104 protein-coding genes, 2 tRNA genes and 1 pseudogene (2 of these 107 cut by a window edge) are annotated in these 115,343 nt (G+C 45.2%); 45 read left to right on the forward strand and 62 right to left on the reverse strand.

From position 1 onward, the window contains the following. From AAEU32_RS08665 to AAEU32_RS08690, 6 genes are all read left to right on the forward strand, one after another. Positions 1-269, forward strand: partial view of a DMT family transporter gene (locus AAEU32_RS08665; RefSeq protein ID WP_421970136.1) — the end only. Its footprint begins 619 nt before the window's first position; 269 of the gene's 888 nt are visible here — the last part of the coding sequence; the start codon falls outside the window, past its left edge; the stop codon is at positions 267-269. A 93-nt stretch (positions 270-362) separates the two neighbouring features. Then, a complete protein-coding gene (gene ettA, locus AAEU32_RS08670; RefSeq protein ID WP_421970137.1) occupies positions 363-2,036 on the forward strand; it encodes an energy-dependent translational throttle protein EttA in 1,674 nt (557 codons plus the stop codon). Between the two features lie 148 nt (positions 2,037-2,184). Continuing rightward, positions 2,185-2,547, forward strand: a complete 363-nt coding sequence (locus AAEU32_RS08675; RefSeq protein WP_421970138.1) for a PilZ domain-containing protein — start codon at positions 2,185-2,187, stop codon at positions 2,545-2,547. Between the two features lie 35 nt (positions 2,548-2,582). After that, positions 2,583-2,981, forward strand: coding sequence for a DUF350 domain-containing protein (locus AAEU32_RS08680; RefSeq protein ID WP_421970349.1), 399 nt, complete (start codon positions 2,583-2,585; stop codon positions 2,979-2,981). A gap of 12 nt (positions 2,982-2,993) precedes the next feature. Beyond that, positions 2,994-3,581, forward strand: coding sequence for a DUF1190 domain-containing protein (locus AAEU32_RS08685; protein WP_421970139.1), 588 nt, complete (start codon positions 2,994-2,996; stop codon positions 3,579-3,581). After that, complete coding sequence (locus AAEU32_RS08690) at positions 3,582-4,739, forward strand: glutathionylspermidine synthase family protein (protein ID WP_421970140.1); 1,158 nt, start codon at positions 3,582-3,584, stop codon at positions 4,737-4,739. 48 nt (positions 4,740-4,787) lie between these two features. Here the strand turns inward: AAEU32_RS08690 and nqrM are convergent, their stop codons facing one another. From nqrM to AAEU32_RS08745, 11 genes are all read right to left on the reverse strand, one after another. Further along, positions 4,788-5,000, reverse strand: a complete 213-nt coding sequence (nqrM, locus tag AAEU32_RS08695) for a (Na+)-NQR maturation NqrM (protein WP_421970141.1) — start codon at positions 4,998-5,000, stop codon at positions 4,788-4,790. 75 nt (positions 5,001-5,075) lie between these two features. Continuing rightward, positions 5,076-6,116 carry an FAD:protein FMN transferase gene (locus AAEU32_RS08700; RefSeq protein WP_421970142.1) on the reverse strand — a complete coding sequence of 347 codons (1,041 nt, stop codon included), beginning with the start codon at positions 6,114-6,116 and terminating at the stop codon, positions 5,076-5,078. A gap of 111 nt (positions 6,117-6,227) precedes the next feature. Next, the gene (nqrF, locus tag AAEU32_RS08705) at positions 6,228-7,454 is read right to left on the reverse strand and encodes an NADH:ubiquinone reductase (Na(+)-transporting) subunit F (protein ID WP_421970143.1); all 1,227 of its coding nucleotides are present in this window, start codon (positions 7,452-7,454) and stop codon (positions 6,228-6,230) included. A gap of 17 nt (positions 7,455-7,471) precedes the next feature. Next, positions 7,472-8,080: an NADH:ubiquinone reductase (Na(+)-transporting) subunit E gene (gene nqrE, locus AAEU32_RS08710; protein ID WP_421970144.1), complete on the reverse strand. Its 609-nt coding sequence runs from the start codon at positions 8,078-8,080 to the stop codon at positions 7,472-7,474. A 10-nt stretch (positions 8,081-8,090) separates the two neighbouring features. Further along, on the reverse strand, positions 8,091-8,720 hold the full coding sequence (locus AAEU32_RS08715) for an NADH:ubiquinone reductase (Na(+)-transporting) subunit D (protein WP_421970145.1): 630 nt from the start codon (positions 8,718-8,720) through the stop codon (positions 8,091-8,093). Further along, complete coding sequence (locus AAEU32_RS08720; RefSeq protein WP_421970146.1) at positions 8,720-9,487, reverse strand: Na(+)-translocating NADH-quinone reductase subunit C; 768 nt, start codon at positions 9,485-9,487, stop codon at positions 8,720-8,722. Before AAEU32_RS08720 ends, AAEU32_RS08715 begins: the two co-directional genes overlap by 1 nt. Further along, a complete protein-coding gene (locus AAEU32_RS08725) occupies positions 9,480-10,679 on the reverse strand; it encodes an NADH:ubiquinone reductase (Na(+)-transporting) subunit B (protein WP_421970147.1) in 1,200 nt (399 codons plus the stop codon). The genes AAEU32_RS08720 and AAEU32_RS08725 overlap by 8 nt, the downstream gene beginning before the upstream one ends. A 1-nt stretch (position 10,680) precedes the next feature. After that, complete coding sequence (locus tag AAEU32_RS08730; protein WP_421970148.1) at positions 10,681-12,024, reverse strand: Na(+)-translocating NADH-quinone reductase subunit A; 1,344 nt, start codon at positions 12,022-12,024, stop codon at positions 10,681-10,683. A gap of 430 nt (positions 12,025-12,454) precedes the next feature. After that, on the reverse strand, positions 12,455-13,645 hold the full coding sequence (gene fabV, locus AAEU32_RS08735; RefSeq protein ID WP_421970149.1) for an enoyl-ACP reductase FabV: 1,191 nt from the start codon (positions 13,643-13,645) through the stop codon (positions 12,455-12,457). 86 nt (positions 13,646-13,731) lie between these two features. Continuing rightward, positions 13,732-14,046 (reverse strand): BolA family protein, encoded by a 315-nt coding sequence (locus AAEU32_RS08740; RefSeq protein ID WP_421970150.1) that lies wholly within the window; start codon positions 14,044-14,046, stop codon positions 13,732-13,734. Between the two features lie 34 nt (positions 14,047-14,080). Beyond that, positions 14,081-14,701, reverse strand: a complete 621-nt coding sequence (locus AAEU32_RS08745) for an alpha-ketoglutarate-dependent dioxygenase AlkB family protein (protein ID WP_421970151.1) — start codon at positions 14,699-14,701, stop codon at positions 14,081-14,083. A 41-nt stretch (positions 14,702-14,742) separates the two neighbouring features. Here AAEU32_RS08745 and AAEU32_RS08750 point away from each other — a divergent pair, with 41 nt between their 5' ends. Genes AAEU32_RS08750 through AAEU32_RS08765 form a run of 4 tightly spaced genes read left to right on the forward strand, consistent with a single transcriptional unit; the run spans position 14,743 to position 18,537 of the window. After that, positions 14,743-15,870, forward strand: a complete 1,128-nt coding sequence (locus AAEU32_RS08750) for a methyltransferase (protein ID WP_421970152.1) — start codon at positions 14,743-14,745, stop codon at positions 15,868-15,870. Between the two features lie 10 nt (positions 15,871-15,880). Next, a complete protein-coding gene (locus tag AAEU32_RS08755) occupies positions 15,881-16,453 on the forward strand; it encodes a YajG family lipoprotein (RefSeq protein WP_421970153.1) in 573 nt (190 codons plus the stop codon). Beyond that, on the forward strand, positions 16,450-17,079 hold the full coding sequence (locus tag AAEU32_RS08760; protein ID WP_421970154.1) for a peptidylprolyl isomerase: 630 nt from the start codon (positions 16,450-16,452) through the stop codon (positions 17,077-17,079). The genes AAEU32_RS08755 and AAEU32_RS08760 overlap by 4 nt, the downstream gene beginning before the upstream one ends. Positions 17,080-17,133: 54 nt before the next feature. Continuing rightward, the gene (locus AAEU32_RS08765; protein ID WP_421970155.1) at positions 17,134-18,537 is read left to right on the forward strand and encodes an AmpG family muropeptide MFS transporter; all 1,404 of its coding nucleotides are present in this window, start codon (positions 17,134-17,136) and stop codon (positions 18,535-18,537) included. 48 nt (positions 18,538-18,585) lie between these two features. On the opposite strand, the gene AAEU32_RS08770 is transcribed toward AAEU32_RS08765, so the two are convergent. Beyond that, positions 18,586-18,819 (reverse strand): helix-turn-helix domain-containing protein, encoded by a 234-nt coding sequence (locus tag AAEU32_RS08770; RefSeq protein WP_347390631.1) that lies wholly within the window; start codon positions 18,817-18,819, stop codon positions 18,586-18,588. 305 nt (positions 18,820-19,124) lie between these two features. On the opposite strand from AAEU32_RS08770, the gene AAEU32_RS08775 reads away from it, so the two are divergent. Further along, positions 19,125-19,304, forward strand: a complete 180-nt coding sequence (locus AAEU32_RS08775; protein WP_421970156.1) for a hypothetical protein — start codon at positions 19,125-19,127, stop codon at positions 19,302-19,304. Between the two features lie 58 nt (positions 19,305-19,362). Here AAEU32_RS08775 and erpA read toward each other — a convergent pair whose 3' ends face one another. Continuing rightward, on the reverse strand, positions 19,363-19,701 hold the full coding sequence (gene erpA, locus AAEU32_RS08780) for an iron-sulfur cluster insertion protein ErpA (protein WP_105255676.1): 339 nt from the start codon (positions 19,699-19,701) through the stop codon (positions 19,363-19,365). Positions 19,702-20,070: 369 nt separating this feature from the next. Here erpA and AAEU32_RS08785 point away from each other — a divergent pair, with 369 nt between their 5' ends. From AAEU32_RS08785 to hemL, 4 genes are all read left to right on the forward strand, one after another. Then, positions 20,071-21,753: a chloride channel protein gene (locus tag AAEU32_RS08785; protein ID WP_421970157.1), complete on the forward strand. Its 1,683-nt coding sequence runs from the start codon at positions 20,071-20,073 to the stop codon at positions 21,751-21,753. A gap of 20 nt (positions 21,754-21,773) precedes the next feature. Continuing rightward, complete coding sequence (locus AAEU32_RS08790) at positions 21,774-22,208, forward strand: CopD family protein (RefSeq protein WP_421970158.1); 435 nt, start codon at positions 21,774-21,776, stop codon at positions 22,206-22,208. A gap of 129 nt (positions 22,209-22,337) precedes the next feature. Further along, a complete protein-coding gene (locus AAEU32_RS08795; RefSeq protein ID WP_421970159.1) occupies positions 22,338-23,354 on the forward strand; it encodes an aspartate carbamoyltransferase in 1,017 nt (338 codons plus the stop codon). 25 nt (positions 23,355-23,379) lie between these two features. After that, positions 23,380-24,660 (forward strand): glutamate-1-semialdehyde 2,1-aminomutase, encoded by a 1,281-nt coding sequence (gene hemL, locus AAEU32_RS08800; RefSeq protein ID WP_421970160.1) that lies wholly within the window; start codon positions 23,380-23,382, stop codon positions 24,658-24,660. Positions 24,661-24,800: 140 nt separating this feature from the next. On the opposite strand, the gene mrcB is transcribed toward hemL, so the two are convergent. From mrcB to AAEU32_RS08825, 5 genes are all read right to left on the reverse strand, one after another. Further along, a complete protein-coding gene (gene mrcB, locus AAEU32_RS08805) occupies positions 24,801-27,104 on the reverse strand; it encodes a penicillin-binding protein 1B (RefSeq protein WP_421970161.1) in 2,304 nt (767 codons plus the stop codon). Between the two features lie 152 nt (positions 27,105-27,256). Next, positions 27,257-27,415: a YqaE/Pmp3 family membrane protein gene (locus AAEU32_RS08810; RefSeq protein WP_421970162.1), complete on the reverse strand. Its 159-nt coding sequence runs from the start codon at positions 27,413-27,415 to the stop codon at positions 27,257-27,259. Between the two features lie 92 nt (positions 27,416-27,507). Further along, positions 27,508-28,737, reverse strand: a complete 1,230-nt coding sequence (locus AAEU32_RS08815) for an ammonium transporter (protein WP_421970163.1) — start codon at positions 28,735-28,737, stop codon at positions 27,508-27,510. An 11-nt stretch (positions 28,738-28,748) separates the two neighbouring features. Then, complete coding sequence (locus AAEU32_RS08820) at positions 28,749-29,087, reverse strand: P-II family nitrogen regulator (RefSeq protein ID WP_421970164.1); 339 nt, start codon at positions 29,085-29,087, stop codon at positions 28,749-28,751. 165 nt (positions 29,088-29,252) lie between these two features. Continuing rightward, the gene (locus tag AAEU32_RS08825) at positions 29,253-30,518 is read right to left on the reverse strand and encodes a response regulator (protein ID WP_421970165.1); all 1,266 of its coding nucleotides are present in this window, start codon (positions 30,516-30,518) and stop codon (positions 29,253-29,255) included. Positions 30,519-30,700: 182 nt separating this feature from the next. Between AAEU32_RS08825 and AAEU32_RS08830 the strand changes: the two genes are divergently transcribed. From AAEU32_RS08830 to serA, 6 genes are all read left to right on the forward strand, one after another. After that, the gene (locus AAEU32_RS08830) at positions 30,701-31,579 is read left to right on the forward strand and encodes a dTDP-4-dehydrorhamnose reductase family protein (RefSeq protein WP_421970166.1); all 879 of its coding nucleotides are present in this window, start codon (positions 30,701-30,703) and stop codon (positions 31,577-31,579) included. A 161-nt stretch (positions 31,580-31,740) separates the two neighbouring features. Further along, positions 31,741-33,231, forward strand: a complete 1,491-nt coding sequence (locus AAEU32_RS08835) for a S10 family peptidase (RefSeq protein ID WP_421970350.1) — start codon at positions 31,741-31,743, stop codon at positions 33,229-33,231. A 312-nt stretch (positions 33,232-33,543) separates the two neighbouring features. Further along, positions 33,544-34,080 (forward strand): hypothetical protein, encoded by a 537-nt coding sequence (locus AAEU32_RS08840; RefSeq protein WP_421970167.1) that lies wholly within the window; start codon positions 33,544-33,546, stop codon positions 34,078-34,080. A gap of 11 nt (positions 34,081-34,091) precedes the next feature. Then, positions 34,092-34,691 carry a 5-formyltetrahydrofolate cyclo-ligase gene (locus AAEU32_RS08845; RefSeq protein ID WP_421970168.1) on the forward strand — a complete coding sequence of 200 codons (600 nt, stop codon included), beginning with the start codon at positions 34,092-34,094 and terminating at the stop codon, positions 34,689-34,691. 55 nt (positions 34,692-34,746) lie between these two features. Further along, a complete protein-coding gene (rpiA, locus tag AAEU32_RS08850) occupies positions 34,747-35,400 on the forward strand; it encodes a ribose-5-phosphate isomerase RpiA (RefSeq protein ID WP_421970169.1) in 654 nt (217 codons plus the stop codon). Between the two features lie 12 nt (positions 35,401-35,412). Next, a complete protein-coding gene (gene serA, locus AAEU32_RS08855) occupies positions 35,413-36,642 on the forward strand; it encodes a phosphoglycerate dehydrogenase (RefSeq protein WP_421970170.1) in 1,230 nt (409 codons plus the stop codon). A gap of 101 nt (positions 36,643-36,743) precedes the next feature. Here the strand turns inward: serA and yghU are convergent, their stop codons facing one another. After that, positions 36,744-37,586 (reverse strand): glutathione-dependent disulfide-bond oxidoreductase, encoded by an 843-nt coding sequence (gene yghU / locus AAEU32_RS08860; RefSeq protein ID WP_421970171.1) that lies wholly within the window; start codon positions 37,584-37,586, stop codon positions 36,744-36,746. A gap of 131 nt (positions 37,587-37,717) precedes the next feature. Further along, positions 37,718-40,384: a CHASE domain-containing protein gene (locus AAEU32_RS08865; protein WP_421970172.1), complete on the reverse strand. Its 2,667-nt coding sequence runs from the start codon at positions 40,382-40,384 to the stop codon at positions 37,718-37,720. Between the two features lie 224 nt (positions 40,385-40,608). On the opposite strand from AAEU32_RS08865, the gene AAEU32_RS08870 reads away from it, so the two are divergent. After that, positions 40,609-40,953, forward strand: a complete 345-nt coding sequence (locus AAEU32_RS08870; RefSeq protein WP_421970173.1) for an antibiotic biosynthesis monooxygenase family protein — start codon at positions 40,609-40,611, stop codon at positions 40,951-40,953. Positions 40,954-41,011: 58 nt separating this feature from the next. Here AAEU32_RS08870 and AAEU32_RS08875 read toward each other — a convergent pair whose 3' ends face one another. Beyond that, positions 41,012-41,926, reverse strand: coding sequence for an aq_1923 C-terminal domain (locus AAEU32_RS08875; protein WP_421970174.1), 915 nt, complete (start codon positions 41,924-41,926; stop codon positions 41,012-41,014). A 54-nt stretch (positions 41,927-41,980) separates the two neighbouring features. Then, a complete protein-coding gene (radA, locus tag AAEU32_RS08880; RefSeq protein ID WP_421970175.1) occupies positions 41,981-43,351 on the reverse strand; it encodes a DNA repair protein RadA in 1,371 nt (456 codons plus the stop codon). A gap of 112 nt (positions 43,352-43,463) precedes the next feature. Between radA and AAEU32_RS08885 the strand changes: the two genes are divergently transcribed. Beyond that, entirely contained in the window at positions 43,464-45,929 is a 2,466-nt protein-coding gene (locus AAEU32_RS08885) for a PilZ domain-containing protein (RefSeq protein ID WP_421970176.1), read from the forward strand. 4 nt (positions 45,930-45,933) lie between these two features. Here the strand turns inward: AAEU32_RS08885 and serB are convergent, their stop codons facing one another. Further along, entirely contained in the window at positions 45,934-46,947 is a 1,014-nt protein-coding gene (serB, locus tag AAEU32_RS08890; RefSeq protein ID WP_421970177.1) for a phosphoserine phosphatase SerB, read from the reverse strand. 84 nt (positions 46,948-47,031) lie between these two features. On the opposite strand from serB, the gene AAEU32_RS08895 reads away from it, so the two are divergent. Continuing rightward, positions 47,032-47,679, forward strand: coding sequence for an AhpA/YtjB family protein (locus AAEU32_RS08895; RefSeq protein ID WP_421970178.1), 648 nt, complete (start codon positions 47,032-47,034; stop codon positions 47,677-47,679). Here the strand turns inward: AAEU32_RS08895 and AAEU32_RS08900 are convergent. The 4 genes from AAEU32_RS08900 to prfC form a co-directional block, all read right to left on the reverse strand. Further along, positions 47,622-48,389, reverse strand: coding sequence for a TatD family hydrolase (locus tag AAEU32_RS08900; protein ID WP_421970351.1), 768 nt, complete (start codon positions 48,387-48,389; stop codon positions 47,622-47,624). The two genes, AAEU32_RS08895 and AAEU32_RS08900, sit on opposite strands and share 58 nt — an antisense overlap. Next, entirely contained in the window at positions 48,389-49,027 is a 639-nt protein-coding gene (gene pdxH / locus AAEU32_RS08905; protein ID WP_421970179.1) for a pyridoxamine 5'-phosphate oxidase, read from the reverse strand. The genes AAEU32_RS08900 and pdxH overlap by 1 nt, the downstream gene beginning before the upstream one ends. A gap of 209 nt (positions 49,028-49,236) precedes the next feature. Further along, the gene (argS, locus tag AAEU32_RS08910; protein WP_421970180.1) at positions 49,237-50,979 is read right to left on the reverse strand and encodes an arginine--tRNA ligase; all 1,743 of its coding nucleotides are present in this window, start codon (positions 50,977-50,979) and stop codon (positions 49,237-49,239) included. A gap of 66 nt (positions 50,980-51,045) precedes the next feature. Beyond that, entirely contained in the window at positions 51,046-52,632 is a 1,587-nt protein-coding gene (prfC, locus tag AAEU32_RS08915) for a peptide chain release factor 3 (protein ID WP_421970181.1), read from the reverse strand. Between the two features lie 245 nt (positions 52,633-52,877). On the opposite strand from prfC, the gene AAEU32_RS08920 reads away from it, so the two are divergent. Together AAEU32_RS08920 and AAEU32_RS08925 are read left to right on the forward strand one after the other, a co-directional pair. Further along, the gene (locus tag AAEU32_RS08920; protein WP_421970182.1) at positions 52,878-55,529 is read left to right on the forward strand and encodes an ATP-binding protein; all 2,652 of its coding nucleotides are present in this window, start codon (positions 52,878-52,880) and stop codon (positions 55,527-55,529) included. A 175-nt stretch (positions 55,530-55,704) separates the two neighbouring features. Continuing rightward, positions 55,705-56,652: a GGDEF domain-containing protein gene (locus AAEU32_RS08925; RefSeq protein WP_421970183.1), complete on the forward strand. Its 948-nt coding sequence runs from the start codon at positions 55,705-55,707 to the stop codon at positions 56,650-56,652. Here AAEU32_RS08925 and rimI read toward each other — a convergent pair. The 5 genes from rimI to guaB form a co-directional block, all read right to left on the reverse strand. Continuing rightward, positions 56,621-57,079, reverse strand: coding sequence for a ribosomal protein S18-alanine N-acetyltransferase (rimI, locus tag AAEU32_RS08930; protein ID WP_421970184.1), 459 nt, complete (start codon positions 57,077-57,079; stop codon positions 56,621-56,623). The two genes, AAEU32_RS08925 and rimI, sit on opposite strands and share 32 nt — an antisense overlap. Further along, entirely contained in the window at positions 57,057-57,374 is a 318-nt protein-coding gene (locus AAEU32_RS08935; protein WP_421970185.1) for a hypothetical protein, read from the reverse strand. Before AAEU32_RS08935 ends, rimI begins: the two co-directional genes overlap by 23 nt. A 62-nt stretch (positions 57,375-57,436) precedes the next feature. After that, positions 57,437-57,513 (reverse strand) — tRNA-Trp (locus AAEU32_RS08940). 149 nt (positions 57,514-57,662) lie between these two features. Next, complete coding sequence (guaA, locus tag AAEU32_RS08945) at positions 57,663-59,240, reverse strand: glutamine-hydrolyzing GMP synthase (protein WP_421970186.1); 1,578 nt, start codon at positions 59,238-59,240, stop codon at positions 57,663-57,665. Positions 59,241-59,351: 111 nt separating this feature from the next. After that, on the reverse strand, positions 59,352-60,821 hold the full coding sequence (guaB, locus tag AAEU32_RS08950; RefSeq protein ID WP_421970187.1) for an IMP dehydrogenase: 1,470 nt from the start codon (positions 60,819-60,821) through the stop codon (positions 59,352-59,354). Positions 60,822-60,955: 134 nt separating this feature from the next. Between guaB and xseA the strand changes: the two genes are divergently transcribed. Continuing rightward, positions 60,956-62,314 carry an exodeoxyribonuclease VII large subunit gene (xseA, locus tag AAEU32_RS08955; RefSeq protein ID WP_421970188.1) on the forward strand — a complete coding sequence of 453 codons (1,359 nt, stop codon included), beginning with the start codon at positions 60,956-60,958 and terminating at the stop codon, positions 62,312-62,314. Here the strand turns inward: xseA and AAEU32_RS08960 are convergent. The 3 genes from AAEU32_RS08960 to AAEU32_RS08970 all read right to left on the reverse strand — a co-directional run bounded on the left by AAEU32_RS08960 (position 62,277) and on the right by AAEU32_RS08970 (position 64,918). Beyond that, a complete protein-coding gene (locus AAEU32_RS08960) occupies positions 62,277-62,960 on the reverse strand; it encodes a hypothetical protein (protein ID WP_421970189.1) in 684 nt (227 codons plus the stop codon). The genes xseA and AAEU32_RS08960 overlap by 38 nt on opposite strands. A 21-nt stretch (positions 62,961-62,981) precedes the next feature. After that, positions 62,982-63,797 (reverse strand): serine O-acetyltransferase, encoded by an 816-nt coding sequence (cysE, locus tag AAEU32_RS08965; RefSeq protein WP_421970190.1) that lies wholly within the window; start codon positions 63,795-63,797, stop codon positions 62,982-62,984. A 158-nt stretch (positions 63,798-63,955) separates the two neighbouring features. After that, entirely contained in the window at positions 63,956-64,918 is a 963-nt protein-coding gene (locus AAEU32_RS08970) for an AraC family transcriptional regulator (protein WP_421970191.1), read from the reverse strand. Between the two features lie 95 nt (positions 64,919-65,013). Here AAEU32_RS08970 and AAEU32_RS08975 point away from each other — a divergent pair, with 95 nt between their 5' ends. From AAEU32_RS08975 to AAEU32_RS09000, 6 genes are all read left to right on the forward strand, one after another. Next, complete coding sequence (locus AAEU32_RS08975; protein ID WP_421970192.1) at positions 65,014-65,334, forward strand: Mpo1-like protein; 321 nt, start codon at positions 65,014-65,016, stop codon at positions 65,332-65,334. 62 nt (positions 65,335-65,396) lie between these two features. Further along, positions 65,397-66,140: a class II aldolase/adducin family protein gene (locus AAEU32_RS08980; RefSeq protein WP_421970193.1), complete on the forward strand. Its 744-nt coding sequence runs from the start codon at positions 65,397-65,399 to the stop codon at positions 66,138-66,140. A 175-nt stretch (positions 66,141-66,315) separates the two neighbouring features. Then, the gene (locus AAEU32_RS08985; protein ID WP_421970194.1) at positions 66,316-67,623 is read left to right on the forward strand and encodes a GGDEF domain-containing protein; all 1,308 of its coding nucleotides are present in this window, start codon (positions 66,316-66,318) and stop codon (positions 67,621-67,623) included. A gap of 666 nt (positions 67,624-68,289) precedes the next feature. Further along, positions 68,290-68,664 (forward strand): molecular chaperone DnaJ, encoded by a 375-nt coding sequence (locus AAEU32_RS08990; RefSeq protein WP_421970195.1) that lies wholly within the window; start codon positions 68,290-68,292, stop codon positions 68,662-68,664. Positions 68,665-68,791: 127 nt separating this feature from the next. Continuing rightward, on the forward strand, positions 68,792-69,070 hold the full coding sequence (locus tag AAEU32_RS08995; protein ID WP_421970196.1) for a type II toxin-antitoxin system RelE/ParE family toxin: 279 nt from the start codon (positions 68,792-68,794) through the stop codon (positions 69,068-69,070). After that, positions 69,070-69,363, forward strand: coding sequence for a HigA family addiction module antitoxin (locus tag AAEU32_RS09000; RefSeq protein ID WP_421970197.1), 294 nt, complete (start codon positions 69,070-69,072; stop codon positions 69,361-69,363). The genes AAEU32_RS08995 and AAEU32_RS09000 overlap by 1 nt, the downstream gene beginning before the upstream one ends. 392 nt (positions 69,364-69,755) lie before the next feature. Here AAEU32_RS09000 and AAEU32_RS09005 read toward each other — a convergent pair whose 3' ends face one another. The 4 genes from AAEU32_RS09005 to AAEU32_RS09020 all read right to left on the reverse strand — a co-directional run bounded on the left by AAEU32_RS09005 (position 69,756) and on the right by AAEU32_RS09020 (position 74,211). Next, the gene (locus AAEU32_RS09005) at positions 69,756-71,318 is read right to left on the reverse strand and encodes an AMP-binding protein (protein WP_421970198.1); all 1,563 of its coding nucleotides are present in this window, start codon (positions 71,316-71,318) and stop codon (positions 69,756-69,758) included. 18 nt (positions 71,319-71,336) lie between these two features. Beyond that, a complete protein-coding gene (locus tag AAEU32_RS09010; RefSeq protein ID WP_421970199.1) occupies positions 71,337-71,843 on the reverse strand; it encodes a 2,4'-dihydroxyacetophenone dioxygenase family protein in 507 nt (168 codons plus the stop codon). 95 nt (positions 71,844-71,938) lie between these two features. After that, on the reverse strand, positions 71,939-73,006 hold the full coding sequence (locus AAEU32_RS09015; RefSeq protein WP_421970200.1) for an alcohol dehydrogenase catalytic domain-containing protein: 1,068 nt from the start codon (positions 73,004-73,006) through the stop codon (positions 71,939-71,941). Between the two features lie 197 nt (positions 73,007-73,203). Then, on the reverse strand, positions 73,204-74,211 hold the full coding sequence (locus AAEU32_RS09020) for an AraC family transcriptional regulator (protein WP_421970201.1): 1,008 nt from the start codon (positions 74,209-74,211) through the stop codon (positions 73,204-73,206). Positions 74,212-74,407: 196 nt separating this feature from the next. Here AAEU32_RS09020 and AAEU32_RS09025 point away from each other — a divergent pair, with 196 nt between their 5' ends. After that, complete coding sequence (locus AAEU32_RS09025; RefSeq protein WP_421970202.1) at positions 74,408-75,388, forward strand: NAD-dependent epimerase/dehydratase family protein; 981 nt, start codon at positions 74,408-74,410, stop codon at positions 75,386-75,388. Between the two features lie 129 nt (positions 75,389-75,517). Here AAEU32_RS09025 and rhlP read toward each other — a convergent pair whose 3' ends face one another. The 3 genes from rhlP to AAEU32_RS09040 all read right to left on the reverse strand — a co-directional run bounded on the left by rhlP (position 75,518) and on the right by AAEU32_RS09040 (position 78,598). After that, the gene (gene rhlP, locus AAEU32_RS09030; RefSeq protein ID WP_421970203.1) at positions 75,518-76,351 is read right to left on the reverse strand and encodes a rhombotarget lipoprotein; all 834 of its coding nucleotides are present in this window, start codon (positions 76,349-76,351) and stop codon (positions 75,518-75,520) included. Between the two features lie 184 nt (positions 76,352-76,535). Continuing rightward, positions 76,536-77,948, reverse strand: a complete 1,413-nt coding sequence (locus AAEU32_RS09035; RefSeq protein ID WP_421970204.1) for a sugar porter family MFS transporter — start codon at positions 77,946-77,948, stop codon at positions 76,536-76,538. Positions 77,949-78,238: 290 nt separating this feature from the next. Next, complete coding sequence (locus tag AAEU32_RS09040; protein ID WP_421970205.1) at positions 78,239-78,598, reverse strand: response regulator; 360 nt, start codon at positions 78,596-78,598, stop codon at positions 78,239-78,241. A gap of 99 nt (positions 78,599-78,697) precedes the next feature. Here AAEU32_RS09040 and AAEU32_RS09045 point away from each other — a divergent pair, with 99 nt between their 5' ends. Genes AAEU32_RS09045 through AAEU32_RS09060 form a run of 4 tightly spaced genes read left to right on the forward strand, consistent with a single transcriptional unit; the run spans position 78,698 to position 81,850 of the window. Further along, positions 78,698-79,228: an STAS domain-containing protein gene (locus tag AAEU32_RS09045; protein ID WP_421970206.1), complete on the forward strand. Its 531-nt coding sequence runs from the start codon at positions 78,698-78,700 to the stop codon at positions 79,226-79,228. After that, positions 79,225-79,575, forward strand: coding sequence for a hypothetical protein (locus AAEU32_RS09050; protein WP_421970207.1), 351 nt, complete (start codon positions 79,225-79,227; stop codon positions 79,573-79,575). Before AAEU32_RS09045 ends, AAEU32_RS09050 begins: the two co-directional genes overlap by 4 nt. Beyond that, a complete protein-coding gene (locus AAEU32_RS09055; protein ID WP_421970208.1) occupies positions 79,562-79,924 on the forward strand; it encodes an ATP-binding protein in 363 nt (120 codons plus the stop codon). The genes AAEU32_RS09050 and AAEU32_RS09055 overlap by 14 nt, the downstream gene beginning before the upstream one ends. Then, a complete protein-coding gene (locus AAEU32_RS09060; RefSeq protein WP_421970209.1) occupies positions 79,925-81,850 on the forward strand; it encodes an ATP-binding protein in 1,926 nt (641 codons plus the stop codon). It begins immediately after the preceding gene. A 5-nt stretch (positions 81,851-81,855) separates the two neighbouring features. On the opposite strand, the gene AAEU32_RS09065 is transcribed toward AAEU32_RS09060, so the two are convergent. Further along, the gene (locus AAEU32_RS09065; RefSeq protein WP_421970210.1) at positions 81,856-83,391 is read right to left on the reverse strand and encodes an EAL domain-containing protein; all 1,536 of its coding nucleotides are present in this window, start codon (positions 83,389-83,391) and stop codon (positions 81,856-81,858) included. Between the two features lie 439 nt (positions 83,392-83,830). Continuing rightward, positions 83,831-83,915 (reverse strand) — tRNA-Leu (locus AAEU32_RS09070). A gap of 311 nt (positions 83,916-84,226) precedes the next feature. Between AAEU32_RS09070 and AAEU32_RS09075 the strand changes: the two genes are divergently transcribed. Then, entirely contained in the window at positions 84,227-84,730 is a 504-nt protein-coding gene (locus AAEU32_RS09075) for an RDD family protein (RefSeq protein WP_421970211.1), read from the forward strand. Positions 84,731-84,931: 201 nt separating this feature from the next. Here the strand turns inward: AAEU32_RS09075 and lptG are convergent, their stop codons facing one another. Then, positions 84,932-85,999: an LPS export ABC transporter permease LptG gene (gene lptG, locus AAEU32_RS09080; protein ID WP_421970212.1), complete on the reverse strand. Its 1,068-nt coding sequence runs from the start codon at positions 85,997-85,999 to the stop codon at positions 84,932-84,934. Further along, the gene (gene lptF / locus AAEU32_RS09085; protein WP_421970213.1) at positions 85,996-87,108 is read right to left on the reverse strand and encodes an LPS export ABC transporter permease LptF; all 1,113 of its coding nucleotides are present in this window, start codon (positions 87,106-87,108) and stop codon (positions 85,996-85,998) included. Before lptF ends, lptG begins: the two co-directional genes overlap by 4 nt. A gap of 247 nt (positions 87,109-87,355) precedes the next feature. Here lptF and pepA point away from each other — a divergent pair, with 247 nt between their 5' ends. From pepA to AAEU32_RS09100, 3 genes are all read left to right on the forward strand, one after another. Continuing rightward, positions 87,356-88,870, forward strand: a complete 1,515-nt coding sequence (pepA, locus tag AAEU32_RS09090; RefSeq protein ID WP_421970214.1) for a leucyl aminopeptidase — start codon at positions 87,356-87,358, stop codon at positions 88,868-88,870. Between the two features lie 105 nt (positions 88,871-88,975). After that, positions 88,976-89,410 carry a DNA polymerase III subunit chi gene (locus AAEU32_RS09095; RefSeq protein WP_421970352.1) on the forward strand — a complete coding sequence of 145 codons (435 nt, stop codon included), beginning with the start codon at positions 88,976-88,978 and terminating at the stop codon, positions 89,408-89,410. A 27-nt stretch (positions 89,411-89,437) separates the two neighbouring features. After that, complete coding sequence (locus AAEU32_RS09100; protein ID WP_421970215.1) at positions 89,438-92,284, forward strand: valine--tRNA ligase; 2,847 nt, start codon at positions 89,438-89,440, stop codon at positions 92,282-92,284. A gap of 280 nt (positions 92,285-92,564) precedes the next feature. Here the strand turns inward: AAEU32_RS09100 and AAEU32_RS09105 are convergent, their stop codons facing one another. The 3 genes from AAEU32_RS09105 to AAEU32_RS09115 form a co-directional block, all read right to left on the reverse strand. After that, entirely contained in the window at positions 92,565-93,194 is a 630-nt protein-coding gene (locus AAEU32_RS09105; RefSeq protein WP_421970216.1) for a hypothetical protein, read from the reverse strand. Continuing rightward, on the reverse strand, positions 93,187-93,660 hold the full coding sequence (locus tag AAEU32_RS09110; protein WP_421970217.1) for an RNA polymerase sigma factor: 474 nt from the start codon (positions 93,658-93,660) through the stop codon (positions 93,187-93,189). Before AAEU32_RS09110 ends, AAEU32_RS09105 begins: the two co-directional genes overlap by 8 nt. A gap of 117 nt (positions 93,661-93,777) precedes the next feature. Continuing rightward, on the reverse strand, positions 93,778-94,950 hold the full coding sequence (locus AAEU32_RS09115; RefSeq protein WP_421970218.1) for a MerR family transcriptional regulator: 1,173 nt from the start codon (positions 94,948-94,950) through the stop codon (positions 93,778-93,780). Positions 94,951-95,164: 214 nt separating this feature from the next. Between AAEU32_RS09115 and AAEU32_RS09120 the strand changes: the two are divergent. Further along, positions 95,165-95,497: pseudogene (locus AAEU32_RS09120) on the forward strand (valine--tRNA ligase); the annotation flags it as partial. Between the two features lie 174 nt (positions 95,498-95,671). Next, positions 95,672-96,268: a biliverdin-producing heme oxygenase gene (locus AAEU32_RS09125; RefSeq protein WP_421970219.1), complete on the forward strand. Its 597-nt coding sequence runs from the start codon at positions 95,672-95,674 to the stop codon at positions 96,266-96,268. On the opposite strand, the gene AAEU32_RS09130 is transcribed toward AAEU32_RS09125, so the two are convergent. The 5 genes from AAEU32_RS09130 to AAEU32_RS09150 all read right to left on the reverse strand — a co-directional run bounded on the left by AAEU32_RS09130 (position 96,244) and on the right by AAEU32_RS09150 (position 103,562). Next, positions 96,244-99,246: an ATP-binding protein gene (locus AAEU32_RS09130; protein ID WP_421970220.1), complete on the reverse strand. Its 3,003-nt coding sequence runs from the start codon at positions 99,244-99,246 to the stop codon at positions 96,244-96,246. The two genes, AAEU32_RS09125 and AAEU32_RS09130, sit on opposite strands and share 25 nt — an antisense overlap. A gap of 131 nt (positions 99,247-99,377) precedes the next feature. Continuing rightward, positions 99,378-100,637, reverse strand: coding sequence for an outer membrane protein transport protein (locus AAEU32_RS09135; protein WP_421970221.1), 1,260 nt, complete (start codon positions 100,635-100,637; stop codon positions 99,378-99,380). Between the two features lie 553 nt (positions 100,638-101,190). Further along, positions 101,191-102,435 carry a cyclic di-GMP phosphodiesterase gene (locus AAEU32_RS09140; RefSeq protein ID WP_421970222.1) on the reverse strand — a complete coding sequence of 415 codons (1,245 nt, stop codon included), beginning with the start codon at positions 102,433-102,435 and terminating at the stop codon, positions 101,191-101,193. A gap of 86 nt (positions 102,436-102,521) precedes the next feature. Continuing rightward, on the reverse strand, positions 102,522-102,857 hold the full coding sequence (gene rraB / locus AAEU32_RS09145) for a ribonuclease E inhibitor RraB (protein ID WP_421970223.1): 336 nt from the start codon (positions 102,855-102,857) through the stop codon (positions 102,522-102,524). Then, entirely contained in the window at positions 102,858-103,562 is a 705-nt protein-coding gene (locus tag AAEU32_RS09150; RefSeq protein ID WP_421970353.1) for a 1-acylglycerol-3-phosphate O-acyltransferase, read from the reverse strand. A gap of 516 nt (positions 103,563-104,078) precedes the next feature. On the opposite strand from AAEU32_RS09150, the gene AAEU32_RS09155 reads away from it, so the two are divergent. Then, positions 104,079-106,649: a TonB-dependent receptor plug domain-containing protein gene (locus AAEU32_RS09155; protein WP_421970224.1), complete on the forward strand. Its 2,571-nt coding sequence runs from the start codon at positions 104,079-104,081 to the stop codon at positions 106,647-106,649. A gap of 164 nt (positions 106,650-106,813) precedes the next feature. On the opposite strand, the gene AAEU32_RS09160 is transcribed toward AAEU32_RS09155, so the two are convergent. From AAEU32_RS09160 to AAEU32_RS09195, 8 genes are all read right to left on the reverse strand, one after another. After that, positions 106,814-107,578 carry a hypothetical protein gene (locus tag AAEU32_RS09160; RefSeq protein ID WP_421970225.1) on the reverse strand — a complete coding sequence of 255 codons (765 nt, stop codon included), beginning with the start codon at positions 107,576-107,578 and terminating at the stop codon, positions 106,814-106,816. Further along, positions 107,565-108,122, reverse strand: a complete 558-nt coding sequence (locus tag AAEU32_RS09165; RefSeq protein ID WP_421970226.1) for a hypothetical protein — start codon at positions 108,120-108,122, stop codon at positions 107,565-107,567. The genes AAEU32_RS09160 and AAEU32_RS09165 overlap by 14 nt, the downstream gene beginning before the upstream one ends. Positions 108,123-108,524: 402 nt before the next feature. Next, positions 108,525-110,822, reverse strand: a complete 2,298-nt coding sequence (parC, locus tag AAEU32_RS09170) for a DNA topoisomerase IV subunit A (RefSeq protein ID WP_421970227.1) — start codon at positions 110,820-110,822, stop codon at positions 108,525-108,527. A gap of 16 nt (positions 110,823-110,838) precedes the next feature. Beyond that, positions 110,839-111,933 (reverse strand): PQQ-dependent sugar dehydrogenase, encoded by a 1,095-nt coding sequence (locus AAEU32_RS09175; RefSeq protein WP_421970228.1) that lies wholly within the window; start codon positions 111,931-111,933, stop codon positions 110,839-110,841. Between the two features lie 100 nt (positions 111,934-112,033). Next, on the reverse strand, positions 112,034-113,929 hold the full coding sequence (gene parE / locus AAEU32_RS09180; RefSeq protein ID WP_421970229.1) for a DNA topoisomerase IV subunit B: 1,896 nt from the start codon (positions 113,927-113,929) through the stop codon (positions 112,034-112,036). A gap of 40 nt (positions 113,930-113,969) precedes the next feature. Continuing rightward, entirely contained in the window at positions 113,970-114,536 is a 567-nt protein-coding gene (locus AAEU32_RS09185; RefSeq protein ID WP_421970230.1) for a YqiA/YcfP family alpha/beta fold hydrolase, read from the reverse strand. Then, the gene (locus tag AAEU32_RS09190; protein ID WP_421970231.1) at positions 114,521-115,300 is read right to left on the reverse strand and encodes a metallophosphoesterase; all 780 of its coding nucleotides are present in this window, start codon (positions 115,298-115,300) and stop codon (positions 114,521-114,523) included. The genes AAEU32_RS09185 and AAEU32_RS09190 overlap by 16 nt, the downstream gene beginning before the upstream one ends. Continuing rightward, a protein-coding gene (locus AAEU32_RS09195; RefSeq protein WP_421970232.1) for a DUF1249 domain-containing protein crosses the window boundary here: on the reverse strand, positions 115,287-115,343 show its 3' end. 402 nt of this gene lie beyond the right edge of the window; only the last 57 of its 459 coding nucleotides appear in the window; its start codon lies off the right edge, out of view; the stop codon is at positions 115,287-115,289. Before AAEU32_RS09195 ends, AAEU32_RS09190 begins: the two co-directional genes overlap by 14 nt.

Consider the following 115,343-nt stretch of genomic DNA (forward strand, 5'->3'; position numbering starts at 1 on the left):
ACAGCGATTTGTATCAAGCGATTCGTCTCAAAGGGATCAGCAATAAACATTGGTTATTAGTGGCAGTATTTTTTGGCACCTTCATCGGTCTTTGGCTGCAACTTGCCTCAGTGAAATACACCGACCCTGCTATTGCCCAGACGATTTTTGCCACCGCCCCACTGATTGTCATGACCATTGGCTTTTTCAAACGCGAACCTATCAGCACCCGAATGATTCTCGGTGGTATTTTGGCGCTGGCAGGTGTGGGGATTTTATTAGCGAATTAAGGGCTAAAAGTATGCCCTTTCGTTGACGCTTTTACCCCAGAGACTCTACAATAACGGCTGTTAAATAATAGTCACAATACAAAGGCTTCTTTCATGGTTTTACCTGATAAGTTTATTTTCTCGATGAGTCGAGTGTCTAAAGTTGTGCCGCCAAAGCGCACCATTCTAAAGGACATCTCATTACACTTTTTCCCTGGCGCTAAAATTGGTGTACTTGGTCTAAATGGCGCGGGTAAATCAACCCTTTTGCGCATCATGGCTGGCGTTGATAAAGATTTTGAAGGTGAGGCTCATCCTCAGCCTGGCGTTAAAATCGGTTACCTGCCGCAGGAGCCACAGCTTGATGAGAACAAAACCGTTCGCGAAGTGGTTGAAGAAGCCGTTAGTGAAGTCAAAAATGCCCTCACTCGCCTTGATGAAGTGTACGCTGAGTATGCGATGGAAGATGCTGATTTTGATGCCCTTGCTAAAGAGCAAGGTGAACTAGAAGCGATTATCCAAGCGCACGATGGTCATAACCTTGATAACGCGCTTGAGCGTGCTGCAGATGCCCTTCGTCTTCCGCCTTGGGATGCGAAAATTCAACACCTATCTGGTGGTGAGCGTCGCCGTGTGGCGATTTGTCGTCTGCTTTTAGAAAAGCCAGACATGTTGATTCTCGACGAACCAACCAACCACTTAGATGCCGAGTCAGTAGCGTGGCTAGAGCGCTTCCTACATGACTACGAAGGCACTGTTGTGGCGGTAACGCACGACCGTTACTTCCTTGATAACGTAGCAGGTTGGATTCTAGAGCTTGACCGTGGTGAAGGTATTCCATGGGAAGGGAACTATTCATCATGGCTTGAGCAAAAAGATGCGCGCCTGAAGCAAGAGCAAAAAGCTGAAAAAGCACGTCAAAAATCAATTGCTCAAGAGCTTGAATGGGTACGTTCAAACCCCAAAGGCCGCCAAGCCAAATCAAAAGCTCGTATGGCGCAGTTTGCTGAACTACAGCACAGCGATTACCAAAAGCGTAATGAAACCAACGAACTGTTCATTCCACCGGGTCCACGCCTAGGCGACCAAGTTATCGATGTTAAAGGCCTTAGCAAGAGCTTTGGCGATCGCATGCTTATCGACAACCTCGATTTTAGCGTACCAAAAGGCGCAATCGTGGGCATTATCGGTGCCAATGGTGCCGGTAAATCAACGCTATTCAAAATGTTAAGTGGCGAAGAGCAGCCTGATGGCGGCGAGATCACGATTGGTGAAACGGTTGAGCTTGCCACCGTTGACCAGTTCCGCGGCAATATGGATGACAGCAAAACGGTATTTGAAGAAATCGCCGATGGTCAAGATGTACTTAAAGTAGGTAACTTCGAATTCCCAAGCCGTGCTTACGTAGGGCGCTTTAACTTTAAAGGCAATGACCAACAGAAGTTCGTCAAAGACCTCTCAGGTGGTGAGCGTAATCGTTTACACCTAGCTAAGCTGCTAAAAGCAGGTGGCAACGTGTTGCTACTGGATGAGCCTACCAACGACTTGGACGTAGAAACACTGCGAGCACTTGAGAATGCTATCTTGGAATTCCCAGGCTGTGTCATGGTTATCTCGCACGACCGTTGGTTCCTAGACCGTATTGCCACACACATTCTGGATTACCGAGACGAAGGTCAAATCAACTTCTTCGACGGTAACTACACAGAATATGAAGGTTGGTTGAAAAAGACGTTGGGTGCAGACGCAGCACAACCTAAGCGTATTAAATACAAAAAAATTGGCTAAGTCTTTATACCAAGTCAGTTAACGATTTTAAAAGCCTCACACTGTGAGGCTTTTTTTATAGCGACTAGGGCTAACCGCCTAGTTATATAGGAAAAAATACTATTTTAGCGCTACACTAAAAGTTGAAATTAGCTTGCTTGGAATGACAATGGAAAATCGTCGTCACTTTACCCGTATTATTTTCCAACGCCCCGCGTTGGTAATGGTTAATGCGCAACATTATGGATGCCACTTGCTAGATTTATCGCTTAATGGTGCATTGATCAGCCACCCTCTGGGGTTACACCCTGACTCAGGACAAAAATTGGAGCTGGTGTTTAACCTTGCAGGCAGCGATATCGATATCAAAATGCAATGTGAAATCGCCCACATTGACCAAGAATTTATTGGCTTACATTGCCTAGAGCTTGATTTAGATAGCGCTACTCACCTAAAACGCCTTATTGAACTTAATGTCGGTGATGATAAGCTATTACACCGCGAGCTAGCACAACTAGCTTCTTTGGAATAACAAAAACGACTCAGTGAGAGCAATTAACTATGTTTATGGAATCCATCCAAGGGTTTGTCCCTTTTATATCTTATTTTGGCCTTGGCTATTTGCTAGTGCTAGCTTTTCTATTCCTTTACAGCCTGGTCACTCCGCATTGCGAATGGACATTAATGAAGGAAAACAATGCTGCAGCAGCTACCGCATTTAGTGGTGCGTTTATTGGCTTCACCTTACCTGTTGCCAGTGCTGCAATTAACTCTGTGTCCTTAATTGATTTCGCCATCTGGGGCGTTATCGCCGGCATCATGCAGCTAGTCACTTTCTTCTTGGTACGTTTGTACATGCCTAAACTGTCAACACGAATTGCTGACGGTCACATGAGTGCAGGTGCATTTTTAGGCGTCGCATCGCTTGCAACCGGAATTCTAAATGCCGCGTGTATTACTTACTAAGGAGCAGTGAGTATGAAACGAACCAGTAAACTAAAACTCACCTTAATGTTAGGGGCGACTGCTGGCCTTACTGGCTGTGGTGACCCTGACGAGTCGGCATTACTCTTTGAGGACGTCAACGATTGTATGAGCTTTGGTGTAGAACAAGAAGTTTGCCAAGCTCAGTATCAAGAAGCGCTCGCTAATCACGCCATTGAAGCGCCAACGTACGTCAACGAAAGTCTCTGCGAAACAGACTTTGGTTATGAACGTTGCGAACAAGAAGGCAGTATTTGGCGTCCTATCATGGCTGGGTTCATGATTGCTATGGTTGCTGAAGCCGTAGACGAAGGCCTAGATTTAATGAAAAAGAAAAAGCGCAAGAAATATGCGTATCTGGGCGGCAGCTATTACTCAGGTTCTAAGCCGTTGTATCGCTCTCGCGATGACTATTTCAGCTTCCGTAACTCTAATAATGACTTCATTGGTGCCTACAACAACCGAGGCACCACCATGGTTAAAAAGTCAAAGATTCACTACAGCAGCAAACCTAAAACGGTTACCCGCTCTCGCGGAGGCTTTGGTCGTCGCGCAGCATCTCGCAGCAGCTTTGGTGGTTAAATGTTTCGCCAACCTATCACTGAGCGGCCCGATTTAGCCGCTCAGGCCAATTACTTTGGCTTTGAATTTTCTCGTATTGATGGTGAAAAGTATTGGGATGAAAGTGCCTATTACCAGTTTACCCTTGCGCAAATAGAAAACGATTTAGAAGACCCAACCAACGAGCTCGAACAGATGTGTTTAGAGCTGGTGGATAAAGTCGCCAAAGATGAATATTGGCTAAAGAAATTTGCGATACCTGAATCATTTTGGGATTTTGTTGAGCGCAGTTGGCGTAGCAAGGAACCGTGCCTCTATGGTCGTATGGACTTTAGCTACCATGGTCAAGGTCCAGCAAAACTCCTTGAATACAATGCCGACACGCCAACATCTATTTATGAAGCAGGCTTTTTTCAATGGCTATGGTTAGAGCAACAGGTTGACCGCGGTGTCCTACCCCGCAAAAGCGACCAGTTTAATAGCATCCAAGAAGCGCTGATTGACCGCTTCACTCATTTTAGTAATCGCGATGCCATCCACTTCGCTCACAGCCGAGATTCCATTGAAGACAAAGGCACAGTGGCCTATCTGCAAGACTGTGCCTACCAAGCTGGCATGCCAACCGTTAGAATGACGGTAGAAGATATTGGTATCGATAACAAAGGCCAGCTCACTGATCTTGATGACACGCCAATAACGCAACTATTTAAACTCTACCCATGGGAAGAGCTGTTTTTGGATGAGTTTGGAGCTGAACTACTCAGCACAGACACCTTATTCGTTGAACCGCCGTGGAAGGCGATTCTCTCGAACAAAGCGATTCTCCCCTTGCTGTGGCAAATGTTTCCCAATCACCCTAACTTGCTCCCTGCCTATTTCGCAGGGGAAGAAGGGGATGGTCTAGAGCAAGGTTATGTCAGCAAGCCGCTATTTAGTCGAGAAGGTGAAAACATTACTTGGGTTCACCCCAGTAAAGGCCGTATTCACGAAAGTGGTAGTTATGGCGATGCTGGATTTATTACGCAGGCGTTAGCGCCCCTGCCCGTATTTGCAGGCAACCATACACTGATTGGCTCTTGGGTTGTTGGCCATAAAAGCTGTGGCTTAACCATTCGCGAAGATAATGGACCAATAACCAAAGACACATCCCGTTTTGTGCCGCACATAATTCTTGGCTAATTACAGACACAAAAAAACCGCTGATTGCAGCGGTTTTCTTTTCTCGTATTAGATAATTTGATTCTCTTTCCACGCTTGCTCTTTAGCCATGCGTTTCTTACGCTTGTCACAAGGGTCATCGCAGTCACACGCCTTTTCAATACCCACAGAGCCAAGACCACCACAGCTGCTGGCCATTGATTTGCGTTGCACAATTACACCGACAGCCATTGCTGCGATAATAATTAAAAGCAAACCGAAAGTGAGAAGAAATAACTGCATTGTCTGTGCCCCTTAAAAATGACAATATTTGGCTGAGTTAGCCACGGGCGCTATTATACGCCCGCTTTGCGTTGACTACAAATATGGTGCAAACGCAGGACTTGAATAGGTTTTTAAACCTTCAGCCGTCTTACTAATTAAATACACAGGTAGATTGTTCGCTTGGGCATAGGCTTTCGCTCGCTCTGTGCCCATCACCGTCAGCGCTGTTGCTAGACCATCCGCTGTCATGGCACTAGGATGCAAGACGGTGACCGAGACCAAGTCATGTTTAATCGGCATGCCAGTCTGAGGGTCAATTAAGTGGGTATACACCTCACCGTCCATTTCGTAGAAAATACGGTAATCACCTGATGTAGCAATCCCCATTGCTCCAGGGGTCAAGGTACGATGAATACGACGCTCGCCCATGGGTGCATCCGGCTGCTCAATAGCTATCACCCAAGGCTTGTCACCAGGCTTAGTACCAGCAACACGCATTTCGCCACCAATCTCAACCATGTAGTTGCTGATGCCATTTTGCTCAAGCAACTGAGCCACTTTATCTATGCCAAAGCCTTTGGCCGTTGCCGAGAAACTTAACTCTAAGCCATCAACAGACTTAGCGAGTCCTTGAGCGCTTAATGACAATTTATCAACGCCAATATTGGCAATCATGGCATCGAGTTGAGTTTGCGTCGGGCGTTGTGTCGGACGTTTGTCTGGACCAAACCCCCACAGGTCGATAAGCGGCCCCATAGTGACATCTAATGTCTGGGTGTTAATACCTAGACGAATAGACTCAGCAACAACAATGCGAAAATCATCGCTGATTGGCATCACTTCATTCGCGCCGAGGCGATTAAATTGGTTAATTTCTGAATCAGGAATATAGGTCGACATAGACTGGTTTACATTTTTAAGCGCCGCTTCAATGTCGCTATGTAACGTGTTGTTCTTAAGTTTTTGCTCTGTGGCATATAACTTAATGTTATAGGTCGTACCCATGGTTTTGCCCTGCAGTAACAACTCTTGTTGCTGCGGCTGTGATGGTGCGTTATCACACCCAGCAAGTACCAATAAACACGTGACTAATATAAAACTCAAAAACGCATTGCCAGAGCGAATGTGCATCATAGTGATAACCGTCCAATCAGATTAAGCATTTGGTTTAAATATAAAAAAAGAGCCTTCAGTCATATCTGAAGGCTCTTAATCTTAACACATTAACGATAGTGGATCGTTAAATTAGCCGCCGAAGTCATCCAGTAGGATGTTTTCGTCTTCAACACCTAAATCTTTAAGCATGTTGATTACGGCTGCGTTCATCATCGGTGGTCCACACATGTAGAACTCACAATCTTCTGGCGCTTCATGGTCCTTCAGATAGTTGTCATACAATACGTTGTGGATAAAGCCAGTGTAACCTTCCCAGTTGTCCTCAGGTTGAGGATCTGACAGAGCTACGTGCCATACGAAATTGTCGTTTTCTGACGCTAGGCCATCGAAATCTTCAACATAGAACATTTCGCGCTTCGAACGTGCACCATACCAGAAGCTCATCTTACGCTTAGAGTTAAGACGCTTAAGCTGGTCGAAAATGTGTGAACGCATCGGTGCCATACCTGCACCACCACCTACGAATACCATCTCTGCATCAGTGTCTTTCGCGAAGAATTCACCGAATGGACCAGAAATCGTTACCTTGTCGCCTTCTTTCAGTGACCAGATGTATGAAGACATCTTACCGCAAGGCAGGCTTAGGTTGTTTGGTGGCGGAGTCGCAATACGTACGTTAAGCATGATAATGCCGAACTCTTCTGGGTAGTTAGCCATTGAGTACGCACGGATTGTTTCTTCGTCTACTTTTGACTCTAGGTTAAAGAAGCCGAAACGATCCCAGTCTGCACGATATTCTTCAGGAATATCGAAATCAGCGTATTTAACATGGTGAGCAGGCGCTTCAATCTGAATATAACCACCTGCGCGGAAAGGTACTACCTCACCTTCAGGGATAGCTAGTTTCAGCTCTTTAATGAAGGTTGCTTTGTTATCATTAGAGATAACAGTACATTCCCACTTCTTGATACCGAAGATTGACTCTTCAAGTTCAATTTCCATGTCGCCTTTAACAGCAACCTGACACGCTAAACGACAGCCTTCACGTGCTTCACCTTTTGAGATGTGATCAAGCTCGGTAGGTAGAATGTCACCACCACCTGATTTCACATCTACACGACACTGACCACATGAGCCACCGCCACCACACGCAGATGATACGAAGATACCCGCATCTGCTAGTGCACCAAGTAGCTTGCTACCCGGTGAAGTTGTAATTGCCTTTTCAGGATCACCGTTGATCCCGATGGTTACGTCACCAGTTGGTACTAGCTTAGATTTAGCTGCAATGATAACTAAAACTAACAGCACAACGATAGCGACGAATACACCTACGCCTAAATATACCTCAAGCATGATTTCTCCTCGCTACCTTATAGTGAAATACCAGAGAATGACATGAAGCCAAGACCCATAAGACCTACAGTGATAAAGGTAATACCTAGACCACGTAGACCATCAGGAACGTCTGAATACTTCATCTTCTCGCGGATACCAGCAAGCAATGTGATTGCCAGTGCCCAACCTACACCTGAACCAAGGCCGAATACCACTGATTCGCCAAAGTTGTAGTTACGCTCTACCATGAACGATACCGCACCGAAAATCGCACAGTTAACCGTAATTAGTGGTAGGAAGATACCCAGCGCGTTGTATAGCGGTGGGAAAAACTTATCAAGTGCCATCTCTAGAATTTGTACTAGGGCAGCGATTACGCCGATGAACGTTAGGAAGCGTAGGAAGCTCAAATCAGCTTCTGGGAAACCTAACCACTCAAGCGCACCTGGAGCAAGTACTGCGTGATAAACCACTTGGTTTACCGGTACTGCAATACCTAGTACGAAAATTACCGCTACACCTAGACCAATTGAGGTTTTAACTTTCTTAGATACAGCCAAGAAAGTACACATACCCAAGAAGAAGGCAAGCGCAAGGTTTTCAATGAAAACCGCTTTAACAAATAAGTTAAGATACTGTTCCACAACTCGCCCCTTATTTCGCTTCTACTTGGTCTTTCTTGTAAGTACGAAGTACCCAGATGAATAGACCGATAATGAAGAATGCACTTGGTGGAAGGATCAATAGACCCATAGGCTGGTACCAGCCACCGTTTTGCACCAGTGGAATGATTTCCACGTCGAATAGTGAACCTTTACCAAATAGCTCACGGATGAAACCAACAGTCAGAAGCACTACTGAGTAGCCTAGACCGTTACCAATACCATCAAGGAATGACATCATTGGTGGCGACTTCATCGCATATGCTTCAGCACGACCCATTACGATACAGTTGGTAATGATTAGACCAACGAATACCGACAGCTCTTTTGCTGTAGCATATGAGAATGCTTGCAGCACTTGGTCAACAACAATTACCAATGAAGCGATAATCGTCATCTGTACGATGATACGAACGCTTGATGGAATGTGGTTACGGATCATCGAGATGAATAAGCTTGAAAACGCTGTAACTAGCGTCAACGCGATTGACATGATCAACGCATTTTTCAAGCTAGAAGTAACCGCCAGCGCAGAACAAATACCAAGTACTTGTAGGGCGATTGGGTTATTGGCGAAGACAGGTCCAAATAGAACCGACTTCATTTCTTTAGTATCAGCCATTATTTCAACGCTCCTTCACGTACTGTCGCAAGGAAAGGACCAAAGCCATTATCACCTGTCCAGTAGTCAACCGTGTTATCAACACCGTTTGACGTCAGTGTTGCACCAGATAGACCATCAACTTCGTTGTTGGTATCTGCGCCATTTTTCACTAGGTCAACAGGAAGCTCTTTGCCTTGCCATTGTGCCGTCCAAGTTGGGTTTTGAATCTCACCACCAAGACCTGGAGTTTCGTTGTGCTTGTAGAAAATGATGTTTTTAACCGTTTCACCATCGTTTTCTAGCGCTAGGAAACCATACATAACACCCCAAAGGCCGTAACCTTGGATAGGTAGAATAATTGATTTCACTGAGCCATCGTCAGCGCGGTTAATGTAAACCGGCGCTTCAGTTGTACGGCGTTGGATACCTGCTTTATCTTGCGCTTTAGTTAGCTTGATACTCATCGCAGCATCAAACTTACTCTTTTCGAAGTCGTAAGCTTTGATCCAATCTACACGTGCTTCTTCTGAATCGAATTGCACTTGCTGACCGTTTTCAACATTAACAACGATAGTTTCGATGTTCTCGTCAAACGTTGACTGAACGTTTGTCACACCTTCAAAACCAGCTGCGGCTAGGATATTGCTTTGAATATCTTTAAGCTTGTTTTCTTGCTGTAGTGGACGCAATTGTACTGATGCTACAGATACGATAATCGCACACACCAAACACAATGAAACAACTACACCAAGCGTTTTGCCGATTGATTCGTTATTACTAGCCACGTGCCAATCTCCTCTTGATGTTTGACTGCGCTACGAAGTGGTCGAATAGCGGAGCAAATAAGTTAGCAAATAAGATTGCTAGCATCATGCCCTCTGGGTACGCCGGGTTCACTACGCGGATCATTACCACCATGAAACCAATTAACGCACCGTATGCCCATTTACCTTTATCAGTGAATGACGCTGATACTGGGTCAGTAGCCATAAAGAACATACCGAATGCAAAACCACCAAGCACTAGGTGCCAGTGCCAAGGCATTGCGAAGGCCGCATTAGTATCAGAACTGATGAAGTTAAGAAGCATTGATGTAACCACCATTCCTAGGAAAGTACCTAGCACGATGCGCCACGAAGCAATACGAACATAAATTAGGAATAAGCCACCGATAGCAATCGCCAGTGTCGACGTTTCGCCCATAGAACCTTGGATAAAGCCGTAGAAAGCATTGAACCAAAGATCCATGTTTGCGTAATCTAGTGCACCTGTAGCCGCTTGGCCTAGGTAAGTCGCACCAGAGAAACCGTCAACCGCTGTCCATACTGTGTCACCTGAAATCTGCGCAGGGTATGCGAAGAAAAGGAACGCACGGCCAGCTAACGCTGGGTTAAGGAAGTTACGGCCTGTACCACCAAACACTTCTTTCGCAATAACTACACCAAAGGTAATACCTAGGGCTACTTGCCAAAGAGGAATTGTTGCTGGCAGGATTAGCGCGAATAGTACAGAAGTTACGAAGAAACCTTCGTTTACTTCGTGCTTACGCACTGATGCAAATAGTACTTCCCAGAAACCACCGACTATGAATGTCGTCGCGTAGATTGGTAGGAAGAAACAGGCACCGTAGAACATCTTCGCAGCCCAACCCGAATCAGCAGTTAACTCACCACCGAACAGTTGGAAAAGACTTACTTGCCACATATCACCTAAAGCAAAGCCATTCGCTAATGCGCCAGCCGCTTGGTGACCAATGTTGAACATGCCAAAGAACATGGCAGGGAACGTTGCCATCCACACTAAAATCATGATGCGTTTTAGGTCGATGTTATCGCGAACGTGAGTACCGCCTTTATTTACATAACCTGGTGTATAAAAGATAGTCGCTACTGCTTCATACAGCGCGTACCATTTTTCATGCTTACCACCGGCTTCAAAATGCGGTTCGATATCTTCTAAAAATTTCTTCAAGCCCATTTTAGCCTTCCTTCTCGATTGTTGTCAGGCACTCACGAAGGATTGAACCATACTCGTATTTACCCGGACAAACGAAGGTACACAACGCTAAATCTTCTTCGTCTAGCTCCAACGCGCCAAGAGTTATTGCGCTGTCTAAGTCACGTGAAATTAGGTCACGTAAAAGTAGTGTAGGCAGAATATCTAGCGGCATTACACGCTCATAGTTACCGATTGGTACCATGGCACGCTTCGAACCACCCGTTGAGGTAGTCATGTTGAATAGACGGCTTGGTGCTAAATGGCCAAGGAAGGTACGCGTTACAGAGAACTTATCGCTACCTGGCGCGATCCAACCAAATAGTTCTTTCTCACGACCTTCTAGCAGAACCGACACTTGCGTGTGGTAACGGCCAAGGTAAGCGTGAGGACCAGTTGCATTGGTACCAGAAAGTACTGAGCCTGAAATGATACGGTTGTCACCGTCTTCAAGTTCACCAGCAACCAAATCAGCCATAGCTGCGCCCATGTGCGTTTTCACTAAACGTGGGTTTTTAACGCGAGGACCGGCTAAAGAAATCACACGATCAGTGTAAATTTCGCCACTTAGGAAAAGGTGACCGAATGCAATCACATCTTGGTAACCTAGGTGCCAAACCTGCTTTGATGCAGATACTGCGTCTAGGTGGTGGATGTGAGTACCTACTAAGCCAGCTGGGTGCTTACCACCAAACTCATGCACTTCAACAGAAGCAACTGATGAGCTAGGTACCTGCGCGCCTGCTTTCTTACACACGTACACTTTACCTTCGGTTAGGCGTGAAACCACAGCCAAACCCGCTTCAAAAGCGTCAGCATTTTGTGCAATCACAACTGCTGGATCAGCAGCAAGAGGATTGGTGTCCATCGCAGTTACGAATACTGAGCTAGGCTTAGCATCTACCGCTGGCACTTTGCTGAAAGGACGAGTACGTAGTGCAGTCCACTGACCTGACTTAACAAGTTGATCGACAACTGTGTCGCGATCTAGGCTTGCTAGTTGGCTTGCTTCGAACTTTGCAAACGTTTCTTGCTCAGTGCCATTAACTTCAATAACAACTGATTGCAGTACACGTTTTGCACCACGATTGATTTCTTTAACTACCCCGGCGGCCGGTGCAGTGTAGATAACGCCAGGATTCTTTTTATCTTCAAAAAGAACTTGGCCTTTTTTGACTTGGTCATCCACACGAACTCGCATGGTTGGACGCATGCCGATATATTCTTCACCTAGCACAGCTACTCGTTTAACGGCTTGGCCGTCATGTATAACCTGCTGAGGTGCGCCCTCTATCGGTAGATCCAGACCTTTTTTTATGTTGATCATACGCACTTGCATTACTTTAAAGGAAAGAAACTTAAAATCTTACCAACCACGCTGCTTAGTATCAGTCGACTCGGCACATAACCGCGTTAATTAAGACGAAGAGCTAATTGTTCGGATGAAAACGCCCCAACAATGAGCAAATAACAACCAACCTAATTAATACAAACGGTATAAAAGAGCACTTATTCCGACCTACGGACCAAGCAACGTAGTGAACCTGTCACATATCTGCCGAATTTTAACATTAATCGCGGTGACTATGCGAGTTAAAAAGTAAAAATTATCCAGCGATCAATGGTCATCCTGAATGAATAAACTTCAATATAGACCAAAGTCTTAATTTCGCGTGATTGAATCACTTTGACATGTGAAAACACGGCTACAAAAAAAGCCAGTCACAGGACTGGCTTATTTAATTAACGAATCAACTTTAGACGAGGTTGTTGATTTGCACGTCAGGATTAACATCCGCGTCGTAATCTACGCCATCTAAATCAAAGCCGAACAGGTGTAAGAACTCTTTGTGGTAACCCACATAGTCTGTTAGCTCGTCAATGGTATCGGTATCAACTGAGTCCCAAATAGCCTGCACGCGCTGTTGCACATCATCTTCAAGCTCTTTGTAGTTTTGGAACAGGTGACCACCATCGTCAAAACGAGGTGTTTCACCGTATAGGTTTTCTTTGAACAGCGCTGTGATTTGCTCAATCGTACCTTCGTATGTGCCATCGGCTTTCATTACTTTGAACAGTGCAGAAATATACAGAGGCATGATTGGAATAGCAGAGCTCGCTTGCGTTACCACTGCATTCAATGAACTGACGTAAGCTTCACCTGAAATCGCTGCCGTTGATGCTTTAATTTCTTGCGCTGCGCGGTCCAAGTCTTCTTTCGCTTTACCGATAGTCGCATGACCGTAGATAGGCCAAGTTAGCTCTTTGCCGATATAGGTATAAGCAGTTGTTTTAAAATTGTCAGCCAACACGCCTGCGTCGTTTAGCGCATCAATCCATAGCTGCCAGTCTTCGCCACCCATCACTTTCACAGTGTTAGCAATTTCTTCTTCACTTGCTGCTTCAACGCTCACTTCATCAATGATACGTTTTGAGGTGTTGAGGTTCTTCGTCGTTACACTATCGCCAATTGGCTTAAGTGTTGAAGAATACGTTTCGCCTGTTTTTGGATCAGTACGACGAGGTGATGCCAGTGAGTAAATCACTAAATCAACCTGACCAAGCTCCGCTTTGATCATATCAATCGTTTGCGCTTTGATTTCGTCAGAGAACGCATCGCCATTGATATTTTTAGACCAAATACCTGCTTCATCAGCAGCCTGCTGGAAAGCGGCAGTGTTATACCAGCCCGCTGATGCCGTTTTCTTCTCTGTACCTGGCTTTTCGAAAAACACACCCAGTGTTTTTGCACCATGACCAAACGCAGATACGATGCGAGATGCAAGACCATAACCCGTTGATGAACCGATCACCAATACATTTTTAGGACCACTACCCAAGTCACCTTGGCTCTTTACATATTCTATTTGTTTTTGTACGTGTGCTGCACAGCCCGCTGGATGAGCGTTAGTACAGATAAATCCACGGATTTTAGGCTTAATGACCATGTTAAAATTCCATTCGTTACCGAAAAATTAGCGCTAGTGTAGCGATTATTCATCGCCACACAGGTCTGATGACTCACGCTGTGACATTATTTATCAAACTTTGACCCACCTAAACAGCGCGGTGAGTCTGGGGCAAGGCCCTGCTTTTCATTAAACTCTTGCGATGTATAGGCATGAATCGCAAGTGCATGAATGTGGTTACTTAGCTCATCGGCAAGGATGGCATTGATCGTGCGATGGCGCTGTAACAAACGTTGACCGTTAAAACTGTCGCTCACTACCACCACCTTGAAATGAGAATCTTGTCCTCGTGAGTGCATGTGACTTTCATTGTCCACTTGCAGATAACTGCACTCAATAGCAGCTGACAGTTTTGCTTCTATTTGTGATTGCATTGACATAAACATTGCTCACCCATAACAAAGATGGCCGCTACTATAACAAAGACGATCGAATGTAGCGAAACGTTAAGTTAATCCGCCCTTGTGATACCTTTCTCTGTTTCGGAAGACTGTGTTCAAAACGTGCTTGGCTGTGCCCTTTCATCACCAACAAACTGCCCGACTCTAGCGCCAAGTCAATTACTTCCTTTGTGCTGCGTTCACGCAATTTGAACTTACGTATGGCGCCCAAAGACACCGATGCAATTGTCGGCTGGGGCCCAAGCTCTGCTTCATCATCAGCGTGCCAGCCCATGCAATCTAAGCCATTACGATAATAATTAATGAGTACGGCGTTAAACGGGCACCCCAACGATTGGCTCAGCCGCTTGCGCATATCATCCAGTGGTTGCAACCAAGGTAGCGGCGTGAAACGCTGTTGCGAATAAGTATATTGTGCGTCGTTATCACCCATGTAGGCTTGTAAGCGCGGGATTGGGTGCCATTTGCCAAATACTTGAATGCTAGGTTGCTGCCATTGCACCGTATCACGCAAATAGCAAAATAAGCGCTGTGCTTTTTCTGCTGTGATAGCGTTTGCCTGATAGCTGAACATCTCGCTACTCAACTGCGAAGGCAAATGCGTGCGGTTTTGGTTGGAGGTGTATGCACCCATCGTGATAAACTAACGCCACTGTCAGTTAAACTCTAATACTCATGATAACATCAGCTCAACTTGGAGGTAATACCTTCACCTTGCATCGCTTTCCGCTACAACAAAAGAATCGCAGCCTGCAAGCATGGGATTCCTCTGATGAATATCTTGTTGAGTATGCCAAAGAGCATTACCCGAGCACGCAGCGACTGTTGATCCTCAACGATGATTTTGGTGCGCTGGCCTGCGCATTTAATGAGTTAACGGCGGATTCAGTTACTGACTCGTATATTGCCATGCAAGCTTGGCAACACAATCTTGCATGTAACAACCTCAATACAGATAACCTGACACCACTTTCGAGTTTATCTGATTTGGCTAACGACTATGATTTGGTTATCGCGAAGGTGCCAAAAAATAGTGGTTACATGCAGCACCAGCTGGCAATGATTTCACAAACACAAAAGCAAGGTACACCTGTCATTTTTGCGGGAAAAACCAAGGCCATTCATACTTCAACGATTAACTTAGTTGAGCGCTATATTGGCCCTGCCACAACGTCGTTGGCAGTTAAAAAGTCACGCTTAATCATTGCCGAGGTCAAGAATAAACCACAGCAAAGCCCGTTTCCCAAACGTTGGCAGCTTGAAGACACTGATTTGTTCATGCTCAATCATGCCAATGTGTTTTCTCGGGACTCGTTAGATATTGGTGCTCGTTTTTTCAGTAACTATCTGCCTCATTCAAAAAAGGCGGTGAATATTATTGACTTGGGCTGTGGTAATGGCGTCATTGGTCTACAAATATTGGCAAAGTGCCCAAGCGCCCATGTAACCTTTGTAGATGAATCGGCTATGGCCGTGGCATCAGCAAAAATGACTGTACAGGAAAATATGCCAGAGGCATTAGCTCGGTGCCAGTTTGTGCATAATGACTGCCTTACAGGCTTTGACGCTAACAGTGCAGATTTGGTGCTATGCAACCCACCATTTCATCAACAAAACGCAGTAACAGACCACATTGCGTGGCAGATGTTTAATGATGCAAAGAAAGTGTTGCGAGCAGGCGGTGAGCTACGTATCGTAGGCAATCGTCACCTAGATTATCACGAAAAACTAAAACGCTTATTCGGTAGCTCCAAGTTACTGGGTTCAAACAAGAAGTTTGTTGTATTAAGCGCGAAAAAATAATAGGACAATTATGTTTATACGTTTGCCAATCTGGAGCCTTCTTGTTGTTGTGTTATTTGTCAGTGGCTGCGCCAATCGCACTACTCAGGCGATACTCGACCCTAAGTATCAAAGTGGCCAATACACGCAATTCAATCAATCTGTAAGCTTAAATATCATTGACCAACGCGCTAAATCAGCAACGATTTCAGTAGCGCACGGTGATGAGCGCTTTTTAATGCCAACACAGGGTTTAGACTCAAAAATGTTCAAGGTGTTTGAACAAGCCCTAAAAGTCAATGGTGCTCAGGTAAGTGCATTGGCAACATCGCAACTTCAAGTGTCAATCCATTCCCTCAACGCGACAGTGACACAGAACACCATAGATCATGTCAGTGAAGCGCAAATCGCATTGCAAGTTTTTGTTAATCGTAACGGCAGCCAGTTTAGCAAAATGTATAATGGTCAAAGCCAATTTCGAGGCCCTTTCGGTTATGACCAAGCGAAAGTAGAAGCCCAACTCAACAAACTCATTGAACAGCTCGTAACGCGTATTATGAGCGACCCTGAACTTAACAATTACATGCAAAAAGGAGCGTCATGAGCACTCGTATTTACGCACTTTTAGTGTCTTTATTTATTCTATTAACACCGCTTGCACACGCGGCTGTACCCGGCGAGTTTGTGCAAAAAGGTAACTTATTTCCACGCGTAGAGTTCGCGACTAGCCTAGGTAAAATTGTGGTTGAGCTCGATAGATCACGCGCCCCTATGACAGTGAATAACTTTTTAACCTACGTTAAAGATGGTAGCTACAAAGGCTCTGTTTTTCACCGCGTAGAGCGTGACGAAGAAAACGACCGCGATTTTGTTATCCAAGGTGGTGGTTACGACAAGGACTATGACGGTCTGTATGAGAATGATCCTATTTTCAATGAAAGTGGCAGTGGTTTAAAAAATGACATGTACACTATTGCCATGGCATATCAGGACCGCAAGCCACATTCAGCAACGCGCCAGTTCTTCTTCAATATGGACAACAATGACCATTTGAACCCAGGGAGTGACTGGGGATTCGCTGTGTTTGGCTCTGTCGTTGAGGGGTTCGATACACTCGACAAAATCATGCAAGTTGAAACAGATTACCAAGAAAAAATTGGCTATTCTTATGTACCTAAACAAGCCGTGATAATTTTTGATATCAAGGTATTAGAAGCCGAAACGTTTTAATTGATATGGGCGACATCAGTCGCCCTTTGCTTTCAAATAATAAAAAGAACATACATGAGCCATTCACACACTTCAGTGTCTGATTTTTTTAGATACTTTATCGACCGCCGCTTACTTACTGTGTTTGTATTTGGTATCGCCAGCGGTTTTCCATGGGTATTGATTGGTTCTGTCATGAGCGCTTGGCTCAAGGACGAAGGGTTAAGTCGTTCGATGATCGGCTTATTCGGTATGGTCTTTGGTGCCTATTCCATCAACTTCCTATGGTCTCCTATAGTAGATAGGGTGCAAATCCCATTACTCACTAGATGGCTGGGGCAACGCCGCAGCTGGATTTTTTGCTGTCTCGTTGTGGTGCTTATAGCCACCGCATGCATGTCATTTATCTCTATTACTGAGCAAAGCCTCATTATCATCGCTTCTTTGGCTTTTGTAATCGCGCTAGCCTCTGCCACCCAAGACATTGCCATTGATGCTTACCGTATTGATGTCTTAGCCGAAAATGAAAGCGAGAAGACCTCTGCCGCTGCGGCTATGGCTACCTGCGGTTGGTGGACAGGTTATGCGCTACTTGGCGCTTTACCATTTTTTGCCGCTGATCTTCCCGGTATCGACTGGCCAGATGTTTATCTAGCATTAGCACTGATTGTGGTGCTGTTAATTGTGTATGTGTTGTTTGCCAAAGAGCCTGAATCTAATCGCGAAAATATCCACGCTGAGCTAGAGAAGCAGTACCAACAAAAGCTTAACCATGCTGAGGGCAGCATGCCAAAAGCGCTCAGCAAAGTACTTGCTTGGCTGGGAGTAACGGTCATTGAGCCACTGCGCAGCTTCTTCGCTCGCAATGGTGTGAAAACAGCGTTAGCACTGTTAGCTTTTATCTTTTTATTTAAAATTGGGGAAGCTTTCTTAGCGCGTATGTCTATCGTCTTTTACAAAGAAGTAGGCTTTAGCAATACCGACATTGCGACATTTTCCAAGCTTGGAACCGCAGTGCTCACCATAATATTCGCCTTTTTAGGCAGCCTGTTTAATAGCCGTTTTGGTATCGTCAAAGGATTATTTATCAGTGGTGTTGCCATGGCGGCATCAAATCTTATGTTCTCTTGGATTGCGGTTGTTGGCCCAGACTTGAGACTTTACGCAATGGCCATCATTCTCGATGGCTTTACTCAAGCGTGGTCGCTCGTGGCCATGGTGGCATTTATCTCGATGTTATGTGATAGAGCCTTCAGCGCCACCCACTACGCATTACTGGCATCTTTGGGCAACTTAGGTCGTACTTTACTCTCGGGCTACAGTGGTGTCATTGTTGATGATTGGCTTCACGGCGACTGGTCAATGTTCTTTATATTAACCGCCCTAATGGTCATTCCATCTCTGGTATTTTTGTATTTAATTAGAGGACGTTTATATCAGCTGGAGCAGCAGTTTCACAGTAAGCAAAAGGAAGTGTGATAAGTAAGTGGGGCCTAGAGCCCGTCCTGGGCTCTGGGGTGCGATGCTTTATTTCAATAAAGCAAGACCTTCATATGGGTCTACCTCAAGGGCTTCACAGTAACGAATGAACTCAATCACATCCAAACGACGCTCTTGGTTTTCGATTTTACCGATAAATGAGTGTGGCGTGCCCAATACTTGCGCCAAACTACGCATTGTGTGACCCTTTTCATGGCGTTTATCTTTTAGCCACTTGGTTAGTCTTCCATTCTCCTCGGAAGAAACGGTTTTACCCATCATAATTACATCTCCTACTAGATGAATTGATTGTTTTACATTTTATGTTCGAAACATAAGCAAGTGAGTTTTGCCCGTCTCACTTGCCACGCTATTAAAGCACATGTCCCATTTTAGGTATAGCGTATGTACAAAAGTTTACCTAATTTCGGCGCGAAAAAAATCGCCCCTAATTCTGTAACAAAATACGATGACCGCTTTGAATCGATACTAATTAATTTTTATTAGAAAATCGATAGTTTATTTTTTCTTTGGGAGCAGTTACTTATAAGCTAATATGAAAAGAAAACACGGTATTTGGTTAAATAATGATTCGTTTACTGTTTTTGCTTCCAGTAGTTTTGTGTCTCGGGTGGTGGATGTTCCTCAACGCCAACAATGTGCCTTTAAAGCAAGGCAAAAAAGGATTCATTTACATCTGCGTGTTTAGCGCTTTCGTACTCGGTTTTTTAACCTTGATGGCTTATGTCACCAACACCGACTTTTGACCTTAGATACAAAAAAAGCCGCATCATTTGCGGCTTTTTCAATTTAGAATGAGCAGTGTTACACGCTAAAGCTTGCACCACAGCCACAGGTTGTTGTGGCATTTGGGTTGTTAACGAAGAAACGCGAGCCTTCAAGACCTTCTGTGTAGTCAACTTCACCATCAACCAAGTATTGTAAACTCATTGGGTCAACGACTAGGGTGACGCCATTTTTCACAATTTGCATATCCCCTGGGTTGGCTTCTTCAGCAAACGTAAAGCCATACTGAAAACCCGAACAGCCGCCACCGGTGACATACACACGCAGCATAAGAGAAGGATTTTCTTCCTCTTCGATCAATTGCTTAACTCGCGCGGCTGCAGCATCACTAAATTTAATTGGAACTTGCTCGGACATTCTGAATACTCTCACTACCTACTGTGGCGCAAATTATCTAATACCCGACTAACTTAATCAAGTATTGACTGTATGCGACTGGGTCGTGTTGAACGTTAAGGTAACTATTTTGTTTAAAATAAAGGCTTCAATGCGAGGAGGTGCAAGCTCTGCGTTGCCACCGGAATAATTGGCGTAAAAACAAACAGCAAAGTTCAATACGCTCTAAAGAATAAACAACATTTGGTTATATTTTTATCAGCTTTAAAGTTGCCGTTTCCCAAGCAGACACATTCTCAATAAACTCTTATGCGAAACAAGGATTTATGAAGTAAGCTTTGATAGACTATATACCGAATCGTTATTACACACATATACAAGGGTAAATGCATGCAGTTAGGGGCGCTGAGACGACGCCTTGCTCAGCCAAAAACATCAATACAGTTATGCTTACTAGGGATTGCCGCCGGGCTCATTGCCGCGGGTTTAATTATTCTATTTCGCCTAACTATTGTCTTGGCTCAGAACCTCTTTCTTGAAGATTTCGATGACTTCACGACGCTCTCTGAGCTACAGCGCTTTTTGCTTCCCATAGGTGCTGCGCTTGCTATTGCCTTTTTCGCATTTTTAACTGGCTTCAAACATTACCGATTAGGGATCCCATTTGTAATCCATCGGATGAAAATCCATTATGGGCAAATGCCTTTATATAACACCATTAACCAGTTCGTCGGTGGTGCAATTGCCCTCATAAGTGGCTTTTCAGTCGGACGAGAAGGCCCATCAGTGCATATGGGAGCCACCGGTGCCAGTATATTAGCTAATCAACTACACCTTCCTTACAACGCCATGCGTACATTGAGTGGTTGCGGTGTTGCCGCCGGAATAGCCGCATCGTTCAACACGCCACTTGCGGCGGTGATCTTCGTGATGGAGGTGGTGATCCGTGAATACAAGGTGCATATTTTTGTGCCGATTATGCTGGCAGCGGTCACAGGTGCTCTTGCCACCCAATTTGTATTTGGTGCTGATTTAGAATTAGCACTGATCAGTGTCACCCCTTTGAGTTTTTGGCATTATCCATATCTAGTCATATGCGGCATGACTTTGGGCGCTGTAGCCTATGCGTTTAATAAAAACCTGATGTTGATTATCCGTACATTCAAACCACTTACCATGCTGCCGCGCCTACTCATTGCGGGTCTCATAGCAGGTGGTATTGGCTATTTGGTACCACAAGCAATGGGCTCTGGTATGAGTGCTATCACCATTGCTGTGCAATCTCCTGATAATGTCGAGCTATTACTGACTATCTTCGTAGCCAAGTTACTGGCAACTCTGTTTGCTATTGGCTTGGGTATCCCCGGCGGAATTATTGGCCCGGTGATCGGGTTGGGCGTAGTAATGGGGACCTTGATGTCATTTTTCGCCCACATGGTTGCTCCTGGCACTGACGTAGCAGGCACCTATGGCGTATTGGGGATGGCCGGCCTACTCGCTGCCACTTTGCATGCGCCTTTAGCTGCTCTCACTGCGGTAATGGAACTCACATCAAGCCCACAAATTATTGTTCCAGCAATGCTGGTTATCGTCACAGCCTATGTCACCGCCTTGCAAGTGTTTGGCAATCGCTCGATATTCTTACAACAACTTGATTTCCAAAACTTAGGATATCAAGTCTCTCCAGCGAAAGAAGCGTTACAAAAAGTCGGCATCATGGCGGAGATGAATGAGCACTTCAAACTACTCTATTCGGATGATAAAGAGTTAATAAAGGAGTCTTTGGATCATTTAGATGGGCAAACACCCCTTATCGTCTATGACGATGAAAATGGCTATCGATTGGCTGAGTATGACTTAACGTTGATGTCTGAAGAAAATGTCGCTATTCGTTATGTAGAACTGGATGGCGTAAGCTCGCAATCAACCCTATCTCATGCGTTTGACGTACTCAAAGATAAGCGCAGCGGTGCTGTGTATGTCTACGACTTACATGACCCTAAAGAAATTGTCGGTATTTTACGCTGGGATCAGATCCATCATATCCTCACTATTCGTAATGCGCTGTTATAAAAATAATAAGGATAATCCCTATGACATTAGTACTAATATACAAAGCGTTGCATATGTTCTTCATGGTCGCTTGGTTTGCCGGTATCTTTTACCTGCCGCGCTTATTTGTGTATCACGCACTGACTGAGGAAAAGTCATGCAGCGCGATGTTAAAAGTCATGGAACGCAGGTTATTGTTCTTTGTTACCCCTTTTGCCATTTTAACGGCAGTATTTGGGGTATTAACCATCGTTGAATATGGCCGTGAGTGGTTCCGAGCCAGTATGTGGTTACATTACAAATTAGTACTGGTCATTATTTTGTATATTTACCATGGCTATTGCTTTAAATTACTGGCAGATTTCAAACACGATCGCAACACCCGCTCGGACCGCTTCTATCGCATATTCAATGAGTTTCCGGTGCTGATTCTGTTGGCCATTATCTTTTTGGCAGTATTGAAACCAGCGCTATAAAAAACCCTGCAAAATCTGCTATAGTGCGCACCCAAACGCAGTGTTGTTTTTGAGCCTTCGGTCGTAACGATATGACTCAAGGCTCAACACTGGATTTTATTATTTACTTCAACGTTTGGGACTACCTCCATGCTACGCTTTCAAGGTGAACACATTCTCTCTGTAAATCAACTCGATAGAGATAGTATCGAGCATATTTTTGCAGTGGCAAAACGGATGGAACCTTATGCCAAAAAACAAAAACGTACTAAAGTGCTCGAGGGGGCGATTCTTGCCAACCTGTTTTTTGAGCCAAGTACCCGTACACGAGTCAGCTTTGGTACTGCTTTCAACTTGTTAGGTGGTCTAGTGCGAGAGACTACGGGTATGCAAAGTTCAGCGTTAGCCAAAGGCGAGTCATTGTACGATACTGCGCGCGTTATCTCTGCGTACGCCGATGCAGTTGCTATGCGCCACCCAGACGCGGGCTCTGTCGCCGAGTTTGCAACCGGCTGTGATGTGCCGGTTCTCAATGGTGGTGACGGTCCAAACGAGCACCCTACCCAAGCACTATTAGATTTGCTGACCATTGACCGTGAATTGGGTCGTTTTGAGCGTGGCGTCGATGGGATGCACATCGCCTTAGTGGGCGATCTTAAATACGGCCGCACGGTGCACTCGTTGTCCAAGCTATTGTGCCATTACAAAGACATTCGTTTCACTATGGTTGCCCCTGATGGCTTGCAGATGCCGCAAAGCATTCTTGATACAGTGAGCAATGCCGGCCACACGATTGAGCTGGTTGATAAAATGGAAGGTAATTTGGCTGCAGATATTGTTTATCAAACACGCATCCAAGAAGAGCGCTTCCCAAGCCAAGAAGAAGCCAATAAATATCGCGGTGGATTCCGTATTAGCCAAGCCATTTATAACGCGCACTGCAAACCTAGCTCTGTATTGATGCACCCATTGCCGCGCGATAGCCGCAGCGAAGCTAACGAATTAGACAATGATCTGAACAGTAACGATAACTTAGCAATCTTCCGTCAAGTACAAAACGGGGTGTTGATCCGCATGGCATTGTTCGCGTTAACTTTGGGTGTAGAAAACCAAGTAGACAAGTACGAAACCACGGTGCCATGGTTCAGCCGTAAACGTGAAGATTAATTTGCCAACTCAAATAGGAAGCAAAATGAGTAAAAGCCAAGATTTATTTGCCCGCGCCCAAGCCTCTATCCCAGGTGGCGTGAACTCTCCAGTACGTGCTTTTAATGGTGTCGGTGGTACACCTTTATTCATTACGCACGCAGAAGGTCCGTATACTTTTGACGCGGATGGCAAAAAATACATCGATTATGTTGGTTCTTGGGGCCCAATGATTTTAGGCCACAATCATCCAGCAATTAAACAAGCAGTACACGAAGCTGTTGAGCGCGGTTTAAGTTATGGCGCGCCAACCGAAGCTGAAATTGATATGGCAGAAAAAGTGAAGGAACTCGTTCCTTCTATTGAATCTGTGCGCATGGTGAATTCAGGCACCGAAGCCACTATGAGTGCGATTCGCCTTGCTCGTGGATACACTGGCCGAGATAAAATCCTGAAGTTCGAAGGCTGTTACCACGGCCATGCTGACTCATTACTTGTAAAAGCAGGTTCAGGTGCTCTCACATTAGGTGTTCCTAATTCACCAGGGATCCCTGAAGATTTCGCCAAGCACACACTCACAGTGTCGTTTAACAACCTTGACGAAGTTAAAGCGGTATTTGAAAAGTACCCAGAGGAAATCGCCTGTATCATCATCGAGCCAGTTGCAGGTAACATGAACTGTATCCCACCGGTTGCAGGCTTCCTTGAAGGACTTCGTGAGATTTGTGATAAGTACAACAGTGTATTGATTTTCGATGAAGTGATGACAGGTTTCCGCGTTGCGCTAGGTGGCGCTCAAGCGTACTACAACATCACGCCAGATTTGACCTGTTTAGGTAAAGTCATCGGTGGCGGTATGCCTGTGGGCGCTTTTGGCGGTAAAAAAGAGATTATGGATTACGTTGCTCCAGTCGGTCCGGTATACCAAGCTGGTACACTCTCTGGCAACCCTATTGCTATGGCAGCTGGCCTTAAAGCGCTTGAGCTACTGAGCCAAGAAGGTCTGCATGATGAGCTTGAAGCTAAGAGTAAAGCGATTTGTGAAGGCTTCCAAGCAGCGGCTGACGAAGCAGGTATCCCACTTACAACCAACTACGCAGGTGGTATGTACGGTTTCTTCTTCACAGACGCTGATACCGTAACAAGCTACAAACAAGCAACTGAATGTGATTTAGAACGCTTCAAGCGTTTCTTCCATCTCATGCTTGAAGAGGGTGTGTATTTAGCGCCTTCTGCGTTTGAAGCGGGCTTTGTATGTGCAGCACATGATGATGAAGCAATTGCACAAACAATCGCAGCCGCACAACGTGCATTTGCAAAGCTATAAATAATGGCTTGATGAAAAAACCGCCAAAATGGCGGTTTTTTTGTGTCTTAACGTTATACCCATCGTCTTATACCAATCAGCATAAGTATGTGATCATATATAGCACTGGATAAATGATGTGCTATTTAAGTTGATTGGTATTAGTAGCGTACGCAACTTGGACGAGCATTAAACTCGCTGGCGCGAATAGGTAGCTGAATAACTTTGCCACACCCTGGTGGCGCTTGCAGGCCAGTTAATTCATTTATAAATGCCCAGCGAATGCCATCAGGTCGCTCGTCAGCAATTGACTGCGGATTAAGTTGACGCAAATAACGAATATACAGCTCTAAGGCCCCCACAGCACCGGTAAGGCCGGTACTTTGGTTATCATCACGCCCGACCCATGCCACCGTCACTGTATTTTGGTCAAAACCACCATACCAGCTATCACGTAAATTGTTACTGGTCCCTGTTTTACCCGCAAGTTGGATGGTTGGAAAGTGCTTATTCAAGCGTTTACCCGTACCGTCTTTAGTCACTCGCTTCATACCATACTTCGTCATGTACATCGCATCTTCAGGGAAGCGTTGCTGCCATTGAGGCTGGTGCTGATAGAGGATTTTTCCGCTGTTATCCGTGAGCGCTGAAATACTCGTTAAGCGTGTGTAGGCTCCGTCATTGGCGAGTGTCGTGTACATTTGTGCGACTTCATAACTCGACAATTCCAATGCACCAAGTAGCAGTGATGGGTATTGATTAATATCCCCCTCTACCCCTAGCCCCTCTAGCGTATTGGCGACCTTGTCTACACCAATATCTAATCCAAGATTTACAGCTGGAATGTTGATACTGTTACTGAAAGCTTGATATAGAGGCATATCACCACGGAACTGATGGTCAAAGTTGTCTGGACGCCAGACTTCACCCTGTTCATCTTTTACCGCCAATGGCGTATCACTCAGCAAGGTGCCAAGGCTGTATTGCTTTAGCTGCAAAGCACTGAGATAAACGGCAGGTTTCACTAACGAACCAATGTTACGCTTAGTATCAAGTACACGGTTAAAACCGGAATAACGCATATCACGCCCAGCCACCAGCGCAGACACCCCACCCATGTGACGATTAACCGACACCATGGCGGCCTCAAGCTGCTCAGTATCTGGACGTTTTTCTAAATAAGGCAATGAGTTAGCAATAGACTCTTCCATCGCTTCTTGCTTTTGCAAATCTAGGTAGGTGAATACACGAACGCCCGCATCAAGGGTTTCTTTATCCGGCACCAACTCTTTAAGTTGGCGATTGACTAACTCCAGATAACCCGGGTAGGTTTTATCAATATCACGACTCATCGGCGCAATATCCAATGGACGCTTTAGGGCAACACGAAATTCAGGCGGTGTGATTAGGCCATTTTCCACCATCAGCCTCAACACCAAGTCGCGGCGCTCCATGGCTCGCTCCTCGTAGCGGCGCGGGTTGTAATAAGATGGGCCTTTTACCAAAGCAACTAACAAGGCTATTTGGTCAAACTCTAATTCATCAATGGGCTTGGAGAAGTAAAACTCCGCCGCTAACCCCATACCGTGCACACCCTTAGTGTATGATTGACCAAGGTACACTTCATTGAGATACGCTTCTAAAATTGCATCTTTTGAATAACGATAATCGAGGATCAGAGCGATGAGCGCCTCGTTTATTTTACGTACCAAAGAGCGCTCGCGGGTAAGGTAAAAGTTTTTCGCCAACTGCTGCGTCAAGGTACTACCACCTTGCACCGTGCGACCTGCACGAATGTTCGCATACAAAGCACGCGCGATAGACATCACTGAAACGCCATGGTGGTCATAAAAGTTTCTGTCTTCAACAACCAACAGCGTCTGTTTAAGTAAGTCAGGGAATTTATCAAGCGATACAAACTCACGGTCTTGAGTCTCATCGTTACCAATACGAGCTATTTGTACTGGTTCAAGACGCGCATTGTCCATGCGTTGACCGATATTATTTTTAACCGTCGCGAGCTTATCACCACTAAAGCGTAGCTCTATGATATGCGCTTGTTCCTGTGTATCTGCAAATTCAAACGCGCGACGGTATATGCGCAAACGTGTCGCACTTTGCTCGTATTGACCCGTATGCGTGAGCTTTGTTACTTGGGTGTAGTTGAGGCGCTTTAATTCCCACTCGACCTCATCCATAGACAAATACTGCCCGGGATAAAATGTCATAGCACGGGCATACACCTGAGCCGGTAGCTGCCATTTATTCCCTTCAAACTGACGCGTCACTTTGGCATCAAGATAAATCATGTACAAGGTGACACTTATCACGCTAACTAACGCAGCTTTGAACAAAACAGACAATGTGCGTTTAAAGACACGTTGCATCGGAGAATGAGACGAAGAGCTGTTATTTTTCTTCTTAGGATTTTTGCGTTTCTTAACAGGTGTTTTTTTAGGCGCCATAAGGTTGCTAATGCGTGGCTAAATAGAAATTTTTGGAAGCTTAGCATACTCAAGAGCAAAATTAATCGCTCTTGAGTACACCAAGACAGGGTGCAGGGTAATGTTAAGTAGAACTAACTTAACTGATACTGACTTAGGTGGCGCTTATTAGCCTATCTTGTTGTGATCCACAGCGCATGAATCATTGCTGGAACAAAGAACAAGAAACATAGAATAATGTTTATGATAAGGTCTTTGCCTGCACCCGCTTTTAAGAAAACCGCAACAGGTGGTAGAAAAATTGAAAGGATAATTAACAGTAGTTTATTCATTATTTTGAACCTCTTAAGGGGACTTCTGCTAGATTATAGACACAAAAAACGGCGAGTGAAAAGCTCGCCGTTAATTTAATTACTCGGTATTGTTAGTTTGAGCGTACCGACACAAACTCTGGGTATGCATCAATACCGCAATCGTGTTGGTCCATACCAGATAGCTCTTCTTCTTCGCCCACACGAATACCCATGGTTTTCTTAAGAATCGCCCATACAATGAATGATGTGACGAAGATGAAACCAAAGATACATACTAGGCCGATAAATTGAGTTAGGTAGTTTGCATCGCTATTTGATAGCGGCACTAACATCAGACCAATTGCGCCACACACACCGTGTACTGAAATGGCACCAACAGGGTCATCGATACGCGCTTTATCTAGGGCAACGATACTAAACACTACAGCGATACCACCGATTGCACCAAGTAGCACAGCAAGAAGCGGTGATGGTGAAGCTGGTTCTGCAGTGATTACTACAAGACCTGCAAGCGCACCGTTTAGGATCATGGTTAAGTCAGCTTTACCCCAATACGTTTTACATACCAATAGTGCTGCGATTGCACCTGCTGCAGCTGCAGCATTGGTGTTAAGCATGATTTTACCTACCGCTGTCGCGTTCTCAGCATCACTGATCAGTAGTTGTGAACCACCGTTAAAGCCGAACCAACCCATCCATAGGATAAATGTGCCCAGTGTCGCAAGTGGTAGGTTTGAGCCTGGAATTGGATAGATTTGGCCATTTTTACCGTATTTACCGCGACGCGCACCAAGCAGTAACACACCCGCTAGCGCTGCTGCAGCACCGGCACCGTGAACAATGCCTGAGCCAGCAAAATCAACAAAGCCCATTTCTGACAAGAAGCCACCGCCCCATGTCCAGTAACCTTCAATTGGGTATAGAAGACCTGTTAATACCACACAGAATACAAGGAAAGCCCACAGCTTCATGCGCTCAGCAACAGCGCCTGAGACAATTGACATCGCGGTTGCAACAAACACTACTTGGAAGAAAAAGTCAGACTCGAGTGCGTGGTCTGCATCGCTAGCTTGGCTGCCAATTAACGCACCGAAGCTTGGCAAAAAGCCGCCCTCTGCATTGTCTACATACATAATGTTGTAGCCAACAAGCAAGTACATGGTACACGCTATTGCATAAAGCGCGATATTCTTAGTAAGGATTTCTGTGGTGTTTTTAGAGCGTACAAGGCCCGCCTCTAACATGGCAAAACCTGCCGCCATCCACATAACTAATACGCCAGATATTAAGAAATAGAACGTATTGAGTGAAAACTGTAATTCAACAACTGTATTTTCCATGACTACGCCCCTTAAACCGCTTCTTCGTCAAGCTCACCAGTACGAATACGCACGATTTGCTCAAGATCATAAACAAAGATTTTACCGTCACCGATTTTGCCAGTAGAGGCAACGCGAGTAATAAGCTCAACCACACGCTCGACGTTTTCACTCAAAGTCGCAATTTCGATTTTTATTTTTGGAATGAAATCGACTTGATATTCCGCGCCACGATATAGCTCGGTGTGTCCACGCTGACGACCAAAGCCTTTCACGTCAACAACTGTCATCCCCTCGATTCCCAGCTCAGAAAGAGCTTCACGCACTTCATCAAGCTTAAATGGCTTAATGATGGCACTGATCATTTTCATATGGCCCCCTTCAGGCAACACTGATTTATTAATGTCCCAGTGATAAATCCAACCTTTGTGCCAACATTATTTTCCACATATAAAACATGAGGTTAACTTATTTGCAGAACAAAAAACGCACCATGTTGGTGCGTTAATTTTTTGTTACATACCAAATGTGTGCAACTAACTCGCAACATCGATACGCTCAATCCACAACTGCTTTTTCCCCTGTGCTTTGGCACGATACAGAGCCTGATCTGCACCAAGCAAGCAATTATCTAAACAGCTGTGCCCAAGCATCGCCAGACCAATACTGACTGATAATGAATACGGTTGCTCAGCGAGTAAAATCGGATTGCTCTTTAATTGTTCGTTAAAATCACTCAGTCGTTGTGTAAGGCCTGCAAATTCCTTTTCTGTGCAGCGTATCATCACCGCAAACTCCTCGCCCCCAAAGCGGGCAACAAGGTGTCCTTTAAAGTATTGCTGTAATCGTGCCGCCAACTGCTGCAATACTGAGTCACCAGCAAGGTGGCCGTAGTCGTCATTAATCTTTTTGAAATCATCTGCATCAATTAGTGCAATGGTGAAGTTGCTGTTGTCATTAGCGAACATTTTTTGCCCATGCTCTTGCAAATAGCGGCGATTATATAGTCCTGTAAGGTGATCTAACTCCGCTGCCGCCTTGAGCTCATCAAATAAATGCAGCTGCTCTACGGTTTGCATCACACGACAATGAAACTCTTCATTAGCGAACGGTTTAGTTAAAAAATCATTCGCACCATATTTTATAAACTTGGCAGACATACCATGACTGCCCGCCCCGGAAATACCAATAATGGCCAAATCGTCTCGTCCCCGATAATTACGCACTGCACGCACTAATTCGAAGCCATCCATAACGGGCATGGCATAGTCACACAGTAACAGTTTGATTTCAGGGTCTTGACGTAAAATGGCCAGTGCTTGTTCACCATCAGGTGCTTCAATCACTTCATAGAGTTGGCGCTCCAACAGGTGAGTGAGTATTTGCCTACTTAATTTAGAGTCATCAGCAACAAGCACCTTTAACCCTTTATTTCGCAATAATTGCGTAACCAATCGCACCGCATATAAATACGAGTCACGGTTATCTTTGACAACATAATCGATGACGCCTAACTCTAACATTTGCTGGCGTTGTGCTTCATCAAGGGTTGAGGTCAACACCACACTGGCCACTTGATGCTCAATAGTAAGTCGTACCGCATCACCCGTATCACAATCAGGCAGAGTCATATCAACCAAAGCTAAATCGTAAGTGTGTTGTTGCAACAGTTGTGAGGCTTGTTGGTAATCCCAAGCAAAATCTACATTTTTTATCAACGCTTTAGCAAATTGCTGGGTCAATAAATGACGCAATACTTGTTGTACTACTTTACTGTCTTCAATGATTAGAACGCGCGCCATAAGAGGACTCCGACATGGTAATTTATTATTAGTTTTTTGCGGCATCACAAATTTAAACACATTTTAGGCACAAGAGACACATTTTAGGCACAAAATTGCATACATGTTAACGCCTTAGCGCTTTGACATTAGGGGTGATGGCATCTAGGCTGCTGTTATTGTGTTTATTGGAGATAATTTTTGTGGCGAAAATAATGCTGTCTGGCGCAACAGGTCTACTTGGCCGTGCAATTTTTGCAAACCTAGGCACACATCACGACATCATTGGCTTGGGCTTTTCAAGAGCGCAGCCTCCCATTATTAAAGCTGATTTGCTTAATGAAAAAGAAGTATTCGAGCTATTTGACACCCACCGTCCAGACTTCTTTATTCACAGTGCCGCCGAACGCAATCCAGACAAGTTTGATGATGACCCCGAACAAGCCATTGAGTTAAATTGCGCTGTGACCGAATGTATCGCCAAATGCTGTGCACAATATCAGTGCAAACTCATTTTCATTAGCACCGATTATGTCTTTGATGGCCGCACTGCGCCTTATGATGAAGCCGCCATCCCTAATCCCTTAAATTTATACGGTGAGTCCAAAGCTCGCACAGAAAGCCTGTTGCAAACCCTCTACCCTAGTGCTGCTATCGTGCGTATACCTGTGCTTTATGGTCAAGTCGGTCATCTAGGAGAGTCTGCGGTTACAGTAATTGCCAAGCAATTACTTCACGGCGTCACAGAGTTTGATGATGATGCCCTGCGGTTTCCTACTGATACCAAAGACATTGCACTAGTTATAGATCAGGCCATTAATCATTTCGGCCAATCAATGCGAGGGATCTACCATGTCAGCGCCAAACAAAAAATGACCAAGCTTGATATGGCGAAAATCATGGCGGAAATCATGGGTATTGACACTAACGCCCTCAGCGGGGCGCCATTTAATCCTAATGCCGCACCAAGACCAAAAGACTGCCAACTAAAAGATACTAAGCTCATGACACAGGGTATTGAGATAAATACAGATTTTAAAGACGCCATTGCAGATATTCTGGCGCCCCATTTATCGCAATAAGTTGTAGTTCGTGCACAGGCTTCGTTTAATGGCATGTACATGCTTGGCCATAACTGAGCATGTACAAGACTTAAAATAACAAGCAACCTTCAGGTAAAACAAAAGGTAACACCATGTTTGCAACCCAATTAAAAGCGCTCGCACTGTCTTTGAGCGTCGTGATGACACCGCCAGTACTCGCACAAGTAGACCAATTTGATGCATCACAACACAATCGCCAAATTGAAATTGATAGCTCAGTTACTACTGAACACAAAGCTCGCATCAATGGTGAGCGCATTTCTTACACTGCGCAAACAGGTACTCAACCGGTTTGGAATGACAACGGCGACGCTGTTGCAACCCTGCATTACACATACTACAAACGCAGTGGTGTCGATGACGATACCAAACGTCCACTGCTCATTTCGTTTAACGGTGGTCCAGGCTCAGCATCCGTGTGGATGCACCTTGCCTATACCGGTCCTAAAGTACTTAAGATAGATGATGAGGGTTATCCGGTGCAGCCATACGGAGTAAAAGAAAACCCTTACTCTGTATTGGACGTAGCAGATATTGTTTATGTAAACCCTGTAAATACCGGTTACTCTCGCGTGCTGCCGGGTAAAGACGGTAAAATGCCAAGCCGTGACCAACAAAAAGACATGTTTTTTGGGGTTAACGCTGATATCAAATATCTAGCCGAGTGGCTCAATACATTTGTAAGCCGTCACAATCGTTGGCGCTCACCTAAATTCCTTATCGGTGAAAGCTATGGTACAACGCGCGTTTCAGGTCTGGCTTTAGAGCTACAAAACAGCCAGTGGATGTATCTCAATGGTGTGGTGTTGGTATCGCCAACGGAAATCGGTATTAAACGTGAAGGGCCTGTTGAAGCCGCCAACCGCTTACCTTACTTTGCCGCCACTGCGTGGTATCACAAGGCACTGGATAGCGAACTACAAGCACTCGATTTGGATGAATTACTTCCTCAAGTTGAAGATTTCACCGTTAATGAACTGATCCCAGCTATCGCTAAAGGTGGCTTTATTAGTGAACAAGAAAAGCGCGATATCGTAGCAAAAATGGCACGCTATGCGGGTGTCTCAGAGCGTTATGTTGAGAGTAACAATTTAGACATCCCAGCGAGCTCGTTCTGGAAAGAGTTGTTGCGTGACAGAGGCCAAACTGTGGGGCGCTTAGACTCACGTTATTTGGGTATCGATAAGCGCGAAGCAGGTGATCGTCCTGACTATTGGGCAGAGCTTACCTCGTGGTTACACTCATTCACCCCTGCTATCAATTATTACCTACGTGAAGAGCTTAACTACGTCACTGACGTAAAATATAACATGTTTGGCTCTGTGCACCCATGGGATCGCAGCAATAACAACACAGGCGAAAACCTGCGTCTTGCAATGGCACAAAACCCGTATTTAAAAGTGCTGGTTCAAGCCGGTTACTTTGACGGTGCGACCAACTACTTTGATGCCAAATACACCATGTGGCAGCTTGACCCAAGCGGTAAGATGAAATCGCGTTTGAGCTTCAAAGGATATCGTAGTGGTCACATGATGTACCTACGCCGTGCCGATTTAGAGGCATCAAACAATGATTTACGTGACTTCATCATCAATGCGCTACCAAAAGAAGGTCAAGCCGCGAAGTATTAGGACAAGTTGAACTTTGCTGTGTGTTTTTACAACTGTCATTGGGGTGTGTTAGCAAGCCTGCGCCGCGTAGTCATGCTATGTAGTCAAGTGATAACCCAGCGCCCCCAATGGCGAAGTTCAAAGCTCAACCAAAGATCGACACGCACTAGTTAAGGCAAAGCACCGCAAAGATAAAACACCACAGCAACGCTGTGGTGTTTTGCTTTATATCGCATAGCTGTGGATTTTTTCTTTTACACAAAAGCATTTATACTCTCCAATACATGGGATTGAAGTGCATAATGCGTTTTTTACTATCATGACAGGATACCGATGAGCGAACAATTTAAGCTGTTTTTTGCCCACCTTGATGATAACCAAGATCAAGAGACTGCAAGCCAAGCGCTACAACAAAAACTCAAACTCAGCGATAAGCAAATTAATGCTTTTTTTGCCGGGCAGTCTATTTTCCCCGCGAGTACGCAGGATAAGGCACTCAAACAAGCTAAAGTACTGGCCAATCTGGGCATTCGCTGTCGGTTAAAGCGCCTAAGCTCAGCATCATCCGCACCGGTTAATAATAAGCGCGACGAACAAATCATGGCCGCGCTTGATTACATCACTAGCAGCTTAATCCGTATTGAAGAGCGCTTGGATGATATGGACCACAGATTCAGCGAGCAGCTGCATCAAAGCGCGGATGACCTCAACGATGATCTGGCTTTAGATTTAAACCTTGACGAAGAGTCAACTGACGACATCAAGCCCATATATAAACGCTGGCCCATGCTGGTAATGGTGCTGTTAATTGTATTGTTGCTAAGCACTTTGGCGCTGCAATTTTTTTACCCTGACTTACTTCCCTTTTAGATGTAATACCCATGCAGTTAGATAGCCAACGTGTTGACATTCGCAAGAGAATGCGGAGTTTGCGTAAAAACTTGTCACAAACAGAGCAAAAAAGTGCGGCTAACGCGCTCAATATTAATATTTCTCAAGTTATAAAAGTTAAAAAAGCCACCAAAATTGGCGGCTATTTAAGTAATGATGGCGAGCCTGATTTAAGCCCAGCTTTTGAGAATATATGGGGGCAAAAAGGCCGCACATACTTACCCATAATCCACCCTTTTTCTGGGGTGCATTTGCTCTTTCAGCACTATGAAAAAAACTCACCCATGAAGGCAAACCGCTATGCTATCTTGGAGCCCGTATTGAATTGCAGTCATATATGTCCAGTTGCGGAGTTAGATTATATCCTCACGCCATTGGTCGCATTTGATAGCCAGGGAAACAGGTTAGGTATGGGTGGCGGTTTTTATGACCGAACTTTTGCACAGATACCTGATGACAAAGTGAAAAAACCGATACTGATAGGTGTTGCACATCAGTGTCAGGAAGTAGACACTTTACCTATTGCCAGTTGGGACGTGCCACTAGATTACATCATCACGCCCGAGAGAATTTATTGCACCACGCGGTAGTGATACAATAAAACGCATTAAAACCCCTAGCTATTAACTCATTTGCGAGCGCAACATGACTCAAGACGAAATGAAAAAAGCGGCCGCTTGGGCTGCACTGGAATACGTAAAAAAAGACACCATCGTTGGTGTAGGCACTGGTTCTACAGTGAATCACTTCATTGATGCGTTAGCGACAATGAAAGACGATATTCGCGGTGCGGTATCAAGCTCTCAAGCTTCAACAGAGCGCCTAAAAGCCCTAGGCATTGAAGTATTTGAACTTAATGATGTGGACGCATTAGACATTTATGTTGATGGCGCAGATGAAATTAACGCCAACAACGAAATGATCAAAGGCGGCGGTGCTGCACTGACTCGAGAAAAAATTGTTGCAGCGGTAGCCAAGCAGTTTATCTGTATTGTTGATAACACCAAGCTGGTAGAAACGTTGGGCGATTTCCCGCTTCCTGTTGAAGTGATCCCAATGGCGCGCAGCTACGTTGCCCGCGAGATTGTAAAACTCGGTGGTGATCCGGTATACCGACAAGGTGTGGTAACAGATAACGGCAATGTGATTTTAGACGTGCACAACCTGCATATTGTTGATGCAAAGTCGCTTGAAGAAACTTTAAATCAGGTAGTTGGTGTTGTTACCAACGGCCTATTCGCCCACCGTGGCGCTGATACTGTGATCATCGGCACACCGGAGGGCCCAACTACACGTTAGAGGAATGAGTAAATGAGTAAGGTATCGTTAGCAAAGGATAAAATTAAGATTCTCTTGCTGGAAGGCGTACACCAAAGCGCGGTAGAAACCCTAAAACGCAATGGTTACAGTAATATAGACTACGTCAAAACGTCCTTACCTGAAGATGAACTCATCGAACGTATCAGTGATGCTCACATTGTGGGCATCCGCTCTCGTACACAACTTACCGAAGACGTGCTCGACGCAGCTCAAAAGCTCATTGCCGTTGGCTGTTTTTGCATTGGTACTAACCAAGTTGACTTAGACGCAGCAAAACGCCGTGGTATTGCGGTATTCAACGCCCCATTTTCAAACACGCGCTCAGTTGCCGAGCTAGTATTGGGTGAAATTCTATTGCTGTTACGCGGTATTCCACTGCGCAACGCGATGTGTCACCGTGGTCAATGGCTTAAAACCGCAGAGGGCTCGTTTGAAGCACGAGGTAAAAAACTGGGTATCATCGGATACGGCCACATTGGTACGCAACTAGGTATCATGGCGGAAAACATCGGTATGACCGTACAGTATTATGATATCGAAGATAAGTTGTCATTAGGTAATGCGCAGCAAGTTCAAAACCTTACTCAACTGTTACAAACGTCAGACGTAGTCAGCTTGCACGTTCCTGAGACGCCGCAAACAAAAAACTTAATTGGTACTGCTGAATTATCAGTAATGAAAAAAGGCAGCATCCTGATCAATGCATCACGTGGCACCGTGGTGGATATCGATGCGCTGGCTGAGGCATTGCAAGACAAAACACTTTCTGGCGCTGCTATCGACGTATTCCCTGTAGAACCTAAGTCTAATGATGAAGAGTTCGTTTCACCACTGCGCGAATTTGATAACGTGATTTTAACGCCGCACGTTGGTGGTTCAACTCAAGAAGCACAAGAAAGCATTGGTGTTGAAGTCGCAGGTAAGATGGCCAAATACTCAGACAATGGCTCGACTATGACGGCCGTGAACTTCCCAGAAGTGGCATTACCAGAGTTGGCCGAGCGCAGCCGCTTGTTACACATCCACCACAACCGCCCAGGGGTACTCACGCAAATAAACCAAGCGTTTGCCCAGCACGGTATCAATATCGCCGCGCAGTATCTACAAACCGATGAAAGCATAGGTTATGTGGTTATTGATGTCGACAGTGACCACTCAGAAGTCGCGCTCAAAGAGCTTAGCGCTGTAGATGGCACTATCCGCGCGCGAATCTTGCACTAACACAATAATTTTTAAATAAAAAGCTCAGCATTAGCTGAGCTTTTTATTTATCACTGTCGTCACCACGAATCGAGAGCAACGGGTATTATTGCCAATGGGTATTACACGTTAAAGTCGGCGGCGCTATGTCTTTCTTTGACTTGCTCGCTTTGTTCACCCCACGTTTTATTTACACGCTTACCCCGACTTACTGCTGGACGCTTATCAATTTTTTGTGCCCAAGCGATAACATGTTTGTACTCATGCACAGACAAAAATTCAGCGGCATCATATGCACGCCCAAGTACTAAAGCTCCGTACCAAGGCCAAATAGCAATATCTGCGATAGAGTACTCATTACCTGCCATGTACTCATTTTGAGCGAGGTGTTTATCAAGCACGTCTAATTGGCGTTTCACCTCCATCGTGAAACGGTTTATAGGATATTCCATTGGCTCAGGAGCATAGGCGTAGAAATGACCAAAACCTCCACCCAAGTATGGCGCACTGCCCATTTGCCAGAACAACCAATTCATACACTCGGTTTTGCTAGCATGATCTTTTGGCACCAAGGTTTCAAACTTGTTCGCCAAATAAAGTAATATCGAGCCTGATTCAAACACCCGTGTTGAGGGCGTTGTGGAGGTATCCACTAAGGCTGGAATTTTAGAGTTCGGATTAATAGCAACAAAGTCAGAGCCAAATTGTCCGCCCTCACTAATATCAATAAAAAATGCATCGTACTGTGCACCCTGTATTCCTTGCTCTAAGAGCTCTTCAAACATAATAGTGACTTTTTGACCGTTGGGAGTGCCCATAGAATAAAGCTGAAATGGGTGCCTTCCTGTGGGCAGCTGTTGCTCAAACGTTGCACCAGCTGTTGGTTTATTAAGGCTTGCCCACTTGCCGCCATTTTCACTATCAAACTGCCACACTTTAGGTGGTGTGTAGGTTGCTGTACTCATCAGTGCTCCTTCGCATTTGTGTGCATCACGTTCGTATAGACCTATGGTCGGAACATAAAATTACAAGTCATCAGCGCAAAAACCTCTGCGAACGTGATTACAGTGCGCGTGATAACGCGCTCGATGGTATGTTAGGTAGGCTCTTTTTGAGTGAGAAACTCTGACATCTTCGCTATCAAGTCAACAAATTCGACAGGCTTTGCCAAATAACCATCAAACCCTTGCTGCTGATAACGCTCAATATCATCTTTCATCACATTGGCTGTGAGTGCAACAATCGGCAACGATGGGTGTTCAGCTTTGATGCGCTTGCACGCTTCAATGCCGTCCATTTTCGGCATCTGGATATCCATAAAGATTAAATCTACTGTGGTATTTTGGGTTGCATCAATGGCTTCTAAACCATTGGTGGCAAAATGCAGCGTCGCCCCGGTATCTTCCAATAACCCTTCTATCACCGCTCTGTTGATGTCATTGTCCTCAACAATTAACACCGCATAACCCGTAAAATTAATATCTACTTGTTCAGCATCTTGCTCCACAACTTTAGTATCAACATCTACAACTCGCTGCAGTGGTAAGGTCACGGTGAAGACTGAGCCCACACCTTGTTCACTGCGCACGGCAATTGAGCCATTCATTAACTCTGCAAGAGAGCCAGTGATAGCCATGCCCAAACCGGTGCCGCCGTATTTCCTTGTTGTTGATGAATCTGCTTGTTCAAAGCGATTAAACAGCCGCTCTAGCTCAACCTGCGACATGCCAATCCCGGTATCAATAATTTCAAACTTTATCGTATTCTTGCTGTCGCAACTTACATTGACAGTGACCGAGCCTTTGTCAGTGAATTTTATGGCGTTAGAGCATATGTTTAGTAACACTTGGCGAATACGATTTGAATCCCCTAGCCAATGATCATGGGTCACACTGTTCTCTATGGTGAAGCTCACATCCTTTTCAACCAACATCAACTTAAGGTCCATCTCTAACGATGCCAACAACGAAAACAAAGAAAATGAATGCACGTCGATATTAAGCTTACCCGCTTCAATCTTAGAAAAGTCGAGAATATCGTTGATAATGGTGCTGAGAGCCTTAGTTGAATATATCGCCTTATCAATAAGCTGCGACTCTTTATCCGACTTAACTGCACGCTTTAACAATTGCAACGTTCCGTAAATGCCATTCATTGGCGTGCGTATTTCATGGCTCATGTTAGCCAAGAAAACCGATTTAGCATTATTGGCACTTTCTGCCAATTCTTTAGCCTGTGATAACTCATTTTCATGCTTGAGCTGGGCTGTTAAGTCATAGGCAATACCAAGAAAACCAAAAATATGACCATTTTCATCTAATAGACTGGTTACACTGAGGTTCACTTGTACATGAGCACCGTCACGGCGCACATAAGTCCACCGGTTGTTGTCTGTTAAGCCTTTTTTAGCCTTGGCTACGAACACACCAAACCCTGGTTCAACAGGATAACCTAACTCCTTTGTCAGTTGTTGCGCGCGTTGTACGACTTCAGATTCGATATGAAATATTGCCAGGGTCTGCAGCCCTATCATGTCTTCAGCATCATATCCCAAAAGCTTTTGCGCACCCGGGTTAAACGCAGTGATGACCCCTTGTTCATCAGTGGCAATAATCGCGTATTCCGCTCCGCGCAAAATACTACGCTGTAAGCTATTCACTCTACTGATTTCATACGTACGAGCCGCTACTTCTTGCTCCAACCTTTCATTACTGAGCTCCAGTGCCTTTGTACGTGTTTGTTCTAGCTCGACACGGTGCAACCTGTTTTCGATAAGACGATATATCATTAAATGAACGCTAAAAATCACTAACGCGAGACAAGTGGTTATCACGAGGATGTTTAAAAATGCTTGGTTGCTAGGCGGTAAACTCATGGCATCCATAAAGCTTTGTCGCGGATGCAACGTAAATTGCCAATCACGGCCATATAAGGTTAGCACTCGTTCACTTTTATACTCCTGCAAGGCCCCTTCTTGATTATGACCAAAGAAGTTAACTGGTTGTGTGTCGCTAACGTCACTAATGAGCAACACCACATCAGTACTTCTACCTATCGCGGAATTTAATATTTCCTCAATCAATAAAGGTGCGTAGGTCCAACCTACTAGAGCTTGCTGCCTAGCAAACGCTGACTCTGGCACGTTCAGCTCTTGGTACATAGGTTGTAGTATTAAAAAGCCATGCAAACGCTTTTTGTTTGCTTGCACCAAGGTAATGGGGGCTGTCAGTTGAATAGAGTTGGTGAACGCAGCTTTTTCAGCTGAGCGCCGCCGCATAGCCTCAGACCCAATATCGAGACCGATCGCCTGCTGATTTACATCTTCAGGCATAATATACTGAATAATAAAGCGGCTTTGAGAGTGCTCGTTTAAGTAACGCACTGCAAACGTGTTATCAGGTCTATCAGCACGTGCCCTCGCAACAAAAGCATCAACATCACCTACTTCCAGCATACGAATGAAGCCAAAACCGCGCGCACCAGGGTACTTACTAGGGTAATCTTGGCTGTTGGAGTAGGTCTGTACGTATTCATAATTAATGTTTTGATGCCCTTTGGCATCGATCGCAGCCTTGAGACTTGAGATCCCGCGCGCGTACAAAGATAAACTGTCAGCAACGGCCACCGTTACTAAATCCAAGCGCTTCGTTAACGTGTTAGCGATGGTTTGCTGGCGTTCTTTCTGATATCGCTTATCCACCTCTAAAGCGTAAATATAGCCTGCTAACACAATAAGCAAGGGCAACCATAGCGTCTTTAACATATGACGCCTAGCAGGCATTCTTTGCGACTCATCAAGATGCATTATGAGGATTTCCTATGCTCATGGATAAACCAGCTGAACCAAGGTAACTGGTTATTATTTTGATAATTTTTATAAATTGTAGACGATAAAGTTCATACAGATGAAGCAAGTTGACTCGCCAATATCCCAAACACTTTAATTAGAACACTGATACATATTGCTACTTCGATATAAAGAGATTAATGTGCCTTTTTGAACCCAAAAAAGATACAGCAATGCAAGAGCCCGTCATTTTAATTAACCCATTTGTAGTTCCCGAAGGAAAGTTAGAAGAATCAATAAAGTACTGGGAGTCTCATCGTGATTTTTTAAAACAGCAGCCTGGCTATGTTTCCACTAAACTGCATCAATCTTTAGCCAATCAATCTTTCCTCGGAGAGCCAACTTATCAATTGATTAATGTGGCTATTTGGGAAAGCCAAGAAGACTTTAACGCTGCGGCGATGAAAATGCGCTCGCAACTCGGAGCAACGAGTATTGAAGGGCTGATAGGTGATCCAGCATTGTACAAAGTTATTCGTCAGTAGTCTTAGCACAAAAAAGCCGGATATTAATCCGGCTCTTTCACTCTTTAAAGCACAGGAATTACTTTCCAGTGGCTTGAAGATCAAAGTATTTTGCAAGTTCTTCAGGGTCTGCCATAGCGATGATTTTCTGGTTAAGCTGAGCAACCGTTGTCTGTTCTGGCACTGTGACCGACACTGAAAATTGCTCTGTACCATTGATAAATCCAAGTGCAGCTTCACGCAACACCACTGGCGCTGGCGACACACTTAGCTGCTGCTGAGCATGCATTTGAAACTGCTCAAGTGTCATACCTTGGGCGGTTACTGTACGCTCTAAGATGTCTTTCAACTTACCCTTGTTCTTAAGCTCAAAGCTCATGCTTTTTGGCACTAGATTCATCATGGCCGTCATCAACTGGCTTTGTAGCACAAGCTGCTGTTGCATCGTTGCTTGACCATTTTGCTCTTGCTCAGCAATAGCATTTAACTGCTCTGACAGTGCCATTAATTCTTGGCTATTGGTCATGGCAAAATTGAACTTAATATCGGCTATATTGCCCGCTTCAATAACTGTTTGAGCATCTGCATCGCCATTACTTTGTTGATAATTGAACTCAGTGATAAGGTTGATTTGCTCACCCTCAAGATCTTCTAACCCTTCAAGCGCCGCTCCTTGTAACGTCATGCCATCAATAGTGAAACGTGCGTGCTCGGTGACTTTTTGAGGATCAAAACCCACCATTTCTACTCGGGCAATATCGGCAATTTTATCGCCTTCAACCGAATTAACTACGACTGATTCCAGCGCAACGCCTTTATTAAATAAATCCGTCGACAGTTCTTGATAACGCACATCGAGACCGGTTTGCGCATGCAAATCTAATAACTGCTTATCAACATCCTTGCGCGCTTCTTTGCTCACATAGTAATTTGCATAACTGTAGCCACCAAAAGCAACTGCGCCCAGTGCAACAACGGCAATGATTTTTTTCATATTAATTTCCTTGTGGAGCCATCCTCGCTCCGATTGATTGTTATAGTTTATTCTTTAGAACAGTGCATCCAGTGCCTCACTGAGACTGGATACAGCCTGCACTTGCATACCTTCTATTGGCTCTTTAGGCTTATTATCCACAGGCACAATGGCCCGTTTGAATCCATGTTTTGCAGCTTCACGAAGGCGCTCCTGACCGCTTGGCACAGGACGAATTTCTCCCCCTAACCCAACTTCGCCAAAAACCACTAATTCTCTTGCCAAACTCACATTTTTAAAGCTTGAGACCAATGCCACTATCAAGGCTAAGTCAGCACTGGTTTCAGACACTTTCACGCCACCGACCACGTTGACGAATACGTCTTGATCAGCCACTTGCAAGCCTCCGTGGCGATGCAGTACCGCCAGCAACATGGCTAATCTATTTTGCTCCAAACCAACGGTGACACGACGAGGATTTGCCAACTGAGAATAGTCCACCAGCGCCTGCACCTCAACCAACAGTGGTCGCGTGCCTTCCCAGACCACCATGACTAATGAACCAGGGGTCTGCTCTTGGGAGCGATTCAAGAAAATGGCTGAGGGGTTCTTTACTTCTCGCAGCCCTTGTCCTGTCATCGCAAACACACCCAACTCATTGACGGCACCAAAGCGGTTTTTATGGCCCCGCAATGTGCGAAAACGACTGTCACTGCTGCCCTCGAGTAATATCGAGCAGTCAATGCAGTGTTCCAATACTTTTGGTCCGGCCAACGAGCCGTCTTTGGTCACATGGCCCACTAATATCATGGCGACTTGGTTTTGCTTGGCAAAACGCGTGAGATACGCGGCGCTTTCGCGCACTTGCGACACACTGCCCGGCGCGGATTGAATGTCGGTCATGTGCATTACTTGGATTGAGTCAATAACCATGATGCTGGGCTTTTCCCTCAAAGCCAGCTGGCAAATTGTTTCCACATTAGTCTCAGCAAGCGTTTGCAACTTATTGGTAGGTAAACCCAAGCGATTAGCTCGCATGGCAACCTGTTGCAGCGACTCTTCACCGGTGACATACAAGGTTTTCATGTTTTGGGCCAAACCACACATGGTCTGCAATAAGATGGTACTTTTACCTGCACCGGGTTCACCACCAATTAAAATGGCACTGCCCGGCACAACTCCGCCGCCCAATACGCGGTCAAATTCGACAAAGCCGGTTGAAAATCGAGGTAAACTCTCAAGGTTTACTTCATCAAGGGTTTGAATTTTTGCTTCAACAAACCCGGCATAGCCACTCGTTGCGCTGCTACTAGGTGTTGATTTTACTGAGGGAACTCTAAATTCAGTAACTGTGTTCCAGGCTTTACATTCACTGCATTGGCCTTGCCAACGCGCAAACTCAGCACCACACTCGTTACATACAAAGGCTGTTTTCTTTTTTACCATAGTGAAGGCATAATTTTTGCTTTAGTATTAACTTAACGCGCTTATTTTAAGAATAAACAATTAATTGACACCCAGTATAACGGTTTTTAGGCACTGGGAAATGGTTTAATGCATGGCAGACGACATTCTACAAAAACATCAACCTCTCATTGACGAGCTAAAGCAGTCTCTAGGTGAAAAAAGCTTTAATAGCGAATTCACCGAAAAAACTGCTGAGCTATCAAAGGGGGATCAGTTCATTATTAAAATGGAACTGAACCGTTTGCGCCAACCATGCAGCCGCGCACTAGACTTGCGTGGTTTAACCACCGCTGAAATTCAAACTTATTCCCACAACAACCAAGACCATTTTTTAGATCATGACGCTATCTTAGTGTTTGAAGACGGTGTAAAGCGCTTCGGTGAATACACGCTTGCCGTCTATGAGATGGTGATGGAGCAATTAAACAGTCGTCGCCAGCAGCGCCAGCAACAAAGATTAGAGGAAGATACCGAGCCTACGGGCGCTAACCTCATTCGTTTTGCATCCTATGAATCTCGCCAACAAGAGCGTATGAATTACGCCATCAAGGTGCGTGTGATGGTCAATGACAAGCGCATTGATGGCAAAACCAGTGATATCTCGCTCGGTGGCTGCAAATTGAAATTGCCGTGTCACAGTATGCTAGAGAGCGAGCAAATCATTCGCGTGCGCTTTACTGGCTTAGAAGAAGATTTCGAGCTGGGTTTAAAAGAAGGTGTTGAGTATGAAGTCGTTGCCATTGAGCCAAGCAATGATATGGACTTTTATTACGCCCGATTAAAACGCGCAGGTAGTCAGAAAACACCAGGCTTTGACGAATTTTTATCGCGCTTTATTGACGGTAATAAACGCCGCTACAAAGTTAATCTCGATAATACCCTTGATGCTGTAATGACCAAGGGCTTTGAGCAATACTACGTGCCACGCATAACCTCGCTCTACGCCTTTATCTGTGAGCACGACAAAAAGCTGCACCCGCGAGTATTACTCACCACCGAAAACAGTCTCGATAGCCATTATTACTTTAATGATGAGCAGCGCCATTCGATGATCCCAAACATCTTAAGGCCGCAACGTTTAAACAGTATTTTGGCGCGCAAAGGTCAAATAAAGCAGACCTTGTTGTATACATTTACTCATACCCACAATGAACAAATATTCTTTTACAGCGCCACAGACCTTGAATTAGCCACTTACCCTGAGCTTCGTGCACTCTTTTTCGCCTATGGCAGTCGCAAACCTAGTTGGCGAGTACATAAGTTGCAGCTCATGCCAGTACGCTCAGGGGATGCTCATATCGCTTTGAGCTTGCCTGACAGTGCGGGTGAAGCTATCGCCAAGCTCAATAAACCACCCAGTGCACGGGTAATGAGTTATCTGCGCGGGTTAAAGTACTTATGTTTGCTCACACCCATTGATAGCCCAGCGCTAACCAAACGCTTGCAACGTTACAAGCTTGATAAAAGTTTAGTGAATCAACTGAAAGTATTTGGCCATCGCCGTACCGTGACACCTGATTTAGAAGTAGTGGCGCTCGAATATGCCAACTTACGCGCTCACAAACGCTATTTGTATCAAACTCAAGTGCAAGTGTTATCGGGGTTAGGGCAAGCTCAGGGCGCTCAAACTCGCGACTTCAGTGTTCTGGGCATGCAAATTGAGCTGCAGACACCCGTAAAAGCGAATAAAGGCGATGTACTTGAAATTGAACTGCCAGAATTACAAGCGCTGACTAAGAAATACAAACTCACCGCCTTGCCTTATGAAGTGATGGCACTGAGTAAGACAGGAACCATCCTAAACCTCAAAGCACATCAACGTAGCAAGCAACCTCATGCAGGGGTTATGTTTTTCTCACAGCTCATTGAGAACAACAAAGACAAGCTGCAAGTGTGCGAAGAGGAACCCAAAGTTCCGGGATTATCAAAAGCCCTGCGCAACATCGTCATTAAAAACGTTTGCCAGACGCCTCTTTACTTCACTAAAGAAGAAGCGCACTTCAAACTTGGCGCAATTGGCCTTGGACGCTACCAAAGCACCCTGCACTACATTTGGCGTCATTTTGGTGAGCTAACAGAGCATCCTAACCTTGATGCATTATCACACAACAAGGCACTTAGCCCACTATTAGATGTTATCCGAGATGGCAATCGTCAAGACAAGGCGCGGGTCTTCGACCTCTTTATCCATATTGATCCCAAGCAAGACCAGCTTAAAGACGCATTAACCGTACGCTGTATCAACGTGAATCAGGATTATACGCAGCTCAATGAATTTATCAGCACCGCCATTAAGAGCGGTGTCCTGTTCTCGTACCGCCTGTTCTTATCTGTCACAGGCCGCCCAGATACAAAGTATTTAATTAGCGAGTTAAAGTACATTAGCCATTACGCGCTGCACAAAGCGAAAGAGTTAGAAAAAAGCTTGTGGGAAGTTGAGGGGGTAATGGACACGCTGACAATCGATGAGCTGCTACCGAGGTTGTTTAATATCGATATTAAAGCTTATCAAACCATGGTGGTGCGCCGTAACACCTGGCTACAGCGCATCAATTAGGGACCTACTGGCGCTTCGGGATAGTGACAAAATATAGCAACTGCGCTAATGAACCTGCGGTAATGGCCGCAGGTGCCTCAGCCACCACTTTTTCTTTACCGTGAACGGCGACACCTAATCCCGCTTCAAACATCATCAGCAAATCATTAGCGCCATCGCCAATGGCGATGGTCTGCCCTTTTGGTAGTGCTAATTCATCACGATATTGCGCCAAAAAGCGCGCCTTCTCTTTGGCGTCAACAATATCACCACTGACCTTACCGACTAATACTTGGCCATCATCATCAAGCAGGTTGGCATGAATTCTATCTAAATTAAGCAACTTTTGGACGTGCGCTGCGAAAGGCACAAACCCACCTGACGCTATGGCTAGGTGCCAGTTATTTGCTTTGAGAGTAGCGCACAAATCTTCCACTCCTGGCATCAGTGGCAACTGACTTTTAAGCTCATCGACCAAGTCCAATTTGATGCCTTTGAGTTTTGCCACACGCTGGCGCAGACTCTCACTAAAATCAAGATGCCCCGCCATGGCCTGTGCAGTAACGCTGGCCACTTCATCATACACCCCGCCCAAACGTGCTATTTCATCAATACACTCTATGGTAATGGCTGTTGAGTCCATATCCATGACCAGCAGCCCCGGCTCTTGCAGTTTTGGCGGATTAACTAATGCCGCACACTGCACTGCATTGTCGCGGCTATACGCTTTGAGGCTCTGTGCAAGTGACTCATCGGCATGAGTGAGTTCAAATACAAAGGCAGGCGGTAAATCATCGTGACCAAGGTAGCGATTTACTGCAATAATTTGCCCGTGGTTTTGCAGGTATTGAGCCAAACTAGCAACCTGCATCCCCAAGGGGAAACCGAATAAAAGCACATAGATAGGTTGGCTTGACTCGCTCTGTTCTACCAAAGCCTCATGGTCAATCTCATACCAAAGATTTAAACTAAGGTGATTACTTAGGGACAGGTCGTCTTGCTGTGCTAAAGTAGAAAAAGCAATGCTGTGCTTTGGCATTAACGGCTCCAAGGGCAAAATTAAAATAACACGGTATCAATTTAATCATTGATGGCTTTGAAAGTCAGTAACCACATGAGTGATATGAAAAATAAACAAGTGAAAAACCCAGTTCGCACGTCACGTTGGCAACGCTTAACGCGCTTGCTGTTTGCTGCGCTGTGCTTGTTAGCAATCACTTGGATGGCATTTAATACCAGTTTTGAAGGGCATCAATTACTTTATCAGCAAGGCCATCAATACGCCAAAAGCCTCTCTCAACAACTGGCTAAAACAGCCGCTTTACCGCTGGAGCAAAACAACAAACCGCGTTTAACCGAGCTGACAAACCAATTAAGCGCTGAGGATATTATTCAAAGCGCGGTCATTTACGACTTACAAGGAACAACGCAGGCCGCTAGCGAGGTCTACACGCCGTTTAATCCAGATAACGGCTTGGCCATTGGTACTGCGGGGATCAGCAAGCTTACCCAGCCCATCGTGATACCTATTGTTTCCTCACAAGAACAAAAACCCATTGGCTTTGCTCGGGTTAATTACTTGCCACAAACCGCCATTGCGCATAGTCACAGGTATTTGCATGAAGTTAGCCGCCAAGTACTACTGATGCTGCTTATTAGCTGTATTTTTATGTGGCAACTCGGGCGAGGATTGAAACGCTGGCAGCTAAAACGTTATTTCCGTAAAAAAGCCAAACAGTTTCGGTATAACAATTCAGAAAAAGCCTCATGATCGGCCATTTCTAATATTTCTGCGAGCCCAGCAAAGACATCCACTATGCGCTCTGGCGTATTGATTTGCCCTTGATGGCCATTGATGGGCATACTCGGCGCGTCAGTTTCTAATAGCAAGTGCTGTGCACCTACACTACGAAGTGCGGCAATTGTTTTTTGCGCGCGTGGGTAAGTTATGGTGCCTCCCACCCCTAATTTAAAGCCCCCTTTGATGTAGCTTTGTGCCACCTGCTCAGAACCGGAAAACGCATGGATAATGCCGCCAAATTTAGGTGGGCAACGCTTAAAGCTCGCCGCAATCAGGTCATGACTTTGACGATGGTGAACAATAAGCGGCAAGTGGTATTCATTCGCTATGGCTATTTGCCCTTCAAACAGGCGCTGCTGCTTGGCTATATCGTCAACATGCCTGTCTAATCCACACTCCCCAACCGCCACAAACGCATCACCATTGGTTGCAATTAAGTCTGCCAGTTCACTGAGATGGTGTTCTTCATGTTGGTCTAAAAAATAAGGATGTAAGCCTGCACTAATGTAAGTACTTGCATAGCGTTGTTGAAATTCAAGAAGTGAGAGGGATTGTGCCAAGCTAACGCCAGGCACGATAAAATGTGAGACTCCAAGCGCCTGCGCATTGTGTATACGCTGCGCCCTGTCATCATCGAATTCACTAAAATCGAGATGGCAGTGGGAGTCTATAAAACGCATCACGGATTGAGACGCTCAACCTGCCAAGTGTCATCTGCCTGGCGGGTATACATGAAGCGGTCATGAAGTCGATGCGCCCCGCCTTGCCAAAATTCCACTTTCGTCGGTTTAACGCAATACCCCCCCCAGAAATCTGGCAAGGGAATTTCACCTTTAGCAAATTTGTTCTTCATTTGTGCGAATTTTTCCATCAGCACTTGGCGTGATGAAACGGGACGGCTTTGACTGGATGCCCACGCAGCGAGTTGGCTTTCTTTAGGTCGTGATAAGAAGTACTTGGCAACATCGCTCACAGGTAAAGGCTGTGCCTCGCCGTATACGATTACCTGACGCTCAAACATATGCCATGGGAAATGCAGGCTGATTTTATTATTCTTTGCCAATTCGCTGGCTTTACGAGAGCCTGTATTGGTGAAGAAAACAAACCCTTTTTCATCAAGGCTTTTTAGTAGCACGATACGTTGTGATGGCTGGCCATGTTCGTCTACTGTTGCCACAACCATCGCGGTAGGGTCCGGGATTTGTGCCGCAATCGCTTGTTCCAACCACTTTTCAAACTGTGGTATTGGGCTTGCTTCGAGCATGCTCTCGTCTAACCCGCCTTGTAAATATTCCCGACGAATATCATCAAGTTTCATAGCAAATCCTTCTTTATATCAGCACTGCGAATGGATGCCGTGCAAGGCTGAAGCCTTGCCTACAGATACCAGCCAAAGCTTAGGCTATCAGTAAGTGTAGGAGTGCTAGCAAGGCAGAGAATCTATTGATGTCGAGGAGCATACATCTAGTATGTGACTCAGACTCAATCGATTCTCTAACACAGCTAAAGCGAATTACACGCCGCTGATTACATTTGCTCCATGACGTCGATACCAAGCAAGTCTAACCCCTGCTTCAAAGTCTTCGCCACTAGCGAGCACAATACCAAACGACTATTTTTGTCTTCTTCACTCACGCCCTCTTTAAGAACAGGGCATGCTTCGTAGAAGCTCATGTACAAGCTTGCAAGCTCGTATAAGTAACCACATAGTACGTGCGGCGTTGCATCGCTGATCATTTGATCAAGCACTTCTTCAAACTGCATCAGTTTGATAGCTAGCGCTTTTTCCTGTGGTTGAGCAATAACTACAGGCGCTTGGTGAGTAGCACTGTCGATGCCCGCTTTACGGAAAATACTCTTAACACGGGTGTAAGCATACTGAAGGTACGGAGCAGTTGCGCCTTCAAAGCTCAGCATGGTATCCCAATTAAAGATATAGTCGCTGGTACGGTTCTTTGATAGGTCTGCGTATTTCACCGCGCCAATACCGACTTTGCTGGCAATCTCTTCTTGCTCTTGGTCGCTCAGTGGTGATTCACGCTCAGATAATTTCGCTTTAGCACGGGTTACTGCTTCGTCTAGCAAATCAGCCAGTTTTACCGTGCCACCCGTACGGGTTTTAAATGGCTTACCATCTTCACCCATCATGGTGCCAAATGGGCAGAATTCATAACTCGTTTCATCGCGCAAGAAGCCGGCTTTGCGTGCTGTGATTTCCACTTGGCTGAAGTGCAAGCTTTGACGTGCATCTACAAAAATCATAATACGATCAGCACCTAGCGTGTGCGAGCGATATTCACAGGCTGCTAAATCAGTGGTTGCATACAAGAAACCGCCCCCTGATTTTTGTACGATGAATACTGATGGCTCACCGTCTTTGTTGGCTAGCTCATCAATGAACACCACTTGCGCGCCTTGGTCTTCTTTGGCGATATTCTTTTCACGCAGCACATCAATCATACGCTGAAGCTCGCTGTTGTATGCGCTTTCTGCGTAGATATCTTCACGCTTAAGAGTTACGTTTAACTTCGCATAGACCTCTTCTGAGTGCTTCACTGAGGTATCGATAAACATTTGCCAGAGCTTGTCGCAGTGTGCGTCACCTTGCTGAAGTTTGACCACGTACTCACGAGCTCGATCGGCAAAGCCCTCTTCGTCATCAAAGCGTTTTTTGGCATCACGATAGAAACTTTCAAGGTCTGCCAGCGCGACAGACTCAAGGTCCACACCATCATTTAGCAAATCTTCAAGGTGCGCAATCAACATACCAAATTGCGTTCCCCAGTCTCCCATGTGGTTTTGACGAATCACTTTGTCGCCACGGAATTCAAGGGTACGCGCCACAGCGTCACCGATGATGGTTGAGCGTAGATGACCTACGTGCATTTCTTTTGCTAGGTTTGGTGAAGAGTAATCCACCACCACGGTGTCAGGTTTCGCGTGCTCGGCAACACCTAATTTTGCGTCTTGATTTGCGCTTGCAACAGACTGGGCTAGAAACTCAGGCTTTAAGTGAATATTGATAAAGCCTGGGCCTGCGATTTCAACGTTATCAGCTAAATCAGACACATCGAGTGCATCAATAATTTTTTGAGCTAGTTCGCGTGGATTGGTCTTTAATTTTTTCGCCGCACCCATCGCACCATTGATTTGGTAATCACCGAACTGTGGACGTGTACTTTGAGTCACAGCTGGATTAGTACCTTCTTCAAGCCCCGCAGCAAGCATGGCGGCATTGGCTTTGTCGATTAAAATTTGTTTAATGTTCATCGTTGCAGTTACCTTGCAATTGGGCCAGCAACTCGCTGGCCGAGATAAATTAGGGAGCTTGGAGTATTAATGTTCACGCGTTTCGCTGAAGGTGACTTCAGGATAGCGCTCCATCGACAGATTTAAGTTTACGCGTGTAGGTGCGATGTACGTCAAGTTATCACCGCCATCAAGCGCTAAGTTTGCTTCACACTTGCGTTTAAACTCTTCAAACTTTTTCGTATCAGTGCTTGAAACCCAACGCGCAGTGTTCACGTTCACGCTCTCGTAGATTGCATCAACTTTGTATTCCGCTTTCAAACGCGCCACAACCACATCGAACTGCAGCACACCGACGGCACCAACAATCAGATCGTTATTGATAAGTGGACGGAACACCTGCACAGCACCTTCTTCAGACAACTGAACTAAGCCTTTAAGCAGTTGCTTTTGCTTCAACGGATCCTTCAAACGAATACGACGGAATAATTCCGGTGCGAAGTTTGGAATACCGCTGAATTTGAGCTTTTCACCATCAGTAAAAGTATCACCGATTTGAATGGTGCCGTGGTTATGCAAACCAATGATGTCACCAGCATAAGCGTCTTGTGCGCGCTCACGGTCACCGGCCATAAAGGTCACGGCATCAGAAATGCTGACTTGTTTGCCAAGGCGCACATGGTTCATCTTCATGCCCTGACTGTATTTACCAGAGACAATACGCATAAAGGCAATACGGTCACGGTGCTTAGGGTCCATGTTCGCTTGAATTTTAAAGACGAAGCCTGAGAACTTCTCGTCTTCAGCAGTCACTTCGCGCTCATCGTCAGTTTTGCGCGGCATTGGCGCAGGCGCCCATTGGGTGAGGCCGTCTAGCATGTGGTCAACACCAAAGTTACCTAACGCGGTACCAAAATACACTGGCGTCAATTCACCGCTTAGGAACATTTCCAAATCAAATTCGTTCGATGCGCCTTGCACTAGTTCGATTTCTTCGCGCAGTTGCTCTGCAAGACTTTCACCCACAGCGTCGTCTAATTCGCTGTTATCTAGCCCTTTAATTGTACGCACTTCTTGAATCGTATGGCCATGACCTGTTTGGTATAAGATAGTTTCATCGCGATGCAAGTGATACACCCCTTTGAACTCTTTACCACAGCCAATCGGCCACGTGATTGGCGCACACATGATGTTTAATTCAGTTTCAACTTCGTCAAGTAGTTCCATTGGGTCACGAATATCGCGGTCCAATTTGTTCATAAATGTGACGATTGGTGTATCACGCAAACGCGTGACTTCCATAAGCTTACGAGTACGATCCTCTACACCCTTGGCTGCGTCGATAACCATCAAGCATGAGTCAACCGCTGTCAGTGTACGGTAGGTATCCTCAGAGAAATCTTCGTGTCCCGGAGTATCAAGTAGGTTTACCAAGCGCTCATTGTAAGGAAACTGCATCACCGAGGTCGTGACCGAGATACCACGCTCTTTTTCCATTTCCATCCAGTCTGACTTGGCATGTTGGTTAGAGCCTCGCCCTTTTACCGTACCTGCTTTTTGAATAGCCTGACCAAACAAGAGTACCTTTTCGGTAATCGTGGTTTTACCCGCATCCGGGTGGGAAATGATAGCGAACGTGCGTCGCTTGTTTATTTGCTGAATTAGTTCTGACATGCGGTCTCTTTTGCGCTATTGGCCGATACAAACGAGTGCACCAAGCCATATAAAATATGTAAAGACAATAATGCGCGTGATTATACCGATTTTCAGGTGCGCACAAAAGCGCCCATTGCAAGTAAAAGTGACTTCAAGGCCAACCTGTGTTTATTATTGTGTAGCAATACGTATAATTCGTCACACGTTCCTAATAATAAAACGTGTGTGCGCCATTTTTGGTGATGCAAGGAGTCGCTAACACAATGAAAACAAGTAAGTTGAGCATACGCTTACTCTGGTATATCACACCGGTTGTGATCTTACCGCTATTGTTTTTAGGAGGCTTTACACTCACCAATGTGACAAGTTCATCAGAGCAACAAGCACAACTGATCGTTGGTCGCTTTGTTGAACAGCAACAAAACAAGATTTTTCACTCGTTAAATGTATATCACTCCACCACTGAATTATTAAGCTCTTCACCCGTTTTGCAAAACTTCTTGCATGAAATGGATGAGAGTAAAAATGAATATCGCCAAAACCTGGCTGAACTGCTTGATGTATTCAGCAGCTACACCGATGCTTACCCTGATATTTTAAGCATCGATTTCATCTCCCCTGAGCAAACGAGTTACGCCTACTTTTCCACAACATTGCAATCGGCTCCGAGTAACTACCCTTTTTTTGAGCAACTGTTAACAAGCTCACTTCGCAGACAACAGTTTATGGTGCAATCAGAGCAAGGTGAGACCTCTTTGTATTTTGCTCAAAAAATATTTGCACCCGACTTCCAATTAGAGCGCCCAGTTTTGCTTGGACACATTATTATTCGTGTGCAGCCAACGGTTTTGAACACCGCCATACTGGAAGCCCCTTTTAATAACACCTTAAACTTATTGCTTACAGAGCAAGGAAAAGTACTTTTTAGCTCAAACCACGCGCTACTTGGTAGCACACTAAACAAGGAGGATTTACGCTCAATTAGTGTGTGGGCTGACAATAACCGTCTTAACGAAATCGTCATGCAAAGCGTCGATAGCACTGCGCGTATGCTCTACGCAGTGCAAATGTCTGACGGTCACTTTTTTGCTACCAGCATCCCAAAAGACAAGCTCTATCAAGCGGGTAAAGTTATCAGCGTGATCACCGCGCTGATTGTCATCATTTCGATTTTTACTTTACCCATATTAATTTTTATTGTGGTGCGCAACTTATTGCTGAACCCAATTGAGCAACTTGGAGAGGCCAGTCACCGTGTTGGTGCTAACGACTTATCAGTACGATTAGAGCAAAACAGAAGCGACGAAGTAGGACAACTGTTCAGTGACTTCAATCACATGGTGGACAAAATACACCAGTCCCAAGGGGAGCTAGAAGAGTATAAAAACACCCTAGAGGAGCGCGTTGAACTGCGCACCATTGAACTTGAGCAAGCCAACCACGCGCTAGAACTAGCCATCGAACAAGCTGAACAAGCCAACCAATTAAAAAGCCGCTTCTTAGCAAATATGAGTCATGAGATTCGCACTCCATTGACCGCGATTATGGGTTTTACTGAGCAACTTCTTGAGAACAACAAAGTCGACGACGATCGCGTAAAACAACAGCTCACAACGGTCCTACGTAACTCGCGCCATCTGTTGGAACTTATCAACAATATCTTAGACTTATCGAAAATCGAAGCTGAAAAGCTATCCGTTAATTATGAACCCGTTTCCTTATATGATTTATTTGACGATTTAGCCTCAATCATCAGTGCACAGGCACAGCAAAAAGATCTCGACTTTGATATTCAATACAGTTTTCCTTTGCCTAAATACATCAACAGCGATGCCACACGTTTAAAGCAAATTTTGCTGAATATCTTGACCAATGCGGTGAAATTTACAGCACAAGGCCATGTGTTCTTACATGTAAGCTATGACCATGACACGTTAAAATTCGTTATCACCGACACAGGGATTGGTATTTCCGAGCAAGAACTCAGTCGTATTTTTAAACCCTTTGAGCAAGCCGACTCCACTACAACACGGCGTTTCGGTGGCAGTGGCCTTGGCTTATGTATTGCCAAAAATCTATCGGAGTTGCTTGGCGGCGACGTGTGGGCACAAAGTGAGCAAGGTAAAGGCAGTCAGTTCACGGTACATATTGCCTGTCATCAACTTTACGAAGAGCAAGACTTTTATTACTCCAAAGAACAGATGCAGCCCAAAAAAGTCGATATTCCAAAAGTCAGTTGGCAAAAATTTGATGGTGACATTCTGGTTGCTGAAGATAACAAAGACAACCAAGCGCTTATCTCGCTGCTGCTTGAAAACTGGGGAATAAGACCAGACTTTGCCAACAACGGCGCAGAAGCTGTAGAGAAAGCACTGGTTAAGGACTATCAGCTGATTTTAATGGACATGCAAATGCCTGTGATGGGCGGAGAAGAAGCCACGCAAATGCTTCGTCACGCTGCCTACGACGGTCCTATTATCGCTCTCACTGCCAATGTGATGAAGCATGATATTAAGCGCTATCTTGATGCAGGTTGCGACAAAGCCTTGGCCAAACCCATAGATAAAGTACAACTGGAACATACTCTGGCTACGTACTTGAGCCTCCAGCAAGAGGCAAATTCAAAGTGGGATGAAGTGCTCAAAAGTGAGCGTTTCGTGCAAATAAATGAAAACTACAAAAAGAAACTGCCAGATTACTTAAGCCAAGTACTCGAACATCACGGTGCAAAGGAATGGGAGCAACTGCAAAACATTGCCCACAGCATCAAAGGCAGTGCCAGTTGCTTTGGATTCTCAGGCGTAGCTGATGCCGCCGATGAGCTAGAGCGAGCACTGCAAAAAGGCGAATATAACAACAGTGACTACCCAGTCCTTAAACTCGAGCATGCCATACGTTTTGTGTTAGATAAGTAAGGCTCAAGTACTCAGCTCAATATCAAGCTTGTCTGGGCCTGCAAAATACTTATTGCAAATTTAGTACGCGAATTTGCGTAGTGACCATATCTCATCTTTACTAAATAGGGCGATATATACGATTGCCACATAGTGCTTTAGTATTATTTTCAGTAAGGAAATCTAGGTTTACGCAATGGACAGAACACAACAAAATAACAACGACATCCATGACATTCCAGACAGCCTGAAATCCCTGACCGTAGACGAGCTACCTGGGGTGATCCCTGATTTAATTTTCATTCTTGATGGTGATGGTGTCATTATTGAATACGGCGCAGGTAATGAGTCAGATTTGTACCTCGCGCCTGAGCAATTCTTACACAAACCGATGTTCAGTGTATTGCCAGAAGAGCCAGCCACGCTCATTTTAGATGCATTTCAACGAGTCAAATCAACGCACAAGTTGCATACCGCTCATTACAAACTGAGCATTGATGGTCAATGCAAATGGTTTGAAGCGCGGGTTGCACAATCGAGCGAACATCGTTTTATATTGCTAGTACGCGATATGACCCCAGAAAAGAGCAAAGAAGAGGAAATTTTATATCAAGCAAATCATGATCATTTAACCGGCCTGTATAACCGCGGTTATGCCTTTGAGTCTATGGAGCATGAACTGAAAAAAGCAGCGTTAGAAGGCATTCCTCTTGCGCTTTTTTATATCGATATTGATGATTTTAAGGATATCAATGACCAATATGGCCATGTCACCGGTGACAAAGTGATCCTCACTATCGCCCAATCAATACAAAACTCTGTGCGCAAAAGTGATATTGTGTGTCGTATTGGTGGTGACGAATTTGTAGTCATCGCTTGCGGTGATTTCACTCACGACATCTTAGAGAAAACCGCACAAAAGATCTTACACACGATAAGCGCTGAGGCTGAACAATTAAAACTGGATAGAGCGATTAGTGTAAGCCTTGGTGTTACTCATAGTTATGAAGGCAATATCTCTTGTAATGATTTAATCAAGCGTGCCGATTTAGCAATGTACGAAGCGAAAAGTAAAGGCAAGCGAGGTTATGTGATCTTTGAGGAGCCGATTTTTAATCATCCTCAATCACAGCCTTCATCATAAGCAGAGCATCTTCGCCATCTGGGTAGTAGTTTTTTCTTCGGCCATTGATTTCAAATCCGCATTGATGGTAAAGCCCCTGTGCCGCAAGGTTGCTCTCACGCACTTCCAAAAACATCAATTCGGCACCGCGAGAATAGGATTGTTCAAGCAGTGAGTGCATCAAGACTTTACTGAGCCCTTGCCCCTGATATTGGGGTGCGACACAAATGTCCATCAAGGTAATATCCGGTCCAGCTTGTTCAGCGACATAAAAACCAAGTAAGTGTGATTGTGCAAAAATCCCCTGTGCGAAATAGCGTCCTGACAAGCAAGAACGCATCAATTTTTCACTCCAAGGGTGGGAATGGCAGGCTGTTTCGATGGCCATGATAAGCGCAATGTGGCGCTCATCAAGCACTAAGACTTCACGGTTTGCGGTGTGCTGCATTCGCCCCTAACTCCTTAAGTTGCAGCCATAAGGCGCGCTTTTGTGACTGCGAGAGCTCTTGTGAAGGCAAATACACATGACCTTGATGTAATATCGGCTCAGGTACGCTGGCTACAAACACCTTACCATCACCTGGGATCACACGCTTAATATCCTCAGCCAACTTGTTTGTCAGCTTTTGCGCTGACGCATAGATATCATCATGTTGTTGCGGGTGCTGAGACTGCTCACCTAAAACCGACGCACGCATGCGCACAGGTTGAATAGCGAAAATCTTTGCGAACTGAGAATTCATAATGTAGTTGTTTGATTTTTTTGGCGGTTGCCAGTGTAGCTTAAAGAAGCAAAAGAGAGAAGTGGCAGGGGCGGAGAGATTCGAACTCCCAACCGTCGGTTTTGGAGACCGCTGTTCTACCAATTGGAACTACGCCCCTGCAATGTCGTCGCATTATAATGAGCTTTTTTTAAAGGTAAAGAAAAAATATCACCTGTTTGGTTTAACTGCTTTTAAAATAAACAAAACGGCGCAAAACCTCAGTTATGCGCCGTTTTTATAAGCAATTACTTACTCAATTAGAATGGCTTATTCCCATTCAATAGTTGCCGGTGGCTTACCTGAGATGTCGTACACCACACGTGAGATACCGTCGATTTCATTGATGATGCGGTTTGATACCTTACCAAGGAAGTCATATGGTAAGTGTGACCAGCGCGCTGTCATGAAGTCGATTGTTTCTACACAACGCAGACTCACAACCCAATCGTACTTACGTGCATCACCCATAACACCTACTGAGCGTACAGGAAGGAACACGGTAAACGCTTGGCTCACTTTGTGGTAAAGATCCGCATTGTGTAGCTCTTCGATGAAAATCGCATCTGCACGGCGAAGTAAATCACAGTACTCTTTCTTGATTTCACCTAATACACGTACACCTAGGCCTGGACCTGGGAATGGGTGACGATAAAGCATGTCGTAAGGCAGACCAAGCTCTAGACCAATCTTGCGCACTTCGTCTTTGAATAGCTCGCGCAATGGTTCAACTAAGCCAAGTTCCATATCCTCAGGAAGACCACCTACGTTGTGGTGTGACTTAATCACATGCGCTTTACCCGTGGCCGACGCAGCTGACTCGATAACATCAGGGTAAATCGTGCCCTGAGCTAGCCATTTTGCATTTACACGCTTGCTCGCTTGCTCATCGAATACTTCAATGAACGTGTGGCCAATTGACTTACGCTTCGCTTCTGGCTCGTCGATACCTTCAAGAGCTTTTAAGAAACGCTCCTCAGCATCCACTTTAACGATATTCAAGCCAAAGTGATCGCCAAACATATCCATAACCTGCTGGCCTTCGTTCAAACGAAGTAGACCATTGTCAACGAACACACAGGTCAATTTATCGCCAATTGCACGGTGAATAAGCATGGCAACTACAGATGAATCAACACCACCAGATAGACCAAGGATCACCTCGTCATCACCCACTTTCTCTTTAATACGGGCAACTGCATCTTCGATGATTTGTGACGGTGTCCATAACTTTTCACACCCACAAATATCAATAACAAAGCGCTCAAGCAAACGTTGACCTTGAAGTGTATGGGTTACTTCTGGGTGGAATTGTACGCCGTAAAAACGCTTTTCTTCCCATGACATTGCCGCATGTGGGCACGTGTCTGTTTTTGCAGTAGTTGCGAATTGCGGTGGGATCTCAATCACCTTGTCACCGTGACTCATCCATACGTCAAGTAGGCCTGAACCATTCGCGCCTAAGTGATCTTCAATCGCTTCAAATAATGCACAGTTACCCACTTTTTCAACTTGCGCGTAACCAAATTCTTTCTTATCTGAGCCGTGTACCTGACCGCCTAGCTGCATCGCCATTGTTTGCATGCCATAGCACACACCTAGTACCGGCACACCAGCTTCAAATACATAGTCTGGGGCACGAGGGCTCCCCTCTTCTACTGTTGACTCTGGGCCACCAGATAGAATGATACCTTGTGGGTTGAATTCACGGATTTGCTCTTCCGTTACATCCCAAGCCCATAGCTCGCAGTAAACACCAATTTCACGCACACGACGGGCGATTAATTGCGTGTACTGTGAACCGAAGTCTAGGATCAATATACGGGAGTCATGGATATCTTTGCTCATTACGATCTCATCTAATTTAAATGAAATTGGACTGACGAGTATTTATTTCACCAGTCGAAAATTAGTAAGGGCCAGCAACTTTGCTAGCCCTAATCTCGCTTATGTTGGCTATTAGCCTAAACGGTAGTTTGGTGCTTCTTTGGTGATTTGCACGTCATGAACGTGAGACTCACCCATACCCGCAGCTGTAACACGTACAAACTGCGGCTTAGTATTGAGTTCTTCAATAGTAGCACAGCCAGTTAAACCCATTGCACTGCGGATACCACCGACTTGCTGGTGAATAATGTTCGCAATTGGGCCCTTGTATGCAACACGGCCTTCAATGCCTTCTGGTACCAGCTTTTCTTCTGATTTAGCGTCTTGGAAGTAGCGATCTGATGAACCTTCTTTTTGGTTCATAGCGCCCAAGCTGCCCATACCACGGTATGACTTGTAGTAACGACCTTGGTAAAGTTCAACTTCACCCGGCGCTTCTTCAGTACCGGCTAGCATAGAACCCACCATTACCAGTGATGCACCAGCAACAAGTGCTTTAGCGATATCGCCAGAGAAGCGAATACCACCGTCAGCGATAACTGGAATATCACGACCTTTCAAGCCTTCAACAGCATCTGAAATTGCAGTAATTTGCGGCACACCACAACCTGTTACAATACGCGTAGTACAAATTGAACCTGGGCCAATACCTACTTTAACGGCATTAGCACCTGCATCAGCAAGAGCGATTGCACCCTCTGCCGTTGCTACGTTACCTGCTACGATTTGTAATTCTGGGTAGGCTTCACGCGTTGCTTTAACACGGTCGATAACGCCTTGTGAGTGACCATGTGACGTATCGATAAGTAAGATATCAACACCCGCTTCAACCAATGCTGCGATACGCTCGTCAGTGCCTGGACCAACACCAACAGCAGCACCAACACGTAAACGACCTTGCTCGTCTTTACATGCATTTGGCTTATCTTGTGCTTTTTGGTAATCCTTCACTGTGATCATGCCTTTGAGTTTAAAGTCATCATTCACAACTAAGATTTTTTCGATACGGTGCTCATGCATAAGGCCGAGAATGGTTTCGCGGTCCGCACCTTCATTTACCGTTACTAGCTGCTCTTTTTTCGTCATTACTGTCGAAATTGGCTGGTCTAGTTTGGTTTCAAAACGCATATCACGGCTTGTCACGATACCCACTAAGTTGTTGTCAGTATCAACAACTGGGAAACCTGAGAAACCTTTATCATGTGCTAGCTGTAATGCACCTGCAATCGTTAGATCCGCAGTAACAGTAACTGGGTGAGAAACAATGCCCGCTTCGTAAGTTTTTACCTTACGAACATTCGCTGCTTGCTCAGCGATGGTCATGTTTTTGTGGATAAAGCCCAGACCACCTTCTTGTGCTAACGCAATAGCTAAACGCGCTTCAGTCACTGTATCCATAGATGCAGAAACAATTGGCAAATTCAGTTCGATTGTTTTGGTTAGACGAGTTTTAAGGTTTGCTGTATGTGGTAATACAGTTGAATGACCTGGTACTAATAGTACGTCATCAAAAGTTAGAGCTTCTTTAGCGATCCTAAGCATTGGCAACTTCTCACGAATTGGTGATTGGATGGAGTTGCGGCGGCATTTTATCAGCGATGTCCAAGTGAGTAAAATAAAATTTGTGCTTTATTTGTGATAAAGTGCATTTAGTTTTTCCAAAGTGCGAAATCGCTATGTATTCACAGTCAAATTCCCCTACAAATCAAAGTGTTTATACGGTGTCTCGATTGAACCGAGAAATCCGCACTATTTTAGAACGGGGATTTGCATCCATTGTCCTCACTGGAGAAATATCAAATTTCGTCGCACCTGCATCAGGCCACTGGTATTTCTCTTTAAAAGATGACAAATCACAGGTGCGTGCAGCTATGTGGCGCGGCAATAACCGTTACGCCAAATTTCGTCCAAAAGATGGAGACCAAGTGCAAGTGCAAGCGCGGGTATCCTTGTATGAGCCTCGTGGTGATTATCAAGTCATTGTCGAGCACATGGAAGCTGCCGGTGAAGGCCAGTTAAAACAACAGTTTGAAGCACTGAAAATGCAACTGGCAGCGCAAGGTCTATTCAGTTCAACCCATAAGAAGGCGCTTCCGAGCACGATAAATCGTGTCGGTGTTATCACCTCTTCGACAGGCGCAGCCATTAAAGATATTTTAACCGTACTCAAGCGCCGTGCACCGCAATTAGAGGTGGTCATTTACCCTTGCCAAGTACAAGGGGAGCAAGCACACGCCGGGATTATCGAAAAGCTAGAGCTGGCCAATGCGCGCAATGAAGTAGACGTATTGATTGTTGGTCGCGGGGGCGGCAGCCTAGAGGATTTGTGGTGTTTCAACCATGAGCAACTCGCCCATGCAATTTATCATTCACAACTGCCTGTGATCAGTGCCGTGGGCCATGAAATAGATACCACAATCAGTGATTTTGTGGCTGATATTCGTGCCGCCACGCCCTCTGCTGCTGCTGAATTAGTAAGCCCAGATAGTCATGCGCTGCGCCATGGTATTGTGCACCAAAAACAGCTACTACACAGCGCGTGGCGCCATCAGTTAAATGCACGTCAACAGCAATTACACGCGCTTAAAAGTCGTCTTGCTCAGCAACATCCTGCCAATCAATTGATGCAACAGCAACAACGCTTTGATGAGCTACAAATGCGTTTACATCATGCCATGGAGGCGCGCCTAAGCCACCAGCATCGTTTGATAAATCAATTAAATATGCGTTTACAGCGCGCTAATCCGCATGACAAAGTTGCTAGCGCAAAATATCAACTACAACAACTATCTAGCCGTTTACTCGCAGCGCAAAAAGAACAGTTGTATGGCGCACAATCACAGCTATCCCAACTTGCTGCACGGCTAGACAGTATTAGTCCATTGGCGGTGCTCGCGCGTGGTTACAGCATCACTAAAAACGAGCATGGCATTGTAAAATCGATACAACAGGTGCAACCACAACAGCAGTTAACCACGGTATTAGCTGATGGCGAAATTACGACTCAGGTGGTTTGCGTTCAACCCAAAGGCTAAGACCTTCATCAGTGCTGCGGGCATTGCTGCGCATAAACTGTTGCCACCAAGGTTGGCTCTGCAAATTTGTTTGCATATTTGACCAATCAGTTCGCGGGTCGAGTTCCACGCCCTCTTGTGGGGTGAAGCGCATGCGACAAATAGTGCTTTTACATTCAATTGCGTCGAGTTGCATCACATCAGCAAGCCCCGCACTGTAGAGGAAGTCGCTGACTTGCGTTTCCGTGACGTAAGCCCACTTTTCATCTCTGTCTTGCTCGGCGAAACGCGCTTGCAGCTCCTCAAGCATAGCTTCTGGTTTTTGGAGCGCCGATTGAAGCTGTCTAACGTGTTGTTTAGCAGCTTTAAGCTCACGTCGTAGTTGTATAACTTCATCTTGTTGCTGAGCGACATCATGTAGTTGGGCATCATTGTGAACGGCTGGGATTTGGCTATCGACGAACACCTCTTTTACAACCACTTGGGGCTGAGTTTTAGCTTGCACTGGTACAGCTGTTTGCTGTTGTGACACCAACACAGGGGGTGCAGGTTGCGCCTGAACAACTGATTCTTTGGGTATTGTTGGCGTTGCGAACAGCCAATATCCTGATGTAAGCCCCACAAAAAAGGCCGCTATTGCGGCCAGAATTATTGGTTTAGTTACCATACTATTCCTTGCTAAAAAGCCTTAAAGCATAGCGCTAGTATGTGATTTATTCTCTGGTTCGTCATCCAAAAAGTTTTGATTCATAGACTCTGCTGGACAAAGACAATCCGGACGACCCACAATTTTTGCCGGTACGCCCACAGCCGTGGTGTGTGCTGGCACTGCACTTAGCACAACAGAGCCCGCGCCTATACGTGCGCCCTCGCCGACCTCAATATTACCCAGCACTTTGGCACCAGCACCAATTAACACGCCAGCACGAATTTTTGGATGACGGTCTCCCGACTCATTCCCCGTACCGCCTAGTGTGACTGACTGCAAAATTGACACGTTATCTTCAATCACGGCTGTTTCACCGACAACAATCCCTGTCGCGTGGTCGAACATGATGCCCTGCCCTACTTTACACGCAGGATGAATGTCCACACCAAAGACTTCTGAGCTACGGCTTTGAATAAAACGCGCTAACTCTTTGCGTCCTTGTAACCACAAGCAGTTGGCCAGTCGGTGCGCTTGAATCGCGTGAAAACCTTTGAGGTTCAAAAGTACCATCAGGTAAGTATCTACTGCAGGGTCTCTATCACGTACCGCCTTAATATCATGCGCCACATGGGTCAACATAGTGCCACAGGTGTCAAATGCCTGATCGAATAACTCACGAATGGTGAACGCGGAAACCACGGCGTCGGCAAGCTTGTTGGCAACAATAAAGCTCAGTGCCGATCCCAAGCAATCATGGTTAAGTACGCACGAGTATACGTGTGATGCTAACAATGGTTCTTTGGTGACGACTTGATTTGCTTCTTCTGTGAGTTGCTGCCAGATTTCGTGACGCATGGATGCGATACCTATTAAAAAACGCTAATTTATCCCCTTAAGTGTAACGGATTTACAGCAGAACGCGCTATCCCTGTCTGGGTGTGCACTTGTTATTAGATATAACTAAAATAGTGAGTTGCACAATCTGTCACTTGTTGGGGGGTCAGTAGCACAGATCACTCGGTAGTGATGTTTGCCCTGTAGCGGCTAGGTGAACACCCAAACCAGCGACTGAACGCATGGTGAAATGCGCTTATTTCACTGTAGCCGCACAGATAAGCTACTTCTGAAATACTCAACTGAGTGTCACTCAATAACGAGGCGCTCTTATGGCGTCGTAGCGCTTCAAGCTCCGCACGAAAAGAAGTGCCCTCACTGGCCAACCGCCTTTGCAATGTTTTTTCACTCATAGATAACTGCGCAGCAATGCGCTTGGCGCTGACTTGCCCAAGAGCAAGTTGTTGCTCCAATACCAGAGCTAGCACTTGAGTAATTGCGCGGTGCTTTGTGACATCAACCGTGTTTAATGTTTCGTGTGCACTGAAGTTAGCATCAGCGGTAAAGAAAATTTGATGATGCGCACGCCCATACTCTATAGGGCATCCAAAATAGGCCTGTAAATGAGGACAAGGTTCACTGCGCTGCACACACACCTTCGTTGGGTTCCACGACTTGCCCACGAGAGTTCTGGCAACTTTGACACAAAATGCCATCGCCGCCTCGTAACTTTGCGCTGGGATAGGTTGGCGCTCGTTTGCGAAATGAAATCGTAACTCTCGAGTGTGCTTTGGGTGCTCGATAAGTCTGGCATTGGTGTTGCCACCAAGTAGTTTTTGATATCTGAGCATCAAGGCAAACCCCTGCTCTACCGAGTCCATTTGCAGCATCGCCAAACCAATAACGGGCAAGCTGCGCACGTTCAGTGCTTGTGCTACATCGACTGCCAAGTTACGTGCCGGACACAGCGCTTGCGCTTCGCGCCATAACACACTGACATTATCCTGAGGATAGCGGCTATCTCTTGCGCCTAAAGAGTCTAGCGAGATGTTTGCTTTCGCAAATAAGTCCGAAAGAGGTAACTCGTGCCACTTAAACGTTTCTGCCATAGCAAAGACCCACCAAGAGGAAATGGTGCGCATTATGCGAGTCCTAAAAAATCAAATATAAGACCTAGATTAACAAGCAAAAGGCGAAATTACAGCATATGTTAATAACAATCACGAAGGAGAAATTCATGGGACACATCAAAGACAAAGAGAGCTTCTCAAGCTTTAAAGAGTTCTACCCGTATTACTTGCAAGAGCACAAAAACAAAGTATGCCGACGCCTGCATGTTATCGGCAGCTTTCTAGTGCTATGCCTCATGGGGTATGCCATTGCGTCAAACCAATACGCTTTGCTGTGGTGTATACCTGTAATTGGCTATGGATTCGCATGGGTTGGGCACTTTTTTTTCGAGAAGAATAAGCCCGCTACTTTTACCTACCCGCTTTATAGTTTTATTGGGGATTGGGTGATGTTCAAAGACGTTCTCACCCGCAAAATCCCTTGGTAAAAACGCACCTTGGTAAATGAGCGTAACAGTCACGGGTCATCCCCAAGTAAAGAAAAATAATAATGAAAAACTCTGTATCACCCGAAGAATGGCAAGCGCGTGTTGAGCTTGCGGCGGCTTACCGCCTTATTGCTCACTTTGGCTGGGATGATTTAATTTTTACCCATATTTCCATGCGCGTTCCCGGCACTGAAAACCAATTTCTGATCAACCCTTATGGCATGATGTTTCACGAGATAACCGCCTCGTCATTGATCCGCGTGGACCAAGAATGCAACATGCTTCATGACAGCGACTACCCTGTTAACCCAGCAGGCTTTTTGATTCATAGCTGCATTCACCAAGCCCGTGAAGATGCGCATTGTATTATTCACACACATACGCCCAATGGTGTGGCCATATCCGCGTCAAAACATGGCTTATTGCCTATTTCACAACAGGCAGTGGTAGTGCATAGCGGCTTGAGCTATCACGATTATGAAGGGATTGCACTTAACCCCGAGGAAAAAGTGCGCCTGGTGAATGATTTAGGAGATAACAACTTTATGATCTTGCGTAATCATGGCTTACTTACCACTGGCACAACCGTTGCCGATGCGTTTTTGTTCATGTATGCCTTGGAATCCGCTTGCGCTGTTCAAGCACGCACGAATCAGGACCCTGCACAGTTAATCCACGTGCCTCAACAGATCATCAATGGTATCAAAGGGCAAACCGCTGCCGTTACCAAAGGGCTCGGCGGCGCTTTAGCTTGGCCAGCATTACTTCGTCTACTCGATGCTCGTAATCCCGGTTACGATAGCTGACTTGCTGTAATTAAAGGCAATTGAGATCTATGGCCTTTTTATTGTTTCCTGCATCATTGAACCGACTAAAAACAAAAAGTTGCATTTTTGTAAACAGTCCCATAAGTTAAACGTAGGGCATTTTTATTAATTAAAATGACTTAAGTTTTTGCGCGTCAATATGTCGATGGAAACCATGCAAACAAATAAAAATAATCCACCGGTCAAATTAGGACACTTCAAAGACTTAGCCTATGCATTATTGCTATTAATGTCATTCATCTTGGTGATTTGGCAATACGTAGGAATGGAAACAACGCTCACTATCGACACCGATAAAGAAGCAGCAATTGCAGTCGAAAGTGATAGAGCGAATGATGGCATTTCACAGGCTAAGTTTAACATCATCAATGATGCTGTGGCTTTTGAGTGTCAAACCAAAAATACCACCTACACTTTTGCATACTGTGGTGTGCGTATCGATATTGCTGAGCGCGATAAAGGAATAGACCTTACACATTACGACAGCATATCGTTTGATGTTGACTACCAAGCATCTGAAAAAGACACCTTATTTGTGTATTTAATTAATGCTGAAGGTGAAACTCAAGAACGTGCCAATATGCACGCTTTATTCCCAAAAGAGGGCACACAACGACCGGTATTACAATTACATGACTTCGTTATACCTTCGTGGTGGTTCTACGCTCAAAACGATCCTAATGAACATGGCGTTAGACGCCTTGATAACGTTATCGCCATTAAAATTGTCAGCGGCGACAGCACAATTGAGCGCAAAATAGACTTTGCCGTTAGCAATATCATTCTCAAAGGCAAGTGGATAAAGGCCGATCTGTTATACCTTTCCTTGCTGTTGTTTTGGCTTGTTATGATCAGCTACAACGTCATTAAAAACGTGCACCACACACGTATGGCCTATAACAAGGCGCTCAGTGAGTCGAAGCAACTCAAAGAGCTCAATAGCTTCTTGGAGTTAGAAAAATCAAAGTTTGCGACGCTGGCACAAACAGATCCGCTTACCCAAATAGCAAACCGTGCAGGGGTACGAGACTTTATTCACCAACAAATGGTGCTTTACACCCTCAAACAACAGCCCTGTGCAATTATTCTCTTAGATGTGGATCATTTTAAAAGTATCAATGACAATTTTGGTCACAACGAGGGCGACGACGTACTTAAAGTATTAGCTGCGCTACTACAAAGTCATGTGCGAAAGGAGGATAAAGTAGCACGCTGGGGCGGTGAAGAATTTCTCATAGTATGCCCACATACTAACAAAGACGGTGCCTTGCTCATGGCGCAAGCGCTCAGAAAGCGCATAGAAACTGCGTCTATATCCCAGCACACAACCATCACCTGCTCATTTGGTGTGAGTGAGTTTGACAGTACACATTTTGAGCACACTTTTCAAAAGGCAGATGAAGCGCTGTATGAGGCTAAAAATGCAGGTAGAAACTGCGTAAAAGTGGCGAGTGCCACTTAAATTGAGAATCTCAGACAGCTAATATTGTATTGATTCAAAGAGTCGAAAATTCGAGAAAATAAGAAATTGCCACTCAATTTAAGATCCCTTATGAAATTGGCGTTCAAAATGAGATTCATAAAACACTAATCAACTGCCGTTACGGAGCTGAGTGTCGGTGTTGTACTCGATTATTGAACTTGTATGCTACTTATGTCGCCGGTTATGGGGCGAGTGGTTTGTAGCGCACATAAATAGATAAAGTGGCCAAAAAATAAGACTTTGATGGCGGTAATTTTGACTGGTAATCCGTTCTCAGCATAGGGTGTATCTCAAATTCAACTGAGACACAAAGACTGTTTGCCATTATTGCTCCAGTGAGGCGAACAACATGTAGTCTGCGATGTAATTTAAATAAGGCGAGCGAGTTTTCATTTTCATTCCTTTGAAAATATGCAAACACTGTATATTAAAACAGTTGTAGCGTAATCGCTCACATAGTCAGGAAAACGACCCAATCGCGTGCTTTTGTCGCAAGATAAAAACGAGCAATAGCTATTTTTAATAATATTGGCAATAAGTTAACTAGTCTGTTAAAAATATATCAATCAGAAAAGTGAGCGGTAGCGTAGTAGAAAAACGCGCGATTCGCTCGCTATAAACATGTTATGTAACACGGAGAGTTTAGTGAAAATTATACCTTTAGCGTTCTTGAGCATTTCAATTGCTTTTTCCGCTTTCGCTTCTGAGAGTAGCTTGATTGGATATAAAACAGTGGAGCTAGCGCTAAATGCACTCAAAAATAAAGAGGGCACAAATCTAAGCATCCAGGGCGGCTGGACAATAATTGAGGATAAAGAGGAATCAAACTTGGTTTTGTGGTCATTCACTCCTGATTCGCATCCAGCTCACCCAGCCGCAATCAAGCGCAAAGTTGTTGAGAAAAACCAAAAGATATACATTCAAATGTCTGCCCTTTGCCAAGCTAAAAAAGAACACTGTGACAAACTGATGCAAGAATTTGAGCAATTAAATCAAAATATTATGAAAGGCTCGAGATAAGTGTTACATAACAAGCGCCTTAAACATCACGGTTTTTGGCCGCTGGACTCGCAACAAGTTGCTCGCCGTTTAGGCGAGCGTTATTTTCCCAGTGGACACCTGTTGCGCAACGCGCTACACTTTACTTATGATCAAAACATTCAAACATAAAGGCTTGAAAAAGTTCTTCGAGACCGGAAGTAAAGCTGGGATTCAAGCTAAACATGAACGCCGTTTGAGAATGCAATTAGCTGCTATAGATACCGCTTCGGTTATTGAAGATATCGATTTGCCTGGATTTAAATTGCATCAATTAAAAGGCAACCGAGATGGTATTTGGTCAATAACTGTAAATGGCAATTGGCGAGTGACATTTGAATTCAATGATGGAAACGCCTACATATTAAACTACGAGGATTATCACTAATGACTATGCATAATCCACCGCATCCGGGTGAATTTATTTCCGATGTATATATGGAACCTTTTGGTTACAGCTGTAGATTTGTCGCAAAGCAATTGGATGTCTCAGCCTCAACTCTTAACAGAGTCCTTAAGGGGCAGAGTTCTATTACTCCTGAAATGGCATTAAGATTGTCTAAGGCTTTGGGTAGAAGTCCGGAAAGTTGGCTATCAATGCAGGACAATTACAACCTTTGGCAAGCTAAACAAAATGTTAATTTAGCCAAAGTGCACCCTATAAATTTCGCCGCAGCGTAATGGGCATATAACAAGCGCCTAAACTCCGACAATGTTAAGTTGTCATGGTTTTGGCACACAACGCAAAAAGCCACGCCAACACATTGCGTGTTAGGCGGGCGTTATGTTCACAAGGAGAGTGTCGATGAAATCTAAAGTTATTGCGTGGATTATAGGTGGTACATTTACTTTAATAGTCAGGTTCTGCATGGGTGTTACTCTATAAGCAAAATCTCATCGTGCCGCAGATTCTCATTTTTGAATGGCACTCGCCAAAAGCTAAATAGCGTAAATATGTGTTCTTAAATTTAGCCCGCTGTCACAATGAGCTATTTACGTTCAGTGCTATAAAAAAGCCATAACCCTGTGCATCGGGTTATGGCTTCGTGGTTTGGTCGGTTGTGTTGCGCGAATTATGCGTCGCGCAATTCTCGGCGCAATATCTTGCCTACTGTTGATTTAGGCAATTCACTGAGAATGTGAATATGCTTAGGAACTTTGTAGTTAGTTAGGTGCTCACGACAGAATGCTTGAATATGCTCAGCATCCGTTTGCTCTTTGAGTGTCACAAACGCATGTACAGCTTCACCTGTACGCTCATCTGCTTTACCTACAACCGCCGCTTCGAATACTGAAGGGTGGCTTACTAACACTTCCTCAACTTCGTTGGGGTAGACATTAAAGCCCGAGACAATAATCATATCTTTAAGACGGTCGATAATTTTTATTGCACCGTCACTTAAGCGGATCCCCACATCACCCGTTTTAAAATAACCGCTCGGTGAAATAGCTGCCGCAGTTTCACTTGGTCTGTTCCAATAACCTTGCATCACTTGCGGCCCTTTGACCACAATCTGTCCACTTTCACCATCAGCTACTGGCTGATCATGCTCATCCCATAACTGCACATCGGTATCAAGGACAGGGAACCCCACCGTACCGATTTGCTCTTTACCAGGGCGGTTAAAGGTGACCACGGGCGATGTTTCAGATAAACCATATCCTTCAGAGATTGTGCATCCTGTAACTTTCATCCACGCATTTGCAGCCGTGGTGGTCAAAGCGGCACCACCTGAAATAGTCAGATGTAATTTAGAGAAATCTAATTCAGTAAATGCAGGTGTCGCACACAGCCCCATAAATAGCGTATTGATGCCTGCAAACGCAGTAAATTGATGCGGTTTTACCGCAGCGACAAAGGCATCCAAATCACGAGGATTGGGGATCAATACTGTGTGATTACCATAACCTGCATAAATCAGAATGCTCACGGTGAAGGCATAAATGTGATACAGCGGTAACGGACAAATGAACACTTCGCTCATCTCGTTAAACTTAGGCGCAAATGCATCCTTGGCTTGTAAGGCATTCGCCAGTAAGTTGCGATGCGATAACTGAGCCCCTTTAGATACCCCTGTTGTTCCGCCGGTATATTGCAACGCAGCAACATCATCCAGTGTGGCTTGAGATGGCGGGAACGCCATGCCTTTACCCTGTGCAAGGGCATCGGTAAATAACACACAGTCAGCGTCTAGCGGCGCGGTGGTACCCGTAAGTAAATCAGCCGCTCCCGTACAAATCACATGTTCAATTTGTGTATTTGCTAAGATGCTTGCCAATTTCGGATACAGATCCGAGAGAATAACAATCGCTTTGGCACCAGAGTCAGAAAACTGATGCTGCATTTCCCGCTCTGTGTAAAGTGGATTGGTGTTCACTAACACCAACCCCAACTTCAGGGCGGCATATGCGACAATCGGGTACTGAATCAAATTAGGCAATTGAATGGCAATACGATCGCCTTCTTTTAGCCCAAGTTGATGCAAATACCCAGCTAAACACTCAGCGTTCGCGTTCACATCGGCATAACTCATGGTTTGCCCCAAACACGTAAACGCGTCGGCAGATGCATAACGCGATGCTGCTTCATTTATGAACTGGGCGATATTGTGATATTTTTCTAGCTGTTCAATCATAGTAACTCCCAAGAGATGTTACTTGTCAGAAAAGTCATAAACTGATTTGGGCTTAATGTAGCGCGGTGTAATCCCCTGCTCTTTCGCAGCCGCTAACATCACCTGCTCAATCCAACCTGCATCCATGATGTTGACATAGTTACCATCAGCATCGAAGTTAATGTTAGCACCTTGAACAACCATGAAGGTGTCAGTCAGTTCCTGATTACTCTGTGGAGTGTGGAAAGTGTGAATCGAACCGCCTGGCTCAAATAAGTAACTTCCAGCAACTTGCTTATCGTCTGGGTATTCTACATAGTGCCAACAGCCACTCATGGTATACAAGTGAACGATACCTGTGTGGAAGTGTTTTGGTAACGTAACACCCGGCTCAAATTGTACTCGTAGCACCCAAACGCCATTCTCTACATCTAACATAAGTGGATATAGATGAACGCCCGGTAGCACATCTTTAATGATTTTTTCTTTGTCTGTGTGTACACATAGCAGATGCTCTAGGTGATTCGTCATTTCAGGTAATGCCATAGTGTGTTCCTCTACTTGCTGTATTGCCATATGCCTGTGTGATGCGTATGGCCGATTCTTTACAATAATGTGCGGGGCTAAAGCCCCATATAATTTTAGTTATTCTCAAACGGGGCCATTGCCCCAGGACGCCAAGGCTCGATCACTACTTTGATGTGGTCATGTTTGCCAAGTAACGTATCAAATGCGTGAGATACACCGTCCATGCCCACAGTTGCAGTGCACATCTTTTCCCAAGGCACATCGCCCCCAGCCAGTAATTCAAGAGACTGAGCAAATTCCTCAGGGGTGTAGTAATAAGAAAACTTAATGTCCATTTCCTTGACTGTAGCAAAGCCAAAATTGACTTGCGTCATGGCGGTGTGAATACCGGTGATCACCAGTGTAGAGTGCGCAGGTGCGCGCTCGATAAAGCCGTTAATGAGTTGATGCACACCAATACATTCAAAAATGACAACACGGCGGCCGTCAGCTATTTTCGCTGCCAACGCCACTTCGTCTTCAATTGCAGCGTCTACGCTATGACTCGCTCCAAATTGCAACGCTATATCACGGTTCTTTGCCTGCAAATCTGACGCCACAATCTCGGTTACGCCCATATGCTTGAGCGCAGCGATCGTCGCTAACCCAATGGCGCCACAACCAGCCACCAAGGCGACACAGTCCTTATCGATACCAGCACGGTTAACTGCGTGCATACCTACGGCCATTGGCTCGGTGATTGCCGCCCCTACTGAAGGCAGATTATCAGGAACGGCTAACAGCAACTGCTCATCAACGATAAAGTATTCAGAATAAGCGCCATGGATGCCTGGCGTCACACCAACTCCTGCACCCCCCATACTCATTAGCATTGGCACACAAGTAACACGTGTTCCAGGAGCAAAGCGCTGTGGCGTGTTGTCGCCATAGCTGACGACCTCGGCACAAAACTCATGGCCGAGCATCATAGGTGCACTGGCCATCGCTTCTTTGGACATCACGCCTAACTTGTCGTAAATATCTGCCACTTCATCTGCGTGGCGGGCAATGTGTAAGTCAGAGCCACAAATGCCGCATGCTAAGCTTTTAACTAACACTTGCCCAGGGGCCGGTGTGGGGATGTCAATGTGAACATTTTCAATATGGCCATCTTTTACGACAACCGCTGCCATCTGACTCATAGAAGCTCCTTTAGTATTGGCTTTATGTCTGTGCAGTTTGCACAGCATCGTCAAGAATAGAATTCAAGATTAACAGGTTAGTTACAAAAGCACCCCACATGCTTGACAATACAAGACAGTGAGATGACATAATGCGACACGCTTGTTTCTATTTGACCGTCCCTTACACCTCTTCAATCACTTAATCGTAGCCCAACTCACTGTTCATTCTGTAGTTTCACATATTGGCTTGGTGGCATACCTGTCCAACGTTTAAAACTGCGGCTAAACGCTGAAAAGTCAGCATAGCCTAAATTTAGCGCCAAGGTGATCATGGGCATATTTCTGCCCGATAATGTGTGCATTGCGATCTCTTTGCGGGTTTGTTCTAACAATTGCCGATATGTTGAGCCACTTTCAGCCAACAGCCGTTCTAGCTTTTTAGGATGCATACCTAAACTCGCGGCAATATTTTCTTTGCTACAGTCTCCTGTAGGCAGCAACACATTGATCGCATGACGCACAAGACGCTTGTGATCCACATCCGTAGCACGAGCTTGCTTAAATTGCTTCTCAATGATGTGATTGAGTAAATTCTCGGGCTGCCTTGGCACTAACGACAGGCTTTTTTGGCTGAAGATTAAGCTATCATGGGCACTGTTTGCTTTGACCTCACAGCCATAAATTGAGGTTAAGCGCTCAACCACACTTGCAGATAGACTTTGTCGCAAACATATCCGCTGCGCATGCCATCTATCACCAATCATCTCACCTATCATACAGTTGAGCAGCCCCAAGCTCATTTGCACTAATTGCGGGTACTGCTGAGTGTCGTTAACGCGAATATCCAACATTAATTCACTCAGTTCATCATCATACTTAGTCAAGGACAACACTGCTCCTTGGGCATGCATATCTGCAAACTTTTGCCCACACTGAAGTGCAGATTCAATCGTCGGCTGTTGCGCCATATAGGCGCCAACAATACCAATTGTTGATAATCCCTGAACTCGGCTGATCCGCGCTCCCAAACACGGCTCATTAAGCTGTTGTGAACTGAGTTCCAATAACTTACCTACCGATGCATAAGGCACCATTAGATCAGGATCGCTACTTTGGCCCGGTAAAATATTCACCTTTTGCATTAATGAAAAGGGCTCTTCCCCTAGCTGCTCTATAAGCTCACTAAAACCGTCTAGCGCCCCCATGCGCAAATAATCTTGCATAACCCCCCTTCCTCACAATGACGCTGTTGCGCACAAAGATTACTCAGTTAACAAGTCGCATTATGCCATGCTAATGTCTCATTAAGTCAAGAAAGAACCGTAATTTGTAATTAACCTGTTAATCATAATGTGCTCAAAGTGTTTGCAGCTACACTGTTAGTCACTCACATGAGCGTGTACAAAGATGGGTGAATGTATGCAAAATGTTTTCATAACTGGGGCAGGCGGTTTTATCGGCCGGCATTTAGTGGCACAGCTTCTAGAGCGCGATATCAATGTTTGTGCGTTGATGCTGCCAACAGAGCAGGTCCCTCACACATGGGGAGATACAGTTCGCGTCGTGCGAGGTGACGTGAGAACCTTGACTGCGCTGAGTGATGAAATTGGCGAGTTTGACACGCTTTTTCACCTTGCTGCAATCGTCAGTGATTGGGGCGGTAAACAAGAACATGTCGACATCACAGTACATGGTACCGAGCAAGCCATTGAGTTGAGCCTGCAAAATAACGCGCGCTTTGTAGTGACTACCAGCATTGCCGCCTTTGGCAGCAAGATGGGCACCGGGCATTTAGATGAAAACACTGAACGCGGTAGCGCATCGTCAAACTACGAATACGTAAAACAACTGCAAGAGGATGTCACACTCAAAGCAGTTCATGAACAAGGCCTTCATGCCACCTTAATTCGTCCAGCCAATGTGTATGGCGTTGGCAGTGTGTGGGTAAATCGCTTTGTTGACAAACTGTCCAAGCAAGAGCCAGCCCTGATGGGTGATGGCAACTGGGATGCAGGACTTGTACACGTAAATCACGTCGTACAAGCAATGATACTTGCTGCTGAGTCACCTACTCTGCCCTCCGGTGAGATTTTTGTTATTGCCGATGATCCGGGCGTAACGTGGCAGCAATATTTAAGTGCTCTGTCACAAACCCTTGATTTACCTAAAGCGAAATCAATTCCTAATTGGGTAGCGCGCGTATTAGCGCCGGTATTAGAGGGGATTGGCAAACTGATAGGACAAAAAAATCCACCGCTTGTGACCAATTTGGCATATCGACTGACTGGGGTTGAGAGTATTTTTAGTAACGCCAAAGCCAAAGAAATGCTCGGCTATGAGCCAAGCACCACTTTGGAGCAGGCGATGCAGGAAATTAAAGAAGACTTCGCACAACGCTAAAGTAGCATAGCGTTTTTTCCCGCCACCCTCATGGGTGGCGTTTTTTATTCACCTACACGTCCTGAAAACATCAACATAAGTTCCTTCTTAAATGTAGAAATGGATCTCGATGGTGCCTGCATAAATAGATTAGCGTGAGCCGCTTTTTATTGGCTTACGAAGCACTAACAAGAGCCCAAAAATCAATAATAAAGAAACACTTATGGAGCTACCAGAGCCATTCCTAGAGACTACTTTGGCGACTTTTTCTTCTTTAACTCGCTTTTCAAACTGACCGAGTTCAGCATCGAGATTCGTGATCATATCAGAAAATGCTGACTCAAATCCCTGCTGTGACTTCTGTGACAAGGTTTGCGCTATATTGATTGCCGTCGTACTTTCCTCGAGCTTACTTAACCCCGGCGCACGAAACAGCATTTTTCTACTTTTAACATCAAATACGGCAGTATCAACAAAGGTTTGTACTGTGTTTTCATTACCCTCAATGAGATACATGCCGACGATAGTCAAATACAAAAACGCGGCTTTATTCTCGTAGGTTTTACTGACTTGGTCATAAGAAACGAGCGCCATAACGTCCACATCATACAGTCGTGCAACTTGCTCTAGCGTGCTAAACCCCTCGCCTCCTTTGAGGTAAGTGTCAGGGATGACTTCAATACGATTGATGTATTTGTGTTGGGAAAATGACGCTTTTACTTTATCAAGCAAAGCCATTTTTTGTTGATTATGCAGCCCTGAACCCGACCAGTTATCGGATGGCACAAAAGCAAGGCCCACGTTTACTGGCAAGGCAAGCACCGGAATTTCAGCACTGTGCTGTGCGCGGTCTTCGGGGTTTGGGTATAAATAATTAACGAGGCTACTCGATTGTGTCGCTTGCTGAACATTTTGGCTCATAAATGAGCTACACGAAGCAAGCATAAACATGCTTGCGAGCACTAAGGTTAAACGAACTAACATATGAATTCCTTTTATCTAACAGGCGGTTGTAGCCTTATTCTTAACACTAGCTTGGACTAAAAGATAATTTAGAGGTTCAAATATTTTAAAAACACAAGTACACAGGTACACAGGTGACACGTAGCAAGGTGCTCGGGCGCTGCGCATAACTGTCAACACAGCAGAACACCTTAGCGAATGTTGATTAGCCCATTTGCTCAAGCTCTATGCCGCGTGTTTCTTTGATATATCGAACCACGAAGAATATCGACAAAAATGCAAATAATGCATAAATGCCATAAGTGATTGTTAGGCCAATTCCCGCAAGCAATATCGGGAAGCTCAAAGTGACCATAAAGTTCGTAAACCATTGTACTAAGCCACTCACAGAGAGCGCCTTACCACGCACTTTATTAGGGAACATTTCACCGAGCATCACCCACATGACAGGGCCCCAGGATAAATTAAAGAAAAACACATACACATTTGCTGCAATGAGTGCCCAAATGCCCATATCACCTAGCTCCAACGCACCACTTGGACTTTGCTCAGCGTTAGCAAACACCACAACAAGCACAGCCATGGCTACAAACATACCTACTGAGCCTATGAGTAACAAAGGTTTACGTCCTAAAGAGTCAATTTTGGCAATCGCGATGGCACACGCCAAGATGCTTAAACCGCCGCTTAAAATATTAATTAACAGCGCATCAGCTTCAGTAAACCCAACCGCCTGCCACAGTACTGCTCCATAGTAGAACACAACATTGATACCAACTAGCTGCTGCAGCGCCGCAAGGCCAACACCGGCAACCATGAGTGGGCGCATTGTTGGCGTTGATAGCTCTTGCCAGCTACCTTGTTGGTCTTTATGTGTGGCAGTGCTTGCGATGTCGTTCACAATGGCGTCAAGCTTTGCCTGAGCTTCTTGCTCACCCACCAGCTTTACAAGCACTGCGAGGGCATCCTGATTACGCCCCAAAGCAACCAGCACCCTTGGGCTTTCGGGTATAAACAATAGCACTAGAAAAAATAAGGAAGCGGGTGCGACTTCAACCAAAAACATCCAACGCCACGCTTGCATATCGGCTAACCACACCGCGGTAGAGCCACCCGCATTAAGTGCAATCAAATAGTTGCTAATAAACGCACCGAATAGGCCCAAAATAATGGCGATTTGTTGCATTGATGCCAAGCGCCCTCGTATCGCCACAGGTGCAATCTCTGCAATATAGGCAGGTGCGATAATGGATGCTCCACCCACTGCCAAACCACCAATAAGGCGATAGATAACAAATTCAAAAGAGCTATTTGCTATACCTGAGCCCACCGCGCTGACTATAAACAGCACCGCAGCAATCATCAGCAAACGCTTACGCCCGAGTAAATCTGAGAGCCGCCCTGCCAGCAATGCTCCTACCGCGCAACCAATCAACATGCTGGCAACGTTAAACCCTGAACCTATATCATCGGCGCCAAAGGCTTGCGTTAAACCATCTATGGTGCCGTTGATCACGCCACTATCAAAACCAAACAAGAAACCACCGAGTGCCGCTGCGATGCTAATGAAAAACGCATACCACTGGCTTTGCTGTGACTGTTTTGCTATTTGTTCCACAATTACGCCCCTTAATTATTTTACTGTGTAGGCGCATGTAAAACCCGCACCCCGCTCTGTTATTGTTGCTATTTTAGAGCCTGCGCAGATACGCGATACCTCGCGGTATACGCACATAAAATCAATAACGCGCTGGTCATCACTTAAGAACCCAAAATAGATACATCAACTTATAACTCTATGGGAGGCTACTCAAGAGCATGGGCTTAAAAACATCGCGAAAAATTTTTCAATGCGCGTGATAAATGCGTATCGAGGTGACGGTAATTACAGATAAGAAGTAGTAACGATTAGTGATTACTTAACAATTGTTTGAGTTCGTCAAAATCTACCGGCTTTTGACAAAATGCACTAAAGCCCATTTGTGGGAAGGATTCAGCTTCATGCTCTGACGCAGCGGTCACAGCGATAATAGGAATACACACTTGCATTGAACGGATTTGCTTGGTTGCTTCTATGCCATCACATTCAGGCATTTGAATATCCATAAGGATAAGGTCGTAATTGTTACTTTGCACTTGTTCAATAGCCTTGAAGCCATTTTCAGCATAGCCAGGAGTCGCTCCTTCTTGCTCCAACAAGTAGCCTAAAATAAATAATGTTGATTCTGAGTCATCAACAACAAGTACCTTTTTACCTCTGAGCTCCATGACCGTTCTTCCATCCTAACATTCTTACTCTTTAAGTTTAGCAAAGGCTAAAAATTGAACTAACTTTTTAATTAAGTACATAAAATAAAAAGCAAAGCCATGGCGAAAAATCCTTCCACAACATCACTAAACCAAACTCAAAATAAGACTATCAAAGAACAGAATGACACTATAGGTGAGCAATCTGAGCAACTCGAACGCCAGCAAGAACAACTGGTTGACCTTCAAGAACAAATCAAATCCGCTAAGTTCGACCTACCGCTTTTGAAAATAGCTGAAGACATTTTGATGGTTCCGCTAGTCGGTTCTATGGATTCAGCCAAAGCACAAAAAGTGATGGAAGATATCCTCATCAATATACGCAACCAAGAAACCCGAGTGGTGATCATTGATATCGCTGGGGTGAACATCGTTGATAGCTCGGTTGCCGCTCATCTTATAAAAATAGCCAAGGCCACTAAATTGATGGGATGTAGGTCAATAATATCGGGAATATCCCCGATTATCGCTCACAACATAGTTAATTTGGGCATGAATGTAGACGAGCTAACCACCACAAACACGCTCAAAGATGCCATGGCGAAAGCCTATGGGTATGTGGGTTTAGCCCTTGTCGAGATGCACAAGTGACACTGCAAAGTGCATTTTCATCTGTGCAAAATGCCATCGTATTTGACGTTGTCATTGATGACTTAAGTGCTGAAAATTGCAGTCATGGATTTTGCCATGCGGTGCATGTGGCCAGCAGCAATAATATTGTGCTGAACCTAGCCATGTGCGATGTGCTCACAAGTGCGGATATAAAAGCCATTGAAGAGATAAATAATGCCCTTGAGCTACTCGGAAAATGCGTGATTGTATGTGGCATCAACCCACTATGCGCGGCAATTATATTTACCTACGTCGACGATATTCATTTTACAACTGAGCTGGATCTGAATCATGCCCTCGAAGCATTTTCTAATGACCCGAGATAGCGAAGCCACTGACTTAGTTCAGCAAGTCACCTACTTCATCAAGCAGCAACAGCTTAGTGACATCCAATGCTGTGAGGTTGCGACGATTTGCTCTGAGCTTATCTACAATATGATCAAATACGCTCAATCTGGTGAGCTAAGACTCAATTTCACACAAGATACGGTCATCATCCTATCACAAGACCAAAGCTCGGGATTTGCAATGCCATTACTCGAAGCCTTCGCCGAGGGCGCAAGTACAGGTGGTTCTCTGGGACTTGGATTACCTTCAGTGTTGCGTATGAGTGATGATTTTAGCCTAGCCACATCCAACTCAGGCACTACTATCACCTGCTCTAAGGTGCTATAAATGATCTCCTACGATGCACAACTCGCCCCTTATATTAGCGACGCAAGTTGCGGTGACTTTTACCTTGTTGAAGCAGTCCAAGGCGGACAACTCGTTGTTGTCGGTGATGTCGGTGGGCATGGCAATGAGCAAGTGGGTGAAATAGCTCGTTTTTTGCAAACCCTAGCACACGAAAACCGACAACTTGGCATTGATAAACTCTTTGAATTAGTAGCCAGTCAACCCTGCCTAAACGAAGTGGGTTTAACCTTATTTGTGGGGTTGTTCAGCGCTGACCACCCAATCTTGACGTATGTGTGTGTAGGTGATTTGAGGCTATACATGCAAAGACAAAGCAAATTAATCCCCTTACCATTGCAGCAAGGCATATTGGGTATGCACCCACCGGAGAACATCTCCAGTTATGCGCAAAAATTGCAGTCAAATGATGTTGTTTTCATCACCACAGATGGCGTAGCTAACCTTACTCGCCATACATTATCGAAAGTAACCAACTCACAGAGCTTGAAAGCGTTAAATACTGCAATCATAGAACAGCTCAGTATTGAATCCGACGACTCACTCAGTCTTGCTATATTGGTAAAATTAAGCCGTTCCCCAGCGATAAGCACACAGGCTCCGCAGCCCACAACGCCTGAAAAAACGTGGATTCACAACTCGCGCTTAGAGCAAAAAAAAATCGACACAGAGCCACCTGAAAACGACTTTGCAGGCGCCATTAGGGATACCAGCGTTAACACTAAAATGCCTGAATCAAGCAAGCGTGCAGAGCATAATTACGCCTCCCAGCCCACGCAGATTCACCCCGAAATAGTGCAAGATGCCTTGCTATGCACGTTGCAAAATAGCACACAAACAAGACAGACTCTGGCCGCCATTACCCATTACTTCAAATTTACAACCGCGTTAGCTGTTAAACTTCAAACTGCGATTCTAGAACTACTGCACCAACATTGCGACACCGTTGCCCTGTATGTTCATCAAGAGTATTTAAAAGTTACGTTCACGTGTGCTAAGCATGCTTACAGACAAATTGCGCAACTCTTTGGCAGCAATGCTATTTGCCATTATTGTGATCAAGACTCTTACGTATTGAACATACCAATCGGTATCAACGTTAATGTTGCCTCGTATGAATACATGGAATTTAAAGAGCGCAGCGCGCGTGGCTTGACTGAGCAAGAGTTTCAACAATACAAAACCAGCAAAGAAAAAGATGCGGTACTTGCAGAGCAGGCGAAGATATCTGCTATGGGCGATATGGTGGGAGCAATCGCTCACCAATGGCGCCAGCCGCTGAACGATTTAGCCATGAATATTCAGGCAATAAAATACCGCTTAAAAGGCAGTGAGGACATTGATGCAACCCTCGATGAATTCGCCCAGCAGAGCCTATTCAAGATTAAGGCTATGAGTAAGAATATTGATGACTTTAAAAATTTCTTACGCAAAGACAACACACAACAAAAGTTAAAGCTAAAAGACTTAATTCAAGGTGCCATCACTGATATTCAAGCCCGCCTTAATGAGCACCACATCACCTTAGTCACACATATTCAAGAGGGTTATCTCATAGGCGTTCACAGCGACTTCCATGACATCTTAATCAACTTACTCGATAACGCGATTGAGGCACTAGTACGAAGCAAAGTAGAACATCCCTATATCGAAATAAACCAAACGCTATCGTGTATTTGCATCAAGGATAATGCTGGAGGCATAGACAAAGACGTCGCGGCAAGAATTTTTGAGCCTTACTTCACCACTAAAAACCACGGCGAAAGAACAGGGCTTGGCCTATATATGGCCAAACTCCTAGTAACGCATAAGTTAGGTGGAAAGCTGACCTATGCGCCCATAGAAGATGAACATGGTAGAGGCTCAGAATTTTGTTTCTCATGGCACACTCAAGCTGGTAATTCATAATCAGCTTACTGTGGCGAGCTGTTCGTGATGAGGTTTTGCAACCTATCAATACTCATTGGTTTACCGTACATCCACCCTTGACCGTACATCACCCCTGCGTCTAAAAGCGCTTGGTGCTGCATGTTGTTTTCTACCCCCTCCGCCACGACTTTCGCGTCAATTTTATTGGCGATGTCGATAATATGGGGGATTAACGTTGAACGTACAGATCCCTCTTCCATTTCATTCACGAAGCTGCGGTCAATTTTTAACGTATTACACTGAAACTTTTTAAGCTGACCAAGATTTGAGTAGCCCGTACCAAAGTCATCAATTGCAATTAAATAACCGTGCTGTGAAAACTGTTTTAGTACTTCTTCACTGCTCCCATGATTAAGTTGTTCGTCTTCAGTAATTTCGACACAAAGCTGCAGTTTGGGGTTATCTAAAGGGGCGTAGGTCAACAATTCCAACGCAGCAGAAGATGAAATATCATTAGCAAAAAAGTTTACATTAATTTTGAACGGTTCACTCACCTGCAGCTGTGCAGTTTCTTGCTTCACCATATCCAAAATACGCTTGGTAAACTCCCAACTTTGGCCCAACTTCTTCACTATAGGTATAAAAGTATCGGGATAAATATCACCTTCATTATCTTGGTAACGCGCAAGCACCTCGCAACCTATCACTCTCTTGGTTTTTAACTCGACAATAGGCTGATACAAACAATAGAAGTTGTTGTGCTTAAACCCCCGCGCTACCCGTGAGGTAGGAGAGTTGTAATGGGTGATGAGTTGATAAGCAAGCACAAAGCTTAGCAGTGAAATCAGAATTACAATGACAGCAAATGCGTGCAGCGTATTCCTGTTACTATTGATAAAGTCCGCTGAGGTCGCAGCAACACTCATACAATAAGGGAATCGTGCAGAGCAAACAGTGTGTTGGTAAGGATAATAACGACTCGCTGATGCCTGACTAAGGGCATAATAAAGCTGAGGCTTACCCGCAATATTCAGCTTTGTGTCACCGTCGACATACATTAATTCCGACTGCAAGGTTTGCGGCATGATGTCTTTAATAGCGCTGTGACGTACTACAGCATTGAACCGCCCTTTGGATATAACAACCGCCGTTTTTTGCTTATCGAACAGCAAAATCTCTTGATTTAACCAAATTTTTATACCACTGCCATCAATGTAATCAGGCTCTGAAACCTCATAGGGAGGGTTAATAACACCTAATCCTGTAGTACACACAAGCTGCGAGCCAGTGACAAAGCCATAATCTTTTATCTTATCTGATAAAAAGAGGTGTTTACGCATCTCTACTAACGCAGCCTCATCGCAATGGGCAAAACTTAACTTATCGATTTCTGTCAACGATGACAGCACATCATCTGCCAAATCATCGAATTTGGAAATGGCCATTTCTGCCGTTTGTATAACCCGTTCCTGATAGCTATCTTCAAGCCAGCTTGAAAGCGAAACATGAACCAACACGCCCAGTACAATGCTTACAACAAAACTGCCCGTAACAATCATATTCAACATGTGTTTTGCCATACAACGGAGCCACCTTAACGCTGGTTAATTTTTATCCTCACTAAGTTAGCATAGGCTTTATCTGCACAATTACAAAGACTTAACAGTTGAATTAAAGGGAAAAAGTAACGAAATGGAACCTCTAGATAATACTCAATTCCGAAAACACCAAATTTCAGGCATAAAAAACCCCTAGCCAATCGGCTAGGGTTATCAAAAGTGGTACCAGTGGGCGGACTCCAAACCCGCAACAGTGCCACGCCCGCGTGGCGCTCAAGTCTGCAACCACCACATTGCAGGCATAAAAAAACCCTAGCCATTCGGCTAGGGTTATCAAAAGTGGTACCAGTGGGCGGACTCCAAACCCGCAACAGTGGCACGCCCGCGTGGCGCTCAAGTCTGCAACCACCACATTGCAGGCATAAAAAAACCCCAGCCATTCGGCTAGGGTTATCAAAAGTGGTACCAGTGGGCGGACTTGAACCGCCACGCCCGAAGGCAACGGATTTTGAATCCGTCATGTCTACCAATTCCATCACACTGGCATCTTTTTTCTTTGACCTTCTACGCGAGAAGATAAAGAAAAACCACTTCAGAGCAAAGGCTTTTTTTGTTTGCCCTCATCTCTATGCCCAGCATTATACAAAGAATGAAATGCGCGGCAAGCGTTTTATGTTATAAATCTGTCAACTGCCCACTATTCGAGCAAATAGTATCATTTAAAGAGAGTTAAGGCTGATATTTGCTCTATCACACCGCTTAGAGAGCGTGTGCGGGCCCATTAAAATTGAAAAAATCGCCTTTATTTTTGCCCTTTGTTACACTGTCGCCGATTTGCAACTAGAGAAACATAACTATGTCGTCTTCGAACCCTGTACCTGCTGGCTTTGGTCGTCGCCTCGCGTCTCTTATTTATGACGGACTTGTCGTCATTGCCTTCGCAATGCTCACCACAGTGCTCTTTTTATTACTTGTTCAAGGTGCAGTATCTTTAGGTTGGGTTGCTATGGGTGATGCTCAAGACGTGGCTGAGCTCATTCAAACGAATACCACCTTGTATGTAATGCGCGATGTACTTTTAGTGCTAGTCAGCATTAGCTTTTTCGGTTATTTCTGGAGCAAAAGCGGACAAACAATCGGTATGCGCGCATGGCGTTTGCAAGTGCGCCGCAAAGACGGTTCACTCCCTAATTTTTGGCAGGCTGCATGGCGCAGTTTGGCGTCATTATGCGGATTAGGAAACCTGTTGGTATTGGTAGATTTTAAAAATAAGCGCGCGCTGCAAGACCGCTTATCTGGGTGCCACGTTGTGACCCTATCAAAAGAAGACAACAAAAAAATCTACCGCTCGTTAGACTAATCATCCCCTCACACAGCGGCAAATAAGCCGCTTGTTATACCAATTGAATGAGAAAAAAGACCTAAAATAGCGCTGGGTAAATTATTTCATTCAATTGGTATTAAACATACTAACAACAACGCAGCGCTCAGGGCGCTGCGCGCTTTTAAATCACAATGTTGTCATTTAAAAGTAATGCCTTTGCAGGGCCTGTTGACTCGATTAATTACGTCGCTTGAGTAAATAACTGGCGAAGATAATAAACAGCAAACTTGGCAGCACCGCGCCAATAAATGCGGGTATTTGATATACAGAGACGATTGGCCCAAATATCCGGTCAGTGAGATGGAACACAATACCCGTGATCACCCCCATCACTATGCGTGCACCCATGGTCACAGTACGCAGCGGACCAAAGATGAACGACAAAGCCACTAACAGCATTACACCTAACGCAACTGGCTGCATGATTTTTCGCCACAGTGCGAGTTCATACGTACTCGTGTCTTGATCATTTTGCTTTAGATACTGCAAATACGACCACAAGCCCGCAAATGATAATGTTTCTGGCTTAACTGACACGACTCCTAACTTTTCAGCGGTTAGCTCTGAGCGGTAGAAGAATTGCGCTTGCTCTTGCTCTGAAATTTGCTGCTCAGTGATGTTGAGTGTTCTTACATCACGTAGCATCCAGCCGCCTGGCTGGTTAAAGCCTTTATCGGCAAAAGTAACTTGGTCGAGCTGCAGCTGCTCATCAAAGTGATACATGCGTATGCCATTAAGTTGGCCACTTTGGTCAACATCTTCAATGTTTATAAATACGTCGCCATCTTTGGCCCACACCCCTTGTTGAGCGCTGAATACATCGCCACCAAAAATGGCATTTGAACGCAGTTGCTTTGCGGTTTGTTCAGCTTGAGGTACGCCCCATTCAGCAACGGCCATCATCAACAGCGCCATTACAATCGCGGTTTTCATCACTGAGCCAATCACTTGCAAGCGCGACATACCAGCGGCCTGCATTACCACCAGCTCACTGTTCGAGGCCAAGGCTCCCAGTCCTGTTAATCCACCAATCAGGGCCGCCATTGGGAAAAACACCACGATATCACCGGGCATACTATAGAAGGTGTATAACATGGCATCGATTAAATCATAGCTACCACGGCCAACCGATTTAAGCTGCTCAATAAACTTAATAAGGGTACTGATCCCCACTAACACAAGTAATGCAAACCCCGTGGTTTGCATTATGCTGCGACCAAGATACCAATCGAGCGTTTTCATCATGCGACTGCTCCTCGGCGTTTAAATACGGCTCGAAGCCATGCGCCCATAGGACGTCCTTTGATAATCAAGAAAGCACCAATAAACAGTGCACTTAAATGCACCCACCATAGGCCTGCCGAAGCCGGTATTTTGCCGTCTTCAAGAGCAAATTTGGCTGCGTTTAACAAAATGAAATAGCCCAAGTACAAAGAAATCGCTGGTACCAATTTGGCAAACTTACCTTGGCGAGGATTAACCACACTCAAAGGTACGGCAATGAGTGTTAACAAGGGGATTGAAAGCGGAATAGCCAAGCGCCACTGTAATTGTGAACGCGCTTCGTTTGAGTCTTGCTTAATTAGCTCAGAAGTCGGTACGGCTTCTAATTTACGACGTTTATGCTCTATTTCCTGATCACGAATTTGCACTTGATAGGCATCAAATTCAGTGCGCTGCATATCTAATCCACTGTCACGGACTTCAACACGTTGACCTTTACTCAAAATAAGCTGTTGCTCACCATTTTCGCGCTCTTCCACTTTACCCACATCGGCATAGACGATTTGTGACTTTGGTGAATCATTATCGCGTTGCAGTTGTGCAACAAACACACGGTTTAAAGAGCGTCCACCATCGTCAATATTATGGATAAACACCACCGCCTTTTCATTACCTGTTTCTTGGAAGCGCCCTGCTCGCAGCGCCGATAACCCCGCCTCGGCTTCTGCACGCTCTTTGAGTTGGTATTCTTTTTCACTGGCCCATGGTGCCAAATATAAGGTCATTAATGCAGCGAGTACTGCCAACGCCGTGCTGGAAATCAAGGTTACACGCACCACGTACCATTCACTTACCCCACATGCCTTAAGCACGGTCATTTCACTGTCAGCGTACACGCGGCTATAGGCGAGAATAATCCCTAAAAAGATACTCAACGGCAGGATGAGTGAAGCCAGTTGCGGTAACTTTAACGCAACTACAGAAAGTACGAGTTTTGCTGGAATACTGCCCTCAGAGGCGTCACCTAGTATCACAACGAATTTTTGACTAACAAATATCGTCATGAGCGTAAGAAAAACAGCCACCTGCGACTTAAAAACTTCAGCGGTTAAGTATCGAAAAATCAGCAATGTCCGCCCCTAAAAACGTCGTGTTTCACTGGCATAGTGGGAAAATTTGAGTAAACTAGTTATTTTAGTCACTTTATTATATGCCAAGCGTTTTAAATATCATACCTAAGGTATGCAATTGTCTACACTTTAGTTTAGTGGAGTCAAAAAAGCGTAAATAGTTCACTGGTGTATTTAAAGTGCTTTAACGGCCCAGTTGCGGCCAGTGCCCAGTGAGGGCCGATATTTCCTCTAATTAGGAGTCACAATGGAATTTAGCGTAAAAAGTGGTAGTCCAGAGAAACAGCGCAGCGCCTGTATTGTAGTTGGGGTATATGAACCACGCCGTTTGTCACCTATTGGTGAGCAGTTGGACCAAATCAGTGAAGGCTATATTTCTAATCTCTTACGTCGCGGTGATCTAGAAGGTAAACCAGGACAAACGCTTTTACTTCACCACGTCCCTAATGTACTAAGCGAGCGCGTGCTGCTAGTAGGCTGTGGTAAAGAGCGCGAGCTTGACGACAAACAATACAAACAAATTATTTCTAAGACCATCAACACCTTAAATGAAACAGGTGCGATGGAAGCGGTATGCTTCTTAACAGAGCAACACGTTAAGAGCCGAGATACCTACTGGAAAGTTCGCCAAGCTGTTGAAACAACACAAGATTGCTTGTACACATTTAACGAATTAAAGAGTAAAAAGAGTGACCCACGTCGCCCGCTTCGCAAAATCGTGTTTAACGTACCAACGCGCCGCGAACTGCCAATTGGCGAGAGCGCTATCGAGCATGGTTTAGCCATCGCTTCTGGTGCGAAGCTATGTAAAGACGTCGCGAACATGCCACCTAACATTTGTAACCCACGTTACTTAGGTGAACAAGCAAAGGCGCTTGAAACCGAATTCGACAAAGTCACTGTAAATTTAGTTGGCGAAAAAGAGATGGAAGAGTTGGGTATGCACTCATACCTAGCTGTTGGTCGCGGCAGCGCTAATGAATCAGTGATGTCTGTGATTCACTACAATGGTGGTGCAGAAAACGCAGCGCCTATCGTGCTAGTGGGTAAAGGTCTCACGTTTGACTCAGGTGGTATTTCAATCAAGCCAGGCGATGGCATGGATGAAATGAAATATGACATGGGCGGAGCAGCAGGTGTTATTGGTACAATGCGCTCTATCGCAGAGATGAACCTGCCTTTAAACGTAATCGGTGTACTCGCTGGATGTGAAAACATGCCGGGCAGCAATGCTTATCGTCCAGGTGACATTCTTACGACTATGTCTGGACAAACAGTTGAAGTACTCAATACCGACGCAGAAGGTCGTTTGGTGTTGTGCGATGCACTCACCTACGTTGAAGCGTTCGACCCTGACACCGTTATCGATGTAGCCACGTTAACAGGCGCGTGTATTATCGCCCTAGGTGCACATGCAACAGGTATGCTCTCAAACCACAACCCACTGGCGCATGACTTACTCAAAGCGTCGGAGCAAAGTGGTGACCGCGCATGGCAGTTGCCGTTATGGGATGATTATCACGAGCAGTTAGAAAGTCCATTTGCCGATTTCACCAACCTAGGTGGTCGCGCAGCAGGTACTATTACCGCGGCATGCTTCTTGTCTAAGTTCACTAAAAAGTACCATTGGGCGCACTTAGATATCGCAGGCACTGCATGGCGCAGTGGTGGTAAAAACAAAGGCGCAACCGGTCGTCCGGTGCCTATGTTGACACAATATTTAATTAATCGTGCGGGCGTTTCAGAAAGCCCTCAAGACTAATACTCATCGAGTGAACGATAAGCCCCTTTTAAAGGGGCTTATTCATTGATGCAACGTGCCGATTGTGTCAAAATTGGCGCATTAACGAGCCGCGTAGAGGACGCAATGCACGCGTTATTTTACCTGCTGGAACATGCTGATGAGCCGGGCCAACAAGTGCCGGCTCATTTTGATCTTGGTGCTCGTCTTGCTGCACAGCAATATCGTCAGGGTAAAAGGGTGTTCATCTTCGTTGATAGTCGTGATGATGCACACTTGATAGACCAGCATTTATGGGCGTTTGACGCCGATAGTTTTGTGCCGCATAACCTTCAAGGTGAAGGTTCTCGAGGTGGGGCAGCAGTTGAAATTGGGCAAACACCGCCGGTTGCAAAACGCACGGTGCTAATCAATTTAGCCTCAAAGGTGCCTGATTTTATACGTCGCTTCGACACCATTTTCGACTTTGTGCCTGCTGATGAGCAGCGCAAACAAATGGCACGAGCAAAATACAAGCAGCTTCGCGATTTAGGCGCGCAGCTTAGCACTCAAAAAGTTTAGATAGAATTTAGTTAAAGGTTCTGGGCAATGGATAAAACCTACAATCCACAAGATATTGAACAATCCCTCTACCAAGAGTGGGAAGAAAACGGTTACTTCAAGCCAAGTGGCGAAGGCGACTCATACTCAATTATGATCCCGCCTCCAAATGTCACAGGTAGCCTACACATGGGCCACGCGTTCCAGGACACGATTATGGATACCCTTATCCGCTTTAAGCGCATGCAGGGTAATAACACGCTATGGCAAGTGGGTACTGACCACGCTGGTATCGCAACGCAAATGGTTGTTGAGCGTAAACTTGCTGCTGAAGAAGGTAAAACACGCCACGACCTAGGCCGCGACGCATTCATCGATAAGATCTGGCAGTGGAAAGAGCAATCAGGTGGCACGATCACCAAGCAGCTACGTCGTTTAGGCGCATCTGTTGACTGGGACCGCGAACGTTTCACCATGGACGAAGGCTTATCTGAAGCGGTGAAAGAAGTATTTGTTCGTCTTTACAAAGATGACCTAATCTACCGCGGTAAGCGCCTAGTTAACTGGGATCCAAAACTACACACGGCTATTTCAGACCTAGAAGTAGAAAACAAAGACAAGCAAGGCCACATGTGGAACCTTCGCTATCCGCTGGCTGATGGCGTAAAAACGCAAGACGGTAAAGACTACATTGTAGTAGCAACAACGCGTCCAGAGACCATGTTGGGCGACACAGGCGTTGCAGTAAACCCTGATGATGAGCGCTATCAAGACCTTATCGGTAAAGAAATTTTACTCCCTATCGTCAACCGCCGTATTCCTATCGTTGCCGATGAGCACGCAGATATGGAAAAAGGCACAGGTTGTGTGAAAATCACTCCTGCGCACGACTTCAACGATAATGAAGTGGGTAAACGTCACGAACTACCAATGATCAACGTGTTCAACAAAGACGCGGCGATTCTAAACGAAGGTGAAACATTCACATTCGATGGTAAGCCACTTGAGTTAGACGCGCCTATTCCAGAGCGTTTCCATGGCCTTGACCGTTTCGATGCGCGCACCAAGGTCGTTGAAGAGTTTGAGCAAGCTGGTTTGCTCGAGAAAATCGATGACCACAGCCTAACCGTACCTTACGGCGACCGTTCTGGTGTGGTTATTGAGCCACTGCTTACTGACCAATGGTATGTGCGTGTTGCACCACTTGCTGAGCCTGCAATTAAAGCGGTTGAAGACGGCGATATCCAGTTCGTACCTAAGCAATACGAGAACATGTACTTTGCGTGGATGCGTGACATTCAAGATTGGTGTATCTCACGTCAGCTTTGGTGGGGCCACCGTATTCCTGCGTGGTACGACAACGAAGGTAACGTATATGTTGGCCGCGATGAAGCAGAAGTGCGCCGCGACAATAACCTAAGCGACGATGTAGCGCTAAGCCAAGATGACGACGTACTCGATACCTGGTTCTCATCTGCGCTTTGGACATTCTCAACGCTTGGTTGGCCAAACAACCTTGAAGACTTAAAAGTATTCCACCCATCTAACGTGTTGGTTACAGGCTTTGACATCATCTTCTTCTGGGTTGCGCGCATGATCATGATGACCATGCACTTCATTAAAGACGAAGACGGCAAAGCCCAAGTGCCATTTAAAACCGTGTACGTTACGGGTCTTATCCGTGATGAGAACGGCGATAAGATGTCAAAATCTAAGGGCAACGTACTTGACCCACTCGACATGATTGACGGTATCGATCTTGAAAGCCTAGTGACAAAGCGTACAGGCAACATGATGCAGCCACAGTTGGCGAAAAAGATTGAAAAGAACACCCGTAAAACATTCGCCGATGGCATTGAGCCACATGGTACGGATGCGTTGCGCTTCACCCTTGCGGCAATGGCATCAACAGGCCGTGATATCAACTGGGATATGAACCGTCTTGAAGGTTATCGTAACTTCTGTAACAAGCTATGGAACGCTAGCCGTTACGTACTGATGAACACAGAAGAGCAAGATTGTGGTTTCAATGATGCACAGCGTGAATACTCGCTTGCAGATCGTTGGATCCAAGGACAATTCCAACAAACAGTGAAAACCTTCACTGAGCATTTGGATAACTACCGTTTCGACCTTGCTGCTAATACGATTTACGAGTTCACTTGGAACCAATTCTGTGACTGGTACCTAGAGCTGACTAAACCGGTATTGTTCAAAGGCAACGAAGTGCAACAACGCGGTACACGTCATACGCTTATCACCGTATTGGAAGGCCTACTTCGCCTCATGCACCCACTGATGCCTTACATCACTGAAACAATCTGGAAGCGTGTCGCACCTATTGCCGGTATCGAAGCAAATACCATCATGCTGCAAGCGTTCCCGCACTTTGATGAGAGCAAAGTAGATGCTACAGCAATGGCTGATCTTGAATGGGTAAAACAATTCATCGTCGCTATTCGTAATATCCGTGGTGAAATGGACATTAGCCCAAGCAAGCCGCTGAATGTACTTCTTGCTCATGCGGGTGATGAAGATATTCGTCGTCTCGAGCATAACCGCAACTTCCTAAGCTCGCTAGCGAAGCTTGAAGAAGTGACGGTGCTTGAAAACGCTGACGATGCTCCAGCATGTGCTACAGCCATGGTTGGCAAGCTTGAAATCATGATCCCAATGGCGGGCTTGATTGATGTTGAAGCAGAACTTGCACGTATCGCTAAGCAACTTGAAAAAGCTCAAAAAGGGTTAGAACAAGTTGAGAAGAAACTCGCGAACGAGAAGTTTGTAAACAATGCTCCAGAGGCTGTTCTTGAGAAAGAAAAGTCGAAGCTTGCAGAGTTCAGCGAAGCGAAAGCGAAACTACTGGAACAAAAAGCGAAAATTGAAAGCCTGTAATAAAGCCATTTGATTTCACTGAAAAACGCGAGTTAGGCTCGCGTTTTTTATTTGCGCTTATCGTTTATTACCAATCCGCTTAAGGATGTGATCCTATATAACGACAGAGCTATGTCGTGCTAGTAAGGCGGAATTTTTTTGTATTTAGTTATTCTCGGCTTTGGCTCCTGCGCCGCTCTACCACCTACATCCATGTAGGCGTACAGAGAAAAATTCCAACGCAATTAGCGCGTCATTGAACTCGCTAGATTGACCAGATATTTATGCGGGTTGGTATAAGTCAGTGCAATGGTTTGAGCTCGTCAATCAACGCATCTAATTTGCGAAGCTCTGAGCCATAAAACACGTTCACTTCTTTTAAGTAAAGTGCCCTAGCAGAAACAGCAATGAGTAATGTTGAAATCCCACCAAAAATAAGCACTTCGAGAGGTAACCCTATATAAACAGGCGAACCATCCGCGATTAAGTCATTTAAAAAATACGCCCCATCCGTACTCGAGAAAAACTCAACTAGCAATGCGACGTACAAACCTGGGTAGATGACTCTGTATATCTTGCCATAGTGTGCTTTAGCGCGTTCCATATAGGCTCGATAACCTTGAAGGTAGTCGTAGCAGGACATCGCTTTATCCAACTCGGATAACTCCTTGATTTGAGCCCTGCCTAATAAAAACACCCCGAAAAAAGTGAGGCCCAGTGCTAACGCGAGATAAAACATACCGAATAAAGGCAATAAGCAAAATGATAAAATTGCCCCCAACCCCATCCATTTGTTGTTGAGTTGATATTTAGTACGTAATTGATGTAATAAGTCCTGTGACTCAGATTCTTTGCGATGCAAATACTCGGACAACGTACGTTGTTCTTCGTAACTTGCTTGCTGCCATATCTCTTCGATGCTTTTAGTCATTATTCTCAAGCTCCTTTGCCACCTTATCTTTTAAGCGTTTCACCCTCACAGCAAGACTGTTAGCATTTCCCCCTACCACGGCGGCGATTTCCTCGTATGAAAACCCCTCTAGATACATTACCAATAATGCCCTATCCACTTGTTGCAGTTTTCTTAGCCCCTTATAAAGAAGGTCTAAAGCCTCAATACTGTGCGAGACTTGATGCTCTCCTAAATCTATCTCATCAAATTGTGATGTTTGCTTCTTATCACGGTTAAACGTTAAACATACATTCAGTGCAACACGGTAAATCCACGTGCTCCAGCTTGCCTCACCTTTGAAGTTTTTGTGACTAATGAATACTTGTAAGCACACTTCCTGCATCAAATCGTCTAAATCAGCTTGATTGTCACTGTAGGCGCGGCAAAGCTTAAACAAAATGCTTAGGTAGGGTTCAATTTTCAGGCTGTAAAAATGTTCGGGCATAGCGCGTTTTTATTGATGTTTTTATAGTTAGTAACTACAAAACGTAAAATCTTACATTTTGTTTTGAAAAAAGCTCAACTAACAAGAGAAGCCTAGCGGCTTCTCTTGGATTGACTATCAATCAGGTTTCATAAGTACGAACATGTGATAGCCAAATTCACTCGCATGCTCGGTGCAAATAGTGACTTCTCGCTTAATTGCTTTTAGCGCTGCTGAATCGCGCATACTCGGCTCTAGTGCCATTACACGTTCACGCAAAGGGCCATAATAACTTTGCCATGCATGCTCGCTCTGAGGGAAGTGAGCAACCAAACAATATCCTAATTGTTGCATCTGTGCGATGCGCTCATCGACACTCACCATATCTGGATACTCGTGCTGCCAAAAATCGATAGCTTCTTCACTGGCTGAGTCGCTTTTCCATACTAGGTCGCTAATCACGAGATAACCATGATTTTGTAACAACGGACGCCACTGGCGTAGTGCCTTTTCAACACCCATGATATACGCGCTGCCTTCAGACCAAATCAGCTCAACACTGCCTTGAGCTATGGGTAGCTCAGTCATACTCGCACATAGGGTTTCTAACCTATTTGCCATCGAAAGCTGTTCGAATCGGCTGCGCAGAGCATCTAAAGCGGCCTGTTCATTATCTACTGCAAGAATTGCAGCCCCAGTACTATTAGCAAGCACTTCGGTTGCTAAACCTTTGCCACAGCCAACTTCTAAAATGCGCTGTGTATGCTCAGGCACGAATGCCAATGCCTTTTTGGTATCTGCTTCACTGCCTGGTGCCCATCGTTCAAGTGCCGAGAAGACTGTCATAAAGTCAGCCATATATTGCTCATGTTCATTCATATCCTTTGATAACCATTTCAAGCGCAGGGCTTCTTTTTCGCTGAAGCCCTGCGTTATTAACCAATCTAAATGCGCATAAGGCGCGCTGCACTCTAATTCTTGGTGCCAATGCTTAAGGTCGCCCTGACCTAACATGGCACTGAGTAGCGCATACGCTTGCTGCTTTTGCTTTATTTCTTCATCAAGGGTAATGAGCCGACTTTGCAACAACTTCTTGTCTATTTTGGCATCAAGGCACGCTTTGCACTCCTTCAAAGTAAGCCCTCCAGCATGTAGCTGAAGAACCAAACGCATTCGCTGCAGATCTTTATCGCTGTATATGCGGTAACCATTGTCCAATCGAACACCCGATATCAGTTGCTGCTTTTCGTAATGCAACACGGCGGTGCGAGATAGCCCCAACGCAGCTGCAAACTCAGAAATTTTATACATGCGTTGCCCATGTATGATTGAAGATGGTTAAGTACTTTAAAGTGTAAGGCAGTAGACAGGTCAAGTGAAATAGCGGTGGCTATTCACATTCGTATCGCTTGTGCATATCAGCGACAACTTTCCTCAGTAGACTTTCTAATGTATCCAAATCGATATCGCTGAGCTTATTGATGTAGAGGCAAGACTTAGCATGTTTGGTCTTCCCTAACGCCGCAATTTCCTAAGTTCACTTGCGAAGCTTGAGGAAGTGACGGTGCTTGAAAACGCTGACGATGCTCCAGCATGTGCTACAGCCATGGTTGGCAAGCTTGAAATCATGATCCCAATGGCGGGCTTGATTGATGTTGAAGCAGAACTTGCACGTATCGCTAAGCAGCTTGAAAAAGCACAAAAGGGCTTAGAACAGGTTGAGAAGAAGCTAGCGAACGAGAAGTTTGTAAACAATGCTCCAGAGGCTGTTCTTGAGAAAGAAAAGTCGAAGCTTGCAGAGTTCAGTGAAGCGAAAGCGAAACTACTGGAACAAAAAGCGAAAATTGAAAGCCTGTAACCATTGTGGTTTTTAATATCATCATTACAAAACGCGAGCATCGAGCTCGCGTTTTTTATGTGCTCACAACAATATAATGATGTAACTCATAACGTGTACTTCTTAAGCTTCTCTGATACCTTTTAACAAGGGATAGCACTGACTGCTTTCCATCTAGGTTAACTAAGGGAACACATGAGCGACTTAATCGCGGCTATTAGGGCGCACACCGCGCAATTACATGAACAAGTGGAGCAGTCGTATCCATTTTGTAAAATGATGTCAGATTCCCTCAATGAAGAGGATTACACGCGGGTGTTGCGCTGTTTAGCGCAGTGGCATCACATTATCGAAACAACCGTAGCCCCTGTTATTCTCTCAACGCTTCAAGGGCATGTCGCTTTTTCTTCTTCGGTGCAAGTGTTAAAGCAAGACTTACAAGCTATGGGGGCTGATAAGTGTGATATTTTAGCGCTGAACAATGACCATTTTGATAATAATGAGCGTGCGCTTGGAGCGCTTTATGTTGTGTTAGGCAGTGCCAATGGTGCCACACATATTTTGCGTCATCTGCAAAAACACCACTCCACCTTACCAAGCGCATTTTATAAAAAAAGTGCCTTAGATATTAGCCAGTGGAAGCAGTATATGCGCTGGTTAGCGACACAAGAGGAGCAATTTAGTAATCAACAAATTGCCGATATTATTTGTGGTGCAAAAGAGGCTTTTACACTATTGCTCGCTATATCAACTGAGGTAAAGACCTCTCAGCGTTCTCGAACCTTGCCATAATTATCGAGCAGCATTTTTATCTGCTTGATACCAAAGGGCTTATAGATCAGCTCATCGACTTTTAGCCCTGCTTCAGTGAGTGACTCAATGCTCTTGGTTACATCACCTGTCATCAACACCGTGATCATATCGCCGTGTTTGGGTAACTTTTCAATCACTTCCTCACCGCTTATTCCGGTCATTTGCGAGTCTATCAACATAACGTCATACTGATGCTGAGCTAGCAACTCAAGCGCTTCCTCGCCTGTTTTTGCCATCGTCGCATGATGACCTAACGCTTGTATTTGCATCTGAAGCACATCACGCAAGTCTTGCTCATCATCTATCACTAAAATAGCGAGCGCCTGAGTCGCTGCTTGTTGCACTGAGGTGTGAACATGATGCTGCTGTTGATTTGCCAGCGCTAATTTGATTGTGACTGTCGTGCCAGTGCCCCTTTGCGATTCCACAGTCAATTCACCACCATTTTCTCGCACCAGTCTGCGCGATACTGGCAAACCTAAACCCGTACCCTCACCCATGGGCTTATCGGTGTAAAAAGGCGCAAAGATTCTTTCCATGTTTTCTTGGGCTATCCCCACGCCTTTATCTTCAACACACAGGATGTACTGCTCCCCTACCACTTTGCCCGTAATATTGATGTTTTTGTCAGTTCTATCTTGCGTGGCATGAACAGAGTTGGTCAGCAAATTAACAAGGACCTGCTGTAAAATAGGTTTATCAATTTTGACATTGGAGTGCTCTTCGCACAGCTGGCAAGTAATCATAGTCCCTTTATTGGCATAGAGCTCATTCATCAACTCCACAAACTCGCCAACCGCCTCATCCACATAGCAAGACACGCTAGTGTTATCGGTGAGTGAGCGCCTTGTGATGTTTCTAAGTCCTGCTACGATTTTTTTAATTCTCTCGCCAGCTTTATTGGCGCGACTGTTTAAGTCGGCTACTGCAATCTTGTCATTATGATCTAACGCACTTAACTGTAGTTCTAAACTATTGAGGATAATGGCTAAAGGGTTATTAATTTCATGGCCGACAGTAGCCGCCATTTCCCCTAGGGAAATAAGTCGGCTTTGTTCGTTTTGTTTGAAGTTTTCGACTTGCTCTGGATCTAAATTGCGCACCTCTTCGGTGATATCAATGTTGGTACCAAGCACCCGAGCCACATCGCCAGACTCCGACACAATACATTTTCCATAACCGCGAATGAGGCGAATGCCCTTACTTGGATGGGTAATATGAAACGTACTTTGGAAGTCTCTTTTCTCATGCACGCACTGCTCAAATGCATTAGACACTTCCTTTCTATCTTCAGGAGATAACGCATACTTCCAGGTTTCATAACTATGATTAAATGACGCCGGTTCAATACCATAAATATTAAACATAGATTCATTCCAATTGAGCACACCGGAATGAAAATCGATGCTCCACATACCAATATCACTGGTCTGGGCGAGCACTTTCAATTCATAGTCACGACGCTTTTGCACCACAGCTAAATATGCTTCTTTGATACGGTTATGCAGCAGCTCAATGACCTTAGTATCCTCTAGCGTCCACTCTTTACACAGACCATCCATTGTCTGTTGCCACAGTGCAAATGAACGCCTTGGCGATAGCGTTTCAACATCATTAATGGTTACAAATTCTTTGGTTGTTGGATTACCTGCCCAATTAACCACCGTGGTGATTTCTTTTCTAAACAACACCACATAAACCAGCTCTTGACCTTCTTTGATTGCCGACAGAGGCAGCACATAAGCACCGGCACAACCGTTTAACTCACTTTCATCACAGCCCAACGCCAATGCGTTGATACTCTCAATTTTTGTGCTGTGGCTCTCTTTGCCACTGGCAAGCACTAGGGCATCAAACACACTAGGAGAGATTGTTTTTCCTTGTACATAAAACTGCTTACCCTCCACAATGGCGATGCCATCAGAGCCTGTTAATTGCAGCAGATTGTCAATCGTCTCAACGTTGTTTGATGGGTTTTCTAAACAGGCACACAAAGAAGAAAAGTTGAGTTGCTGCAGCGCTTGCTCTTGGCGAGCGAAAACACGGGCATTTTCTAGTTTTTCAATAAATAATGAAGTAATCACAGCCAAGGTCGCACAGCTTTGACGTTCATAATAATTGAGCGGTTTATTAGCATTATAGTGATGACATGCAATCAGCCCCCAGAGCTTATCGTTAACCATAATTGACATAACCAATGTCGCTTTTACCCCCATATTTTGCAGGTACTTAATATGCATAGGTGAAATGCTACGAGAGTCGATATAGGTTAAATCGATGGGGGTTTTAACATCGTCCCCAGTGATAATGGGTGAGGGTGTGTAATCAACGTTTTCAATCAGTCTCGTCAGCTTTTTGGTGTACAGCAATCGGGCTTGTGCTGGTATATCGGTGTGCGGGTAATGCAGCCCTTTAAAGGATTCTAATTGCTCCTTTTTACTCTCAGCAACGACCGAGCCATTCCAGTACTTGTCAAACCGATACACCATAACTCGGTCATATAAGGTAAAGTTGCGAATATTCTCAGCTATTGCATCATACAACGACTGTTCATCGGCACTATTAACATAGTGTTGAACAATATTTTGTATCCGTGGCTGCTCATCACCACTGCGTCCTAAGTAGTTGTGTGCTGACTCAAACTCTAAACAAATAAATTGCGACTCTTTGCAGGTCACATGCAAAGAAAATGGTTTGCCATTGATAACTACATCAGACGTGTTTGGGAGCGTATTGAGTAAGTCTAACTCGAAATCAAGCTGATCTATCTCAGCAATATTCTTGCCCATCACATCCGCATGGGATATCCCTAATAACTCGGTAACATTGTCACTATACGCACACACTCTGTTTTTACTATCAATAACAATGAGGTAGGCATAAGGTTGTATCGCCCCTGGAATATGGATGGGCTCTTTATCGCAATTAGTTAGGGTTATATGTTGAGGTGCTGTCAAAACAAACTCTTGCGACTAAAAATGATATGGCTAAGTATTGATTACAAACGAAGCTTTAACAAGCAAGCATCATGTGTAGTTGGCATAAAAAAAGCCAAACATTTGTTTGGCTTTTTAGTATCTGATTTAACTTAGAATCGATAGTTATACTGGGCACCAATAAGGTAAGCATTGCCCTGCGACTCAAATCCCCAATGTTGAGCGAAGTTGTCACTTTCAACAAAGTTTTGCTTCTTGCCGCGGATGATACTGGCACCTAAATCAAGGCTTGATACGTCATCCAATTTCACTTCACCACCAAAAGAGAACCAGAAACGGTCGGTATCAGGAATGGAAATAGACAGATGCTGTTGTGACACAGGAGATTCATCAAACGCAAGACCTGCACGCAGTTTCCACTGCTCGTTTAACTGATAATCACCACCTACAGAAACACGAATCGCATCTGAGAAATCCTCTGTCTTTGAGAAAACAGGCGTTTCGCTAACAGGCACATATGCTTCAAGCTTATCGAAACTACTCCAGCGCGTCCAAAGTACACTGTAGTGCACAGCATATTCTGGGCTAAGCTGATGTGAGCCTGAAAACTCCGCAATCGCAGGAAGAGTCAGCTCAAGTGAACCTGGGAGACTTTGACCTTCAAGCCCACCTAGCGCGCCTGGCAGCTGGTTACTGTATTCACCTGTAAAGGTTAAATCTGTTTCACTGCGATAATGCGCACCAAAGCGGTTATGTTCATCCATGGTATAAGCAAAGCCAAGATTCCAACCATAGCCAGAATCATCACCCTCTAGGTGCGCCGCTTGCAAACTATTAGGTGCACCAAAAGGATTTGCGCCTAGGTTACGCTCAACCGTCGCATCCGCATAAATATGATTAACACCCAAGGCCACGCTAAAAGCATCGCTCAGTGCATACGACACCGACACATTGGTATTAATAGTAAGAATTTCTGTATTACCCGCAATTTGGCCAGCTGCATAATCAGCAGCGAAATCGGTAGACAAGCCGAAGTTAGAGAAGATCCCAAAGCCTACGCTTAGGGCATCATTGACAGGAAGCGTGAAATAACCTGCTCCAATTGCAGCACTTGGCGCAATGCTGCTGTCATCAAGGACACTTGCAGGCATGCCATTGCTGGTACTTTGGCCTTCAAGGCTAACATCAGGAATGACATACATAGCGGCAACACTTAACTGCGCAGAATCAAACTGAGACATCAGCGCAGGGTTGCGAGCGACTACAGAGGCATCATCTGCGAGTGCTGCTTCACCGGCATATGCACGACCTAAACCTGAGACATTTTGCTCTGCTAATTGAAAAGCAGCCGCAAATGATTCCGTTGACAATAGCGCCACTGAAGCCGCCAAAACAGTCTTTTTAAATTGCATTCGTCTTTCTCATTGTTGTGTTCTTTTTTAGTCGCCACACACTAACTCATTTTGATGCTAAAAATCTGTTAAATGTGGTTAACAACGCGTAATTTACGCTCATTTTTGTGATCTTTAACCACATATAGCAACAGATTAGACCACAATATTTATAAATGATAATAATTCTCATTACTATTGACGAAGTGCGAAATATCATTACACTGATGTCATACGTATTCCAAAAAGATGGTTACACATCTATAAGCCACAGTAAAAATGCAGGAGCAACACGGCATGTTAGTAACAATCTCAGTGCTCAGTGCGGGCATTATATTCGCGTTGGTGGGCGGCTATTGTTTTATACGCGCCTATGGTTGTGCCCGCTTGGAGTATGACAATGGTGGTGAGCTTATAGGTATTTATTGGTGCACAGGTATACTGTGCCAGCTCGTCAGTTATGGGGCTATTTACGCGAGGTTCGGACCTATTTACGGGACGATATTTTGGTGTTGCGCTGTGCTCTTAGCGCTCAATGTGCATACATGGTGGTGCAAAATCACTAAGCCTAGCGTTAAGGCAACAAATGCTCTTTTAGCAATCGCGCTAAATTTAAATCAAATTGCGAACCATCGGTACTGGCGACAATCTTGATCTCGTCTTTGTTAAGGCTTAAATCAATGTCTTTAGTGGTAATATGATGGCGGTGCATGGTGTTGTAAAAGACCCTAACCTTGGGCTTTATTGGATTGTCTTCATTGCCTTGGATAACCATAGCCAAACGCTCATTGGTAAGCTGCACCAATGTCCCTACCGGGTGTATACCTACACATTTGATAAAGCGCTGCACCAAGGCCTGATCAAACAGCTCTCTTTGAGACAGCAAATAGCGCAACGCCGAAATAGGATCCTCGCCTTTTTTATAAGGCTTATCGGCAATCATCGCTGCATACACATCGACAATGCTTAACACTCGTGCTTCACGGGACAACTTATCGGCACTGATCCCCCTTGGGTAGCCACTGCCATCGAGACGTTCATGATGATTGACCACCATTTCGAGCATCATACTGGTAATGTGCTTTTGCCCTTTTAGCATACCCAATCCTAAAGCCACATGCTTACGTACGGCTTTGACTTCTATATCAGTGAGTTTACCGGGCTTACTCAGGATCCCTTGGGGCACTTTTGCCAGGCCAATGTCATGCAATAACGCCGCCAGCGCCATTTGCCTTACCTTGTTAATTTCGTAGCCCAAATAGCGCGCGAAAATCGCACAAAGAATGGCGCAATTGAGCATATGGCGCCAAGTATAACTGCTTTGGTCGCGCAACAAGGTCAAGGCTGCCATGGCATCAGGGTTTCGAAATACAGAATCAACGATGGCATCAGCAATGTCACTTAACAGTGACATATTTACCTGCATACCCGAGGTGAGATCATGATACATGGCACGAATTTTACCCAAGCTTTGATCGTAACAGGTCGATGCTATGAGAAACTCTTGCTCAAGTGGCGCCAACACAAAATCACGCTCCCCCAGTTTCGGCCTGTCGGTACGAACTGATTGCGATGCCCCATTAACGGGTTTGTGTGCACTGGGTTTTGCTGGGATAAGGTGTTTAGGAATAGAAACGTCGCTTTGAGCGAAGTCTATGATCAACTCTTGAACGCCCTCTTTGGCAAGGCGCTCAATAATTGCAGGTTCTCGAACCATGCCACGGGTTTTAATTTTAATTGATGCACCTTGTGCTTGCCTACTGACCCGCTCAATATACATGCCGGGCTTTAATTCATTAATAGGTAAGGTGATCAACATAAACCGTGTGAAGAACTCAATTAAGGGGGATGAAAATTACCACTAACTAATAATAAAAGTCTAGAAAAGGTGGTAAAAACCACCTTTTAGTCTTGGAAATAAGTACCCCAGCCGTCATATTCGACGTTATTTTGCTCAGCAATAGCAACAAGTTTATCTACGTCTTCCATGATTGCTTCAGTGTTTAGCTCACACTCAACAACCACATCAAAGCCCCAAATAGTGCCACCGTCTTCTAACTCTAGTTCGGCAGGCTCTTCAACGTCATAACCTTGTTTAAATGCGGCCAGCGCAGCATTTTCAAGAGCAGCAAAATCTTCACATACAAAGTGGTGTTCAACTTCGTAAAGTAATTCCGGGTTAGAGCCATCTTCAAGTAACGACTCAACTATTTCTTCGCTGATCTCGCGCCAGTTTTCCATTTATTTTCTCTCATCTAATTGCACTAGGGTCTCTTTCATAAGAGCATGAAAGTGATCTGCATATTCTCTGGCTCCCGCTGAGCCATCAAGTAGCTGTGGTGCCAACATTTTGATGTAAATAGTACCATTATCCCAACGATTTAGTTTAATGGATTTATGAGTATTGCTCATAACTACAGGAATAACAGGAATGTTTGCATTTACCGCAGTATGAAATGCACCCGTTTTAAACGGTAACAGGCCGCGACCGTAGCTACGCGTTCCTTCAGGGAACATCCACAAGGACAATCCACCTTGCTTGAGTTTCTCCGTGGTTTTATTGATTGTCGCCATTGCCTTTTTACGGTTGCTTCTATCAATCAAAATGTTGCCCGACAACCAATAAAGCTGGCCAAAAAACGGGATCCATTTAAGGCTTTTTTTGCCAAGGCTTACCGTATTCGTTTGCAGTGCAGTAGGGAGGAAAAAGATATCGTAGTTGTTTTGATGATTCGCTATGTAAACAGCTGGCTCACCGCTGACAATCGACTCATCTTTTTCAAGTACCACTTTAACACCAAATAATGGTGACATTCGTGAATACCAACTACCAATCACGCGCACATTATCACCATGAAACGGGCGCACGATACACAATACAAAACCAGCAAGAAAGCTCAGCGGGATAAATACCGCTACCACTAACAAACGAATCAACGCCAGCACAGGCAACTCCAAAGTACAATAAACGGCGTTATTATACATAGCCCCAAACACTTTAGCGAACACTTGTACGCTGCACATCACGTGCACACTGAATGCAAAGATCAACACGCCCTAAATAACATTGCTCATTTACATTGCTTCATAAAAGAATCATGAAACCATTCACTATCGACCATTTATGGATAGATTTTGTACTTATTTTGCTGTAAAACTTCCGGCTCGATTTCGGGTAACTTGAATTTAGAATTCGCAAATACTATGAATTAAGGTGATTTGCTGCCATTTACATTAAAAAAGAGCGGCTACATGAAAGATTTATTCTTATACAAAGGTCATAAACCAGAGGTAAAAACCTGCCTTAGCCGGTCAGCGTCCAAATCCACGCCACTCTTTTTTCTTAGTAACAAAGTGTAAGTATTTGAAGCGCAATAAGAACAACGATGAATTTTATGCTATGCCTTAATTGCAGCACATTTTTCATTTTTGATAGTGATAAAAACAAATGGGAAGAAACATATGAACGTATCCAACTCACCATTTCCTAAGTTGAAACTCTCAACACTGGCTGTTGCAGCAACAGTGGGCTCACTGATGAGTATTAGCAACACCGTTGCAGCAGAGGAAGCACAATCGGGTGCACAGGAAAAGATCGAAAAAATCAGTGTCGTCGGCTCACGCCGTGTTGGGCGCACCATCAATGACTCACCAGTGCCTATTGATGTCATTGATGAGTCTTCAATTCAGGCGACCGGTCTGACTGAGACCAATATGATCCTCAACACCTTACTGCCAAGCTTTAACTTTCCCCAGCCTTCGATTACCGATGGTACTGACCATATCCGCCCAGCGCAATTACGAGGCTTAGCACCAGATCACACTTTGGTATTGGTCAATGGTAAACGCCGCCATACTAGCGCCTTGTTAAATGTAAATGGTTCTGCGGGTCGTGGTTCTTCTGCCGTTGACCTTAACACTATTCCTGCCAATGCCATCAAACGCATCGAAGTATTACGTGATGGCGCGGCCGCTCAGTACGGCTCAGATGCCATTGCGGGTGTAATCAACATTGTTTTAAAAGACAATGACGAAGGCGGTGAATTATCGGCAATATACGGTGCCAATGTCACTGAAATGGACGGCGTACCAGATCTTAAAAACGTCAGCACCGACAGCAATGGCGATCTTGCCTTCGAAACTGGCGGCGACCGCAAACGTACCGATGGCCAAACCCTAACCCTACGCGGCAACATGGGCTTTGCATGGGGTGATGATGGCTTTGTGAGCGTGGCTGCAGAGTACCGTGACCGTAACTCATCTAATCGCGCTGACTTTGACCCACGTGAGAACTATGCGCGCCAACAAGATGGCAGCATTGACCCTCGTGAACTCACGGTCAATCGTTACAACCACATCTTTGGTAATGGCGAAGTGGAAGACATGGCGCTATTTATCAATGCGGGCAAATCAATTAGTAATGACCTTGAGTTTTATGCCACCGCAGGGATGAGCAATCGTGATTCTAAAGGCTCTGGTTTCTATCGCCGCGCTCAAGATAGTCGCAACGTTTTAGCCATTTACCCAGATGGTTTCTTGCCTTCTATTACAGGTGATATCAAAGATAAGTCTTTGGTTATGGGCTTAAAAGGTGATTATGAGGACTGGAACTACGACGCGTCACTCAACTACGGTGGCAACGAGCTTGGCTACGGCGTTGTCAACACCTTGAATACGTCGTTAGGGCCAACAAGCCAAACCGAGTTTGATGCAGGTAAGTTGGAGTATGACCAATTCGTATTAAACTTCGATGCCAGTCGCCTTATCACTGTTGATGCCTTTGCATCTGACATGAACTTGGCGTTTGGTCTAGAGTATCGCGAAGAGAATTACAAAATCACAGCGGGTGAAGAAGGTTCCTACATTCGCGGTACATTCGGCCCAGGCGGTGTGGCAACAGATCCAGTGGATGGTCCATTTGGAGCAGCAGGTTCTCAGGTATTCCCAGGCTTTACACCGGCATCTGCAGGTGACAACGACCGTGATAACTACAGTGCCTACATCGACCTAGAAGCCGATGTCATGGAAAACTGGAACATGGCCATTGCGGGTCGATTTGAAGATTATTCTGATTTTGGTAGCACCTTTAATTGGAAATGGTCGAACCGTATTACGGTAACAGATGATTTTGCGCTGCGCGGCTCAGTATCAACTGGCTTCCGTGCACCGTCACTGCAACAACAATACTTTACCTCTATCTCTACGGTGTTTGTGGATGGTGTACCCACGGAAACCGGTACGTTCGCGCCTTCAAGCAACGTTGCACAAGCGCTGGGTAGCCCAGGGCTTGATGCCGAAGAATCAGACAACCTCAGCTTTGGTTTCACCTACTCACCAAACGCAGACTTTAACCTCGCTATCGACTTCTACCGCATCGATATTGACGACCGTATTGTGTTATCAAACAACTTATCTGGTGCAGCAATCGAAGCCTTGTTAGCAGGCACAGGTGCCACACGCGCACGTTTCTTCTTGAACGCCATTAACTCACGCACCGAAGGTGTGGACATTGTTACCTCCTACACCCTACGTACAGACGACTATGGTAGCGTGCTGTTTAACGCCAGCATGAACTTCAATGACAATGAGGTCACAGATATCTTGCCACCACCTGCAGTACTGCAAGGTGCTGGGTTCGACCAAGACAATCTATTCTCTGATGTCGAACTGCGCCGTTTCGAGGTAGGTTCACCGAAGAGCAAGATTAATCTCAGTGCGAGTTGGAGCTATGATGCCTATAACGTCACACTGCGTACAACGCGCTACGGCGAAACCCAAGATCCAAGCTCAATTCCTGAGCGTAACGAGGTTATCCCTGCGGAGTGGATCACGGATTTAGACGGTAAAATGATGCTCACTGATAATATCGATGTGTCGCTGGGTATCAACAACCTGTTTGATGTGTATCCAAAGCCAACTCGTGAGCTTGTGGACGATGTAACCACTTTCTCAAACATCTTCCCATACTCTGGCTTCTCACCATACGGCTTCACTGGCCGCTACGTGTACGGCAAAGTTACCTTTAGCTTCTAAAGGAAATATAAAGCCCCTGCAACTGCAGGGGCTATTTTTGTGATTAAGCACCATTCATAGTAATTTAGTTGCTCATCATCGATCCAGGTCACATTCAAGGTTCAATTCTACACAAAGCACCTGAGGCTATCGTTTAAGGAGTTTTACCCAAACAAATACAGAGACTAAATCTTTTGCGCCAATAACTTTATATAGATTTGTGAGGATTTAGTGAGTATTTGATTCACCTCTTCAGTGAATAAATCTTGTCCTCCGTGTACCCACTCTTCAATTTCATACGCATTAGTCTGTTGCGTCGCATGGAAAGGCTTTGTTTTCAGTGCAGAGCCATCAGCATAATCTAGGCTCATTGCCGTGGTAATTGAAAATGCAACCTTATCACCGGTTTCATTCAATGCTCTTATAGCAATGACAGCCAAGACGACTGTCGTTTTAGCGTTGTCATTAACCTGCCACTTATGCTGTGCTTTATTGATGAAAATATCTGCAAATCCGCTATTGATAGGTTGTTTTTCAAAATATTCGTTAATGATTTCTTGCATAGAGTTTACAGTTGAATCTGGCAATTTCTCAGCGAGGCCAGCAACGCCACCCACCACAGCCCCCATGCTGGTGCCTATAACCCCATATACTGGCAATAGTGCTAAACAAACGATAAAAAACTCAGCACAATCATTACCTGTGAGCTCGAGACCGGTGTTATATCCAGCTTCAACACCAGCCGTCCCCCCGATAGCCGCCCCCTTAAGAAGGTATTCACCCATAGAGGTTGTATCAAGCTCATTTGTTACAATACCTTCAAAAGCAATGACCTTAATAGCTTGGTCTCTTGACACCCCTACGAACGGAGAATATTCAACTGCGGGTGTTGATGTGCATCCCACAGATAATAAACCCACAAGCACAAAGAGGATTCTAATTACAGTCATGGCATACCTCGTGTAAACCTTTTAATGTGGCTAATGCTTGCTCCCTTTTTTCTTCTTTCAACACTATACCTTCTACTGTGGAGGTACATATGTTGATTGCTGCCTGTGTTTCCCGACACGCAAAGCTAATCTCTTTGTTTGTATAGTCAATCGAAACAAATGTGGTGGTGTGAGGCTCAATGAGTAAATCAATGGTATCTTCAAACCTCTGCTTGAATGCAGAACCTCCCGAACCAAATAAAAAAGACGGTAACTCTAGCGAGTCATATCCATGCTGTATCACTCTTAAACTATTAATACCCGTATTTATTTGTAGTAGCGCAAAGGTATCTTGAGTAATGGTTGAAACATGCTCACCGTTGACAACAATATATTTATACGTGGCCTCAGATAGCCAAGCCTCAGACTTTGAATACACGATTAGCTGTGAAGTATTGACGTTTTGCGGTGCCAACAGGGCCATAGAAAACACATTTTTGTGCGGCAGTGATTTTGTAACAGAACAACCACCAACAAAAAGTAGCAAGATAAGTATGATGCGCATATAGCAGACCTCTTATTCTGTGAGAGTGTGCGTGTTAGTGCGGTGATAATTGCCAGTCCATTTGTCAGGTTATCATCTGTGAATAACAGTAGTGTGTGAACTGTTGAAAGTTTTTTAGCACTCCCTTCACACTACTGCAAATACATAAGTGAATCCTTGCCGTTAACCTTGATTCATACCAATTCGCTTAATTTAGTGTGCTATTTTGACGCAACAATAGCTCGTTGATAAAAAGCAAAAATTTTATTATTTAGTTGTTCTAAATGAGAGGTTTGTAACGCAGGTAGCTACGAGTTTTATGCCTCAAAATGATTAACTATTATTCCGAATTGGTATCAGTATAGCCCATCGTAAACAATGGCAAAAAAATACCGCCCTGAGTTATGTGGGCGGTATCTAATATTACGCTAGTGTTTCGTCGGTCACTTCAGGTTCTGAATCACTGGTGATCAGCTCTATTTCACAGCCATCAACACGCTGCAGGCCTCGAGGCAGTTTATTACCTCTGCGTCCACGCTCACCATGATAGTGCTCTAGGTCGCTCGGCTTGAGGGTCAGTTTGCGCTTACCTGCAAGCAGTGTCACGCTCGCCCCTTCAGGCACCACGGCTAATAGTTTCACATACTCTTCACGAGCCTGAACCTTAGCGCTTGGGATGGAGATAATCTTATTGCCTTTACCTTTAGCAAGTTTTGGTAAATCACGCAGTGGGAACAATAGCATGCGCCCCTCGCTTGATATCGACATACAGTAATCAGTGGCGATATCGTTCACCGCAATTGGCTGCATTAACAAGCCGCCTTTTGGCAAGCTCACCAATGCCTTACCGTTTTTATTCTTGCTCACTAGGTCGCTGAATTCAGCAACGAAGCCATAACCCGCATCACTGGCCATTAATAACATTTGCTCGTTATCGGCCATAACTGCATGTTCAAGGCTCGCACCTGCGGCGATATTGAATCGCCCTGACATGGGCTCACCTTGGCTGCGAGCCGAAGGTAAACTGTGTGCATCGGTCGCAAATGCACGACCACTGGAGTCGAGGAAAACAGCAGGTTGATTGCTTTTACCTTTCGCACTGGCTTTAAATTTATCACCAGAGCGATAGCTTAACCCCTGGGCGTCCACATCATGGCCTTTAGCGACACGTGCCCAGCCTTTTTCAGAGAGCACCACGGTCACTGATTCTGAAGGGATCAGATCTTTTTCACTCAGCGCTTTGGCTTCTTCACGTTCAACCACAGGAGAGCGACGCTCGTCACCATACATCTCGGCCGCTTCTTGAATCTCTTTTTTCATCAAGGTCGACATACGACGCTCTGAACCAAGCGTTAGCTCTAGTTTGTCACGCTCTTGTTCCAGCTCATCCTGCTCACCACGGATCTTGATTTCTTCCAACTTCGCCAAATGACGAAGTTTTAAATCAAGAATGGCTTCTGCTTGGGTTTCAGTCAGGCCAAAGCGTTCCATCAATACAGGCTTAGGTTCATCCTCATTGCGGATGATAGCGATCACCTCATCAATGTTGAGAAATGCCACCATTAAACCTTCAAGGATATGCAAACGCGCCAGCACTTTATCAAGACGATACTGCAAACGGCGGCGCACGGTATCGCGACGGAACGTCAGCCATTCACTTAAAATACTGCCTAGGTCTTTTACTTGAGGGCGGCCATCAAGGCCAATCATGTTCAAGTTAACACGGTAGTTCTTCTCAAGATCCGTGGTCGCAAATAAGTGCGCCATCAGAGGCTCAACTTTGATGCGATTTGAGCGCGGCACCACCACGATGCGAGTTGGATTCTCGTGGTCAGACTCATCACGCAAATCGGCCACCATTGGCAGCTTTTTCGCCGTCATCTGGTTGGCAATTTGCTCAAGCACTTTAGCACCAGAACACTGGTGCGGCAGCGCAGTGATGACCACTTCACCTTGCTCCACATGGTATTTAGCGCGCATTTTTAACGAGCCACGACCGGTGGTGTAAATCTTCTCGATATCCGCTTTAGGCGTAATAATTTCTGCTTCAGTCGGGTAATCTGGCGCCTTGACTATCTCGAGTAACTCATGCAACTCAGTCTTTGGCTTATCAAGCAATAAACAACACGCCTCGGCTAATTCGCGCACATTGTGTGGCGGAATGTCTGTTGCCATACCCACGGCAATACCAGTCACACCATTGAGCAAAATATGCGGTAAGCGCGCCGGCAGAACCTGCGGCTCTTTCATCGTGCCATCAAAGTTAGGCGTCCAATCAACGGTTCCTTGCCCAAGTTCTTTGAGCAGAACCTCAGAGAACTTAGATAAACGCGCTTCGGTATAACGCATCGCGGCGAATGACTTAGGATCGTCGGCAGCCCCCCAGTTACCCTGACCATCGACCAGCGGATAACGATACGAAAATGGCTGCGCCATCAATACCATGGCTTCATAACAGGCACTGTCACCATGGGGGTGGTATTTACCGAGTACGTCACCGACGGTACGTGCTGACTTTTTGTACTTTGCAGCCGCGGATAACCCCAATTCACTCATCGCATAAACGATTCGACGTTGCACGGGCTTTAAACCATCACCGATGTGCGGCAGTGCACGGTCCATGATCACATACATGGAGTAGTTGAGGTAGGCGTCTTCAGTGAAACGCCCCATAGTAAGTTGCTCTATGCCTTGTTGCGACAAGGTCGTTGTTTGTGTCATTGCGTATTATCCAAACTTACTTTTTATTATATTGGACTCGGTAAACAGCATTAGCGTAGTCATCAGACACTAGCATGCTGCCATCTGGCATTTGTATCATCGCCACAGGGCGCCCGAAGGTTTCTTCGTTTTCCATAAAGCCAGTGATAAACGGCGTGTAACCTGTCACTTTATCCCCTTCAACATGTGCCATCATCACCCGATAGCCCGCTTTTTTAGAGCGGTTCCACGAGCCATGTTCGGCTACAAACAGTTGATTTTTATATGTTTGCGGGAACTGTTCACCGGTATAGAAATGAATACCCAACGGTGCCACATGAGCGCCTAGGTTAAGTGCTGGTTGCACGTAGTCGCTCATGTTCTTACCCTTGCCAAACTCAGGGTCGGCAATGGTCCCCCCATGAAAATAAGGGAAGCCGAAGTGCTGGCCTTGCTCAGTGATAACGTTTATTTCACATGGCGGAATATCATCCCCCATCATGTCACGACCATTGTCGCTGAACCATAGGTTGCCCGTTTGTGGGTGGTAGTCAAAACCCACAGAGTTACGCACACCCGTTGCCAAGGTAGTCACCTCTTTGGTGTCCATATCTAGTGAGTAAATAAGACCAAACTCAGGGTCTTCTTCACACACATTACACGGCACACCCACAGGAATGATTAAATCACCCTGAGGTGAGAAACGAATAAACTTCCAACCATGATGGCGTTTATCTGGAAGCTGGTCGAACACCACTTCCATTTCGGCTTTATCTAGTGATTTATCGATATCTTTGAAACGCACGATGCGCTCAATTTCAGCCACGTACAAATCACCACCTTTAAAGGCGATACCCGATGGCATATTCAGGCCTTCGGCTATCAATACTTTGCGCTCCGCTTGGCCGTTTTTGTCGGCATCAATCAGTGCATGAATTTTGCCTGCTTTGCGCGAGCCCACATAGACAATACCGGTATCCGATAATGCCATTTGACGGGCGTTATCAACATCAAGTGCATAAGGTTCAATGGTAAAGCCCTCAGGCACAACCAAACGCTCGGTGATATCAGTTGCCTGCGCACCACCAACAAAAGCCAAACCAATTAAAGTACTGAGAATTTTATTACGCATGTTCACTCTTCTTTTCTTTGGGTTAGCGCGCAGCCCTACTGCCTTGCCCGCGCGTAAACTCACATTTGTAAAACGATTCAACCGTTGCAAAGTGCAAGGTTTATACTTCAACTTCCGCTTTGTCACCGTGGGCTTCAAGCCAGTCACGACGGTCACTGGAGCGCTTTTTGGCAAGCAACATATCCATCACTTCCAAAGTCTGCTCCATTTCGTCCAGTGTTAATTGTACGAGGCGACGAGTATTTGGATCCATCGTCGTTTCACGCAACTGCAGCGGGTTCATTTCACCCAAACCTTTGAAGCGTTGTACATTCACTTTACCGCGCTTTTTCTCTGCTTCGATGCGATCTAATACGCCGGTTTTTTCATCTTCATCGAGGGCATAAAACACTTCTTTACCCACATCGATACGATACAAAGGAGGCATCGCGACATAAACATGCCCTTGGCGCACAAGCGCTGGGAAATGCCTCACGAACAATGCGCACAACAAAGTGGCAATATGCAGCCCATCGGAGTCCGCATCAGCAAGGATGCACACTTTGCCGTAGCGCAAGCCACTTAAGTCTTCGCTATCAGGGTCAATACCCAATGCAACCGAGATGTCATGCACTTCCTGTGATGCCAAGATTTGCCCTGACTCCACTTCCCACGTATTCAATATTTTACCGCGCAGTGGCATGATTGCTTGAAAATCACGGTCACGCGCCTGTTTCGCAGAGCCACCCGCTGAGTCACCCTCTACTAAGAATAATTCCGTACGCTCGATTTCACTGCTACTACAGTCGGTCAGCTTTCCTGGCAATGCAGGTCCTTGAGTGACCTTTTTACGTACCACCTTTTTAGCGGCGCGCATACGGCGCTGCGCATTGCTAATGCATAGCTCTGCGAGTAACTCAGCAACATCTGTGTGCTCGTTCAACCACAAGCTAAAGGAATCTTTTACCACACCAGAAACAAAGGCAGCGCATTGACGTGACGACAGTTTTTCTTTGGTCTGTCCGGCAAATTGCGGGTCTTGCATCTTCACGGAGAGGACATAAGAACACTTGTCCCAAATGTCTTCGGGCGTCAATCTCACGCCACGTGGTAACAAGTTACGGAACTCACAAAACTCGCGCATAGCCTCAAGTAGGCCTTGACGTAATCCATTAACATGCGTACCACCTTGGGCCGTGGGGATGAGGTTTACATAACTCTCTGTAATCGACTCACCACCCTCAGGGAGCCACAATAACGCCCAATCCACGCCTTCTGTGGCACCGCTGAATTCGCCTGTAAATGGCTCTTTAGGGAGTGTTTCGTAGCCTTTTGTCGCATCTTTAATGTAGTCTTTTAGACCCGCCTCATAAAACCACTCTTGGGTTTCTTTAGTTTGCTTATTGATGAAGCGAATACGCAAACCCGGACACAAAACAGCTTTGGCTTTGAGCACATGATTGAGTTTGGTTAACGAGAAATTGGCGGAGTCAAAGTAGCTAGCGTCAGGCCAAAAACGCACCGAGGTACCGGTGTTGCGCTTGCCGACTGTGCCTGTTACTTCTAAATCTTGTACTTTATCACCATTAGCAAAGCCGATTTCATAGACTTCGCCATCACGGCGAACGGTAACCTGCACGCGCGTGGATAAGGCGTTTACGACTGAAATACCCACACCGTGCAAACCACCAGAAAATTGGTAGTTTTTATTTGAGAACTTACCACCAGCATGGAGTTTGGTGAGGATAAGCTCCACCCCAGGGATACCTTCTTCTGGGTGAATATCCACCGGCATACCGCGGCCATCATCAATCACTTCCAGCGAGTTATCCTCGTGCAATATGACGTCCACTTTAGTGGCATGGCCCGCTAAGGCTTCGTCGACACTGTTATCGATAACCTCTTGACCAAGGTGATTAGGGCGGGTGGTATCGGTATACATGCCTGGACGACGTTTTACTGGGTCCAGACCGTTTAATACTTCAATTGCTTCGGCGTTATAGTTTTGCTGGCTCATATTTTTATTCGTAAATAGCCTTTATTATTCGTGGGGTTGTTCACCCAACAGTGATATTAAGGAATCGTGTAATGGCACCAAAATAGCGCTCAAATCCTACAAAACGGTGATCGCCACCGGGCTCAACTACCTGCTTTGCGTTGCGGTAGTACTGCACAGCCTGCTCATAGGGTAACACTTCATCACCTTCTTGTTGTAACAAAAACAATAGCTCGGGGGAAGCTAATTGCTCTAAATAAAGTTGTTGTAACGCAAGCAAGTGCGTTTTATCGAGTTCATAGTGATAATCCTGATACGGATTGTACTGCTGACCTAGATAAGTTGTGAATAATGCCGCTGGGTTAACTACTGGATTTACCACCACCGCGCTCACCTGATAGCGTTGCGATAAATAGGTAGCATAAAAGCCCCCCAGCGAGCTGCCAATCAAGGCGGTATTGGTATCAATAAGCGCTTCAACCTGCGCTATGGCAATCTTGGGGTCATGACTGAGTCTTGGTACACAATATTCGCCGTCCCATGATGCCAAGTGTTCGCCTAGCGACACCGCTTTTTGCGACAGTTCAGAACTATTAAAGCCATGAATATAAATTAGTTTTCGAGCCATTTTACATCTGTTATTAGTTCGCCATCTTGGTCTATCAGGCAGGTACGATAGGCTGGTCCTAAACACTGCTGCTGCCAATCAGTCGTGTGTTTTGTAAATTGTATTGATGTCGCGGGTGTGCCAAGAATGCGCACGCCATTGTAGTGGCGCTCGTAACGATTGTGCGCGTGGCCATGGAGCACGGCTTTAACCTTGTGATCAACTCTATCAGTTAATGCCAATAACTGTGACCCGTTATCGAGAATATGTTTATCAATGTAGCCATCAACAGGGAGGGGATGATGATGCCCAATAAGCACCTTAGCGGTGTCTGACCTTCGTAACATCCCCTCGATTTGTTCAAGGTGTGTTGCTTGAATCCACCCCGCAGGAGTCGTGCCCTTGGTGTTGATCAGTAATATGTTCGCAAATGGGTGCTCGATGAGTTTACACGCTCTGATTTGCCCCTCACTCATGCGCTCCAGCAAGGCAATATCATCATGGTTGCCTGGCACCCAAAATACCGGACACGCTAACGCACTTTTTGCAATTAAATCAGCAAACACTCGATACGACTGTTCACTGTGATCTTGGGTTAAATCGCCGCCAAAGACCACAAAGTCAAAGTTCTCTGTAGCCATAACGTCCAGCGTTCTTAGCAAATTATCGGCGCAGTTTTCATCAAAATATTGGCCATTTAAGTCAGCAAATAAATGACAATCAGTAAAGTGGCCAAAATATAACGGGCGCTCATGTGGTATAGAAAAAGAGTTAAACCAAGTCACTACCACAATCCCAATCTAATACCGCTTCACCATGGGTCATACA

Source organism: Pseudoalteromonas maris (assembly GCF_049257235.1).
Lineage (GTDB): Bacteria > Pseudomonadota > Gammaproteobacteria > Enterobacterales > Alteromonadaceae > Pseudoalteromonas.

Bases quoted from the DNA above. Each gene is read 5' to 3' on its own strand.
- AAEU32_RS08725 (WP_421970147.1), bottom strand. From the start codon at position 10,679: ATGGGCTTGAAGAAATTTTTAGAAGATATCGAACCGCATTTTGAAGCC.
- AAEU32_RS08785 (WP_421970157.1), top strand. From the start codon at position 20,071: ATGCAGTTAGGGGCGCTGAGACGACGCCTTGCTCAGCCAAAAACATCA.
- AAEU32_RS08980 (WP_421970193.1), top strand. From the start codon at position 65,397: ATGAAAAACTCTGTATCACCCGAAGAATGGCAAGCGCGTGTTGAGCTT.
- AAEU32_RS08795 (WP_421970159.1), top strand. From the start codon at position 22,338: ATGCTACGCTTTCAAGGTGAACACATTCTCTCTGTAAATCAACTCGAT.
- pepA (WP_421970214.1), top strand. From the start codon at position 87,356: ATGGAATTTAGCGTAAAAAGTGGTAGTCCAGAGAAACAGCGCAGCGCC.
- AAEU32_RS09095 (WP_421970352.1), top strand. From the start codon at position 88,976: ATGCACGCGTTATTTTACCTGCTGGAACATGCTGATGAGCCGGGCCAA.
- AAEU32_RS08960 (WP_421970189.1), bottom strand. From the start codon at position 62,960: ATGGTAACTAAACCAATAATTCTGGCCGCAATAGCGGCCTTTTTTGTG.
- AAEU32_RS09020 (WP_421970201.1), bottom strand. From the start codon at position 74,211: ATGCAAGATTATTTGCGCATGGGGGCGCTAGACGGTTTTAGTGAGCTT.
- AAEU32_RS09175 (WP_421970228.1), bottom strand. From the start codon at position 111,933: ATGCGTAATAAAATTCTCAGTACTTTAATTGGTTTGGCTTTTGTTGGT.
- fabV (WP_421970149.1), bottom strand. From the start codon at position 13,645: ATGGTCATTAAGCCTAAAATCCGTGGATTTATCTGTACTAACGCTCAT.
- xseA (WP_421970188.1), top strand. From the start codon at position 60,956: ATGTATTCACAGTCAAATTCCCCTACAAATCAAAGTGTTTATACGGTG.
- AAEU32_RS08775 (WP_421970156.1), top strand. From the start codon at position 19,125: ATGATTCGTTTACTGTTTTTGCTTCCAGTAGTTTTGTGTCTCGGGTGG.
- AAEU32_RS08760 (WP_421970154.1), top strand. From the start codon at position 16,450: ATGAGCACTCGTATTTACGCACTTTTAGTGTCTTTATTTATTCTATTA.
- prfC (WP_421970181.1), bottom strand. From the start codon at position 52,632: ATGTCAGAACTAATTCAGCAAATAAACAAGCGACGCACGTTCGCTATC.
- AAEU32_RS08715 (WP_421970145.1), bottom strand. From the start codon at position 8,720: ATGGCTGATACTAAAGAAATGAAGTCGGTTCTATTTGGACCTGTCTTC.
- AAEU32_RS08815 (WP_421970163.1), bottom strand. From the start codon at position 28,737: ATGGAAAATACAGTTGTTGAATTACAGTTTTCACTCAATACGTTCTAT.
- yghU (WP_421970171.1), bottom strand. From the start codon at position 37,586: ATGAGTACAGCAACCTACACACCACCTAAAGTGTGGCAGTTTGATAGT.
- radA (WP_421970175.1), bottom strand. From the start codon at position 43,351: ATGGTAAAAAAGAAAACAGCCTTTGTATGTAACGAGTGTGGTGCTGAG.
- AAEU32_RS08925 (WP_421970183.1), top strand. From the start codon at position 55,705: ATGGACAGAACACAACAAAATAACAACGACATCCATGACATTCCAGAC.
- AAEU32_RS08975 (WP_421970192.1), top strand. From the start codon at position 65,014: ATGGGACACATCAAAGACAAAGAGAGCTTCTCAAGCTTTAAAGAGTTC.
- serA (WP_421970170.1), top strand. From the start codon at position 35,413: ATGAGTAAGGTATCGTTAGCAAAGGATAAAATTAAGATTCTCTTGCTG.
- rhlP (WP_421970203.1), bottom strand. From the start codon at position 76,351: ATGTTAGTTCGTTTAACCTTAGTGCTCGCAAGCATGTTTATGCTTGCT.
- parE (WP_421970229.1), bottom strand. From the start codon at position 113,929: ATGAGCCAGCAAAACTATAACGCCGAAGCAATTGAAGTATTAAACGGT.
- AAEU32_RS08885 (WP_421970176.1), top strand. From the start codon at position 43,464: ATGGCAGACGACATTCTACAAAAACATCAACCTCTCATTGACGAGCTA.
- AAEU32_RS09125 (WP_421970219.1), top strand. From the start codon at position 95,672: ATGAGCGACTTAATCGCGGCTATTAGGGCGCACACCGCGCAATTACAT.
- guaA (WP_421970186.1), bottom strand. From the start codon at position 59,240: ATGAGCAAAGATATCCATGACTCCCGTATATTGATCCTAGACTTCGGT.
- AAEU32_RS09185 (WP_421970230.1), bottom strand. From the start codon at position 114,536: ATGGCTCGAAAACTAATTTATATTCATGGCTTTAATAGTTCTGAACTG.
- AAEU32_RS09005 (WP_421970198.1), bottom strand. From the start codon at position 71,318: ATGATTGAACAGCTAGAAAAATATCACAATATCGCCCAGTTCATAAAT.
- AAEU32_RS08875 (WP_421970174.1), bottom strand. From the start codon at position 41,926: ATGAAAAAAATCATTGCCGTTGTTGCACTGGGCGCAGTTGCTTTTGGT.
- AAEU32_RS08750 (WP_421970152.1), top strand. From the start codon at position 14,743: ATGATAACATCAGCTCAACTTGGAGGTAATACCTTCACCTTGCATCGC.
- hemL (WP_421970160.1), top strand. From the start codon at position 23,380: ATGAGTAAAAGCCAAGATTTATTTGCCCGCGCCCAAGCCTCTATCCCA.
- pdxH (WP_421970179.1), bottom strand. From the start codon at position 49,027: ATGAAACTTGATGATATTCGTCGGGAATATTTACAAGGCGGGTTAGAC.
- AAEU32_RS09010 (WP_421970199.1), bottom strand. From the start codon at position 71,843: ATGGCATTACCTGAAATGACGAATCACCTAGAGCATCTGCTATGTGTA.
- AAEU32_RS09000 (WP_421970197.1), top strand. From the start codon at position 69,070: ATGACTATGCATAATCCACCGCATCCGGGTGAATTTATTTCCGATGTA.
- cysE (WP_421970190.1), bottom strand. From the start codon at position 63,797: ATGCGTCACGAAATCTGGCAGCAACTCACAGAAGAAGCAAATCAAGTC.
- AAEU32_RS09135 (WP_421970221.1), bottom strand. From the start codon at position 100,637: ATGCAATTTAAAAAGACTGTTTTGGCGGCTTCAGTGGCGCTATTGTCA.
- mrcB (WP_421970161.1), bottom strand. From the start codon at position 27,104: ATGGCGCCTAAAAAAACACCTGTTAAGAAACGCAAAAATCCTAAGAAG.
- AAEU32_RS09140 (WP_421970222.1), bottom strand. From the start codon at position 102,435: ATGTTGATCACCTTACCTATTAATGAATTAAAGCCCGGCATGTATATT.
- AAEU32_RS09025 (WP_421970202.1), top strand. From the start codon at position 74,408: ATGCAAAATGTTTTCATAACTGGGGCAGGCGGTTTTATCGGCCGGCAT.
- AAEU32_RS08935 (WP_421970185.1), bottom strand. From the start codon at position 57,374: ATGAATTCTCAGTTCGCAAAGATTTTCGCTATTCAACCTGTGCGCATG.
- argS (WP_421970180.1), bottom strand. From the start codon at position 50,979: ATGAACATTAAACAAATTTTAATCGACAAAGCCAATGCCGCCATGCTT.
- parC (WP_421970227.1), bottom strand. From the start codon at position 110,822: ATGACACAAACAACGACCTTGTCGCAACAAGGCATAGAGCAACTTACT.
- ettA (WP_421970137.1), top strand. From the start codon at position 363: ATGGTTTTACCTGATAAGTTTATTTTCTCGATGAGTCGAGTGTCTAAA.
- AAEU32_RS08835 (WP_421970350.1), top strand. From the start codon at position 31,741: ATGACACCGCCAGTACTCGCACAAGTAGACCAATTTGATGCATCACAA.
- AAEU32_RS09055 (WP_421970208.1), top strand. From the start codon at position 79,562: ATGACCCGAGATAGCGAAGCCACTGACTTAGTTCAGCAAGTCACCTAC.
- AAEU32_RS08825 (WP_421970165.1), bottom strand. From the start codon at position 30,518: ATGGCGCGCGTTCTAATCATTGAAGACAGTAAAGTAGTACAACAAGTA.
- guaB (WP_421970187.1), bottom strand. From the start codon at position 60,821: ATGCTTAGGATCGCTAAAGAAGCTCTAACTTTTGATGACGTACTATTA.
- AAEU32_RS08920 (WP_421970182.1), top strand. From the start codon at position 52,878: ATGAAAACAAGTAAGTTGAGCATACGCTTACTCTGGTATATCACACCG.
- AAEU32_RS09155 (WP_421970224.1), top strand. From the start codon at position 104,079: ATGAACGTATCCAACTCACCATTTCCTAAGTTGAAACTCTCAACACTG.
- AAEU32_RS08820 (WP_421970164.1), bottom strand. From the start codon at position 29,087: ATGAAAATGATCAGTGCCATCATTAAGCCATTTAAGCTTGATGAAGTG.
- AAEU32_RS09060 (WP_421970209.1), top strand. From the start codon at position 79,925: ATGATCTCCTACGATGCACAACTCGCCCCTTATATTAGCGACGCAAGT.
- AAEU32_RS09115 (WP_421970218.1), bottom strand. From the start codon at position 94,950: ATGTATAAAATTTCTGAGTTTGCAGCTGCGTTGGGGCTATCTCGCACC.
- AAEU32_RS08900 (WP_421970351.1), bottom strand. From the start codon at position 48,389: ATGCGTTTTATAGACTCCCACTGCCATCTCGATTTTAGTGAATTCGAT.
- nqrF (WP_421970143.1), bottom strand. From the start codon at position 7,454: ATGCTTGAGGTATATTTAGGCGTAGGTGTATTCGTCGCTATCGTTGTG.
- AAEU32_RS08870 (WP_421970173.1), top strand. From the start codon at position 40,609: ATGTGCCTTTTTGAACCCAAAAAAGATACAGCAATGCAAGAGCCCGTC.
- AAEU32_RS09045 (WP_421970206.1), top strand. From the start codon at position 78,698: ATGGCGAAAAATCCTTCCACAACATCACTAAACCAAACTCAAAATAAG.
- AAEU32_RS09040 (WP_421970205.1), bottom strand. From the start codon at position 78,598: ATGGAGCTCAGAGGTAAAAAGGTACTTGTTGTTGATGACTCAGAATCA.
- AAEU32_RS09065 (WP_421970210.1), bottom strand. From the start codon at position 83,391: ATGGCAAAACACATGTTGAATATGATTGTTACGGGCAGTTTTGTTGTA.
- AAEU32_RS08765 (WP_421970155.1), top strand. From the start codon at position 17,134: ATGAGCCATTCACACACTTCAGTGTCTGATTTTTTTAGATACTTTATC.
- AAEU32_RS08770 (WP_347390631.1), bottom strand. From the start codon at position 18,819: ATGATGGGTAAAACCGTTTCTTCCGAGGAGAATGGAAGACTAACCAAG.
- AAEU32_RS08865 (WP_421970172.1), bottom strand. From the start codon at position 40,384: ATGTTAAAGACGCTATGGTTGCCCTTGCTTATTGTGTTAGCAGGCTAT.
- AAEU32_RS08680 (WP_421970349.1), top strand. From the start codon at position 2,583: ATGGAATCCATCCAAGGGTTTGTCCCTTTTATATCTTATTTTGGCCTT.
- lptG (WP_421970212.1), bottom strand. From the start codon at position 85,999: ATGATGAAAACGCTCGATTGGTATCTTGGTCGCAGCATAATGCAAACC.
- AAEU32_RS09165 (WP_421970226.1), bottom strand. From the start codon at position 108,122: ATGCGCATCATACTTATCTTGCTACTTTTTGTTGGTGGTTGTTCTGTT.
- AAEU32_RS09105 (WP_421970216.1), bottom strand. From the start codon at position 93,194: ATGACTAAAAGCATCGAAGAGATATGGCAGCAAGCAAGTTACGAAGAA.
- erpA (WP_105255676.1), bottom strand. From the start codon at position 19,701: ATGTCCGAGCAAGTTCCAATTAAATTTAGTGATGCTGCAGCCGCGCGA.
- AAEU32_RS09160 (WP_421970225.1), bottom strand. From the start codon at position 107,578: ATGACTGTAATTAGAATCCTCTTTGTGCTTGTGGGTTTATTATCTGTG.
- AAEU32_RS08730 (WP_421970148.1), bottom strand. From the start codon at position 12,024: ATGATCAACATAAAAAAAGGTCTGGATCTACCGATAGAGGGCGCACCT.
- AAEU32_RS09075 (WP_421970211.1), top strand. From the start codon at position 84,227: ATGTCGTCTTCGAACCCTGTACCTGCTGGCTTTGGTCGTCGCCTCGCG.
- AAEU32_RS08845 (WP_421970168.1), top strand. From the start codon at position 34,092: ATGCAGTTAGATAGCCAACGTGTTGACATTCGCAAGAGAATGCGGAGT.
- AAEU32_RS09100 (WP_421970215.1), top strand. From the start codon at position 89,438: ATGGATAAAACCTACAATCCACAAGATATTGAACAATCCCTCTACCAA.
- rimI (WP_421970184.1), bottom strand. From the start codon at position 57,079: ATGCAGCACACCGCAAACCGTGAAGTCTTAGTGCTTGATGAGCGCCAC.
- AAEU32_RS08895 (WP_421970178.1), top strand. From the start codon at position 47,032: ATGAAAAATAAACAAGTGAAAAACCCAGTTCGCACGTCACGTTGGCAA.
- AAEU32_RS08675 (WP_421970138.1), top strand. From the start codon at position 2,185: ATGGAAAATCGTCGTCACTTTACCCGTATTATTTTCCAACGCCCCGCG.
- nqrM (WP_421970141.1), bottom strand. From the start codon at position 5,000: ATGCAGTTATTTCTTCTCACTTTCGGTTTGCTTTTAATTATTATCGCA.
- AAEU32_RS08985 (WP_421970194.1), top strand. From the start codon at position 66,316: ATGCAAACAAATAAAAATAATCCACCGGTCAAATTAGGACACTTCAAA.
- AAEU32_RS08740 (WP_421970150.1), bottom strand. From the start codon at position 14,046: ATGTCAATGCAATCACAAATAGAAGCAAAACTGTCAGCTGCTATTGAG.
- AAEU32_RS08690 (WP_421970140.1), top strand. From the start codon at position 3,582: ATGTTTCGCCAACCTATCACTGAGCGGCCCGATTTAGCCGCTCAGGCC.
- AAEU32_RS08755 (WP_421970153.1), top strand. From the start codon at position 15,881: ATGTTTATACGTTTGCCAATCTGGAGCCTTCTTGTTGTTGTGTTATTT.
- serB (WP_421970177.1), bottom strand. From the start codon at position 46,947: ATGCCAAAGCACAGCATTGCTTTTTCTACTTTAGCACAGCAAGACGAC.
- rpiA (WP_421970169.1), top strand. From the start codon at position 34,747: ATGACTCAAGACGAAATGAAAAAAGCGGCCGCTTGGGCTGCACTGGAA.
- AAEU32_RS08810 (WP_421970162.1), bottom strand. From the start codon at position 27,415: ATGAATAAACTACTGTTAATTATCCTTTCAATTTTTCTACCACCTGTT.
- AAEU32_RS08700 (WP_421970142.1), bottom strand. From the start codon at position 6,116: ATGATGCACATTCGCTCTGGCAATGCGTTTTTGAGTTTTATATTAGTC.
- AAEU32_RS08790 (WP_421970158.1), top strand. From the start codon at position 21,774: ATGACATTAGTACTAATATACAAAGCGTTGCATATGTTCTTCATGGTC.
- AAEU32_RS08970 (WP_421970191.1), bottom strand. From the start codon at position 64,918: ATGCGCACCATTTCCTCTTGGTGGGTCTTTGCTATGGCAGAAACGTTT.
- AAEU32_RS08745 (WP_421970151.1), bottom strand. From the start codon at position 14,701: ATGGGTGCATACACCTCCAACCAAAACCGCACGCATTTGCCTTCGCAG.
- AAEU32_RS09110 (WP_421970217.1), bottom strand. From the start codon at position 93,660: ATGCCCGAACATTTTTACAGCCTGAAAATTGAACCCTACCTAAGCATT.
- rraB (WP_421970223.1), bottom strand. From the start codon at position 102,857: ATGGAAAACTGGCGCGAGATCAGCGAAGAAATAGTTGAGTCGTTACTT.
- AAEU32_RS09015 (WP_421970200.1), bottom strand. From the start codon at position 73,006: ATGAGTCAGATGGCAGCGGTTGTCGTAAAAGATGGCCATATTGAAAAT.
- AAEU32_RS08685 (WP_421970139.1), top strand. From the start codon at position 2,994: ATGAAACGAACCAGTAAACTAAAACTCACCTTAATGTTAGGGGCGACT.
- AAEU32_RS08840 (WP_421970167.1), top strand. From the start codon at position 33,544: ATGAGCGAACAATTTAAGCTGTTTTTTGCCCACCTTGATGATAACCAA.
- AAEU32_RS08995 (WP_421970196.1), top strand. From the start codon at position 68,792: ATGATCAAAACATTCAAACATAAAGGCTTGAAAAAGTTCTTCGAGACC.